Here is a 115,343-nt window from a genome sequence, read left to right as displayed (position 1 = left end):
GAGCGAAATGCCGATCGAGCGAATATTGGCGATCACCCGGCGAGCCGTATCGGTGACGGCATCGAGGCTGGCTCCGTTTTCTGCCATCGCACCGGCAATCTTGTGAACGAAGAGCGTGCCCGCGACCCCGCGTGACTGCGGCAGGTCGGGAAGCGCGATGTCATCGTCAACGATCACCATGCCGACATTGAGCCCGAAGGCGCGGGCGCGCTCGGCCGCAAGGCCGAAGTTCAGCCGGTCACCGGTGTAATTCTTGACGATCAGCAGGCAACCGAGCGGTCCAGTTACCGCAAGGATTGCAGCCAGGATGGCATCGACGCTCGGCGAGGCAAAAACATCACCACACACAGCTGCCGTCAGCATTCCGCGTCCGACAAAGCCGGCATGAGCCGGCTCGTGGCCGGATCCGCCGCCCGACACAATCGCTACCTTCGACTTGTCCCAGTCGGACCGCACCACGACGCGGATGTGGGGATAGCCGTCCAGGCGGCTCAAAGCGCCGGCCGAGGCAATGAGCGCGCCGTCGATGGCTTCGGTAACGGCATTTTCCCTGCTGTTGAGAAATTGAGGCATGAGACCCTCCCTTAAATGAGACGCATTCCGGCCGCATCGAAATAGAGCGGCTCGCGCGGCTGGATTCTGATGACGTCGCCGCCCTTCAGGGCGGTATGGGCATCGGTGACAGTGATGATCGGGTGTGCCCCAAGGGTCAGATGAAGGCGCGTCTGATCGCCGAGATGCTCGACCCGGGTCACCCGGGCCTCTGGACCTTCCCCCTGGTGAATATGCTCGGGACGCAGGCCAATGGAATGGGCCCTGGCCGGTGCGCCGGGGAAGAGGTTTGCGGGGAGGACGTTAATGCGCGGCTGGCCAAGCCGGGTTGCGGCATAGATGCTGACCGGTGTTTCATAGATCTCGCGTGGCGATCCGAATTGTACGAGCCGGCCCTCCTTTAAGACACCGACATGGGTCGCCATGGTCATCGCCTCGATCTGGTCATGCGTCACATAGAGGAAAGTGGCGCCCGACTGTGCCTGGATGTTTTTCAGTTCAACGCGGAGATCGGACCGGAGTTTCGCGTCGAGCGAGCTCAGCGGTTCATCCATGAGATAGATCTGCGGATTGCGCACGAGCGCCCGACCGATCGAGACGCGCTGCATCTCACCCCCCGAAAGGGCTGTCGCCTTGTTGTCGAGCTTGTGGGAGATCTGCAGGACCTCGGCGATCGCCTTGACCTTCTGGTCGATCATCGACTGGGACGTGCGCAACAGCGGCGACTTCAGCGGGAATTCGAGGTTTTGCCGCACCGTCATGTGCGGATAGAGGGAATATTGCTGAAAGACCATCGCGATGTTGCGCTGTGCCGGTGTCAGGCCCGCCATGGAACGTCCGCCGATCCTGACGTCACCCTTATCTTGGGTTTCAAGGCCGGACACCGTGCGCAGAAGCGTGGTTTTTCCGGCTCCGGTGGGCCCCAGGAGTACAACGAACGCGCCGTCGGGAACGGTCATCGTCACGTCATCGAGCGCACAGGTGGCACCGAACGACTTGCTGATGCTGGAAAGGACGACGTCAGCCACGAGCGAGCACTCCTTCATTGCCTTCGGATAGCAGGGCCCTTCCGCTCATCGCATCAAAGAGGGTGAGCGAGCGGCGATCCAATTCAAGACCAACGGAAGCCCCTGTTCTGATCACATCGCTCGATGCTGTCCGCGCCTTGATCTCTCCGTGGTTGGTCTCGATCGTGACGATCTGTGTGGTGCCCAGATATTCGACGGCGGCGACCCGTCCCCTAAGGTCAGCTGCGTCCGACAGACGAACATGTTCCGGTCTTACCCCGAGCGTGAGCGCGCCCTTGCGGCCTTCTCTGGATTTGGGAAGCTCGATGCGCGATTCACCGATCGTTACAGCGTTGCCGCCTTCTTCAATTGCGCCATCGAACTCCAGGAAGGACATCGGCGGCGAGCCGATAAACTTTGCCACGAACTTGGTCGCCGGCCAGTCGTAGATCTGCTGCGGTTTGCCGAACTGCTCGATCACGCCATGGTTCATGACAACGATTTTGTCGCCCATCTGCATGGCTTCCAGCTGGTCGTGGGTGACGTAGACCGTTGTAGCCCCCATGCGATCATGCAGGGCGCGCAGTTCCTCTGCCATATGCTCGCGAAACTCAGCATCGAGCGCTCCAAGGGGCTCGTCCATGAAAAAGGCTTTCGGCTGGCGGACGATCGCACGGCCGAGCGCCACGCGCTGGCGGTCGCCGCCCGAAAGCCCGCCGACCGGTTTGTCGAGGATGGATGCAATCTGCAGGATGCGAGCCACTTCAGCCACGCGACGATCGACTTCGGACCGTGACACGCCCTGGCTCACTAGGGGATAGGAGATGTTCTTGCGAACGTTCATATGCGGATAAAGCGCAAACATCTGAAAGACGAAAGCGATGTCGCGCTCGCTGGCGCGCTTCATACCGACCTCCTCGCCGCCGATATAGATCTCGCCACTGGTTGGCAGTTCAAGGCCGGCCATCATCCGCAATGTCGTCGTCTTGCCGCAGCCGGAGGGGCCAAGCAGCATGAAGAACTCGCCATCCTCGACGGTAAAGGTGGACGACTTCACAGCGTTGAAGGCTCCAAAGTCCTTGCGCAGGTTTTCAACGCGAATCTGGGCCATGACTTACTCCGGGAAATGACTGACGACGATGAACATGACGGTTCCGATCAGCGTCACCGGAAAGGAGAGGGTGAAGAGGGTCAGGGACAGTGGCTGCATGAGCATGATGACGCCGAGTGCGATCAGGGCCGAGGCAAGCATTTCCCATTCGGACCGGCGAAACCGGCTGAGGCGGGTTAGGAAGTTCATCATTTGCGTACGGCTCCAAAGGTGATGCCGCGGAGCAGATGCTTGCGCAGCAAAACGGTGAAGACGACCACGGGCAGCAAGAACAGCGTTGCCGCAGCCGCAACGGCCGGCCAGTCGATCCCGCCTCCGACTGAGAGGATGGTGGGGATAAAGGGAGGTGCGGTCTGGGCATTGCCGCTCGTCAGAAGGACTGCGAAGGCATATTCATTCCAGGCAAAGATCAGGCAGAAGATTGCGGTCGAGGCGATACCTGTCGCCGCCTGCGGTAGGACGACCTTGTAGAAGGCCTGGAAGCGGGTGTAGCCATCGATCAGTGCCGCTTCCTCGTATTCGCGCGGGATTTCGTCGATGAAGCCCTTGAGCAGCCAGACCGACAGCGACAGGTTGACCGCCGTATAGAGCAGGATCATGCCGAGATGGGTGTCGGATAGCCCAAGCTGTCTGAACATCAGATAGATTGGGATCGCGACCGCAATCGGCGGCATCATTCTGGTCGAAAGGATGAAAAACAGAAGGTCATCCTTCAGCGGTACCTTGAAGCGGCTGAAAGCATAAGCGGCGAGCGTTCCAAGGAAGATCGACAGGAATGTCGAGCCGAAGCCGATGATGACAGAGTTCAGGAACCTCTGTCCGAAGCGCGAAGGACCCGAGATGATCATGCCCCTGTCACGGGTGATCTTGTCATACCAGGTGGTGGGCGGCGGCAGTTTGGCAAGGTCTGCTGCGGATGGGCGCGATTGTGTCGTAAAGAGGTTCACATAGCCTTCAAGCGTCGGCTGAAAGACCACTTTCGGCGGATAGCTGATCGAGTCTGGGCCAGACTTGAAGCTCGTCGAAATGATCCACAGCAACGGGATCAACGTGATCAGTGCGTAAAGTCCAACCAGGATGCCGGCAATCCACTTGGAGACGGTCGACGGTTCGGTGACGGAATGTGCGCTCATCGTTCCTTAACCTTGTTCAGTGCCTTGACGTAGATGGAGGCGAGGCCGAATACCGTGACGAACAGGATGATTGCATAGGCGCTGGAATAGCCGGTCCGCCACTTCTCGAAGGCTTCGCGCTTGAGGTCGATCGAGGCGAGCAGCGTTTCGTCCCCCGGCCCGCCACCTGTGAGAAGGACCACGAGGTCGAACATCCGGAAATTCTCGATGCCGCGGAATAGGACCGCAAGCATCAGGAACGGAAGCGCCATCGGCAGGGTGATCGTCCAGAACTGCCGCCACTTCGATGCGCGGTCGACTTCCGCTGCCTCATAGATGTAGTCGGGGATGGAACGCAGACCGGCAAGGCAGATCAGCATGACGAAGGGCGTCCACATCCAGGTGTCGACGATGACGATCGCCCAGCGTGCCCAGCCGCCGGGGCCAAGCATCGAGAAGCTGTCGGCCGGAATGCCGGTCAGGAATTCGACGGCATAGTTCACGAGGCCGATCTGCGGCTGGTAGAGAAAGGTCCAGAAGTTGCCGACCACGGCGGGCGAGAGCATCATCGGGATGACGATTAACGTCGTCACCAGGTCATTGCCCTTGAACTTGCGGTTGATCAGCCATGCCAGGGAAAAGCCGATCAGCACCTGGAAGGTGATCGTCCAGATAAGGAAGTGGGCTGTTGTCTGCATGTTCGCCCAGGTGTCTGCGTCTGTCAGGATGCGCGTGTAATTGCGCAATCCGACCCACTGCACTTCCGCATTCGGCTTGTTGGCGGCGAAGTTCGTAAACGACAGGCGGATCGTCCAGATCAGCGGGAAAATGTTGATGGACAAAAGCAGAAAGATCGTCGGCGCGACGAAAATCCAGGCGATGGCTCTATCGCTCAGACCCCGGATTCGTTTTGCAACCGGTTCTGGTGTCGCGCGGGCGAGGCGGGCTGCAGCTTTGTCGGTCATCGTCCGGATCCGTTTAACGTTTCCAAATGGGCAGCCGGCTCCTCGTGCCTTGTCGCAACGAGGCAAGGTTCTACTAGTGCCGGCAGGCTTCAAGGCTTTGAAAGATTGGTGCCGGCGGCAGCGCTGGCTTTGTGTCTCGCCCCCGGCATTGCCGAGGGAGAGGGCAGGAGGGGTAAGCCCATTCAGGGCGCCAGGCTCAGCTTGTGTCAGAGCTTGCCTTCGTCCTCGAAGGTTTCCGTCCAGTCGGCGATCAGTCCGTCAAGCGCTTCTTTTGCGGTGCCATTGCCTGCGACGACATAATCGTGGAAGCGTTTCTGCGATGCCTGAAGCAGCGACGCATAGGCCGGCTCTGCCCAGAAGTCCTTCACGATCGCCATGCTGTCGAGGAAGGTCTGCGCATAGGGCTGACTCTTGGCGAAGTTCGGGTCTTCGACCACGGCGCGAAGGCATGAGAAGCCGCCCATGGACCACCATTTGTCCTGCACATCCTTCTGGGCGAACCACTTGATGTAGGCCAGCGCGCCGTCCATGTTGTCTGTATTGGCGACCACTGAAATGCCCTGGCCGCCGAGTTGGGCGAACTGTTCGCCGCCAGGGCCTGCCGGATTGACGAGATAGCCCGTCTTGCCGCCACCAACGTTCGGATCGGCCTCGAAGCCCGGCCAGGTGAATGCGAAGTTCATCTGCATGGCAACCTGGCCCGATTTGTAGGCGTCGATACCTTCACCCATGTAGGTGTTGGATGTGCCCGGCGCGACGCAGCAGTCATAGAGCGACTTGTAGAATTCAAGGCCCTTCACCGCACCGTCCGAATTCACGAAGCCTTCCATATCATAGGGCTTTTCCGGGTTGTCGTACTTGAAGCCATAGCTGTAAAGCACGTCCATCACGCCCATCGTGATGCCCTCGGAGCCACGCTCGGTGTAGATGGAGGCGCCGTAAACGGTCTTGCCGTCGATCTCGCGGCCCTGGAAGAATTCGGCGACCTGCTTGAGTTCGTCGAAGGTTGCAGGCGGCGTCAGGTCGCGACCGAACTTTTCCTTGAAGGCGCTCTGGATCTCGGGGCGTTCGAACCAGTCCTTGCGGTAAGTCCAGCCGACCACGTCGCCAAAGGCCGGCAGCGACCAGTAGTTCGGGCTATTCTTCGGCCATTCCGAATAGCCCGTGACCGTTGCCGGTACGAAGGCATCCATGCTGATGCCTTCCTTGTCGAAGAAGTCGTTGAGCTTCACATACCAGCCGTTTTCGGCGGCACCACCAATCCACTGGCTGTCGCCGATCATTAGGTCGCAGAGTTTGCCGCCGGAATTGAGCTCGTTGAGCATGCGGTCGGCGAAGTTCGGCCACGGCACAAACTCGAATTTCATCTTGATGCCGGACGAGGCCTCAAAATCCTTGCTGAGTTCGACCAGCGCGTTTGCTGGGTCCCAGGTTGCCCAGCAGAGCGTCAGTTCCTTTTCATTGGCATGCGCCACAAGAGCGCCAAAGCTCATTGAAGATGCAACTGTCGCGGCAGCAAGCAGGCCTTTCACGTAAAGCGATGTCATCATGTCATCCTCCCAGCGCCGTCCGGTCTCCAACGGATGGCGAAACGCCCTTGCGGGCAAAATGCCGGCTCCGGACCCTCATCCCTGGCCGGCCTCCTCCAGCGGATCGGGCTGCGTTGAACGCGCTACCCTGACCCAAGAACAAGGCTAATTGATGTGCGCACCTCAAAGCAAGCCGTTTTTGAGGTGCGCACATCATTTCTTGCGTTTTGCCGCGTTTTGAAGGAAAGCTCTGCCAGAGGGAAATCAGCAGGAAGTCACTATGCGTCCAACAGCGAAGGATCTGGCTGAGGCTGCGGGCGTCAGCCTTGCGACTGTGGACCGTGTCTTGAATGAGCGGCCGAATGTGAGCCCAAAGGCCGCCCGGCTGGTCAATGACGCGATCGAGCGGATCGGCTTCGTTCGCAACCCGGCAGCTGTCAGTCTTGCCCGGAACAAGCTTTACCGTTTCCTGTTCCTGCTGCCGGGCAGCGGCGATCTGTACCTCACCGAGCTCAGGCGCCACGTAGAAGAGCTCACCGCTGCGCTGAAGGGCGACCTCACTGAAATCACCTGCCGCCAGATTGCGACAGACGATGCCCATGGCGTAGCAAAGCTCCTCTCCAGTCTGGACAAGGAGAGTGTTGATGGCGTTGCGGTGATGGCGCCCGAGTCTCCGCAGGTGCGCGATGCCATGGCCAGGCTTCTCGAGCGCAATATCAAGGTTGTGCAGTTTCTTTCGGGTCAGGAGAAATTGCCTGAGGCTGATTTTGTCGGCATTGACAACTTCGCGGCCGGCGCAACCGCTGGCAAGCTGATGGGCATGCTGGCCGGACCTCAGCCTGGGAAAGTCCTGGTGGTTGCAGAAACCATGCAATCGCTCGACAGTATCCAGCGCCGTCTCGGTTTCGATCAGGTCATCAATCGCGCCTTTCCGCACCTGACCTGTCTGCCCTCGATCGAAACCCATGCAGATGAGGCGCGCACCCGACAGGTGATCGGCCGCGTCCTGGCTGGCAATCGCGACGTTTCAGGCATCTATGTGCTGAGCGCAGAGGCTCGCGTGCCGATCCTTGCTGCTGCCGGAAATGTCGAACTGAGCGGGATTGCAGTGGTGGTACACGAGCGTACGCCCTTTACCGAGCAGGCGCTTCGTGACGACCTGATCGATGCCGTCATCGCGCAGGATCCGGGCCATGCGGTGCGCAGCGCCATTCGCATCATGCGTGCCCGCTCGGACGCCCGCGAGCCGCTGGCCGCACAGGAAAAGATCCGCATCGAAATCCTTCTCAAGGAAAATCTCTGAGCGAGCAGACACAGAGATGGAGCCTTGTGCGCGCCAGAGACAGCGACGCATCCAATCCCCCAACCTCTCAGCGGCTAATCAATGCGTTCTGTGCGCTGCTGTGGGCATCCCCCAGGCGGAATGACCATGGAGCCCTTCGAGGGCGTAGTTGTTGAGGAACTGGCGTCCAGCAAACAGCTTGCGGTCGACTTCGGTCAACTCGGCCTCTTCGCAGACCGACTGCCAATCTTGCGCAATGGTTGTAAGCTGATGCTCGATGAGCTTGGCCGCTTCTGCTTCGGTCAAATGATAATCTGGCGCTGCCGCGAGGCATGTCGCAAGCGTGCTGGCGCGAATGTCGCCCTTGATCAGCATGGCCTGTGTGGCCTCGCTGCCAGTGCGACTTTGCGGGCATATGTCGTATGCAGGCGTCAGCGTCAGCTGTCTGCCATCCCAGAATGCTGCGTGATTGCGGGCCTGGTCGTCGGTATTGCCGCAAAGGACATTGAAGCAGATGCGGCCTGCCGTGTTCATTCTGCTGAACGTATAACGCTGTTATGTTCATAATTATGAACATCGTGGCGCGCAGCGGTTGGCTGTCAATTCGTGTTCATTCCGCCGAAGCAATGCCGCTTCAATGGTCATAAATATGAACTGAAAGTGAGGTCGATCTTCAAGAAGCCGGCCACAGATTCGTCATGTACGGAGATGTCCATTCGATCGCCCTGCCGCACTAACATGCGGGATCAGGCTGCGGTGTCTGACTGTGATTGCTAATAGCTTTCGGCAGACGGGAGCCCGCACCAGACGCCGCTTGCTGGCACAATGGCCGACCGACGATTTGATAGAACCGCGTAGCGCTCCTGCAGGCGTAGGCTTATGCGGTTGCCGATGACACTTCGCGCAAGGTCACGCTGATTGGCATCAATCCCTGCCCATGCGCGCGCCTCAGCATCGGAGACGCTCTGCAAAACGGCCTCGATATGTCGTGTTACGCGGCTCAGGATAACTGCGGCGCCGTCTTTCTCAAAATGGAGCGAGGATGTCACGTGGTGAGCGACAGCCTCTGCCATGGACGGGATCAAGTGTAGATCGCGACGGCGGCTTTGTCCGCGGCCGGCATAGCTTCTGATTGTCGTGCGCCTAAGGCAGCCAAGGGCAATAACGACATGGAGTTCCAGGATCTTTGCGTGATCGTGTTGCATGAGAGGACGAGCCTTTGCTGCCGGTGATAGCGGAAAATGTTCCTATTATGTTCTCACTTGGCGGCTGGTCAACAACTTGTTGCGAGATATTGGTTTGGCATGCATCTGGACTGCGCGGAATGAAAAGCTTGGGCTGTTCGCTTCCACTATGGTCGAATGGCGCCCAGCCGTGACGACCGCTTTGCGCCAACAGCGGTCATTGCGTCGACTGAGAAAGTCTCTAGTGTTTGACTGACACCTCCGACTAAGGAACGTCTCGGATGCCATCGCTTGAAGTCTTGCTCGCATTTGCCGCCACTACGGCCGTATTCGCATTTATTCCGGGACCGGCCATGCTCTATGCCGCTGCACGTACCATGGCAGGCGGCCGACGCGCGGGGCTCTGGGCAGTGCTAGGCATTCACCTGGGCGCTTATGTGCACGTTGTCGCTGCGGCAGCAGGGTTATCCGCGCTTTTCCATGCGGTCCCTGTGGCCTACACAACCGTCAAACTGGCGGGCGCTCTCTATCTGATTTGGCTTGGCATCTCAATGTTTCGAGCACCAGCACCATCTAATGGCGTGCCGAATGTGCCACCCACGTCCGCAAAGAAAGCATTCCTCCAAAGCATCGCCGTTGAAGTGCTGAACCCAAAGACGGCGATCTTCTTCATGGCGTTTCTCCCTCAATTTGTGGATGGCGATGGAGGCCTGCCACTTTGGGCGCAGCTCGCTATACTTGGAGCCATAGTAAACGCCACCTTCACCTTCGCAGATGTCGTTTGCGTCTTCCTAGCCGGGCTCATCATGACGAGGCTGAAGGGCTCCGGCACGGTGCAGAAGCTGCTTCAACGCGCTGGTGGAACCGTGCTCGTAGGGCTGGGTTTGCAGGTCGCGATGCAGCGCACGTGATCATATGAGGTCTAGTGGGCCGAATGCAGTCTTCCGGTTTGCGCCAATTGCGGACGCAGCACGCGCGGCGTCTAGAGTGACCTGGAACATCTCCCGACAGTGGACTTTCAATAATTTGCTAGGACCTGCGGCGCGGCCTCAGGTCCGAATCGGGGTTGCACTCCTAAAAGTGACGCCGTCCGTGCAATGATCGCTTTTGCCATCGGCGCTGCAGTCGATGCTGCTGTTCTACCGCCATGTTCTCCGGTCTGGGGTGCGTCAATAATGGTGAGAAGCGTGTACCGGGGTTGATCCATGGGGAAAGACGCCACGAAGGCGTTGAAGTTCTGATCACTGGCGTATCGACCATTGATAACCTTGTCCGCAGTTCCCGTCTTGCCACCGACATGGAAACCCTCGACCTGCGCCGATCGACCCGAGCCTTTCAGGCCGTTCCAGTTGTAAAGGTAGCGCATATCCGCGCTGGTCTGTTCGCCAATGACCTTGCGGGCAATGATGGCGGCATCGTCCTTGGAACGAGGGAGGAAGGTCGGAGCGATAAGATTGCCGCCATTCATCAATGCAGACGCCGCGACCGCCGTCTGCAAAGGCGTCGTTGCGACACCGTGTCCAAACGAGATCGTCACGGAATTGATCTTCTTCCACTCCCGCGGTTGGGTCGGCAACGCGACCCCTGGCATCTCAGTCTCCACTTTGGAAAGCAGACCTAACCGTGTCAGAAACTCCCTATGTCTCTCGATGCCGACCATGTCCGCCACAGCCGCGGTCCCGATGTTTGAGGAGTATTGAAACACCTCCGGAATCGTCAGTGGACGGTTCTTTCCCTTGAAGTCCTTGATGGTGAAGCCGCCCATCCGGATGGGGTGAGACGCATCGACTACCGAATTGAGGGTGATCTTGCCTTCATCCAGACCCATCGCAAGAGTGAAGCTTTTGAAGGTGGATCCCATCTCGAAGGTGGCGTTACTGATCCGGTTAAACCAGCCCTTCTCATAGTCCTTGTCCACGCTGCCATCGGGGAGTGTCCGAGATGGCTCGTTGGGGTCGTAATCTGGTACCGAAGCGAGCGCGATGACCTCCCCTGTCTCGACATCAAGGATGACTGCGCCGGCAGCCTCGGCCTTGTAGTTGACCATCGCTGCGGCGACGATCTCGCGCACGATGTGCTGAACCCTGATGTCGATTGACAGAGTAACTGGCTCGAGTGGCGTTTCGCTCGTCATGCCGATCGCGCGAAGATCAGCCAACCCTTGCTGATCGAGATAGCGCTCCATCCCTGCCAGTCCCTGATTGTCCACGTTCACGTGGCCAAGGATATGAGAGGCTGTGCGACCTCCTGGATAGAAGCGACGCTTCTCCGGGCGGAACCCTATCCCAGGAATACCGAGCTTGAGAATGTCTGCCTGCTGCCGGGGAGTGATTTGCCGCTTCAGCCATTGAAAACCTGTACCCGACCTGAGTCGCCGATGGGTCTCGCTCCAGTTAAGATCAGGGATAACCGTCGCGAGTTTCTCTACTGCCTCGTCGGCATCCACGATCCTGCGAGGCTCCGCGAATAGCGAGACCATACGCAGGTCGGTCGCCAGCAATTCTCCGTTGCGGTCGAGGATATCAGGGCGAGAGGCTGCCGAATTGCCTTGGCTATAAATCGAGCTCGTCGTAGCGGGCTCAGCGAGCCCATACTGGGTGAGCCGAACCCCGACAGTCGTGAAGACAAGTCCGAAGCCCGCAATCAGTATGCCTACGCGCTGCTTTGCGTTGGATTTCCGGGTTGATCGAAAAGACAATGGCGAGTTGCCAAGACGATGGCCAACTTGAAAGTGTGCGATACTCCTCCGCCGGACGATGAATGAAATCATACCCAAGTGTCCGTTCCGAAGTTGGCGCTCGCCCAATCACTTTCTAAGCGGCCTGCCTTCTTGAGGCCGCTCAGCTCCCTTACTGGTTGCATTCACAGTCTTAACATTTGGTAAATTTCAACTGCCAACCACTGATATCCATGGCTGTTATCCCCGGCTTGGGACGAAGCCGCATCAATGTCCGCAATGGGCCGACAGCCGTCTTACTGTCAGGCCAAACTCGGACTGTGGGTTCCTTTTCATCGATCTCCGCTTTCTCCCGTCGCCATTGCGCTTCAGCATTGGATAACCCGTCAACAATCGTTGGGCAAAAGGACCGTTTGGTCTGTCATGTGTCGGCCGACTTGGGTGTCGCAACAGCCTCTAATGCCTCTGCGAAGTGGCTTGTGCCCATCAGAGATCTGCAACGGGCGAAGCGTTTGTCGGCATAGCTGCGGAAGTCGTCTGCAGGATTGTCGTTTGCGAGCTGTATCAAACCCCAGAGCGTCCACAGAAGGTCACACATTGCCTTGTAGATGATGATGCGCCCACGCTCGGCGGCAGATGGCTCACCACCGAAATAGGCAAGGATCATTTCCTCCTCCTGCTTGCTATCAAATTCACCTTCCACACTGAGGTCCCCGAGATCCCACATCGGATCGTTCATGCCGGAATACTCCCAGTCGACAATCCACATCCTCTGGCCAGTGTCGATGAAGTTCTCGCATAACGGATCGCAGTGGCAGGCGACATTGGGCAGAGGATGGGCAGCCAAGGCGGCTCGGACGGTTTCTGCAGCTTTGAGCACGTCGCCATACCCGTTCGGAAGAGCAACGGACTTTGTGGCGAGGAGGCCGAGGTAGCTGTCGATCATCGAGAAGAGTTCGAATCGCGCGGGAAACACCGCGCCGCTGTCGTGGAGTTTTCGAAACGCCTGGGCGGCACGCGCGGGGGCGCCCTCAATGCTGCGGAACAGGGCAGGGGTCATTGTAACGCCACCGCATACGAAGCGGGAGACGAAGATGCCGCTCGAGGCGTCTGCATAAAGCACATCCGGGCCGACGCCTGCATGGGCGGCTGCCTCTGTTGCAATCATATCGTTGATCCGGTCAATGTACTCCTCCGTGCCCTTTCCAGGGATGCGCAGACAGTGATCGCCAACGCGGAAAACGAGATTGGTCAGTCCGCCCAGGCGTTCGACCGGGCCGTCGTGACCGGCCAGCAGGGGGATTGTCTTCAGTGTTTCGCGGGCAAGCGCGATCTCGGCCTCTTCGCTCATGCCTTCAGCCTCTCCATTTTCGCATCGTAGAGGGTGCGGGCGCCCCGGCGGGCTTCATAGGTCCTGCCGAAGGCTTCGATCTGGAACTGTTCGCCAGCTGCGATTTCGGAGGGCAGGTAACCGAAGGCGATGGTCTTGCCGAGCGTATATCCGTAACCGGTACTGGCCGTGGAGCCCACCACCTTGCCATCGAGCAAAACCGCCTCACCGCCGTGAAAAGGCGCGTAACCCTCGACGGTATAGGAGACGAGCTTGCGCTTTACGCCGGCGGCTTTGATCGTCGCCAGAGCCTCCCGGCCGATGAAGTCGCCCTTGTCGAGCGCGACGCAGAAGCCGAGACCAGCCTCAAACGGATTGTAGTCGGGGCTGATGTCCCCGGACCAGTAAAGATAGCCCTTTTCCATGCGGGCCGCATCAATCGCCCGGTACCCGACATCGGTGATGCCGAAGGCTTCCCCGGCCGTCTTCAGTGTGTCGTAGACATGGGACGCGTATTCCTGGTCGATATAGAGTTCATAGCCGAGTTCGCCGACATAACCGATGCGGACCGCAAGCGCCGAGGCTGAGCCGATGTCGATGCGTCTGGCTGCGAGGAATGGCAGCACCTCATTGGAGAGGTCGTCGTCTGAGGTGCTTTGCAGGACGTCACGCGCCCGCGGTCCGCAAATGTTGAGGGTCGCGAAGCGATTTGTGACGTCGCGAAGGCAGACACCTGCTGGCAGGTGGCGGGAGACCCAGTTCCCGTCTCGGACCCCGAAGCCGGACCCGGTGATCAGGTAGAGCAGATCGTCGGCGAGATGAAGGATCGTCACGTCAGCCTCGATGCCGCCGCGCTCGTTGCAGAGCTGGGTGTACACGGCCTTGCCCGGCGGACCGGACAGGTCATTGGCCGCGATCCGCTGCATGGCGGCCCAAGCACCGGGCCCGCTGATCTCGAACTTGGAGAAGGAGGACTGATCGATCAGCGCCACGCCTTCGCGGATCGCCTTTACCTCGTCTGCAACGGCCTCGAACCAGTTCGGCTTGCCCTCGAAGGAGGGGATGTCCCGATCGTCGGGGCCCCCTTTTGAAAACCAGTTGGGGCGTTCCCAACCGAACTTGGAGCCGAAGATGGCGCCGTTCTTCGCGAGGGTCTCATGCAGGGGCGATCGGCGCAGACCCCGGCCGGCCTGGGCTTCCTCGCCCGGCCAATGGACCTTGTAATAGGCGCCATAAGCCTCGATGGCGCGCTGTTCGAGATAACGCCCCTGCGCATGCACCGCCCCGAAACGCCTGACGTCGAAAGGCCACAGGTCCATGCCGGCATCGCCGTGCAGGATGAGGTTCGAAAGCGCAAGGCCAGCACCGCCAGAGGCGGCGATACCGGCCGTGAAGCCGCAGGCGACATAGAAATTATCGAGCTCGGGAGCGAGCCCCATGATCGGCTCGCCGTCGAAGGAAACGGGGATCGGGCCATTGATCACCGTCTGGATGCCGATCTCGTTGAGCGTGGGAATGCGGGTGGCGGTGGGCAGGGCAAAGAGTTCCAGTCGCTCCCAGTTTGGCTCGAAGAGTTCGCGGCCGAAGTCGAGTGGGGGCTTGCCGCGCCAGCAACCTTTCGTGCCGTCTTCCCAGCCGCCGATGGCAAAGGAGCCGGTGTCCGGCTTCAGATAGAAATTGTTGTCGGGATCGCGCAAGGTCGTGAGATCCGGCGGCAGGGTGAGTTTCTTCTCCGTGAGGAAATACTGGTGTTCCACGACGCCCGCTGCCAGCGGGACGCCGGCCATCTCGCCAACGCGTTTCGCCCAGAGCCCGGCGCAATTGACAATAATGTCGCAGGAAATCGTCCCGCCATTCGTCACCACGCCGACGGCCCGGCGGTTCTCGATGACGATCTCCTTGACCGTCACCCCCTCCTCGATCTTGGCGCCGTTCATTCGAGCGCCCTTGGCATAGGCCATGGTCAGGGAATAGGGATCGATATAGCCGTCACCGGGGATAAAGGCGGCACCCTCGATACCCTCCTTGACGATGTAGGGAAAACGCTTCGCTGCCTCATCCGCGGAGAGGGAGTAGCATTCGACGCCAAAGCTCTTTGCCTGGGTCATCGAACGGCGGATTTCGCTCCAGCGCTCAGGACTTCCGGCAAGCCTGAGCGAGCCCACTTTCTTCCAGGCAATGTGCTGGCCCGTTTCCTCTTCCAGACGGTCGAAGACCGCGACGGAATTCTGCATCAGGCGGGTGAGATTGCGCTTTGCCCGAAGTTGGCCCACGAGACCTGCCGCATGCCAGGTGCAGCCATGGGTGAGCATGGCCTTTTCGACTAGAAGGACATCGCTGGCACCGTCGCGGGCGAGGTGGTAGGCGACAGATGTGCCGATCGCCCCGCCGCCGATGATGAGAATGTGGACGTGACGATCCGCACGAAATGACATGGGCATACCTCAGGCCTTGATCTTGTCCATGGCCGGGTCGAACATCGGCCCGAAGTGAAGGATGGCCGGCGTCTTTTCCGCCGCGACCACGAGCTCGTAACTTCCGCTCTTCAGATAATCGTCGCTGACGCCCTCAGTGTTGCGGACATAGCCGTAGCCAATGTTCTTGCCGAGTGTGTAGCCATAGCCGCCGCTGGTGAGATAGCCGACAGGCTCGCCGTTTCTGAGGATCGTCTCGCGTCCGGCGAGCACGATCGACGGGTCGTCGACAGTGAACCCCATCAACCGCTTCTTGAGCGGCTGACCGGCCAGGCTTTCCAGCGCTCTGCGACCGAGAAAATCGGTGTTCTTGCGAAGTTTTACCGCCCAGCCAAGGCCCGCCTCGAAGGGGGTGTCGTTTGGTGTGATGTCGGAACTCCAGGCACGGTAGCCTTTTTCGAGGCGCAGGGATTCCAAAGCGCGGTAGCCGATCGGGCGGATGTGATGGTCTTTTCCCGCTGCCATCAGGGCGTCATAGACATCGCCGAGAGCCGTGATCGGGATATGAAGCTCCCAGCCGAGTTCGCCGACATAGGTAACCCGGAGCGCCCGAACAGCGGCGCCGGCTATCTCGATGTCGCGCACATGGCCGAAGGGGAAAGCCTCATTCGAGACATCTGCGGTCGTGACGCCGGCGAGCACGTCGCGGGCCGATGGTCCCATAAGCGAAAGCGTGCCCCAGTCTTCGGTGATGTCTGAGAGCCTGCAGTCCAGACCGGCGGGAATATGGTCTGCTATCCAGCCAAAGTCGTGGGTACGGAAGCCCGTGCCCGTAACGATGTAGAATTTTTCGTCGGCGACGCGCGCAACGGTCAAGTCCGCCTCGATCCCACCTCGTGTGTTGAGGAGCTGGGTATAGGTCAGACGGCCGACGGGCTTTTTCACGTCGTTGGCGCAAATCCAGTCGAGTGCCTTGAGGGCATCGGGACCTGAAAGCTCGTATTTCGCAAAGGACGACTGGTCAAAGACCCCGACTGCCTCACGCACATGGCGGTGTTCCTCACCGACCGAATTGAACCAGTTCTGCCGGCCCATCGAATAGATGTCTTTGCGCTCCGCTCCGGAGGGCGCGAACCAGTTGGGGCGCTCCCAGCCGAGCTTGGAGCCGAAGACGGCGCCGGATGCCTGCAAGCGGTCAAAGAGCGGCGAGACGAGGCGAGGGCGACCGCTGTCGTATTCCTCGTGCGGGAAGGCGACGGTGTAATGCTTGCCATAGGCTTCGAGCGTCCGGTCGCAGACCCATTGGCGGTCGCGATGCATTGCGGCGAAACGCCTGATATCGACGACCCAGAGATCGAGCGGGGCCTCGCCGTCGACCACCCATTGTGCCAGCACCCAGCCAGCGCCTCCACCGGACGCGATGCCGAAGGCGTTGAAGCCGGCGCCGACGAACATGTTCTTGCATTCGGGGGCTGCGCCGAGGATGAAGTTACCGTCGGGCGTGAAGCTCTCCGGGCCATTGATCATCTGTTTCACGCCAACCGTCTCGAGCGCCGGAACGCGCTCGACGGCCTGGATCATGTGCTGTTCAAAATGGTCGAAATCATCGTCGAACAGGCGGAAGGCCCAGTCGTTTGGCAAGTCGCCGGTGAGCCAGGGTTGCGGGTTGGGCTCATAGCCGCCCATCACCAGCCCACCCACCTCTTCCTTGTAGTAGGTCCGTCTGTCAGGGTCGCGAATTGTCGGGGCGTCGGTCGATAGTCCCTCGATCTTCTCGGTGATGATATACTGGTGCTTGACCGCCTGGAGAGGCACGTTGATGCCGGCCATTTCGCCGACCTGGCGCGCCCATTGGCCGGCACAGTTGACGACCTTTTCGCAAGCGACGTCGCCCAGCGTGGTTTTCACAGCCGTGATCCGGCCGTCCTTCATCTCAAAGCCAGTAACCCGAACATTTTCGAGGATCTTGGCGCCATGCATGCGGGCGCCTTTTGCCAGCGACTGGGTGATGTCTGAGGGGCTTGCCTGCCCGTCCGTCGGCAGCCAGCTCGCACCGACGAGGTCATCGACATTCATCAGTGGCCACATCTGCTTCACCTCCTCGGGGGAGACAAGATGCATCTCCATTCCGAAACTGCCGGCGGTGGTGGAGAGGCGCTTGAATTCGGTCCAGCGGTCCTGGTTCGTGGCAAGCCGCAGGCAGCCCGTCATCTTCCAGCCCGTTGCGAGCCCGGTTTCGGCTTCCAGCCCCTTGTAGAGTTCGACCGAGTATTTCAGCACGCGGGTGATCGAGGCGGATGAACGCAGCTGGCCGACAAGACCGGCCGCATGCCAGGTCGAACCCGAGGTGAGGGCGCCCTGTTCAAGCAGCAGAACGTCTGGCTTGTGATCCCTGGCGAGATGATAAGCGGTGGAGCAGCCGATGATGCCACCGCCAATGACGACGATCTGGGCGTGGGAGGGCAGGGTCATGACGCATGGTTCCCGTAGACTGAGTTGTAGTGGTCGAGCGCTTCTTGGAGGCGCGTGAGGTTTTCGGCCCTGTAGCCGACATAGTCGGCGCCCGGTGCATCGAGGTAGAGTTCGGATGTCATGCTCCACATCGCCTCGCGCAAAAGGGAGGCGCATTGCATCGCGGCGAGCGAGCGGCGGATCTCGAGCGAGGGCATCCCCCCGAAATAGGCGGTGAGAAACTCTTCCGACTGCTCGGGTGTCAGGCCGGCATTGGAGGTCGCACCGGCGAGATCGAACATGGGCGTCGAGAAGCCGGCATATTCGAAATCGATCAGCCAGAGCCTTTCGCCATCGTCGAGAATGTTGGAGGGCAGGAGGTCGTTATGGGCAAAGATGATGGGAAGCGGCGCCTGGACGGCTTCCAGCTCCTGCGCCAGCGTGAGAAATTGCTCCAGCTCCGGGATCATCCGGCTGTTGCCGGCTTTAAGCGTGCGGGCATAGTCGCGCACCACATGGAAGGGCCAGAACATGAAGCCCGCGCCGGTGACGTAGCGCGGCATTTGCTGGTGAAATCGTTGGAGAAGGAGCGCCACGCGCTCGCGTTCGGCCACGACGTCATTTGCCGAAAACGTCTTCGCGTCCAGGAAGGCAGACACCATGACGCCCGGTTCCGCATATTCCACCTTCGGGGCGAAGCCGGCCTCGTGGGCAGCGCGGGCCGTCATCAGTTCGCGGGCCCTGGAAACGTGATGGAAGGGATAGTCTGTTCCGAAGCGCACGACGTGGCGGCCAGAGGCATCGGCCACCAGGAAGCTTTCATTGCTGAGGCCACCCTTGAGCACGCAGATCTCCAGCGCTCCGTTCCAGCAGGGCAGGGACGCGATGCGATCTTCCAGTCTTGGGTTCGGGGCAAGGTCGGTCATGCCATACGCTCCCTCAGACGAGCCGCGCCGGCAGAGATCAACCGATCGGCGATGATGGCAATGAAGGCAACGGCGAGCCCGGCGACAATGCCGCGGCCGGTATCGGCCTTGGTCAAGGCGATATAGACCTCCTGGCCGAGATCGCGGGTACCGACCAGGGCCGTGATCACGAGCATCGACAGGGCGAACATGATCGTCTGGTTCAGACCGAGCATGAGTTCGGGAAGTGCGAGTTTCAGCTTGATCTTGGTGAGGATCTGAAACGGCGTGCAACCCATGGCGCGTCCGGCTTCGACGACCTTCGGGTCGACGCGCTGGATCCCGAGTGCCGTGTAGCGGATCGCTGGTGCCACGGCATAGGCAACGATGGCGATCAGAGCTGTGAAGTCGCCGACCCTGAAGAGCATCACGGCCGGCATCAGATAAACAAAGGAAGGCAGCGTCTGCAGCGTGTCGATCACCACCTGCAGCCAGCGCCAGAGCCGCTCACGCTCTGCGGCGAGAATCCCGATTGGAATGCCGATCAGGCAGGCGATGATCACCGCGATGCCACAGAGATAGACCGTCACCATCGCCTTTTCCCACTGGCCGGTGGCCGCGATCAGGAAGGAGAGCGTGGCGGCCAGGACAGCGAGCCGCAGCCCGCCGAGGCGAAAGCCGGCAATCGCCAGCACGGCGACGACACCCAGCCAGGGCAACTCGGCCAGGAAGCGCTTGATCGGTACCAGGAGGTGGATGAGGAGGGTGGTGCGGATCGCCTCGAGCACGTCGAAAAAGTTGATGTTGATCCATTTCACCACCTCGTTCCAGAAACTGCCGGTCGACAGGGTGAGGCTGTCGGGCAGGGTGGCGAGAGCAGGCGAGATCAGACTTGCGACGAGGCTGAAGACGATCACGGCAAGGCCTGCTGTGAGATACGGGTGGCGCAGCATCAGCCTGTCGCCGCTGGTCGCCATGATGGACGGATCGCCGGCCTTTCGCGCGAAGGCCTGGCTCAAGCGATCGAGGGCGACGGCAAGTGCCACGATCGCGAAACCCGCTTCGAAGCCGGCACCGATGTCGAGGCGGCGGAGGGCAGCCAGCACGTCGAAGCCGAGGCCGCCCGCGCCGATCATCGAGGCGATGATCACCATGTTGAGTGAGAGCATGATGACCTGATTGACGCCGACCATCAGCGCGTCGGCGGCCGAGGGGACCATGACCTTCCAGGTCATTTGTCGGCGCGAGCAGCCGACCATTTGGCCGAGATCACGGATCTCTGACGGCACGGCCCTCAGGCCTAGAAGGGTGATGCGGACCATGGGCGGCATGGCGTAGATAATGGTCCCGACGATGGCTGCCGTCGGCCCGAAACCGAAGAGGAAAAGGATCGGTACGAGATAGGCGAAGATCGGGATGGTTTGCATCAGGTCGAGAAGTGGCGAGATCGCCCGTTCCACCCACGCGAAGCGGTAGCCGGCGAGCCCGAGTAGAAGGCCGAGAACGACACCGATCGGAACGGCGACCAGGATGGAGGAAAGCGTCACCATGGCGCTCGACCATTGTCCGAAGGCGGCAAGGAATCCGAAGCACGTGACGACCAGGGCCGCCAACTTGGCGCCGCCTGAATAGTATCCCATCAAACCGACGAGCACGATGACACCCAGATAGGAGATCGGCGGCACGATCTGGACTGCGGCGGATCCCTGGCCCGAGAGGAAGCCGGTGGAGAGCAGGCTGAGCGTAAACCTGTAGGGAATGTCGATGAGGTCAGCGGTGAAGCGCGTGAGATCGGTGAAGGAGAAGAGGCCGAAGCTCGCTTCGTTGACCAGCCATTTCATCCAGCCGCTGATGTGTCGAGCCGCGGGGATTTGCCAGGCGCGGGGATAGTCGAAGGCCCATTTTCCGATCGACGGGCCGAGCCACCAGGCCATGAGCATGGCAAAGGCGGCAAGCGCCAGGGCGATATCCACGAAGCGTTTGCCAGACGCTGGGCTTCCGGTCTCAAGGGCTTGCAATGTCGGGGCGGATAGCGCGCTCATCGGCTCAGCCCTGCATCATGACATCGACGACATCGCTGCGTCGCAGGAGACCAACCATTCGGCCATCGGCATCGACGACGCCGAGTGTGTCCCCGGCTGAGGCGAACAGGGGGGCGGCTTGCGCGATGGAAGCTAATGGCGATGTGGTGGCCGCGGGCAGGGGTCCGGTTGCGGTCTTCATCAGCGAAGCGACCTTGACGACCTTGGAACGGGCGACATTGCGGGTGAATTCGGCGACGTAATCGGTGGCGGGCGCCAGAACCAGCTCTTCGGGCGTGCCGGCCTGGACGATCTCGCCATCCTTCATGATCGCGATGCGGTCGGCGAGCCGGATCGCTTCGTCGAAGTCGTGGGTGATGAAGACAATGGTCTTCTTCAGGACCGATTGCAGGCGGAGGAATTCGTCCTGCATTTCGCGTCGGATCAGCGGATCAAGCGCCGAAAAGGGTTCGTCCAGGAACCAGAGTTCCGGTTCGACCGCAAGCGAGCGGGCAATGCCGACACGTTGCTGCTGGCCACCGGAAAGTTGGCGCGGATAGGCGGTCTCCTTGCCGGCGAGACCGACCAGTTCGACCATGCGTCTGGCGCGACCCACTCGCGCCGGCCTGTCGACCCCCTGAACCTCCAGCGGGAAAGCGACATTGTCGAGCACCGTCAGATGCGGCAGAAGAGCAAAATGCTGGAAGACCATGCCCATCTGATGGCGCCGGATCTCGATCATCCGCGCTTCGCTGGCCGAAAGCAGGTTTTCCCCGTTGAAGAGTATTTCGCCCGATGTCGGCTCGATCAGCCGTGACAGGCAGCGCACCAGCGTTGATTTGCCAGACCCTGAGAGGCCCATGATCACGAAGATCTCGCCGGCTCTCACCTCAAGATTGACGTCGCGGACGGCGCCGACCAGGCCGGCGCTTGAGAGCGCTTCGGCGTTCGGCTTGCCACCATTCGAGGACACGGCATCACGGGCGCCCGCACCAAATATCTTCCAGACATTGCGGCAGACGAGTTTGGCTTCAGTCGACATGGCAGTTCCGCTGGATCGCAGGACGGATGGCCCGCAGGGGCCGCTCGAAAGAAGGGCCACCCGCGCCGAGGGAGTGCGCGGGCGACCTAAGCCAGTCCGGCTATTTCTTGATCCATTCCGACCATTTGGCCTCGTTGGCGCCGACCCATTCGGCAACGACTTCCTCGACCTTCTTGCCTTCGAGGTCGACCTTGGTGATCATCTCACCCATTTCGTCGTTGCCGACATTGAAGGCCTTTATAGCCTCATGAGCGCCGGGCCACTTGTCCTTCAAACCAGACCAGGCGACCTTCCAGATCGGACCGAAGGGCTTGCCGCAATCATAGGCCATGTCCGGGTTTGAACCCCAGGCGGCGTCCTCGTAGCATTCCTTGGTATATTGCGGGAACTCGACCCATTCCCCCTTGTATTTGGCCGGCGCCCAATGCGGCGCGTAGATCCAGAGGAGGATCGGTGCCTGGCGCTGATAGGCGCTTTCAAGCTCCGCAAAGAGCGCCGCATCGGTTCCGGCATGCACGACCTCGAAGGGCAGATCGAGCGCTTCGACGCGCTCGTCGTCAAAACCGCCCCAGGTAACCGGACCGCCGAGATAGCGGCCCTTTGGTGCTGTTTCCGCCGTCGAGAAGGCTTCGGCGCAGGCTTCAGCCTTCAGTGCTTCCCAGTTGGGCAGGCCAGGGCATTTTTCCTTCATGTATTCGGGAAACCACCATTCTTCCTTGGCTTGCATGCCGGTTTCGCCGAGGTTCTCGACCTTGCCGGTTGCGGTTGCTGCATCCATCGCCTCGCGGCCGGTCGTTTCCCAGATTTCCATGGCGACATGGAGGTCGCCGGATTCGAGGCCGGCAAACTGGGCCAGATAGTCGGCCTGAACAAACTCGACGGAATAGCCCGCCTTCTTCAAGACCTCGCCCATGATCTGGGTGGTGATCAACTGGCCCGTCCAGTCATGTAATGTCAGTTTGATCGGATCGGTGGATTCCTGCGCTGATGCCGGTGCGACGAAGAAGGCGGCACTCATCAGCAATGCGGCTGCGATAGTTCTCGGCATGCGGTCATGGTGAGGCATTCGAGTTCTCCCCGTAGAGCCCGTTGAGATTGCTTAGATCTGGCAAGGCACCCGGTCGCCGTTCCCCGTACTTTTCGTATCTGATGACGACCGCGTGTATGGCTGCAGTCTCGGGTCAAGCGCGAGAGCTTGTCAATCCGAATCTGTGGCATTTTGTGATTTTGTGACCGATTATGTGGTGTCTGCTTGAAGCTGGTGCTATCGCGAGCTATCGATGCGGTGACGAGCAGGATGGAGATGGTCATGCCCCCTTCAACACGGCAGCGAGAGATCTTGCGTCTTCTGGATCGCGAGGGAACCGTGGCGCTTTCGACCCTCGCGCGCAAACTCGGTGTATCACTGGAGACCATCCGGCGGGACCTCAAGCCGCTAGCAAATGGTGGCAGTCTGATCAGGATGCATGGCGCAGTGAGCCTGGCTTCCATGGTCGGCGAGGCGCCGTTCGAACGTCGGATGCGCGAAAACAGCGAGGCCAAACGGGCGATAGCCGCCTCTGTTGCAGCGACAATCCGCGACGGTGACTCGATCATGATGGACACAGGCACGACAACGAGCTTCCTGGCGCGGGAGCTCCTGGCTCACCGGCGTCTGACGGTCGTGACAAACTCTTCCGACATCGCGCGCACGCTTGCCACGGTGAACGACAACAAAGTCTACATGGCCGGTGGGGAGTTGCGCAGCGACAACGGGGCGGCGTTCGGGAGTACGGCTATCGATTTCATCAGCCGATTTTCCGTGACCCACGCGATCATCTCGACCGGTGCCGTCAATGCAGCCGGGATGATGGATTACGATCTGGATGAGGCGGAATTTGCCCGCACGGTTATCACGCGTGGTCGACGCACGCTGGTTGTGACAGACCAGAGCAAATTCGGTCGCGAGGGCCTGGTCCGTGTCTGTGGCTTCGAGGCGATCGCCGAGCTGGCGACTGATGTCCAGCCTCCACCTTACATTGCCGAGGCCATGGCGGCCGCGGGCACCTGTCTGTTGCTTGCCTGAACTCTAAAGCTCTTTGTTCTTCGGCCGGCAGAAGAACTGCCGATCTGGAGCCATGTTTCCATGCGCCTGGAAGGCCACGTGTTGGAAACCTTGAGACGAGGACCAATCCACCTCTCTGTGACATTCAGGATCCGGCATTGTCTCAGTTGCTCTGCGCTTTTGTGAAACTCGATGATTTTCAATGAAAAACGATTATCTTCTTATTGGCCGCGTGAATTTTGATCTCTGATCCCCGATCCGCCCCCAAGCTTGGATTGGCGCGGTGAGGCGCCAGGTTCGCAGAATCATGACCGGACTGATCACATCGCCAAGGAAACCCGCCGACCAAAAGTCTTGGACTGGTCCGACCATTCTCACTGTTCCGCCCGTTTAAAAATCTCGAATGAGACTGCCCAGAAGCCTTTTGTCCGACCATGGGAGTGATTCCTGATCTGGGCACCAGGTCATATGATGACTGACCACAGGATTGAGCGAGGATACCGTTCAGCGTTGCCTTGCACGGATCTATGAACGCTCATAAGCTGCTCGGAAATCAGAAGGGAAGAATAGGGAGATTCCATGAGACACTACAAATCCATCTTTGGCGCGGTTCTGGCGGTCGGCTTGGCAACATCTGCAGGTGCGCAGGACATGTCCTTCTTCCGCATCGGCACAGGTGGCACAGCTGGAACCTATTACCCAATCGGCGGATTGCTTGCCAATGCGATCTCCAACCCACCCGGTTCGCGCAGTTGCGAGGAGGGCGGCTCTTGTGGTGTGCCGGGTCTCGTCGCTTCGGCTCTGTCATCCAATGGGTCGGTTGCCAATATCAACGGCATCGCCGGCGGTACCTTGGAATCCGGATTCGCTCAGTCGGATGTGGCGACCTGGGCCTATACCGGTACGGGCATCTGGGAGGGCAAGCCTGCCGTTGAAAATCTTCGGGCGATTGCCAATCTCTATCCGGAGAGCATTCACCTCGTGGCCAGCGCAGCCTCAGGCATCAACAGCGTTGCCGACCTCAAGGGCAAGCGCGTCTCGCTGGACGAGCCAGGCTCTGGCACCCTGGTTGATGCTCGCGTCATTCTGGAAGGCTATGGCCTTTCCGAGACAGACATCATGCCTGAATATCTCAAGCCGGATCAGGCGGCCGACCGCATGCGTGACGGCGCCATGGATGCCTTTTTCTTTGTTGGTGGCTATCCTGCCGGCGCCATTGCCGAGCTTGCGAGCCAGCACGACGTAAAGCTGGTATCGATCTCGTGTGAGGACGCACCAACGATTTGCGAGAAGTACACATTCTTCGCATCGGACACCGTTCCCGGCGGCACTTATGAAGGCAACCCCGATGACGTGAAGACACTCGCCGTTGGCGCACAGTGGGTCACCGGCGCGGATCAGCCAGAAGATCTGATCTATGGCATTACCAAGGCCTTGTGGAACGAAAACACCCGCAAGCAGCTCGATGCTGGCCATGCCAAGGGCAAGTCGATCACCAAGGAAACCGCGCTCAACGGCGTTGGCATTCCGCTGCATCCAGGTGCAGAAAAGTTCTACAAGGAAGCAGGGCTCCTGAAGTAGGACAAGGCCGATTGCTCATCCAATGAGAATGATCTTCGAAGGGCCGCGCAGTCGATGCGCGGCCCTCTGTTTCGGAAGCTTTAGAAAATCCTGGTGGGACGATGAGCGTGGATAAACAAGAGCTGGATCAGGGCAAGTCGGTCCGTCAATTGACTGCGGATGAATTGCAGGAGATCGAGGAGACATTCGATCCTGAGCTCCGTTTTCGCCGGCTGGTCTGGCCCCTGACCGTCATCACGGCGACGGTCCTGTTCCTCCTGTCATGCTACCATTTTTATACTGCAGGCTTTGGTATCCCTCAGGCAACAGTGCATCGGGGTCTGCATCTCGGTGTCACGCTTCTGGTCGTCTTCCTGAGCTTCTCGGCTTTCGGCAAGAAGGAGATGAAGCCGGGTGCCTTCACTCCCTTAGGCTTACCGCTCGTCGACTGGATACTCGGCATCGCCGGCCTGATTGCCGCTCTCTATGTCCCCTGGATCTACAGCGACCTTGCCTTCCGCGTCGGAAATCCCTTGCCGATCGACGTCATCATGGGAACTGTCCTGATCGTCGTGCTTCTGGAAGCGGTCCGTCGCTCCATGGGCTGGCCGCTGCCGGTGATCGCCCTTCTGTTTATCGGCTATGCCTACTTCGGCAGGGCGATGCCTGGCATTTTCGTGCATCCAGGCGCCAGCTGGTCCGGCATCGTGAACCACCTCTACCTGACGTCTCAGGGAATTTATGGCACCGCCCTTGGTGTCATTGCGACCTATGTTTTTCACTTCGTGCTGTTTGGCGTGATGGCAACCCGGATTGGTTTGGGTCAGCTCTTCATTGACGTGGCGTCGGCCCTTGCTGGCAGGTACGCTGGCGGTCCGGCCAAAGTATCGGTTCTCTCATCGGCCCTGCTGGGGTCGATTTCGGGATCGTCGATCGCCAATACGGTCACAACGGGCGCGCTGACCATTCCGGCCATGATCCGCATCGGCTATCCCCGCCACTTTGCCGCGGCCGTTGAAGCCGCAGCCTCGACAGGCGGTCAAATCACGCCTCCTGTCATGGGCGCCGTGGCATTCCTGATGATCGAATATCTCGGCCTTCCGCTCACCACCATTTTGACCGCAGCCCTGGTGCCGGCTTTCATGCATTTCTTCGGCGTGCTTGTTCAAGTGCATCTGGAAGCCCGGCGGCTCGGCCTGCGCGGTCTGTCGGCGGCTGAATTGCCGAATGCCTGGAAGGTCCTCAAAGAAGGCTGGCTTTCGGTCGCGCCACTCATCGTTCTGATTGCAATCCTGTTGTCTGGACGTACGCCGTTTTCTGCCGCCTTCTGGTCGATAACGGCCTGTATCGCGGTTCTCATCATCCAACAGGTTCGCGCAAGCGGTGTGACCGATGGCCTGCGCGGAGCAGCCCATGGGGTTTGGGAAGGCTTCATCCTTGGCGCCAAGCAATCACTCTCCGTCACCGCTGCCGCAGCACTTGTGGGCGTTGTCATCGGGGTGGTGACGCTAACCGGCGTCGGTTTTAAAGTCGCCTATATGGTCACGGGCATTGCCCAGGATTGGGCCAGTTCCATTCACAGCTTACTCGACTTCCTGCCCTTTGAGCTGATGGGCGTTCCGACGCTGACGCTGCTGTTCACCCTGATCCTGACGGCCATTGTGTGTATCCTGATGGGATGCGGCATTCCGACAACAGCGAATTACATCATCATGGTTGCTGTTGCCGCACCAATCCTGGGTCTCCTGGGCGTAGAACCGCTGGTCGCGCATTTCTTCGTCTTTTACTATGGGGTGCTCGCCGATGTGACGCCGCCGGTTGCGATGGCGGCCTATGCCGGCGCAGGCATCGCCAATGCCAATGCCTTCAAGGCGGGCAATACCGCCTTCAGGCTAAGCATGGGCAAGGCCTTGGTCCCCTTCGTGTTCGCCTTCCAGCCAGCCTTGCTGCTGGTGACCGATAACTTCACCTGGACCGCGTTTTTCCTTGCATTCGGTGGCACAATCCTCGGCATCTGGGCTTTGGCTGCGGCGGTCTCCAACTGGCTGTTCGCACCGCTCCATTGGTACGAACGCGCCGGCCTGGTTCTTGCTGCCATCTTGCTGGTTGCGCCCGATTTGATCGCAACATTGATTGGCATTTTGCTGATGGCACCGGTTGCAGCAAGGCAGTTGCTGCAGAACCGTCGTCGCTCGTCAGGCTAGGTTTTGATGTAGCCTGCTCTCAAGATCGTGCAGGCGCAGATCCTCGCCCCATCACGCAATCGGGCTTGGGCGCTTCAAAGTCTCAGTTGAGGTGATGGATCGTCACGTCGGGTACCACCCGCTGGGCGATCTCGCAAAGATGCCAGTGATGGGTCAGGTAGATGACCTGCCCCACCTTCGCCATCTCGCTCAGAAGCCGAAAGACTTCTTCCGAGCGCGGATTGTCGAAGCTCTCCATAATGTCGTCGGCGACGAAAGGCACGGGCGGTCGGATCGCCGCAAATTCCTCGTAACCCGCCAACCGCAGCGCAAGATAGAGTTGGAACTGCGTTCCGGTGGACATGGCATCTGCCAATTTTGAGCCGCCATCCCGTGTGACGCCGATCAGGATCTCGCGGTCACGATCCGGTTGGGTCGTCAGACCGGAATAATTGCCGCCGGTGATCAACCGAAATGCGTCAGACGCGCGGCGCATCATCGCACTGCGATGTCGATCCCTGTAAAGATGCAGCGCTTGGTCCGCGGCAAGTGTCCCGGTGCGAAGTATAAGATGCCTGCGGGCATGTTCTTCAATTTCAAGAAGGAGGGTGCGGCGCCGTGCCTCGATGCGAGCGACCGCGTCATCGCCGCCAACGGCATCCAGCTTTTGCTGTGCCAGAGATCTTTCAGCGTAGAGCTGCTTGGATTGCTCGGTCAAATCCTCGATCCGTCGCTCAAGCTCCATGCTATCGCGTTCCAACTGGTCGGCCTCGATTTCGCTAAGCCGTGTCGCAGCCTCTTCGAAGCTTGCCATTCTCAGCGCGTCCATGATCTGGTGGCGCACTTCGCTGATGCGCTTTTCCAGTTGATCACGCTCCCTGACCTGAGCCAGCAAGGCTTCGACCTCGGCAAGCCCGTCCACCGCGAAGAAGCGGGTCACCTCGTTTCGGCGCGCTTTGTGTATTGCCAGCTCCTCCTCGAGGCCAAGCCGCTTCGCTTTCAGCTTTTCAAGCTCGGCCTGTTTGCCATCACGAAGTCGGTCGGCCAATTTCGCTGCCTCAAAGCGCTGCGTGAGTGCATTGGCTGCAGTCACTATATCCTTGGCTGGAGTTTGCTCTTTGCATTCGATCAGCAAGCTTTCCATCGCTTCGCGAAACTGCACCTGATCACGCTCCATTGCCGCGACACGGTTCAAGAGATCCTGTCGCTCTTTCAAGACAGAGGGGAGGGTGCCAACAGCGGTTAAAATCGCTCTGACTGCCGGGATCGAGCCGGCCTTGTCGGCGAACCATGTGCGGGACAGCGTATCGATCCAGTCCTTGTGCCAGGCGTCACTCCGTACCTCTGCCTCGTGTTTGTCACGCTCCCGTTCCCTGATGTCACGCTCAATGTCGGCGACCGCCTTTTCAAGTGTGATCCGTGCCGTGCGTTCGGCCCGGGCCTCGGAAAGAGCGTCGGCTGCGGTCTGGACAAGCGCTGCGACCGACGGATCTGCGGCCTCGATGCCGGCTGCAGCAAGACTGGCAACCACGGCTTCGACCAGTTGCTCAAGCTCGGCACGTAGCGGCTCGATGGCCTCCTGGCTCTCGTTCATCCTGTGCCAGGCGGCAAGCACTGCGGCCCGTCGTGCCATCCACGTTTCGAGCGTGACCAGGCCCTCGCTCGCGCTGACGTCATGACTGATAACCTCGGGCAAGAGTGCTTTGATCTTTTGTACGAGTTTGTCGTGCTCGTCTTGCGCCTCTGCCAACAAAGCGAGTTGTCGCTCCAGCGCCACGGTTGCGGCCGCCTCACTCTGGCGCAACTGGCGCAGCTCAGCGAGTTCTTTGGCCCGCGACAATCGTGAGGCCGATATGGCGTCATCACGAAGCATCTGGGCTTCAAAGAGTTTCGCACTGGCGGCATCCAAGGAAGCCAGATGGGTCTGCCAAGCTGTATCGCGTTCGGCGCGAAGTTTGGCAGCCTCTCCGTCATCCAGCATCGCGTCGCTGGCACAGGTCGCAAGCCGCGCCTTTGTTTGCGCAAGTTCCACCTCAAGGTCGCGGATCCGGCCCTCTTGGTCAAAGATGCGTCTCTCGATCGCGACTGCCTGACTTCGCCAGAGTTCGATCTGACGCGGTTCGGCTGAAGCGGTGCGCTTGAGCACCTCCATGTCTCCGGTCCAGGGTGCCAGCTGCGCAATCGTGTTTTCGTAGCTACGACGTAATTCAGCGAGATTGCGTTCTTCCATGACAAGCCTGGCTGGAAGATCAGAGCCAGTCAGTTGCGCGTGTGCCGCCTCGAGGCGGCTCAGCTGGGCGTGATTGATATGCGAGGCAATGCTAGCACTTTTGTTTTCTGCCCGGAGACGTTCGAGATTTTCGCGTGAGCGCATGAGTTCCCGTTCGGCGGCCGTGCGCTTCGCATCGACGCCGGAGCGCTCTTCAATGAGATCCCTCAGTGTGCCAACCAAGGAGGCTGGCAACAGAAGAGCGGCCGGGTCCGGGTGTTCCGCCTGCTCGAGATCGCTGAGAAGCCGGGCAAGGACACCTTCCTGCTCTGCCAGGGCAAGCCGGCGCTTGGGCAGGTCGGCTTCCGCAGCCAGGTAGCGCGCGCGCCCTTGATCCAGCGTGTCCATATGCGCCGCAATGGTTGCGGCCTTGTCATCCACGACAATCTCTTCGATTTCTTCGACCAGTTGTCGGGTCGCCCTGTCAGCCATCTCCACGACTGCGGAGAGACGGATCTCATCTTGCAACAGTTTTGGCAGCAGGTTGAACCATTCAGAAGGCGGGCGGGGCACGTCACCGAGCGCAGCCAGTTCACCATTCAGCCTGGTGAGCTCACGCTGAGCCGGCAGGGCGTTCAGCAGGCGCGTCAGTTCCTGGTACCTGGCTTGCGCTTCGCCAAGCTCCCGCGTTGCCGTGCGGTAGGCCAAATCGGCCTGGTCATGGCCTATCTTAAAGCCTGCATAAGTCGAAGCCAGAGTGTCGATCGTGTTGCGTTCGACTTTCAGTGTGTCCAGCGCCCTCTTGAGTTCGGCAAGCTTGGTGCTGGACGATCGCTTCTTGTAGATCTGGTTCGCCTCGTCGGCCGCCGCTGCCAGTGACTTGCTGAGCCCTGCCAGCCCAGAGCTTGCTGAGAACAGCAATTCTCCAAGCTCGCCTTTGCTCTGGATGATGGCATTGCCGCCTTCCTTGAGGGACTGGTCATCGAGTGAGAACATCGTCCGATAGGCGTCCCGGCCGATGCCGCCGAGCGCGCCCAAGAGCAGTGCCTCATTCAAAGCCTGACCACGCTCGTTGACGAGGCTACCGCTCCTTTGCTTCAGCCTTGCGACCTCGTGCTCAGCCCCATCGAATTCGAGACACCCGCCGATCTTCATCGTATTGTAGGGATGCAGAAAATTGTACGGGCTGCGTTCGCCGATGCCATAGAGCAGATCGAGGAAGGCCGAAAAGGTTGTCGATTTCCCGGCTTCATTCAGTCCGTAGATGATATGCAGATCAGGTGTGCCGGGTCGCGCTGCACCGAAATCGATGGAATGGTCGGTGAATTTTCCATAGCGGCTGAGATCAAGTCGGCGAAGGCGCATCAGTTGCCTCCTCGCTCGGCCGCCATCATCCGCGCCGCGATATCAATGGACCCTTCGGCCAAAAGACTGTCCACGAAACGCTCGAAGGCAGCTTCGTCGCGCCCGGCGAAGTCTCGGCATTCGGCTGGAAGGTCGCTCAGAAGCTCACGGACCATATCCCTCACTTCGTCGCGGAAGCCGCTGCGATTGGTCACTTCCTCGCGCATCAGAGCCCCAAGTTCAACGACGGGATTGGCCGCAAGGCCGTCGGGGGCTGACTGCGGCGTGTCAATCGCGAGTTCCAGCTTCTCGATCCAGGTCTTGCCGATCCGATCGCCGCGTTGCTCAGCCTCGGCCAGCATGAGATCGAGGTCGCGGCGGACCTGCCAGGCCAGAGGGGTCTGACCGGTCAACCGCAGCCGGGCAACGAGGTGCGCAGATGCGGTTCGCTCACGCTCGGCCGCCAGTGCCGTTTCGATTGCTCCGGCCGCATCGCGCCATTCCACAACATCTGTGAGATCGACCTCGACACGTTGAAACTGGGCTATGCTGGTCAGCCGCTCCTCAACCGTGATCGTTCGATCATCTGCCACCGTCACGATCGATACGGACTTCGGGCCAGCCTCGTTGATGTCGCGCCCCTGGGGCATGCCCGGCATGATGACTGTGGATTTCCCGGCATGGTGGGTGCGTTGATGGATGTGACCAAGCGCCCAGTAGTCGAAGCCGGATGCGTGAAGATCGATCACATTGCAGGGCGCATAGGCGTCATGGCCAACAGATCCTGCAAGACTGGTATGCATGATGCCAATGTTCACCGCATCCAGCACCGGTGGTCTGTATCTCGGCAGTAGAGTTTCAGGCGCATGTGGCTTGGCGAAGCTCAATCCGTGAAGTGCGACCGGCAGGCTCCCAGCGGTGATTTCAATCGCCTCAGCATTGCCGCCGAATATCTTGACCGTGTCCGGCAGGACCAACTCCTTGGCAATCTTCGACAAAGCATCGTGATTGCCTTTGATCAGATAGGTGCGGATGCCCGCCTGATGAAGTTTTTCCAGCTGTCCTGCGAGAAACCGCGCCGTCTTCATCGATGTCTGATCGCCGTCATAGAGATCCCCGGCAATGATCAAGGCGTCGACCTGTTCATCGAGGCAGAGATCGATGATTGCGGTCAGCGCTTGACGGCTCGCATCGCCAATAAGCTCCGCAAGCTCAGCATTGCGCAAAGCCAGTGAGCGGAGGGGGGAATCGAGATGAATGTCTGCTGTATGGACGAAGCGGAATGGCAAAGCGTTTCTGGATCCAGTGCATTGGCGGTTGGTGTGGTTCAACCTTTCTGTTCTTCTCGTTGCCGAACGTCAACATCAGGCTGTGGCTGAAACCGGCTCAAGCGCCATGCGGTCTCAAGGCCTCGTCGGTTGTTTTGTTGCTCATGTCATGGCGCCAAGCTCTACGCGTGCCCATGACGAGATGCTTCATGATGTTTGCGCAAAAATTCGATGCTTGCTGATCAAGCTTCGTCCCTGTCGCAAAGAGCCACGGCCATAGCTGCCTTCTTTAGGCGTTCCTGACAGTCCCTCCCATCCCATGCAACGGTATGCACCGTCTTTTCGCTTCGCCCGCCCCTTCGGGGTGCATGGGCTGTTTTGGTCTGTCTCTCCGGACGCCATCAGGCCGCGATGGTCGCGGTCTCCACAGCGAAAGGAGACAATCATGTCGAAATCATCGTCATCCAAATTCGATGTCCATCAGGAAATCACCAACCGCATCGTCGATGCCCTCGAACATGCAGGCGAATTCCAGCTTCCCTGGATCGGCAACACGGCGGCAAGTGTCGCACGTCCCGTCAATGTCGCATCGCGCAAGCCCTATAACGGCGTGAACATTGTCAGCCTGTGGGTCGCGGCCCAGGCTTCTGACTATCCCTCCAATGTCTGGGGCACATACCGCCAGTGGCAAGAGGCCGGTTGCCAGGTGCGCAGGCGAGAGAAATCCACGCTCGTCGTCTTCTACAAGACTTTCGACGTCGAGCAGGTCAATGACCAGACCGGCGAGGTCGAACCGGCCGAACGTAAGGTTCTGCGTGCCAGCTGGGTCTTCAATGCCGCCCAGGTGGATGGTTTCCCGCTCGACGAGACCGAAATCCCCGAAGAGCCTTGTTTCGATCCGATTGCTCGCGCCGAAGCCTTCGTTAAGGCAACCGGTGCTGTCATCGAGGAGAGGGGTGACAAGGCCTGCTATGTCCCCTCGACTGATATCATCCGGATGCCGGAGCGTCGCCGCTTCACGGGCACTGCCACCACGAGTGCTGCGGCAGGATTTTACAGCACGCTATGTCATGAACTGACCCATTGGTCAGGATCGAAGGGCCGTCTTTCACGCGATCTGTCCGGCAGATTTGGCACTGAAGCCTATGCCATAGAGGAGCTTGTCGCCGAACTGGGGGCTGCCTTCCTGTGCGGCGATCTCGGTCTGGTGCCCGAGCCGCGTCTCGATCATGCCCAGTACATCAAGCACTGGTTGTCCGTGATGAAGTCCGACAAGAAGGCGGTGTTCACCGCAGCGTCGAAAGCCTCTGAGGCCAGCAACTGGTTGATGTCTCTGGCGTCCTCGCAGTGCGACATCGGGGGTGCGGCTTAGGCCGCATTCTTTCACTCTTTGCCGGTGACGACAGGCAAGGTCTTAAGATGTTTGTCGATGGCCTCGACAACATCTTGGTGCATAGGAAGGTTGGCCTTTTCGGTCTCCCATCGCTCCATGAAGAGCGCGACGGTTTCCTTGGCTGTATCAAGGACGAGTTTCTTGGGCAGATTTGCCTTCGCAGACAGGTGGGCCAGCTCGTCGGTTGTGAACCCGGTGAACTCTTTCGTCCGGCTGAAGGTCAGCGCGGACTTGTCATTGGCGATATATGGGATCGTCGATACCAAGTCATAAGCAGGAGCAAGGCGGGCGTTTCGTCGATCAGGATAGATCAGCGACCAGTTTTTCAGATGCATGTCGCCATTGCCGATCAGGACATTGAATGTCAGGCGGCGAATGAATTCGGCCACATCGTCCTGATCGGATTCAGACGCGACCACCGATATCAGATTGCGGTAACTGGCTTTCTTGTACTTGTCCTCAGGGTAGACGTTAAAGACCTGCGCGAAATCCTCGATATGGGTGACGCTGCCATCTTCATTGCGATCGAAGCGCTCGATGACGAAGGCCTGTTGCCCTATCTTCTCAATGCCATCGGGCAGATTGCCGATCGATCGTACATCGATCAGCCCGATCGCTGGCACGTTGATCCCGACCATCCTCGCAAGGCTCATCATCGAGAATTCGTTTTCCGGAACGTTTTCAAACTCGCGCGAGGGGAGTTTGACGATGCGATTACCGCCGACGCCGCTGGTCGGAATGGTCAAGCCACCGCTGGCGCTTTGAACCGCCGAGAACTTGAGCTGCACACCCGCCAATGAAAACCGCATGGCATCTTCGGCAGCTTCCTTTGCGGCTTCGCCTTCCAGGATGTTGAGTGCTTCGTCCGGCCATTCTTCACCGTCTGCCGGGACGACGGTGATCGCGCCGGGCAGGTCCTGCCCGAGCACCCACAAGAGGAAGAACTCGCGGTCGATATGGATGTCAGCCCTGTCGGCCAGATACCGGCGCAGATGGCCCTCTGGTAAAAGGTTCGAGAAATAGGGCATCAGCTTGATTTTATACGGCCTAAAGTCCGTGATCAGGTCACCGAGGCTATCTTTGAACTGCAGGCCGAGGGACGGTCTGTCTCGGTTTTCGACATAGGCATCGTTGAAGGCAAAGAGCGTCTTTTCTGTTCCGACATAGGTGATGGTGCCGATGTCTTCGCCATAGAGGCGCACACTCAAAACAGATAGATCAGGCATCGTCATCCTCCTCACCTAACGAGTATGCGGGACGATTGGCGCCGCGTTGTTCGCTCGTCGGCTCGAATTGGGCGATCTGGTTGCGGAGCGCTCTCATGCTGTTGGTCGCGTCCAGTATGCCCTTCCAGTGCTCTGTCAGTCTGGCGTGGTCGATCATTTGGCGCAGTGAGCGGAGATTGCCCAAAAACCGCGTGTCGATCTGGAGACGCTGGAGTGCTGCCGTGGCTTTGCGCAGCTCATCCAGCTCCGGCAAGGTCGGCGCCTCGATCTGAATGGCGCGAACCGACTTTTGCAATCGCTGCATTTCCTTGTTGATCGCAGGCGGTTGGATCACAGTGCGATCGGTGGTCTGACGCGTAATCGATTTGATCGCAGGCATCGCCTTGCGTGGTACCAAGGCGATCTCCAGATCCAATGCGCTGGCGATCGCGACGAGGCTCGACAGGCGCAGATCAACGCTGTTGGATTCAATCCGCGAAATCTGCGCTTGCGGGACGCCAGCCAACCGGCTCAACTCGCGTTGGCTGAGCTGTCTGGCTTCTCTGGCTTCGCGTAGGCGATCCGCGATCTCCTGGGTTTCGTATTTCATCGATGTTTATTTCTGCATCATTTTGCTCATCTGATGTCGTTTACGATATCAGACGACCGCTGTTTTCTCAAGGTGATGTTGTATGGCGCATCAGGATCAGATTCTGATGCTTTATACTGCATCAAGATGAGGCTTGGAAACTTGAGGGCGTTCCCCAAAACAGCTCCGAGCGGTGCCATGTCGTTCCATGACCGGCAGTACATCCTTGCGGCTCCACGATGTGATCTTGCCGATCACATGGCGACAGCCTTGTTGACGAATGGCCGCGTCAGCCAGCGAGGCGTATTGTTCTGCGCACCCCGTAGGGGGCTGCAATCTTGGGTTCAAGGCGAAACGGGTCGTCCGTGCTTGCGTTGGCCTCGGAGGCCGCGGCCAGGGTGCCGTCCACTGCCTCGCGTCCCAAGGAAGCATAGGGGAGTGTGGTGGAATAAAGGATCGGGATCGGCGCGGTTTCGCGCGTCAGCGAGACCATCTCCCCGATGCTTCTTTCTGCCTTCGCAGCAAGATACCCCTGCTTTAGGGTCGCTCGCATCGCTTGGGACTGCGTCAGATGGATGACACAAAAAAAGCCCCGGACCGCCTTCGTTGCCGTGTCGGGGCTTACTTGCCATCGGCTGCCTGAGCCAAGTTCTTCCCGGGCGCCATGTCGTGACTTAGTTTTCGCCACTGGGAAATTTCGCCAAAAAAAGAAGCAGTCACCTCGGCGTGTCCTTCAAATTTGTTCTTGACAAGCCAAAAGCCGGTGGCACTGTAAAGCGGTTTAGTAAAGCGTTTTACTAAACCGCTTTACTAGGCGGTATACCGGATCGGCAATAGGGGTGTTGGACGGGATGGCAAGGACGACAGCGACAAGCCTGAAGGACGTGGCGGAAGCCGCCGGCGTTTCGGTGGCCACAGTCTCCCGCCTGCTCAACGGCACGCTCCAGCTGCCGCCAGAGACCAGAGAGCGGATCGAGACTGCGATCCGCGACTTGCGCTACGAGCCCAATCCTCATGCGCGCCGCCTCAGCCGCGGTCGCTCCGATACAATCGGTCTCGTCGTTCCAGATATCGCCAACCCATTCTTCGCAACGCTTGTTGCTGCCGTGGAGCAGGAGGCCGACAAGCGTGGGCTGTCGCTGTCGCTGCATGTTACGCTCAATCGTCCCGGGCGCGAGATTTCCTATGTGACTGCGCTTGCCCGCAATCATGTCGACGGACTGATCTTTGTGACCAATCACCCCGACGATGGCGTTCTGGCCGGTCTGATCAATCAGACTGGCAAAGTCGTGATCGTCGATGAAGACGTGCCCGACGCTGTTGTTCCGAAGCTGTTTTGTGACAACGAGGAAGGCGGATATCTGGCAGGGCGCCACCTTGCTGAGCATGGTCATCGGCGAATTGTCTACATCGGCGGTCCGCAGGACATGATCAGCACCCGCCGTCGTTACAGGGGGCTGGAGAGGGCGCTGCTGGAGACCGGTATGCCCTTCGAGGTGACACGCTACGAAGGCAGCTTCTCCGTCGAGTTCGGCCGCGAGGCGGCCAGGCGCTTCATCGCGGAAGGAATGCCGGCAACTGCAATCTTTGCCAGCTCCGACGAGATCGCGATCGGACTGGTTGAGGTCTTGCGAGCTCAGGGCGTCTCCATCCCGGATGAGATCTCGGTGGTCGGCTTCGACGATGTCGGGCCTCTCCATCTTTTTTCACCATCGCTCACTGCAATACGCCAGCCGGTCAGGGCACTTGGCGAGCGTGCGCTGGCGCTTCTTCTTGAAACGAATTGGCAGACTTCAGAAAGCCTGGCTTCCGAGGAGTTGCTGCCTGTCGAAATCGTCGTGCGGCATTCCGTTGCACCGCCGGCGAAACCATAAAAAGCAACGAAGCTGAACCGAACCAGAGGACAAGAACATGACACATCTGACACGCAGAACAGTGACTGCCGCACTCGCAGCAACAGCATTTGCAAGCATTTCATTCGGCTCCATCGCTCATTCGGCCGAAAAAACCTTCGCACTCGTTCAAATCAACCAGCAGGCCTTGTTCTTCAACCAGATGAACGAGGGAGCGCAAAAGGCTGCGGAAGCTGCCGGTGCGAAACTGGTGATCTTCAACGCCAACAACGATCCGGCCGCACAAAACAGTGCCATCGAGACCTACATCCAGCAGAAGGTCGACGGTCTTGCCGTCGTCGCAATTGATGTGAACGGGATCATGCCTGCCGTTCAGCAGGCGGCCGCCGCCGGAATTCCGGTGGTTGCCATCGACGCGATCCTGCCTGAAGGGCCGCAAATGGCGCAGATCGGTGTCGACAACGCCAAGGCTGGTGCCGATATGGGCGCATTCTTCATCGATTATGTGAAGAACAGCATGGGCGGCTCCGTGAAGTACGGCGTCGTTGGAGCCTTGAACTCTGCCATCCAGAATGTCCGGCAGGAAGGTTTCGAGACCACGGTGAAGGCTGCCGAAGGTGTGACCACCGCTGGTGTCGTCGACGGTCAGAACGTCCAGGACACGGCACTTGCCGCAGCCGAGAACCTCATCACCGCCAACCCGGATATGACGGCCGTCTATGCGACGGGCGAACCCGCATTGATGGGTGCCATTGCTGCCGTGGAGAGCCAGGGCAAGCAGGCTGACGTCAAGGTCTTCGGCTGGGATCTGACCGCCCAGGCCATCGCCGGGATCGATGCTGGCTACGTCACCGCAGTCATCCAGCAGGATCCTGCGGCCATGGGTGCGGCAGCCGTCGACGCTCTGAAGACGATCTCGGATGGCGGCACGGTGGAGAAGACGATCTCCGTTCCGATCACCATCGTCACCAAGGAAAACGTCGAACCGTACCGGGCCATCTTCAAATGATCTCTGACAGACAGCACCCAACCGCTGTCGCAGGGTCGGGGGGAGGAGAAATCCTCCCCCATCGGTCCGGCGAAGGCGCGGTTCGCCAGCCCCGTATCTCACTCAAGGGCATCCGCAAGAATTTCGGATCGCATCAGGCCTTGCGCGGCGTCGATCTCGATATCTATCCCGGCGAGTGCTTAGGCCTGGTCGGTGACAATGCAGCCGGAAAATCCACCCTGACCAAGGTGATTTCCGGGACCTATATCCCGGATGACGGGACGATCACCGTCGACGGCCAAAAGGTTCAATTCAGTGGACCCGCCGATGCGCGCGATCGCAACATCGAGATGGTGTTTCAGGACCTGAGCCTTTGCGACCATGTTGATGTTGTCGGTAACCTTTTCCTCGGGCGAGAACTGACCAAGGGTCTGTTTCTCGATCGGACTCGAATGATGACCGAGGCGCGCGCAATGCTGGATGCGCTCGAAATTCGGATACCAAGGCTCAATGCAAAGGTCGAGAAACTGTCGGGCGGCCAGCGCCAGGCAATCGCGATCGCGCGCGCTGCATCCTTCAATCCCAAGGTCCTGATCATGGACGAGCCGACCTCGGCTCTGGCCGTGGCTGAAGTCGAGGCCGTGCTCAATCTCATCAACCGGGTAAAGGCAAAGGGTGTTTCCGTCATTTTGATCACCCACCGGCTGCAGGATCTCTTCCGCGTCTGTGACCGCATCGCCGTCATGTACGAAGGCACCAAGGTTGCTGAACGCAATATCGCCAACACGGACCTCCAGGACCTCGTGCAACTGATCGTCGGAGGGCAGAGACATTGACCGCCTATACTGAACGCGCGTCCGGCTCGCCGATCGCCGACTTCGTGTCTGAACATGCACAGGTGATGTCCATCACCGTCTTCTTCATCGCCTGCCTCCTCTTCTTTTCGGCCATGACCGATACCTTCCTGACCTTCGGCAACATCTTGAATGTCGTCCGTCAGGCAGCACCGATCCTGATCGTGGCAGTTGCCATGACGCTGGTCATCATCACCGGTGGTATCGATCTATCCGTCGGTTCGCAGGTCGCACTTGTGAATGCGGTCGCCGCGATCTTGCTTGCCATGGGCTATCCATGGCCGCTTGTTCTGGCTGGCATGATCGGTTTCGGAGCGCTGCTCGGCATCGCGCAGGGCTGGTTCATTGCCTATCAGGGAATTCCGGCCTTCATCGTGACACTGGCCGGTCTCTCTATTCTCAGAGGCTTTGCTCTCTGGCTGACACAGGGCTACTCGATCCCCATCAAGGACGCGCCGGGATTTTTCTGGCTTGGTCGTGGCGAGCTCTTCAGCATCCCGGTTCCCGCACTGATCGCGGTGCTGGTGGCGGTGATCGGCTATATCATCATCGCCTATACCAAGTATGGGCGGCAGGTGGTCGCGGTCGGTTCCAATCTCGAAGCGGCACGGCGTGTCGGCATGCCGGCCAAATGGATTGTTGCCTCCGTCTACATGGTCTCCGGTATTGCTTGCGCCGTGGCGGGGCTGTTGATCGCCGCTCGGCTTGGTTCAGGTTCATCCAATGCTGCGGTGGGGTTTGAACTTCAGGTGATCGCGGCCGTGGTTCTCGGTGGAACATCCTTGATGGGGGGACGCGGGAGCATTCTGGGCACGGTTCTCGGCACGCTGACCATTGCCGTCATCGGCAACGGCCTGATCCTGATGCATATCTCGCCGTTCTTCACGCAGATTGTTACTGGTGCCATCATTCTCGTGGCCATCTGGCTCAACACCAAGATCTTCACAACCAATTTTCGCTTCGGCGCAAAGACGAGGTGAAGGCAATGAGCGAATTATCTGAAGGCCATAGCCGCTCGGGCAACGTCATGACGGTGGCTGGTGCCATCCCTGCCTCCGGGCTCGGTGTCACCCTGATGCACGAGCATATCCTCAATGATTGCCGTTGCTGGTGGCACGCTCCCAAAACGCCAGAACGCCAGTATCTGGCTGACAGCTTTGTGTGCATCGAGATCCTGTCCGAACTGCGACAGGACCCCTTCGTCAACAAGCACAACATCACGCTGGATGACGAGCTTCTGGCGATCGTTGAATTGAAGGATTTCGCCGCGCATGGCGGTCGGACCGTCGTCGAGCCGACATGCCAGGGGATTGGACGAGATCCGCGAGCGCTGCGACGCATCTCCGAGGCGGCGGGTCTCAACATCGTCATGGGGGCTGGCTACTATCTTGGCTCCTCACATCCGGCCAAGGTGGCCGACATGTCGATCGACCAGATCGCCGATGAGATCGTCCAGGAGGCGGTCGTTGGCGTGGACGGCACCGAGATCAAGATCGGACTGATCGGTGAGATCGGTGTTTCCTCAGACTTCACGGCACAGGAAGAGAAATCACTGCGGGCAGCAGCGCGCGCGCAAAGGCGCACGGGGCTGCCGTTGATGGTGCATCTGCCGGGCTGGTTTCGCCTTGGGCACAAGGTGCTCGATGTCGTTGAGGGGGAGGGGGCAGAGCTCCGTCATACCGTGCTCTGCCACATGAACCCCTCGCATGACGATCTGACCTACCAGCAGGAACTCGCGATACGCGGAGCCTTTCTGGAATATGACATGATCGGCATGGATTTCTTTTATGCCGACCAGCAGGTCCAGTGCCCGAGCGACGAAGAGGCTGCGCGTGCGATCGTCAAGCTGGTCGAGAAGGGGCTCATCGACCGTATTCTGCTCTCCCACGATGTCTTCGTGAAGATGATGCTGACCCGGTACGGTGGCAATGGATACGCTTACATCCTCAAGCATTTTCTGCCGCGACTGAAGCGTCACGGCCTGAGCGATCGCCAGCTCGAGATCCTCATGCGTGACAATCCAAGATCGGTCTTCGAGGCGAAAGCCTGACCGACAGACGACAAACCATGGAAGATAAGATGACAAAGAAAGTTCTACTCGTCGGCGAAAGCTGGGTCAGTTCGGCCACCCATTACAAGGGGTTTGACCAGTTTGGCAGCGTGACGTTCCATCTGGGTGCAGAGCCACTCGTCAAAGCGCTTGAGGGCAGTGAGTTTGATCTGACCTACATGACCGCGCACGATGCCGTGGAAAAATTCCCCTTCGATATGGAGGGGCTGGACGCCTATGACGTGATCATCCTTTCGGACATTGGCGCCAATTCCCTGTTGCTGCCGCCAGCCGTCTGGCTGCATTCCAGGACGGTGCCGAACAGACTGAAACTGATCAAGGCATGGGTTGAAAAAGGCGGCGGCCTGTTGATGGTCGGCGGCTATTTTTCCTTCCAGGGTATCGACGGCAAGGCCCGTTGGCGTCGCACACCCGTCGAAGATGTGCTTCCGGTGACGTGCTTGCCCTATGATGACCGCGTCGAGATACCGGAGGGAACGGGGGCCGTCATCGTCAAGGCGGACCATCCAACGGTGGCGGGTATGGAGGGCGAGTGGCCCGTGCTTCTCGGCGTCAACGAGGTCGAGGTGCGGGACCGCGCCGATGTCGAGGTGATCGCTCGTCTGCCTGACGAGCAGGGCAGCCATCCTCTGCTGGTCACGGGCAAGCTCGGCAATGGAAGAAGCGCTGCCTGGACGTCCGATATCGGTCCCCACTGGCTGTCGCCCGCATTTTGCGAATGGGAGGGCTATGGCCGACTGTGGAAGAACATCCTGGGCTGGCTTAGCGAAAAGGGTTGAGAGCGCTGTGGTTCATCAGGGCGGGTCTCAGCCCGCGAGAATGGACCGCATCTCTTCACTGGTGGGGAAGGCTGACCGTGTGCCACGGCGGCTCACGGTCAAGGCCGAAGCCGCTGCCGCATGGCTGATGGCGCGTCTGTCGAGTTCGACGCCGCGCAAGGCAGCCGACGCGAGAGCGACGGCCATGAAGGTGTCGCCGGCACCGGTGGTGTCGATGGCCTTGGCAGAAACAGCCGGTATGTTTGATACGGGTTTACTCTGGCTGGCGAGCAGCGCGCCATCGCCGCCAAGTGTCAGGACGACGTGGGCGACGCCCGCCTGGAGCAGCCAGTCAGTCGCAGCACCATTCGAAGAACCAGTGAGGCTCTCTGCTTCTCCCCGGTTCAAGAAGGCGATGTCCACCAATGGCCAGAAGGCCCCGAAATACGGCCTCAGCGGCGAGGGGTTGAAGGCGGTGACCAGCTTGCGACGGCGGGCTTCCTCCAGCAAGGCACGCGTGGTTGCCTCGCTCAGGTTGCCCTGCAGGACCACAAGGTCGCCGGCCGTGGCACCCTCAAGGGCCGTGACGGCTTCTTCTGGCGCAAGTGAGCCGGCTGAATCCGTGGTGGTGACGATGGCATTTTCGCCATCCGGGGTCGTGAAGATGATGGAAAAGTCGCTGGAGCGACCGGCCAAGGTGATGAGCTTGGTATCGACTGGCTCTAGTGCCAGCTGATTGCGAATGGTCTGGGCGCGGAAATCCTCGCCCACGGCCGAGACCAGGGTGGTGGGCAGACCCGTGCGGCCCATGACCACCGCCTGGTTTGCACCCTTGCCACCAAGGTCACGCGTTTCTTCGCGACCGAGGATGGAAGCCCCGGCTTCCGGCATGGTCGAAACGGATATGGTCTCGTCGACAGCGACGTTACCGATCACATGAGCACGAACATTGGCAGGCATTGCTGGCCTTCGGAAGGAAATGAAAATGCAGACGATTTCGGATAACAATTCAAGCGCCATAAGGGAAATATTCGGCACTGACAAGGCGCTGATCGGGATGATCCATTGCGCTCCCTTTCCCGGCGCGCCGCGCTATCGAGGGACGTCAGTCGACGCAATCTACGACGTCGCCATGCGTGATGCTGAAGCCTTGATCGAGGGCGGTCTGCATGGTCTGATCATCGAAAATCATGGCGATATTCCGTTCTCCAAGCCTGACGATATAGGGCCTGAAACATCCGCCTTCATGTCGGTCGTCGCCGATCGTATCGGGCGTGCTACCGGCGTTCCCATGGGCATCAATGTGCTTGCCAATGCCCCGATCCCGGCTTTCGCCATCGCCATGGCCGGTGGCGCGCGCTTCATCCGTGTGAATCAATGGGCCAATGCCTATGTCGCCAATGAAGGCTTCATGGAGGGCCGTGCCGCCGAAGCCATGCGGTATCGTTCCGCCTTGCGTGCCGAACATGTGAAAGTTTTCGCCGACAGCCATGTCAAGCACGGTGCTCACGCCATTACTGCCGATCGCAGCATCGAGGAACTGACCCGTGACCTCGCCTTCTTCGACGCCGACGTGATCATCGCCACAGGTCAGCGGACCGGAAATTCGGCGACGGTGGAGGAGATCGAGACCATTGGTGCGGCAACCCATCTGCCTCTCCTGGTCGGGTCCGGTGTCACGAAAGACAATATCCTCGAAATCCTCAAACGGACCAATGGCGTGATCGTCGCCTCCTCCTTGAAGGAAGGTGGTGTCTGGTGGAATCCGGTTGAACTTGCCCGGGTGAAAGCCTTTGTCGAAGCCGCACGTCCGGGTCTGGGGGCCTGAGATGGCGGAAACACTTTCCGAGCAGATCCTGCGTGAAAATGCTGAAGTCTTGGATGCGATGCTAACCCATCGCTTCATCGAGGACATCAAGGCCGATCGGCTTCCGACGGAGGTTTTCGAGCGCTACCTCGTCTTTGAAGGCGCCTTCGTCGACACGGCGATCTCGATCTTCGCCTTCGCCGCTGCCAAGGCCGAGACGATGGCGCAAAAGCGCTGGTTGATCGGCGTTCTTGATGCGCTCGCCAACCAGCAGATTGCCTATTTCGAGAAGACCTTTGCTGCGCGTGGCATCGATCCTCAAGCCTTCGATCATGCGATACCGGAAGTGGCGGCGTTTCAGGACGGCATGTTGGCGATTGCGCGCGACGGCGGTTTCCTCGACACGGTCGCTGCGATGTTTGCAGCCGAGTGGATGTACTGGACCTGGTCGAGGCAGGCGGCGGCGCGGCAGATCAGCGATCCCTTGCTGAAGGAATGGGTGGACCTGCACGCCCATCCGGATTTTGCAGCTCAGGCACTCTGGTTGAAGGCTGAACTGGATCAGGCGGGGGAGGGCATGAGCGAGACTGAGCGGTCGCGTCTGAGCGCCATCTTCGGCCAGGCCCAGTCGCTCGAGATAGCCTTCCACGACGCACCCTATCTTTGAGGAGGAGCCCCGATGCTGACAATCAATGGCGGACGGCTCCTGGCCCGTCTTCAGTCTTTTGCCGAAATCGGCGGTACAGCCAAAGGGGGCGTCAATCGCCAGGCCTTGACCGAAGGCGACCGGCACGCGCGGCAGCTTCTTGCAGGGCTTGCTGTTGCGAGGGGATTTGAGGTTTTTCAGGATCCGATGGCCAACCTCTTCGTGTGGCGCAAGGGGCATGATGCGACGCTGCCTCCCTTGCTGATCGGGAGCCATCTCGACACCCAGCCGGCGGGTGGTCGCTTCGATGGGGCGCTGGGGACGCTGTCGGCCTTTGAGGTCCTGGAAAGTCTGGAGGATCAAAACGTCCAGTGCGAGCGCTCGGTTGTCGTCGTCTCCTGGACGAATGAAGAAGGGTGCCGTTTCTCGCCAGGCTGCATGGGATCCATGGCGTTTTCTGAAGGCATGATCCCCGCCACCTGGGGTGACAAGGTCGCCACGGACGGAGCGGGATTTCCAGAAGAATTGGCGCTGACGATCGCAAGCCTGCCAGAGGCGGCCATGCTGCCGCTCGGCTTTCCGATCCATGCCTATCTCGAAGTGCATATCGAACAAGGGCCGTCGCTTGAGGCGGCGGGTATCCCTATCGGTGTCGTGAAAGGCATCCAGGGGACACGGTGGCTGGATGTGACGGTTGCCGGCCAGACAGCCCATGCTGGCACGACGGGTCTCGCCTGGCGTCGCGACCCACTTCACGCTTTGACGGCTGCTCTGTCGAGCCTCTACGCAGCCGTCATGCCCGGCGATCCGGATGCCCGTTTCACCATTGGTCGGATCTCCGCCGAGCCAGGGTCGGTCAACGCGATCCCCGAGGAGGTTCACTGTTCGGTCGATATCCGGCATCCCGATCCAGGGCGGCTGGACGAGATCGAGGAACTCGTCAAATTGCGGATCGGTCAGGAAGCGGAGAGCCACGGCTGCCATGCACAGTTCTCACGCGCCTTCGATATGCCGCCCTGCGTGTTCTCCGAGCCACTTGGCGAGGTGATCAAGGATGCTGCGGCCGTCTGCAAGGTCGAGAGTATGCAGATGCTCTCAGGGGCGTTTCACGATGCGCTGTTTGTCAACCGCGTCGCGCCAGCGGGGATGATCTTTGTGCCTTGCCGCGATGGGCTCAGTCACAACGAAGCCGAACATGTGGAACCGTTAGAAATCATCGCCGGCTGTGAGGTTTTGGGGCAGGCGACGCTCTCGTTAATGGGGCAAGTTGTAAAACGGGACCTGTAACCCAAATTGGAGCTTTGTCTTTCCACGAAATCGCGATTCTTTTCATGGTTTTGTGCAAGTTATTTAAGGTCCTGCAGCAAGGGCCTCCTTATCGCCTAGAGCGGCTTGCGGTTAGGCGAATGCCGCCCGACTCAGCAGCGAGGCTCAGCCATTGGTGCAACCGTTGCGATGACCCGCGGCCGATATCGATTTCGTCAGCGGTCCGCGGCATTTCAATAGCTACGCAAGGGCGTCCTACGCCGAAATTCGTGTTGACATAGGGGAGGCCGTGTCCCGGCGATACTTGTCGATGAAGGCGTCGATCGAGAGTCCGCGGATGTCAGGAAGGCGGGCGCGCAGCGTGTCATGGTCCCAGTCCCACCAAGCGATATCAAGCAGTGCTTCGGCCTGCTCCTCACTGAAGCGCCGCTTGATAATTCTTGCGGGAACGCCACCGACGATCGTGTAAGGTTCGACATCCTTCGAGACGACTGCACCGGCGCCAATCACGGCGCCTGTGCCGATCTTCACGCCGGCAAGCACCGTGACACCGTGGCCGATCCACACGTCGTGACCGATGGTCACCCAGTGATCCTTGCGCCATTGGAAAAAGTCGGTGTCGTCTTCGCCCAGCCCGTATTGTGCCGCGCGATAGCTGAAGTGGTGCTGGCTTGCGCGCCAGGTGGCGTGGTTGCCGGGATTGATGCGCGCACCTTCGGCGATCGAGCAAAACTTGCCAATCGTCGTCCAGACGACGTTGCCGCCCTTGACGATGTAGGAATAGTCGCCGAACTGACTTTCCCGCATGCTGACCTGGGTTTGGATTTCGGTCCATTTGCCGAGCTCGCAACCGACGACGGTTGCCGTTTCATGGATGGTCGGAGCTTCGGAGAGCATCTTCATTTCGCGTGTTCCCATTTGCCGATGAACCGCTCGCGGATTGCGCCGGAAAGGGCGTCGATGACATAGACCATGGCGATGATCAGGAAGATGATCGACCAGGCCTCGTCCCATCGATAGGCGCCGATGCGGTCCGAGAGGATGAAGCCGATGCCGCCTGCGCCGACAATGCCGAGAATGGTGCCTGAACGGACATTGGATTCGAAGTTGTAGAGAGTGATGGAAAGAAGCACCGGCCAGACCTGGGGCAGCATGCCGAAGCGAATGGCTTGGGAGCGGGACCCTCCGGAGGCGACCACGCCCTCGACAGGTTTCTTGGAGATGTTCTCGATCGCCTCGGCATAGAGCTTTGCAAGAACACCGATCTCGCCCACTGCGATCGCTAGCACTCCGGGAAGTGGGCCGAGGCCGAATGCGCGGATGAAGACGAGCGCCAGAATCAGCGTCTCGAAGGCGCGGATGATGTCAAAACCGCGCCGAACGCCGAAGCGAAAGAAGGCGAAGCGGTTGATGTTCTTGGCGCCGAGAAAGGAAAGCGGAAAGGCGAAGACGGCGCCGAGCAGCGTGCCGAGAAAGGCCATGGCGAGCGTTTCGCCGAGGCCCTTCAGGATATCGCTTATCTGATCCCATTCCGTCCAGATATGCGGTGGGAACATGAAGGAGAGAACACGGCCGAGGCGGCTCAGGCCGTTGATGATGCGTTCCGGTGAAAAGCCGAAATCATAGAGGCACCAGGCGAAGAGCGCGCAGAAGCCGAGCATCAGCCCCCAGCGCTTTAGCCGCGTGCCCATGGACGGGCGGAAGGCGAGCGGCATGGACCGGCGCAACGCCAGGATTTCCGCGCGGGTAATCGTCGTCATCAGTGGGTCCTTTCCATGCCGATGATGCGGTGGCGCAATTTCTCCGAGCCCCAGTCGATCACGAAGACCGTGACGAAGACGATGATGAAGAGCGCCGACAGATCGGTGTATTCCTGCAAGGAGATGGCTGTGCGAAGCTCCTGGCCCAGACCGCCAGCGCCGACATAGCCGATGATCGAGGACGAGCGGACATTGATCTCGAAGCGCAGCAGCGTGTAGCTGATGATGTTCGGCAGGATCTGCGGCACCGCGCCATAGCGGATCTGGTCGGCCCAGCTGCCGCCCGCCGATTTGACGCCCTCCAGCGGGCGCATGTCGATGTTCTCATTCACTTCGGAATAGAGTTTGCCGAGCGCCCCGCAGGTGTGCAGCGCGATCGCCAGCACGCCCGCCATCGGGCCGACGCCGAAACAGAAGACGAAGATCAGCGCAAACACGAGCTCCGGGACAGTGCGAGCGATCTCAAGATAGCGGCGCGAAAGCCAGAGCAGCCACTTGCTGGGCGAGAGGTTGCGCGCTGCCGGGAAGGACATGACGAAGCCGCCTGCGACCCCAAGCGCGGTCGCCATGAAGGCAATGAGCACGGTTTCGAGAAGGAGCCAGCCCCAGACCTTCCACCGCCAGAACCATGCGGCGAGATCGGCGCCAAGCGTTTCCAACGACAGCTGAGGAATGGTCTTGGCAAGGTATTCGCCAAGCCGTGGCAAGCCTGCAAGCAGGATCCAGCGTTCGGCCCTGCTGCCGTCTGACAGCGTAATCTGGCTGACCTTGAGAAGATTGGAGAATTCGGCCGTCACAATGAAGGCAATCAGAAGGGCCGCCGTCACGATGAGAAAGGTCAGCCGGCCGCGGGCGCGGTGGCGTGCATAGGCGCGTTCGAAATCCAGTACCGCCTCGGAAGGGGCTGCGGCAGAGGCGAAGGTCATGGCGTTTCCCTGTGAAAAAGGGGCGAACCCTGTCGAGATCGCCCCGTTCGTATTGCTTGGGATCAGCTCTTGCGCTGGGCCTTCAGCCAGGCGCGCATGTCGACGATCCACTGGTAGCGGTCATGGTCGACCTCGACATAGCCCTTTGCTGTCGAGTTTTCGGCACCGGTCATTTCCTTGTGGGCAGCCGGATCGACCTCTGGAACGGCCTTCACGGCGGCCTTCATGTCAGCGATCAGTTCTGTCGGCAGGTTGGCGCGGGCAGTGAACGGACCAGACGTGATCTCGGGCGACATCCAGATGTTGCAGACCTCGCCTTCCTTGATCATGCCCTTGCTGACCATGCGCTGCGGAATGCCGCTCTTTTCGTTGTTGATATAGGTGGCCGCGGCATCAAACTGGCCGTTGACGACGCCTTGAACGCCGGCCTCGTGGCTGCCGGAGAAGGGCGTGGCCGAGAAATAGGTCGAGGGCTCATAGCCCTGCTGCACGAGGTTATAGTTCGGAACGGCATAGCCGCTGGTGGAGGCCGGATCTGCGAAGGCCAGAACCTTGCCCTTAAGGTCCTCGATCTTCTTGTAAGGGCTGTCGCAGCGCACCGTGATAACCGAGAAATAACCGGTAGAATCGTCTTCCTGAACCGCAGTGAGAAGCGGAACGATGCCCCCATCTGTTTCGGTATAGGCTGCCGCATAGGCGGAAGAGCCGAGGAAGGCGAATTCGATCTGGTCGGCGGCGAGCGCCTGTACGACTCCGTCATAATTGCCGGCCGTGAAGAGTTCGACGTCGATGCCGAGGGTCTTTTCAAGATAGGCCTCGAAAGGCTTGTAGCGAGCAACACGATCCTTCTCGTTCTCGCCGGACAGGACGCCGAAGCGGACGACTTTGTAGTCGGATTTCCAGTCGGCAGCGAGTGCCGGGAGGGTTGAGAGCGTGAGGAGGGCTGTGGCGGCGATGAGACGCATTGGTATTCTCCCAAAGTTTGATCAGGCCGGAACTGCCGACCGGATAGAGGTCGAAGTTATGGATTCATTGAACTCGGTGAGGCCGGAACCGCCGTAGATGTCGCGAACGACATCGTCGGTAAGATTGCGGGCGCTGCCGTCGAACATGACGTTGCCGGAACGCATGGCGATGATGCGGTCACAATAGGCGCGCGCGGTGTCGAGGGTGTGCAGGTTAACGATAACGGTGATGCCGTCTTCGGTGTTGATGGTGCGCAGCGCTTCCATGACGCGCATGGCATTGCCGGGATCGAGGCTGGCGATGGGTTCGTCGGCAAGCAGGATGCGCGGCTCCTGCAGGAGAGCGCGGGCGATCGCCACGCGCTGCTGCTGTCCGCCTGAGAGTGTGCCGGCACGCTGAAGGGCCTGGGGCGCAAGATCGAGCCGGTCGAGCGCGCGGATAGCCAGCGCCCGTTCGGCGTCAGAAAAAAGCATCGCCATTGAGCTCGCAAAACCATGCGAGGAGATGCGGCCGACCAGCACATTGGTCAAAACGTCCAGCCGCTCAATCAGGTTGAACTGCTGAAAGATCATCGCACATTCGCGTCGCCACTGGCGCAGTGCCCGTCCGTTGAGAGATGTGATCTCGCGGTCACCAAAATGGACGCCGCCCTCGGTCGGATCGATCAGCCGATTGATGAGGCGCAGAAGCGTGGACTTGCCAGCGCCAGAGCGGCCTATGACACCGACGAACTCTCCGGCGGCGATGTCGAGACTGACACCGCCGACGGCTCTGGTCTGGCCAAAGCTGCGGCCGAGCTTGCGAAGGGAGAGTGTGTTCTTTTCCATGAAGCGATCATGGAGCGTCTCTATGACAGCGGCATATCATTCGAATGAATTTAATTTGGAGGATTTGCGACAGTTCTGTAGCAGCCTCCGCGGTGTTCCAAGCCGTGTAGGTAAGGGCAAAAGAGAAACGGGCCGCGCAATGCACGGCCCGTCGGGCGGCCTTAGGTTCTTTCGCGATCTTACGCCGCGCGCGAGAAGGCGAGCGAACCGTCGGAATAGATTTTGCGGCCGTCCCGGAAGACGCAGCGGACATGACCGATGCCGCGGTCGTCGGCGACAAGGAGGTCGGCCTTCTTTCCGACCGCGATCTCACCGCGATCCGAAAGTCCGAGCGCCTGGGCTGGATTGGACGTCGCCAGCCGGCAGGCACCGGGAAGTCCGTGCTTATCAGCCTTTGCCAGTTCCAGCACGGCCGGCAGGATGGCCGAAGGATGATAATCGGCGGCCAGGATATCAAGCAGCCCGGCGGCATGGGCGTCGCGCGCCGAAAGATTGCCTGAATAGGACTGTCCGCGCAGCGCGTTTGGCGCGCCCATGGCGTTCATCAGGCCGAGCCTTTTCGCCTCGGCCGCTGCCTCGAGGGTGACCGGAAACTCGGTGATCAGGACACCGAGCGAGTGCATCAGCTGCACCTTGGCGACGGTGTCGTCGTCATGGCTGGCGAGTACCACACCATGGGCGTGACAGGCTTTGGAGATCGCATCCAGCGTATGCGTCATCACGTCGGCAGGCTGGGTGCGTTCCTCGATACGACGCGCGATCGACTGTGCGGCGTCTTCGAGGCTCATGCCCTTTTCGCGGGCGAGCTTTTCGACGTGGCGCTCGACATCGCGGTACTGTCCCTGGCCCGGCGTGTGATCGTTGAGCGAGATCAGATCCACCGAGCCCTCGGCGATCAGCTCCTCAATCACGGCCAACGCCTTGGGGAACGTGATTTCGAAGCGCGCATGGACCTTGTGATCGACCAGAAGCTTGCCGCGCATAGTCTTGATCGCGCGGATGACGCTGCTGGTGTGATCGTAGCTACGCAGGTGCCCGTAGGTCGAGGCCGGGCTGAAGGACAGCGCGGCATAGGCGGTCGTGACGCCGGAAACGGCAAGACGGCGATCGAGATCGCGCAGACCGAGCTCAAGCGGCATGCGCACATTCGGCCGGGGCTCTACCTCGCGTTCCACCATGTCGCCATGCATGTCGATGAAGCCGGGCATCAGGATCAGGCCCTGCGCCGACATGTCGGCATTGGTGACGGGTTTTTCCGAAATTTCGGCGATCATGCCGTTTTCGATGCGCACCGCACCGTTCGGCAGCACGCGGTCTCGCAGCACCACTCGGCAATCAGAGATCCACATTGGCAAGTTCCTCAAAGGCTTGAAGTTCGATTTCCCGGTCGATGAGCCCAGCTACATCTCCTGGATGATGAAAAACGCCGATCATGGCGACGCCCTGCGCCTTGAGGTCGGCGAGACGGTCTACCAGCGCGTTTCGAGCGCCGGCATCCAGCGAGGCCGTTGGCTCGTCGAGAAGCAGCAGCCGCTGCGGCAGAATGAGCGCCCGGGCGAGGTTGACCTTCTGCTGTTCTCCGCCGGAAAAGGTGGTGGGATAGGCCTTCCAGAGACTGCGCTTGACGCCGAAGGCTTCCAACCAGTGCCGTGCCTCGACGAGCGCCTCGTCGCGCGGCATGCCCGCCTGGCGCAAGGGCTCGGCGACAATATCCTCGGCAGGAACCCGCGGGCGGGCGATCAGGAACTGGGTGACGAAGCCGATCTCGCGCCGGCGCAAGAGCGCGATGTCGACATCGGCTGCCCTGGCGAGGTCGATGCGGCCCTCGGCCGTGTGGTACCAGATCTGCCCCGCGCGCGGCAGATAGCTGCGATAGAGGGTGCGCAAAAGCGTCGATTTGCCGACGCCATTCGGCCCTCTCAAAAGCAGGAATTCGCCGGGGTTTAGCGTAAACCCGATGCCTGAGAATGCGTGAAGGTTCTGGTCGAGATGATGCATGTGGAAGGTTTTCGAGAGGCCTTCCACCTCCAAGACGGGCTGCATGCTGGTCTCACAATTTGGCATGAACAAGTTGTTGGGTGTATTCGTGTTGCGGGTCCTGGAAGATCTGGTCGACCAAGCCTTGCTCGACCACGCGACCGCGCCGCATGACCATGACCCGGTCTGCCATGGTGCGGATCACGCCGAGATCATGGCTGACGATGACCATGGTGATCGCCCGATCCCGCTGCAACCGCTTCAAGGTGTCGAGCACCAGCGCCTGGACGGACACGTCGAGGCCGGTGGTCGGCTCGTCGAGCAGCAGCAGTGCCGGTTCGAGCGCAATCGCCTTGGCGAGCTGCACGCGCTGCTGCATGCCGCCGGACAGTTCGATCGGCCGCGCATCCATGCGCTCCAAGGGAAATTCTGAGGCATCGAGCGCCTCTCGCGCCTTTGAGCGCAGCTGGGCGAAACTTCGCTCGCCGGCGATCAGCAGTCGCTCCGCCACGTTGCCGGAACTGGTATGACCCATCAGCAGGCCGAGATGCGGGTTCTGGTAAACGATGCCGATATGGCGTGCGCAAAGCATGCGGCGGGCGAAGCGGTCGAGATCGAACAGGTTGCCGTCGAGCTCTGGCAGGGCCAGGCGATAGTCACCGCTGTCGGGCGTGTCCTCGAGGTTCATCATCCTCAGAAGCGTGGATTTGCCTGAGCCGCTTTCGCCGACGATGCCGAGTACCTCGCCGGGATAGACGGTTGCGGAAACGTCCTGAAGAGCGGCCACCTTGTCGAAGCGTTTGCTGACGTCGGTAATTGTCAGAAGCGGTGGGGTTGTCATTAGTTGGGGCGCGTTCTGCAGCCGCGGGGCCAGATTTTCTGCGATCATGGGCGGAATTCTCCGTTCTTGTACCAAGTCTCGCCTTGTTCCACATTCAGCCCCTCGGTGCGGCGGATCACCTTGATGCCGAAATTGCTATCGGACAGCTCGAATTGCGAGCCGCCGTCGTCCTGCGGGATCTCGTTCATGAAGTAACCGGTGACACCCGAGCGATGGCAGGTGAGGCCGGCATGGTCCTCGACCTTGTAGGGCACGTCGGAGAAGACCAGCGGCTCGACCCGCGTGAAAGGCGGCACGGCGTAGAGCCGCTTTTCTCGCCCAGCTGATAGGAAAGTCAGGTGCCGTGCCATGTCGAGCTTCGGCACGTCCCAGCGTGGGATCGGGGAGGGGGTCATGACATGGCGGCCGTTCACCAGCGAAGGATAGGATGCGCCCTGCATGATGCGGCCCGAACGTACGATCTGCTCGTATAGCGTCAGCCACAGCCGGCCGTAATCTGCGTCGGCATGCATATGGCGGGCAATCGACATGTTGGGCTCGACCGGGCGCAGTGGCTCGGGGTTCGGCACCTGCAGCACGAGGATCTGGTCCTCACGCAATTTTTCCTCAGGGATACGGTGCCGGCTTTGAACGATTGTCGCTTCCTGGGTGTCCCAGGTTTCGCCGGCGCCGGAGACGCGCGACAGGAAGCGGCGGATCGAGGCGGCGTTGACGCTGTCGTCGGCGCCCTGGTCTATCACCTTGATCACGGAGGAAGGCTTGATCAAGGTCAGTGTCACCTGCAGGCCGCCGGTGCCCCAGCCGCGCGCGATCGGCACCTCACGGCTGGCATAGGGCATCTGGCAGCCCGGCACAGCAATCGCTTTGAGCATCTTGCGACGCAGTTCGCGCTTGGCCGAGGCGTCTAGGAAGCCGTAGCTGAAGGCTTCCCATGGCTTTGTGAGTGAGGAAAGGCTCATGCCGGCTCCTCCACGAGCTTGCTGGTTCTGGGGGTATCATCAGTGGGGGCGACCTTCTTCTTCGCGTCGCGCAGGGCGTCGAGCGAAGACTGGAAGGTGACGTAGTGCGGCAGCTTGAAATGGATGCAGAAGCCCGAGGCTTCCACCGGTTCGGTGTGGTAGAGGAAGAACTCCTCGCTGACGGCTGAATTCTGACCTGCTGCTGCTGAATTCAGATCCAGCGTCGCCCCCGCAATGGTCTTGATTTCGTTCCAGCCGAGGGTCGCGCAGAAGCCGAGCTCAAGCTGACCGTCTTTTCCCTTGCTCGTGACTTCTGCCTGCGAGACGCGGACGCGACCAGCCGAGAAAATCGTGCCCGCCGGATGACGCACACGCACGTCCGCTTCTGCAAGACGCAGTTCGTTGACGGTGGGATGCGCATTACCATAGCCGCGCATCGCCGAATAACCGAGTGCCAGCACACCGCCGGTGTCGGCGCGAGCCAGGCTTTGCAGCGTATGGGCGCGTTTGGCCGGAAACAGAAGCGGCTCGCGGGTGAGGTCTGGAATGTCTTCCCGGGCGACTTCGTCGGCGGCGACGTCGGCGACCAGCCCTTGCGCCTTTTGCCAGGCGGCAAGCGATGGCTGTCGTGCAGGCGCGGGATTTGCCGCTGGTTCGACCGGGGCCGGCTGCAATGCCTGGCCTTCCAGCACTCCGGTCGCCAGCAGCCGGTGCGAATAGTCGAGCGTCGGACCGAGCAACTGGCCGCCGGGAATATCCTTGAAAGCTGCGGAAATGCGACGGTGGGTGAACAGGCTTTCCTGTGTCACCGGTTCTGCGATCGCAAGGCGCGGCTGGGTGGTGCGCCAGGCACGCAGAAGGAGCACCGCCTCGTAAAGGTCGCCGCCGGCCTGGGAGAGCGCAAGTGCTGCCAGATCCCGGTCGTAGAGCGAGGCTTCGCCCATCACGCGGTCGATCAGGTAAGGCAGGCTGTCGCGGACTTCCGTGACGCGTTCGACGTCAATCGCGCCCATTTCGGCGCGGTAGAGCCGTTCAGACTGTTCAATGGCGCGTTCACCGCCTCGGGTTGCCACATAGGCCATTAGAGCACCTCCACCGTGGTTGAGCGTGGAAGACCGACAACGCGGTCGCCGTCGACGAAAAAGAGTTCGAAGCCGGTCGGATAGAGGCAGCGCTTTGCGCGGAGCGTCCAGACATCAGGCTTGAGGCCGCCGATGCTGATGTCTGCATGAGTTTCGATACCGGGGCCGCGCAGGCGGAGCCTCTGTCCTTCGCCAACCCTCGCCGATGAAAACACGGTCGCGCCGTCATCGGGATAGAGGTGCGACCCCGCGGGCACGACGGCTAGATCGCGCAGGCCCGCCTCCGCTTCCAGATCGAGGAAGGCGTGGTCGGCGTCGCGCGGGCCGGTAATTGCCGCTCCGGTCGAGGCGATCAGCGGCAGAAGCGTCTTGTGGCTCGAAACGACCCGGCATTCGCGGTCGACCAGCGTTTCGACGATGGCCTCCAGACCCGGCTGCGGCAGTGTCTGGACAGTGCCGGGGCGGGCGAGCGCCCACATCAGGGCATCGTAGGTGGCATTGTGAAGCCGCTCCAGGTCGTTCGGAACGGGGATTGCGATCAGGGCGGAGGCATCCATCAGAAGGTCTCCATGTCTACACGGGTCGCCTCGACCGCGCGAAGGCGCTCTGTGTCTGCGCTCACGATCTTCAGGGCCTCATCTTCCACGAAGTCACTCACGCGCGCGGCAAGGGTTTCGATCGACCCGGCTGCATCCACGATCGCCATCGCCATGGCGCGCTCGAGGTCCCGGCCGACGATCATGCCGTAGCCTTCCGTGCCGTTGGACCGGAGCCGAATATGCGCCTCGGCCACCAGCACCTCGCCGAGATGGAAATCCGTGCCCTTCACGGTGTCGCGCATTGGCAGCATCGCGAGCCCTGTGCGGCTCTGGACGACGTCGATGGCGCCGAGTGGAGGAAGAAGCTCTTCTGCGAATGCTTTCAGTGCGGCTTCATCGGCGCGCGCAAGGGTTTCGAGCCGGCGGGCGTGGTCCTCGCCAAACGCCCCGGCATGCTGGAACTGTGTTGTCATGGGGTCTTGCCTTCCTCGCCCACGAAGGGGTCATCGAGACTGTCGAAAGAAAACTGGACACGGTCGCCCGCCCAGACCGCCTCGGAATAACCAAGCGCGGTGCCCTTGGTATCGACGTCGATCTTTGTGACGACCATGACGGGATGATCTGGGTGTTGCCGAAGAAGCCTGGATTCTTCCGGCTCGGCGCGACGGGTGAAGATGGTGGTGCTCTTGCGGAAATAGTCCGTGACCCCGTGGTCTCGATAAATCTCCGTCACGGAAACGCCGGCCTCGCGGCGCGCGCCGAGATCGGGAAAGAGTGCGACCGGATGAAAGGCTATACCGAGATTGATCGGCATGTCGTCGGCCAGACCGCGCCGCATGATCCGATGGACCTCGGCCCCGCGCGCAATCCTTAGTGCCTCGGCCACACGATCGGGTGCCGGCACGATGGTGGTGGAGAGGTGCTCGCCAGACGGCTTGTAGCCCTGTCCGGTCAGGTTCTCGCGGAAACGCGTCCTGCGCCCGATCTGGTAGTTGATCAGCCGGGTCGCCTCGACGAAGGTGCCGCGCCCCTGTTCAACCCTAAGCTTGCCTTCGACCGCGAGCGCTGAAACTGCGCGCCGGACCGAGTGGCGGCCAACGCCATAGACCTCGCACAGCTCGGGCTCCGTCGGCAGCCGCGTGCCGGGAGGAAGTTTGCCCGAGGCGATGTCACTGGCCAGGTGGTCTTTGACGATTTGCCAGGTGTCTCTTTGCATGCGCTATCCATGATTCATTCGAATGAATCGTGGATAGAGCATGCGTATGACGCGGTGATGACGCGGCTCTGATCAGTGAACTGGAGGGCAGCGCCAGTCGTTCAGTCGCGCCGGGGACCAACTTGATATGGGGCAGGCCTGTCGCTTCAGCTGCCTCCGTTTGTCTTCGTAAGGGGCCCGGTTATCGGACGGCAGCCGATAATCTGGCGCGGCTTCACGCGCACGACAACAAGTGTTGCGAAAGGCTCGCGATCAAATTGTTGTCGGCTTACCAGGTGAAGCGGGCGTACCAGCATCAGACGACCTTGGTCATGAGACCACATGCTTTTGCTTCAAGCCTTCTTGAAGTCCCGCTTAATCGGTAGGGTCTTTTGGATTGTCGAAGGCCGCCTTGAGTTCTGCTGACATCGGTACGCGCATGTTGATGCCTTCAGGGGGGACCGGGGAGGTGAACCATTTCTCGTAGAGCGCTTCAATCCTGTCCGATGAATAGATTTCCACCAACGCAGCGTTGATGGCCTCCCTGAATTCGGTGTCCTCAAGCCGCACCATCAGGCCGTAGGGCTCTGGCCATCCCAGCGCATCGCTGGACAGCTCGTAATCATCTGGATTGGAGGATTTGGCTACCATGGCTGCGAGAAGTATGCCGTCCATGACGAAGGCTGCGGCGCGCCCCTCGTTGACCAGCTGAAAAGCGTCCTTATGGGTCTCGACGGGAATGACGGCGATATGCAGTGATCGCTCACGGTTGATCGTATTCAATTGACCGATATTCGTTGTGCCTGAAGTCGCGACCACCGTGTGACCTTCAAGATCATCGATCGTTCGCAGATTGCTTTTCTTCAGGGAGACGAATTGGGTGCCGGTGATGAAGTGGGGATAGGAAAAGCCTACGCTCTTGCGCCGCTCGGCATTGTTGGTGCTCGCAACACACTCGATATCGATGTCTCCTTCACGAAGCATGGCAACCCGATTGCGCGGTGTACGTTCTACAAACTCGACTCTGACCTCGGGTAAATTCAGCCTTTGTCTTAGCCTTTCGACGACCTCAAGACAGAGTTCCGTCGAGTAGCCGGTGACCGTCCCGTCCGGTTGGCGATAGGAAAAGGGGAAGTTCTCGGCGCTATGCCCGATCAGCACGATCCCGGTCTTTGCAATCTTTGCCAGGGTCGGTTCGCTAGCCTGCGCATATGCCGCCACCGGTAGAAGCCAAACTGACAGGACTGCAATGGCGGCTCGAAGGATCGTGAACGGTCTGCGCTTCAAGATTTGCTGCGTCATCTCTCGTTCCTTATCAATCAAGATAGTCGGTTGGAGCGTCGAAGGCGGCTTTCAGGGAAGGCGACAATGGCAGCTTCAGGTTCATACCGTCAGGCGGGATCGGTGACATGAACCAGGTGTTGTATATGGTTTCGATCTGCGGACCGGTGAACACCCGTTCCAGCGCAGCATTGACGATTGAGCGGAACTCCTCGTCGCCATGGCGAACAAGGAGTCCATAGGGCTCCGGTGGGCTCAGCGTCTCCTCGGACAGCGCGAATTTTTCTGGCTCTGGCGCCTGCGCAATCATGGCCGCGAGCAAGATTCCATCCCAGACAAAGGCTGCAGCACGCCCGTCGCTGACAAGTTCAAAGGCTTCGGAGTTGGTCTTGGTCGGGATGACGCCAATGTTCAGCTGCTTCTCGCGGTTGATCGCATTCAACTGCTCTATGTTGACGGTGCCGGAGGCTGCTGCGACCGAACGGCCGGCGAGATCTTCGATCCTCGCGATCCGATCGTCACGTCGCGTCATGTACTGGGTGGCCGTCGTGAAATGCGGATAGGAAAAGCCTACGATCTTGCGCCGCTCGGCATTGTTAGTGGTCGCCGCACACTCGATGTCGATCTTTCCACTCTTCACAAGAACGAAACGCGTGGCAGAGGTTGCCGGCACATAGTCAATGCGCAACTTCTCGAGTTTCAGGTGCTGCCTGACCTGATCGACGACGGCATGGCACAGATCGATCGTGAAGCCGACGATCTTTCCTTCTGGGGTCTGAAACGAAAACGGCGGCTCTGCGACCCGGTAGCCTAGCGTGATCACGCCGGTTTCTGCGATCTTTCGCAGGGTCTCACTATCGGCCTCGGCCGCCACGGGCAGCGGCGCAACGAGTGTCGCAAGTGTCAAGGCAACGGATGCCAGTCTGCGCATGTCATTCTCCCATAGGTCCCGGGGAGATGAATTGCCCCGGTCAATCGTTCATGCATGCTTCTGTCTGCCATCCACCGGCTTCATAGCGTTGAACTCGATCTGCGAATGCGGGTGGGGGCGTGCAAAGAAATAGCCTTGGGCATTCGTACAGCCTGCGGCCTTGAGGATGATCAGTTGCTCTTCGGTCTCGACCCCTTCCGCTGTCACCTCCATACCCAGTTCTCGAGCAAGATTTGTGATGGCTGCAACGATTGCACGTGAGGTGGAGTGGGTTGGCAGGTTTGCAACGAACCCGCGGTCGATCTTGATCTTTTTAAACGGCATCTCGGCGAGATGGCTGAGCGATGCATATCCAGTGCCGAAGTCGTCGAGCACGACTGCAATACCCAGTCCAGCTATCAACTCGAGAGCTCTACGGCTGTCAGCGCCGGCCAGCACGGCGGTTTCGGTCACCTCCAGCTCCAGGCGTGAAGCCCGAAGCCCCGAGATTTTCAACGCCCTGGCGACCGTGTCCACGATGTTGCCTTGGCGCAATTGAATGGGTGACAGGTTGACCGCAAGCTTCATGGTCTTTGGCCAAGACATCGCATCCGCACAAGCGCGCTCTAGGACCCATGCGCCGAGCGGCACGATTATGCCGGTCTCCTCGGCCAAAGGAATGAAGCGGTCCGGCGAGATCAGTCCGTGATTGGGGTGCCGCCACCGGACAAGCGCCTCAAAGCCGTCGACCGTGTCGCTTCCAAGCTTTATGAAGGGTTGGTAGTGGATCTCGAATTCGCCGCGCTGCAGCGCGAGCCGAAGATCGATCTCCAGTGCATGTTGATCCTGGACCACCATGTCCATGCCCTGTTCGTAGACCACCAGGGTACCGCGCCCTTCAGCTTTGGCCCGATAAAGGGCCAGGTCGGCGTTCTGCAGCAGCTGGCCGGGCGTGTAACCATCGGCAGGGGCACAAGACACGCCAATGCTCGTGCCGACGATCACTTCGTTTCCTTCGAGGACAACACCTGCTGAGATCGACTGCAAAAGGCGCAGAGCCAATTCTCTGGCATCCTCTATCGCGTCTCCGTCGACAAGCTGGATGATCGCGAACTCATCCCCTCCCAACCGGGCTGCCAGGTCGCCTTCGCCAAGCAACGCCCTGATCCGATCTGCGATCGTCACCAAGAGCTGGTCACCGCAACCGTGTCCCAGGGTGTCGTTGATCACCTTGAAACGGTCGAGATCGAGCAGGAGAACGTTGAAAGCGCGTTGTGTATCGAGGGCTTCGCTCAAGGTCTTCATCAAGAGTGCGCGGTTGGCGAGCCCGGTCAGCGCGTCGTGGTGGGCCATGTATTCAAGTTTCACAGCCATGTCGCGGATTTCCCTGAGGCGTGCACGCTCGACAACAGCTTCTCGCAGCGCTTCGATGGCCCTTGCCATTGCGCCGATCTCATCGGTGCGGTCCTGAAAAGGTGTAGCGCTGTCTGTCACCTCGCTTGCGATCTTCAAGGTGGCTTGAACCAGCGTCGGCACAGGCCGGAAAAGGCGTCGGGCAAAGACCGCAACGAAACATCCTGTCATCAGCAGGACGGTCAGGACTGCAAGCAGGGCTTGGCGGAGTAGAGCGTCTCGTGTCTGGTTGAGGACCGAGGCCTTGCCGATCGAGACCGCAACAGCGCCAAACAGCTTGTCGTCTGTGCTGACGATGGGCAGGAGGCCGAGAAAATGGCGTTCTCCGGCAATCGTTGCAAATCCACTTGTCACCTTGCCAGCCTGAAGGGCGCCAAGAAAAAGTCCTTCGTCGCGACGGATCCACGCAGTGTCGCCCGGCGAGACACCTGTCGAGGCTGCTATGTCAACAAATCGCTGAGTGTTTTGGTCAAAGTGGAAGAGCCAGGCGTCGTTCTTTGTTTGAGTTGCCACCATGGCCAGAACGTCTGTGGGCGTGAACCCCGTGAAAAGGATGGAATCATCGTTTCCGACCGGTTCGCTCGACACGATCTGCTCGACCTGGCCGCTTTCGTCGGCCTTTATCACTATATAGGTGTAGATGTTCCGGAGGGTCGAGCTGGCGATCTGGGCATTGATGCGCGCCTGATTGTGCCATTGTTCGTTGGCTGCATCCACGAACATGGACCAGCCGACCATTGCGCCCAGTCCATAGGAGGCAAGCGCTACCATCACGAAGGCCAAGGTGATTTTGGAAACGAGCGACCGTTTCCAGGCCGCGACCCTTGCAAGACTACGGCGCAAGAAAGGGATCCGTGCTATCGGCCCGGTTTCCGCCCGGGGTATGTCCGCTTGACGCGTCTTGTCAATCATTCCCCAGATGCCGCCTTTGCCGTGATCAAGTACCTTGTCGACCTGGTTCGAAGTAATCTGAGATTAGATCTAAGTGATTTCTAAATGGAGAATGAATCGCTATTTAAGGTTGAATTTTTGAGGTGTCGTTTATTTTTCCTTAAGGCCGGAGGCGGTTGTTAGGCGTCGCGCCAGAGTTCAAGTGGTTGATCGAAAATTGATTAAAATTTGTCCCTGGGTCATTATTTATAGTCTTTTTTGATAATTGTTTCGTATTTTAGTATCAATGATGATTTTGCATGTCTCGACATTACTCAATTTCCGATAAGGGTTACTTATCGGAGGTCAGAGACCCCAGTCTGATTTGTGCGGGGTATAGAACCGTATTAACAATATAGCTTTCGCTTAACGAATCATTTACCATAAATTCAATGTCTTACGATATCGCCAGATTGCCCATCCCGAGCCTGTTGCGGCCGATTTCCGAGGCTGGGGTCGCTCTTGCCCGTCTCGATGAGCGCGTCGCCCGTTCCGCCGTCGGTCAGGGCTTTCTCGAGCGCTCGCATTTCCTCGAGGCACATGCTTCGCTCTGGGTCGACGGCGAACTCGTCCATCTCGAGGACCTCGTTCTGCATGACGCCCTCCGGGACATCCGCGCACCCACCCACGAACTCACCATCGCCCGCGACATCCTGAAAACCCGACGCCGCATTGCAGCCCATCCAGCCGCCTGGGCTCTCTCTGCTCAAGGCCTTGCCTCCCTCCGCGGGCAGGCGTGGCCTGCAGCATCCGGGGGCGTAGACGGGGAGGGGGTGCCGGATGGGAATGTGGAGGTGATCGGCGCTCCGGCCATGATAGGGGAAGCGAAAGATCCCGACATTGATGGTCTGGGTGATGCGTTTGCCGCGATCGATGCAGTACTCGCCCGATCCGGGGCCGCGATCGAAGAGGCGAAGAAGCCGGGGCGCGCCAAAAACGTTCCGGACAAGGATCCGTTCGTCTACGATCTCGACTGGGATGAGGACGAGCGGCTGGCGGAGTGGCAGGCCGTGCTGGCTCGTGCCCAGGATCTGCCACCGGTCCTTCAGGCGATCGTCGCCCTCGATGCGTGGAATGAGATCTCCGTCCTGCAGCATGCGCCTTGGCTCGGCCGGCTGCTCGCCGCCTCGATCCTGCGCGAAGGTGGCGTGACCTCCGGCGGACATCTCGCGGCGATCAATCTCGGGCTGAAGGCCATCCCCGTCGATCGGCGCCGGCATCGTGATCGGGAGACGCGGTTGCTGGCAATAGCCAAGGCGCTGACCATTGCGGCGGAGACGGGGCTGAAGGAGCATGACCGGCTGGTGCTGGCGCGGCAGATGATGATGCGCAAGCTGGAGGGTCGGCGGATGTCGTCCAGGCTGCCGGAGCTGGTCGAGCTTGTCATGGCCCGACCGCTGATATCCGCCGGGATGGTGGCGAAGACGCTCGAGGTGACGCCGCAAGGGGCAAGGCGGATCGTTCAGGAACTTGGCCTTCGCGAGATGACGGGCAGGGGGAGGTTTCGGGCGTGGGGGGTCGTTTGATGGCGTCAGGACCGTGCACAGACACTGATGCCGCGACGGAAGTTGCGGGAGGTCGAGGCAACGCTTGCAAGATCGGCCCGGGAGGATGCAGAGCTAGAAAAGGTGGCCTATGTGCTGGCTACAGTGTTCAGCCGGTAGCGTGTTGCCTTACGTTCACCGCTGCGTAGCAGGGCGCCTTTCTCGACCAGATCCGAGAGGTCGCGCGTTATAGTCGAGGGCGGAGCGCCGGTGATTGTTGCGTAGTTGCTGGCGCTCAGGCCGCCGGTGAAGCCCTCAGGGCCTTCAGCCAGCATACGCAGTAGCACTTTCTCTTGCCGCTCGTTCAGTGCGCCACGCAACCGGTCCATGAAGCGCGTCTTCTCGATCAGGAAGCGGACCAGCTCGTCCGCTGATGTCTGGGCTTCGAGTGCCCGATCCGCGAACCATGAGAGCCAGCCGTCGATAGCAAGCGTGGTGCTCGCCGCTTCCAGCATGGCGTAGTAGCCTTTGCGATGCCTGAGCAGCGACTTGGACAATGCGCTAAAGGTTGGCGTCGAGATCGCCCGTGCAAGGGCGCTTTCGGCGATCGCGCGGCCTATGCGGCCATTGCCGTCCTCGAAAGGATGAATGCTCTCGAACCACAGATGAGCGATGCCGGCACGGGTGAGAGCGGCAAGCGGGTCTGCACCTTCGGGAGAGGTTTGTTCCAGCCATTCCAGAAGCCTGCCCATCTCCGCTGCCAGGCGGTTGGATGGAGGTGCTTCGAAGTGCACGCGCTCGCGCCCGAATGCGCCTGAGATGATTTGCATCGGTTCGTCATGATGACGGTAGCTGCCGATAGCTGCGATGTCCCGGCGACCGTTCATGACCATCCGGTGCCATTCGAACAGCCGCTCCTCAGTTATCGGGTTAAGCGGGTGGCGATAGAGGTCCGCCATCATTTCGGCTATGCCTGCCTCGGCCGGCTTGCTCCGGAATGCAGCCGCGGACATTCCAAGTTGCTTCCGAAGGGACGATTGCACGCTGTCTCGGTCAAGGACTTCGCCCTCGATCGCCGATGTGCTCAAAGCATCAGAGCTGAGCAGCTCGATCACGACCTCCTCGCGTTCGACTTGCCCCAGATGGCGCATGGTGCCGACGGCAATAGCGGCATTCTCCATGAATGCCTGCTCCCTGACCCGCAGAAGTTCAGGGTTCCATTCGAATGCCGGCCATCCCGCCAATTCCCAATTCCAAGCCATGGGCGATAAACTCCATATTTATCGCCCACAATGCCGCAATGAAGTGAGCGATAAAAGTCATTTGTTTCGCTCATCGTTCGGAAGCTGTGAAGTCATTCGGACGTCCGATTGCTGACGTTGTCCAGCACGCACCTTGATGCGATCGGCCAGACACGCAGTTCGCAGAATTCGGGCGTCTGTCTCCACATATGGCGTCAGGAAAAATCGATGAGGAGGGGCTTGAAGAATATGCATCCAGACTGGTTGGTGATCACTTGGTCGCTGCTCAGTCATGACTCTGATCGTGGTTCTGAGCGATAGGAAGGCTTGCAATAGCTCACTATTGGTCACTTTTGTGAGGTATAGAAGGGTTACATCTCCTGTCGGCCACAAGACGCGGCCCCGATCAAGGCTCAGGATCAATGTCGGCGCGCTGGTTGCAATGGTGATGATGGGGGCGGTTCTTCGGAACGCTGGTTCGATTCCCATCAAGGCGGCGGAGGGGAGATTGCGCGTAGGCGGAAATAATTACCGCTTATGCCGGGTGACAGAGGTTCAAATCTCTTCAAGGGCTAGGCTACGACCGTTTTGTGCCTTCTATCCGGACACTCGTTTCCCCCTTCTCTTAGCCCGACATCTGCCGTCTTGCAGATGATAGACCGCTACCCCTCGCCTAAGCCGCCTGAACTTCGACCGTTACATGGGAGAGATCGTGAATGGCGGACAGCTTGGCTTTGTAAGCGGCGACGGTGAGCGTTGCCGGCGACCTGATAGAAAGAATGGCGCCATGATGTCCCGGGCCAAGCTGCCAGACATGAAGATCGACAATTTCGTCACCGTCGCCTTCGATGATGTACCGGATTTCTTGTGGTAGATCCTCAGAATGTGCTAATAACGTCAGTGGCATCAGGAAGACCAGCAAGGATAGTTGACACGGAGTTTGCGGGGTTGGTTGATGCCTGCAGTCGACAAGCGCTGCCTGCCTATCTCTTGCCTACGACGATGGGAAGCCTCTGAGCCGAGCGGCCCGGACTGCTGAAGTAGATGGGTTCGGCGTCTTTTGGGCGGGGCAGGGAGTGAGCTTCACTCGTCCAATGCCAGCAGCAGATCTGGTGCGCGCGCTTAGGGCAGAAGCGGAACTATCTCTTGGCTAGACCCCGCCGGCCGTTTTTTGTGCATTTCGCGCTGCAGCTTTCTCGATGCGCCAGGACAGATATGCAGTTAACAGTTCAGCCTGACTGAGGATCAACGGATTTCGGTTTCCCAGGTCTTTGTGGCGGCGCTACGACTGACTTCTGCTGTAACGCGTGGAAAGCTTCGGGCAAGCTGGTTGTCTGACATTGCTTGTGGTGCCGGTCATGATGTCCGGCTAAGGAGTGTTGACTATGGGCTATGACTGGACCGGAAAACGCACACGCAGGATACGCCGGATCAAACTTGCGGTATCCGCAATCATCTCAATCGCGACTTTAGCTATACCAGTCTTTGCGGCCACGATGCCTTTAGCGGGATAGCCCACAAGCCGATTGCCAGTTTCCCGTTGTCCACTGCATTCGGGCCCAAGTTCGGTCTTGAGTTTGGGCCAGGCGTGAAACGCCTGTCGTGCATGATGACTGGGTGGCAATAGTGGTGTTTGTGCGCCTATCGATACAGGCGCTCGCGCTCCGGCATCCATTGGCGGGTCTTGGCAAAAGCGACGAACTCGTCGGCAGTCATCGGTTTGGCAAAGGCGTATCCTTGCAACACATGGCAGCCAAGGCGGCGAAGCTGTTCAGCATGCGCCAGGGTCTCAACACCCTCCGCGACCGTCTCGATACCTCGGACCTTGCCAATGTCGATGATGGAACGCACAAGGCTCTGCTGTGCAGTGGACTCCAGGAGCGGCTGCACCAGACGTCGGTCGATCTTCAGCCGCCTGGGCGACAGTTCGAGAAGGCTGATAATGGATGCATGCCCGGTGCCAAAGTCGTCGAGCTCTATGTCGATGCCGAGCGCCTTGATTTCCACGATAGCCTGCTTGAGCCTTTCGTCGGCAGTATCGAACGAGATCGACTCCAGCAATTCGAATGTCAGTGAACCTGGCCTAATGTTCATCGCCTTCAACTTGCTGATGAGCTGTTCGTCGCGCAAGCGCTGACAGGAAACGTTTACCGAAACACAGGGAATGGCTAGTCCCTGGCTCTCCCATCGCATTGCTTGGAATAGAGCTTGATCGAGGATCGTCTCATCAATCCGAGCGACGATGTTGAGGCTTTCTGCGATTGGCAGAAAAACATCCGGCGCGACGAAACCGCGGGTTGGATGCTCCCATCTGGCGAGAGCTTCAACGCCGGCGATCTCGAACGTCTCGGCATCGAATTGCGGCTGGAAGAAGGGTCTGAATTCACCGCGTTCGAGCCCCCGTAGGATGTCGTCACTGAGCCGTTTGACTTCCACCGTGCGCAGGCGCAGTTCGCCGTTGAACGCCTCGACACGGTTGCGGCCTCGGCGCTTCGCCTCATACAGTGCTATGTCGGCGTTTACGAGTGATTGCTCAGGCGTCTCGTCGCAGTTGTAGCGTATTGCCAGGCCGACACTGGCGCCGATGCGACAGTCGTGGCCCGCGACCGTCATTGGCTGGCTGATCGCCTCAACGAGTTGAGCCGACAGGAGAGGGAAGTTGGCCTTTGGCGGATCGCGACGCGACAGCAGCACGAATTCGTCGCCGCCAATTCGAGCAATGAAGTCTTCAGGAGGCACATGAGCACGAAGAACCGAAGCGACTTGCCTGAGCACCTCGTCCCCCGCCGCATGGCCTAGCGTGTCGTTGATATCCTTGAAGCGGTCAAGGTCGATATGTAACAGGCTCAATGGCAGAGTGTCGTGATTTGCGCCGGCAAGCGCAAGCTGATGATCAAGGAAGCGCCTGTTGGGAAGGCCTGTCAGGGCGTCGTGCAGGGAATTGTGTTCAAGGACAAGGCGAGCGTCTTCGAGTGCCCTGTTCTGTGCTTCCGCAGTGAGTTTGGCCTGCAGCAGTTCCTCTTGAAGCCGTACGTCTTCCGTAACATCCCAGTTCGCGCCAACGATGCGCTTGGCACCCGAGGAGCTGCGGTAGGTCATTCCGTGTGCCCGGATATGGCGAATACTGCCATCCTGTCCGACGACGCGGAAATCGGTAATGTATGGTTCCTCCGCCTCAACGGCCTTGGCAAAAACCTGCTCTGCATGCTCCAGATCTTGCGGATGTAAGGCATTGCGCCAATCGTCATATCGGCAAATCCTCTGTTCCGGCGCGACGTCATAGAGCGTTCGCATGCGCGCGTCCCAAGACAACGCCTTGGTGGCGCAGTCATATTCCCACACGCCCACCTTTGAGGCATCCAGAGCGAGTTGCAGGCGCTGCGAGATGGTTTCGAGCTGGTCTTCCCGATCTTGGAGGATAAGAATGTGTCGATTCCTGTCCTTCATCAGATATCCGACCCAGAACATCGGTACGACGATGACGACGGCAAGGAGCGCGAGTCCGACACGGAAGAGACTGAACTGATGAGATGGCTGGCCCCAGCCTTGTAGCGGTGACGCTGACATGACCCAGACCTCGTGGCCGATGTCAATCGACATCACGACCGGCTCGACATCGACGGCAGCATCCGTCTGGAAGAATTTTTGCGCCTCTCCTCCATCTTTGGAAAGGCTGGACATTGAGACGGCGACGGGCAGATCAGACTTGAACCCGCTGCTTTCCAGAAGCTTGTCGAGATTGATGACAGCGGAGGCGATACCGAAGAAAGCGTTTTCTGTACCGGTATGGATTGGATAACGCGCAATCACCCCACGTCCGCCCTGGACGAGCTCGACCGGGCCGGTAACGATGAGCCGGTTTTGCTCCATCACCTGCATGGCTGCAGCGCGCTGGCGTTCGTTCTTGCGGTAATCAAGCCCTAGGCTCGCCTCGTTTCCCTGGAGAGGATAGACGCGGCTGACGACAAGATCCGGCGCAATCGCCAGGCTGCGGAGCTGGTTGTCTTCCCTGAAAATGCGGCTCGCAAGATCCGCAAAACGGGCGGGCAGCATGTTTGGCTCAGTCTCAAATGTCGAAACCAGGCCCTGGACCAACTTGATATTGCCCAGAAGATTCCCCTCCAGGCGTGAACGCAGCAGGCCTAGTTGCTCAGTGGTAAAGGAGCGAAGGTATTCCTGCTCCAGCCGACGCTTCTGCGTGTCGGCAAGGAATACTGCAATCAGCACGGCAAATGTGGCGACGATGGCTGGGACGTAGTATCCAAGCTCTTTGAAGAAATATGGCAAATTGCGAGTATTCATTGCGCCTTCCGACCCCGCGCCCATTTGGCGCCTGTGGCGGCCACGAATGACCCAAGATTGGCTATTGCTTGGAAAATCGCAGAAGCAGCTTAATATTTCCTGACGGAAATATATTGCGAATTGGGAGGGCCGCGTTGCATTGCCGTACGGTCATAAGCGGCGTCACATGGCGAACCGCACACGTCGGTTTCGCTCTTCCATTGAGCGTAGTAAAGTCTATGGGGCCTGCTAGGCTGAGCCTGAGAATTGACAGTCCGCAAAACTGCGTTAAACAAAAGCGATGGGGTTGCGATCGCCCCACGAGGCGTCATGCCGAAGAATCGCGTCCATCAACCCGGCTACCGGAGGACGCGCCATGCCGTCATTTCTCGAAATCTCACCCGAAAAATTAAGCCGCCTTGTCGGTACACCGAGCGCCCCGGTGCTCATCGACGTGCGCACCGATGAGGATTTTGAGGCCGATCCAACGCTGATCCCCGGCTCTCGTCGCCGTTCTTATGAAGATGTCGCATCCTGGGCTGGAGAGTTGATTAATTGCCCGGCTGTGATCATCTGCCAGAAGGGCAAAAAGCTCAGCCACGGTGTTGCTGCCTATTTGCGAACGGGAGGAATTTCTGCGGAAGTTCTTGAAGGCGGTTTCGACTCCTGGAAGGCCGCAGCTCTGCCCTTGACATCGACGAGTCGAATGCCGAAGCGCAATGCTCGGGGCCGGACCGTCTGGGTGACGCGCTCGCGGCCGAAGATTGATCGCATTGCCTGCCCGTGGCTGATCCGACGCTTCATCGATCCGGGCGCAGTCTTTCTGTTCGTCGCGCCAGGCGAAGTCGTCGCCGTGGCAGAGCATTTTGCCGCAACGCCTTTCGATGTCGACGATGTCTTCTGGAGCCACCGAGGTGAGCTTTGCACCTTCGATGTGCTGATCGAGGAGTTCGGACTTGCGACTGCACCACTCCTTCGCCTGGCGACCATCGTGCGCGGTGCCGATACGGCGCGGCCGAATCTCGCCCCCGAGGTGGCGGGCCTGCTTGCCGTGTCACTTGGCCTGTCGCGCATGTTCAACGACGACCTTCAACATCTCGAGGCAGGAATGACGCTCTACGACGCGTTCTATCGCTGGTGCCGCGATGCAACCGGCGAAACACACGACTGGCCCGCTGGAAAGAAAGGTATCTGAGATGTCTGACACGGTCGTATCGGCAGAAACATCGCGCAGGCCGGCAGAACACGGTATCCCATTCATGGAAGCATTCAGGGTTTGGCTCCGCGTCGCGGCTTTGAGCTTTGGTGGACCTGCAGGCCAGATCGCGGTGATGCACCGGATTGTCGTCGATGAGAAGAAATGGGTCGGCGAGAACCGTTTTCTGCATGCCTTGAACTATTGCATGCTGCTTCCGGGTCCTGAAGCGCAGCAGCTTGCCGTTTATCTCGGCTGGCTGATGCATCGTACGGCAGGCGGTCTTATGGCGGGGATACTCTTCATCCTGCCCGGCTTTCTTTCTATCCTTGCACTCAGCTACATCTATGTCCTCTATGGTGACGTATCAGTTGTTAAGGGCCTGTTATTCGGCTTGAAGGCTGCGGTCCTCGCGATCGTTCTTCAGGCTGTTTTCCGCATTGGCGGCAGGGCATTGAAGAGCCCGGCCATGGTGCTGATCGCCGCTGTGGCCTTCCTGGCAATCTTCGCGTTCCAGGTCCCGTTTCCCTTGATCATCCTTGCGGCGGGCATTCTCGGCTATCTCAGGGCAAAGACCGGGCATGGTTGGTTTGCGATTGCAGGCGGACACAAGGCGGCGGCAGGCAAGATCCTGTCTGACGCGGATTCTGCGCTTGGCGAAAGCATGCCCGCGCATGCGAGGCCGAATCTTAAGTGGTCGCTAAGGGTGTCGGTAGTTCTTCTGCTGCTCTGGCTTGCGCCCGTGGCCTTACTTTATGTCACGCTCGGCCCGGAAAACGTCTTTACCCAGATCGGCGTCTTCTTCAGCAAGATGGCGGTCGTCACCTTCGGAGGTGCCTATGCGGTCCTGGCCTATGTGGCACAGGAGGCGGTGCAGAGTTACCAGTGGCTGCGGCCCGGCGAGATGCTGGACGGGCTCGGCATGGCGGAAACAACGCCGGGACCGCTGATCATGGTGCTACAGTTCGTTGGGTTCCTCGGCGCCTATCGCGATGCAGGCGGGCTTGATCCGTTACAGGCCGCAACGTTTGGCGCTATCCTTGCGACCTGGGTGACCTTCGTTCCGTGCTTTCTCTGGATATTTCTCGGCGCGCCGTTCATCGAGCGGCTGCGAAGCAACGTAGCCATCTCCGGCGGCATGGCGGCGATCACCGCCGCCGTCGTCGGAGTGATCCTGAACCTTGCGGTCTGGTTTGGGCTGCATGTCTTGTTTTCCGAAGTGAACCGTGTCCAGGCCGGGCCGCTCTCGATGGAAGTGCCAGTGCTGTCGTCCGTCGACTGGGTATCGCTCGTGCTGACGCTTCTGGCGGTTATCGCAATCTTCCGCCTCAAGATGTCGGTCATGACGGTGATGCTCGGTGCCGCCGTCTTCGGCATGGGCTGGACCCTTGCTGGCACGGGGTGACGGCGGTGCGTCTTGAACACACGTAAAAGAAGGCTGGTCGAGGTAATCCCGCCAGCCGCAATGATTATGTGACCCGGCTGATGTCACTGCAGGCACGGTCGATCGTAAGCGGCAGCTTGGTTCGCCCTCGTATTGCGAACCGGACAGCTGGTCACAGCCGCCTCGCTGAAATCATTTGCGCGTCGCGCCAATTGCGGAACTAGCGGGTGGCGACGGTCTCGAACCAGGAGCGCGCTCAGGCAACGTCCGCATCGTCGCCTGCCCAGCCGTGCTCGGCATTCATGACATGGAGTAAAACCAAAGCGCGCACTTGCTGCCGGCTTTTCTCCCGCGGAATCATAGGTCGCAGGTTCGATTCCCATCAAGGCGAATGCTATGACCGCTTAGCGCTCACAGGAGACAGCATATGAGTCCCAATGAACGGCTGGAACGGGACCAGCAGCACGGCCTCCGCTCACAACAGCATAGGATCCAAGCTGCAGTCGTGCCTGCCAGTTTTCAGCGCGGCGTGCTGATTGCACAACTCTCATCTGCTGCCCAATCGGCAAAACTCAGATAGTAGACATTCACATTGCTCCGGCCCGCCATCACAGCGGCGAGTGCCGCAAGTGCAGCGCGACCGCCACCGTTGCAGTGGCTGACGATCGGCAGATCACCGCTCAGGCCGGCCGCATCCAGCATGTTTTCAATCTCGCGGGCGTCGCGCAGACGCTGCCCATCCAATAGCACGTCATGCGAAAGATTGAAGGCACCCGGCAGATGTCCGCCGCGTGAGTTTCCCTTCAGATCCTCGCCGCGATACACTGCACCGGTGCGTGCGTCGAATATCTGCACGTTTTCCAGCTCGCCTCTGAGGGTCAACCTGTCCCTCAGTCCCACGCGACCTGAGCCGGGCCGGAGATTCAGAGGGGTCGAATGAGGAGCCAACTGCTCCGGCTTTTGGTTCAGTGCGGATAACCCGCCATTGAGAACTGCCACGGGCAGCCCGAAATATTGCAGAATAAACCAGACACGGGCAGCCTCGGTCATGCGGCCATCGTCGAGCACAACAGTCATAGCGTCCGGTCCGACCCCGAGTGCCTGAAGCTCACGATGCCAAAAGGTGAGGTCGTCAAAGCCGCTCTGGCTGCGCTTGGCGGTCTCGATCCAGTCATCAATTGGAACGCTGGTAAGTCCGTCCGCTCGTTCGCCGCCGCCCGGCACGTAAAGCAATCGTAGCGGCGAAAGCATCTGAAGCTCGTTGGCGCTGATGAGAGGGGCGTGGTCCATGGTCTTCTCCGGTCTGCGGGCCAAAATGGTTGCGCAGTTGGCCCCTTGTCCCCGGGCTTCATTCTGCCCATCGCTATTGAACAAGGATTGACCTCGAAACTAGAGGATGGTTTATCGGATGTCGATAACGAAATCGGACAGTGCCTCCATGTCGAGCCGTATGGACCACCATGATTTGCTCTCGGGCCTGGTTCGGCTGCATATCCTGCATCACGCAGCGCAGCATCCGGTCTATGGGCAATGGATGATCGACGAACTGGGCCGACACGGCTACCGCCTGTCTCCCGGCACGCTGTATCCGATGCTGTCCAAGATGGAGCGGGACGGCTACCTTTCCAGCACGACTGAGCGCGACGGGCGCACATCACGAAAATTCTACGCCATCACGGATCTCGGGCGCGAAGGCCTGGCGGTTGCCAAGATCCAATTGAAAGAACTCAAGGGAGAGGCTGGAACCTCATGACGGATAGCGCGATCACGACCGATACGAAGATGCCGGCAGGCACGCCATCGGAAGTCTTCACCACCTTCCTCAAACTCGGCGTGACATCCTTCGGCGGTCCGATCGCTCACCTTGGTTATTTCCGGGAAGAACTCGTCAACAGGCGCGCATGGCTTTCCGACCACGCTTATGCCGATCTGGTAGCACTATGCCAATTCCTGCCCGGTCCTGCCTCCAGCCAGGTTGGTTTTGCTCTCGGCATGATGCGCGCGGGCTGGCTTGGGGCGCTTGCAGCGTTCACAGCCTTTACCCTACCGTCCGCGCTGATCCTCCTGGTGTTTGCCCTCTCGGCTCCAAGCATATCCGGGCCAATTGGAACGGGCGCGCTGCATGGTCTCAAAATCGTCGCCGTCGCCATCGTGGCGCAGGCGGTCTGGGGCATGGCAAAAAACCTCTGCCCGGACAAGGAAAGGGCAGCGATCGCGGTCCTGGCCGTCGCGATCCTTGCTTTCCTCCCGGGTGCCTTCGGTATGATTGGAGCGATCCTCGCTGGCGCCATTGCAGGTCTTCTCCTCGGCCGTGGCACCGGCACGCCCTTGAGCGGCCATGTGACGATGCCGGTATCACGCCGGGGCGCGGCTGCGGCACTCATCGCCTTTTTCGGCCTGCTGGTGGCGCTGCCCTTGCTTGCCAAGTACGGCCAAACATTCGCCGTCGCCGACAGCTTCTACCGCGCAGGATCACTAGTGTTTGGCGGCGGCCACGTGGTCTTGCCCCTTCTCGAGGCCGAAGTCGTCCAGCCGGGCTGGGTTACACCTGACGCGTTCCTCGCAGGTTATGGAGCCACTCAAGCCGTCCCCGGACCGCTGTTCACCTTCGCCGCCTATCTGGGTGCTGTGCTCGGTCCCGAGCCGAATGGTATCGCAGGTGCGATGATCGCGCTTCTGTCGGTTTTCCTGCCTGGCTTTCTGCTTCTCGTCGGCGTGCTACCGTACTGGGATCGCTTCCGCTCGATGGCGACGGCGCAGTCCGTGATGCAGGGAGCAAACGCTGCTGTCGTCGGCATCCTCGCTGCTGCACTCTATTCCCCTGTGTTCACCAGCGCGATCGGCAACATGCGTGACTTCACGCTGGCGCTTCTTTGCTTCGTCCTGTTGATGGCGTGGAAGCTTCCGCCGTGGATCGTCGTAGTTGTAGCCGCAGTCGGTGGCGTGGGGTTGGCCGTGATTGACTAGGACGGCCTTGCCGAAACACCATCAATGCGAGCCGAATAATGCGATCGCCTTCATCGGATATTCGTCTCCTGATCCAGGAGCTTAGGCGGACTGCACTTCGACCGTGACGTGAGAGAGATCGTGAATAGCGGCCAACTTGGCTTTGTAGGCTGCGACGGGTAGCGGTGCCGGTGAACGGAGCGCGACGATAGCTCCATGATGTCCTGGGCCGAGCTGCCAGACATGCAGATCGACTATCTCATCTCCTTCGGTCTCGATGATGTCCCGAATTTCTTGCGGAAGGTCCTCATCCGGCGGAAGATAGTCAAGCAGGACAGCGCCCGTATCCCGCATCAAACCCCACGACCAACGTGCAATCACCAGACCGCCGACGATACCCATAGCAGGGTCCATCCAGTTCCAGCCGTAGAGGCTACCAAAAATCAGCGCCGCGATCGCGAGAACCGAAGTCAAGGCATCTGCTAGCACGTGAAGATAGGCAGCACGGAGATTGTTGTCGGTAACTGCCGCATGATGATGCCCGTGGCTGTCACTGTCATGAGAATGATGGTGGTCGTGTCCATGGTGGTGATGCGAGTGGTCGTCACGCAGTAGCCATGCGCACAGCAGATTCACACCGAGACCTACCACCGCCACCGAGATTGCCTGCGGGAAATCGATCGCTACCGGACTGTAGAGGCGCATCAGGCTCTCCCAGCCGATCAATAGCGCAATCAGCGCCAGGACGACTGCACTGCCGAAGGCCGCAAGGTCACCGAGTTTGCCTGTGCCGAAGGTAAACCGTGGGTTATGGGCATTCTTGCGGGCGAACATATAGGCGAGGGCTGCAATCAACATGGCGGCCGCGTGCGTCGACATGTGCCAGCCATCGGCTACAAGTGCCATCGATCCGTATAGCGAGCCGGCGGCGATCTCGATCACCATCATGGTCGCAGTAATCACAATCACGAGCCAGGTACGGCGCTCGTTGCGTGCGTGGTTGTCACCGAGGAAAATGTGCTCGTGAGGGGACTGAAGGCGAGTGTCCGCGGTCATTTCAGATAGGTCCTGATGGCATCGATGAGTTCAGTCGCGGCATGTGCTCGAGCCTGATCGGGATCGGATTGCGGGTTCGAAACGTGCTCGCGGATGTGGTCTTCGATCAGTTCTCCGGTCAGCCCAGTGACAGCACCCCGAATAGATGCAACCAGGTTCAAGACCTCACCGCAAGAGGCGTCGCTCTCCAACGATCGTTCCACAGCCTCGATTTGTCCCTTAAGCCGTCGAACGCGGGCGAGCAGCTTGTCTTTGTGCTTTTTGGTATGGCTCATAACATAGGGGGGTACCCTATATTCGCTATTGCCGCAAGCTTGCGCTTCGGGGCACTTGACCTTCCCATCATGGGAAGCTGCAGGCTTGATTTCCGGTTGACCGACATCAATCCGCAAGGGCTCGAAAACGCCTATTCTGGTGGTATCGATAGAGAGAAGGTGATGAGCGGTATTTTGAGGTTCCAGAATTGGATCATGCTGACCGTCGCCTTGCTGGCGATGACGCTTCTATTCGCGTCCACCCAATCGCATGCCGGTCCACCGCCATGCCCGTCCCAAATCGTCCATGCCGGCGGTGAAAACCACATCCAGACAGACGGCCAGACGGATATGGACCACTCGGCCACGCATGGCTGTTGTGCGCAGGCCTGCACGCTCTGCCCTCCGTCGTTCTCAGTGATGTCGCTGTTGGCTGATCAATTCGAGCGTGCGCTTGTCCCAATCACTGCGTGCTCACCCCTTCACGGGCAGATCCCTTCTCCAGGACGTCATCCCCCTCGAACCGCTGTCTGACAAACGCGCTTAGTGCGCATCTTCCTGTCAACAGCATGGTCATCACAATGACCGGATCGAGAGAAACATCATGTATCGCAGAGACTTTCTGAAAACGCTCGCCTTGGGTTCCGTGGCCCTGTCTCCCCTCGGCCATGTCTGGGCAAACCCAGGAACACAAACGAGCGAGCTTGTGATTGGTAAACGGACTCTGGAGGTCCACGGCAAGGCCGCCTCCGTCTTCGGACTGACCGACAAGGCCGGGAACGCCGGGCTGGTCCTCAACGCGCCCTCGGACTTCGACGTTCTTCTTCGCAACGAAAGCGACGAGGAGACGCTCATCCACTGGCATGGGCTTACGCCGCCTTGGGATTTGGACGGGGTGCCGGGAAACCCAGCTGCGCTGCTTCCGCCTAAGGAAAGCCGGGCCTACAATTTTCCCTTGCCGAGAGGCGGTACCCATTGGATGCATGCCCACACTCTGCAGGAGCAGAGCCTGCTCGCGGCACCCCTGATCATACGAACCGCCGAGGATCTTGCCCGCGACGAGCAAGAGGTCATCGTGCTCCTGCATGATTTCTCCTTCAAGTCGCCCGAGGAACTGCTTTCCGACCTTCAGAGCGGTGGCGGTCATGCCATGCCCTCCGGACACGGAGATATGTCCTCCATGATGAACATGCATGGTGGCCATCAGATGGGCTCGGCTGAAACTTCGGCCGGGCCTCATATGATGACGGGCATGGACCTGAACGACATCGAGTATGACGCCTATCTCGCCAATGACCGGACGCTCGATGACCCCGAGATCGTTAGGGTAGATCGGGGCGGCCGCATCAGGCTGCGCATCATAAATGGCGCCACGGCAACCGCCTTCACGATCGATACGGGCGAACTCGAGGGCGAGCTGATCGCTGTCGACGGGATGGACATCGTCCCGGTCCGCGGCCGACAGTTCCCCTTGTCGATGGGCCAACGCGCCGACATCCGTTTGGCCTTGCCACTTGGCGACGGGGCGTATCCTATACTGGCCCTGCGGGAAGGGGCAGTTGAGCGCACTGGTGTTATCCTCGCCACCGCCTCTGCACGAGTGCAAAAGCTTGAAACCACTGCGGCAGCCAAGGGACCGGTGCTCGACCTTTCGCTCGAGCAAAGCCTTCAAGGCCAGACACCGCTGGCAGGGCGCGCTGTTGATCGGCAGTTTGCGCTGAGGCTGGGGGGCGACATGGCGACCTATCGCTGGTCCATCGATACCGACAGCCCGATCGAAGTCAGCAGCGGACAGCGCATTCGGATTTCCATGCACAACATGTCGATGATGGCGCATCCGATGCATCTGCATGGCCATCACTTCCAAGTCGCGGAAATCAACGGCAAGAACATTTCCGGCGCGATGCGGGACACTGTGATGCTTCCGCCCATGTCGCAGGTATCGATCGAGTTCGACGCGGATAATCCAGGCCGCTGGCCGCTGCATTGCCATCATCTCTATCATATGGCGACAGGCATGATGACATTCGTCGACTATGGCCAGCAGGGCTGAAGGAGGGCGAGATGAACAACTCAAGTCACGCGCATCACCAACACCACGGACGGTCCCACGATCCGGCAGCTTCTTCATTCAAGCCCGGTGGCCCGGGCATTGTCAAAGCGTCGATCTACACCTGCCCCATGCATCCCCAAATCCGGCAAACGGAGCCCGGCAATTGCCCCATCTGCGGAATGGCGCTTGAGCCGGAGGTGGCGAACTTGGAAACGGGTCCAAGTCCAGAACTGGCGGATATGACCAGACGGTTCTGGATCGGCCTCGTCCTCAGCATCCCGGTGATCGCCTTGGAAATGGCTGGGCATCTCACAAACCTCCATATGATACTGGGGCCACAGACATCGAACTGGCTGCAGTTGGTGCTCGCGACACCTGTTGTCCTTTGGTCCGGATGGCCCTTCTTCGAACGCGGCTGGAAATCCTTGGTGACGCGCCGCCTGAACATGTTCACCCTGATCTCGATGGGAACGGGTGCGGCTTGGATTTACAGCGTCGTCGCGACCGTTACGCCTGGACTGTTTCCGGTCACGTTCCGCGCAGAGGGAGGTTCGGTCGCCGTCTATTTCGAGGCTGCTGCCGTCATCACGGTCCTCGTCCTGCTTGGTCAGGTTCTGGAGCTGAGGGCGCGCGAACAGACGGGCGGTGCCATCCGCGCGCTTCTCGATCTGGCACCGAAGACCGCACGGCGCGTGAGCGCCGATGGCATAGATGAGGATGTCGGCCTCGACGCCGTTGCTGTCGGCGACCGCCTGCGCGTTCGGCCGGGGGAGAAGGTGCCAGTTGATGGCCTGCTTCTGGAGGGTCGAAGCTCCGTCGACGAATCCATGATCACGGGCGAATCAATGCCTGTCACCAAGGATGTCGGGTCGAAGCTGATCGGCGGCACCATGAACCAGACCGGTGGTTTCGTCATGGAGGCTGGCAAGGTCGGGAGCGACACCATGCTCTCACAGATCGTCCGCATGGTCGCAGACGCCCAACGCTCTCGGGCACCCATCCAGCGCCTCGCCGATGAAGTCTCGGGCTGGTTCGTTCCGGTCGTCATCGCGGTTGCGCTCGTGGCGTTTGCTGCCTGGATGATTTATGGGCCTGAGCCTCGCTTTGCTCACGCTTTAGTGGCGGCCGTTGCCGTTCTGATCATTGCCTGCCCCTGTGCCCTGGGCCTGGCAACACCAATGTCAATCATGGTCGGCGTCGGTCGCGGAGCAAGTCTTGGCGTGTTGATCAAAAACGCCGAGGCCCTAGAGCGCTTTGAGAAGGTCAATACGCTTGTCGTCGACAAGACAGGCACTTTGACGGAGGGGCGGCCCGAGGTGACAGCGATCGCCGCGGTCGCAGGCATATCAGAATCCGAACTGCTGCGGCTCGCGGCCACAGTCGAGCGTTCAAGCGAACATCCGCTGGCACTGGCAATCGTCAATGCGGCCAACAACCGTGGCATCGCTCTGGGAGATGCTACCGACTTTGACAGTCCAGTGGGCAAAGGCGCGACGGGCGTGGTCGAAGGCAAGCGGCTGATCCTCGGCAGCCACCGCATCATGGAGGAAGAAGGTGTCGACGTTACCGCGATGACTGCGAAGGCAGAAGAGCTTCGTAACGAGGGCGCAACGGTCATTTTCATTGCTATTGACGGCCACTTGGCAGGTCTCTTTGCCATTGCCGATCCCATTAAGGCGACGACACCGGATGCGGTGATGGCGCTCATCGAAGACGGTATTCGCGTCGTCATGCTGACGGGCGACAACAAGACAACCGCTCTTGCCGTAGCACGCCGCCTCGGGATCTCGGAGGTGGAAGCGGAAGTCCTGCCTGAGGACAAGAGCAAGATCGTCTCGCGGCTGCGCAGTGAAGGCAGGATCGTTGCCATGGCGGGCGACGGTGTGAATGATGCTCCTGCACTGGCCGCAGCAGATGTAGGTGTTGCCATGGGAACAGGAACCGACGTTGCCATTGAGAGTGCAGGGGTCACCCTTCTGAAGGGAGACCTTCAGGGCATCGTCCGGGCGAGGCAGATGAGCCGCGCGACGATGAGCAACATCCGTCAGAACCTCTTCTTTGCCTTCATATACAATGCCGCAGGCGTGCCTGTCGCAGCAGGCGTTCTCTACCCCGTCTTCGGCCTGTTGCTCTCCCCGATCATTGCCGCAGGAGCAATGGCCCTGTCGTCGGTGAGCGTTATCGCGAACTCGCTTCGCCTGAGAAACATAAAGCTATGAAGCTGATCGCGCGCACCTGTTGATGATCGCCTCTTAGGCGTGACGGCCCATGTTCTAGGTCCTTCGTGCGCCTTGTGTGCCTCGAACAGTTGGATTCTCGATCTTAGGGCTTCTGCTGTTGAAACAATCTGTTACCTTCGCGACACATATTGCCGCAAGTCGCTCTGCTAACTCCAGAGTCTGCAAACTAGGTGAAGCTGCGGAGAGAATACCCTTGGATGCCTCAGCCGAAATCCTGATCGTTGACGATGACGGCCAGATCCTGATCCTGGTCGCCAAGTTTCTTCGGGCAAACGGCTTTCGCGTTCACACGGCGCGAAACGGAGTGGAAATGGCCGAGACGCTAAAGCGCTTGTCGGTCGATCTCATCGTGCTCGATCTCATGCTGCCGGGGAAGAACGGGCTGGAGATCTGTCGCGAACTGCGCCGCACTTCCTCCGTCCCGATCATCATGCTGACGGCCAAGGGTGACGAGACGGATCGCATTATCGGTCTTGAGGTCGGTGCCGACGACTATCTGCCCAAACCCTTCAATCCTCGCGAACTGCTGGCACGCGTCGGCGCGGTGCTAAGGCGGACTCGCACGACTGGTAACCCTTCGACTGAGCGTGCCGGTCGGAGCTTCAGCTTTGCTGGATGGTCGCTCGACACCATGAAGCGGGAACTGACCGCACCAAGTGGTGTGGTCGTGGATCTTTCAACGGGGGAATACGACCTGCTGCTCGCGTTCCTCGAAGCGCCACAACGGGTTCTCAGCCGTGAGTTCCTCTTGGACGCGGCCCGCAATCGGGCAATCGAAGGCTATGATCGGTCGATCGATGTCCAGGTCAGCCGTCTGCGTCGCAAGCTCGACGGACGTGAGGATCTCATCAAAACGGTGCGCGGCGCGGGTTATCTCTTTGCGACGGATGTCGTCCGTGCCTGATGTTCGTTTCGAAACACGGTTGCAAGGCTGGTGGCGGTCGATAGACAGCCTGAGACTGCGGACAGCCCTCGTCGTGCTGTTTGGCATCTCTCTCGTCCATTTTGGCAGTCTCTTCACTTACCACCAGAGCCTGGAACAGGAACTGGACCTCGCAAACGAAGTCCGGCTTGCAGACCAGCTTCTGACGATCAAACGATCCGTCATGCGTGCGCCAGTCGATGAACGGGAGGATGTCGCGCACGACTTCTCCGGGGGGTCGATAGACGCCCATTGGGGTTCCACTCCGTACGCGGTTGAGGGCGATACCGCTGGTCAGAACTGGGAGCCACTTCGTCGCAACCTTCGAGCACTTGCTCCAGAGATTGCCGAGGACGGTCTCATTATAGGGCCGGATAACCAGGCAGGTGATGATCCGCATCTGGCAGTCGTGTCGATCAAGCTCCCCGATGCATCTTGGATCAACGTCAATCTCGTCTCCTGGGATCGCAAAGTGCCGCCGCCGGGAGGAATGCTGGTTTCGACAACCTTGATGGCTCTCGGGGCAGTCGTGGTCTCCATGCTCCTGGTGCGCTGGTTCACTCGTCCTCTGACAGCGATGGCTACTGCGGCCAAGGATTTCTATCGAGGCAAGACTGTCGTTCCCGTTCCGGAAACCGGGCCAAGAGAGGTGGTTGAACTCGCTGTCGCCTTCAATGATATGCAACGGCGCATCGAGCGATTGATCGAAGACCGCACCCAAGCGCTCGCAGCCGTTTCGCATGATCTGAAGACTCCGATCACACGGCTGCGGTTCAGAGCCGAGGATCTGGCCGATGGTGTCGCGCGCGATGCAATGGCGGAAGATTTGACTGAGATGGAGCGGATGCTCGATCAGACCCTTTCTTTCCTGCGTGGCGATCGCAGCGACGAAGAACTGAAGCCGATCGACATCGTCGCGATCCTCGGAACGCTGGTCGACGATGCGGCCGACCGTGGCGCATCCATCAAACTGTCCGGGGCCGCCCATGCGATCGTGACGGGCCGGAGGCTGGCGCTTAAGCGCGCCTTCTCCAATCTCATCGACAACGCACTCAAATATGGCGAGAGGGCAAGGGTCCAGGTAGACGATCGGCAGTCCGACGTCCTCGTCTCAATCAGTGACGACGGCCCCGGCATCGCGGCTCAGGACGTCGAGCGGGCCCTTTCACCCTTCGTTCGGCTTGAGCCATCCAGGAGCCTTGAAACAGGCGGTTTCGGGCTCGGACTCCCGATTGCCCAGGCGATAATTGACGGGCATTCCGGTACGCTTCGCCTGGAGAACCGCCAAACAGGAGGGCTGGTCGTCAGTGTCATCCTCCCGAAGGGCGTGGCAAAACCATCCTGAAACATTCTGTAACAATCGGGACATCGACGGACAAAAAGGCGCAGCTACACCGGAGCAAATCAACTTTTGCTCAGGGTTACGATGGTCGACCGATTCGCCTCTGTTCTCGCTGGAATCTGCCTTTCTGTCATAGGACTTGCTGCAACCTCTGCAGCGGCCCATGAGGGCCATGATCACGGCGCGCCGCCCCCGCCCGTCTCCACCACGATCGCACCGCGCGCCGACGCATCGACGGCCGATCTCGAACTGGTAGCCGTGGCACGCGGAGAGCGGCTGGAAATCTTCCTCGACAGCTTCAAGGGTAATGAACCGGTCGACGGTGCAATGCTTGAGATCGACGGTCCGTCGGGAACGCTCTCGGCCGAAGCTTCGGGCGAGGGCATCTACGTGGCGAATGCGCCATGGCTGACAAAGCCCGGCTCGTATGACCTTGCCATAACGGTAATGGCCGGAGACCTGTTCGACGTCCTGACGGTGACCATGGTAATCCCGGGGATGGCGACCAGTGCCGTTCCCGCCGCAGCCGCAGATAACTTCCTGATCAGTTCTGCGTTCGCACAGGAAGTGGGGGCGCGACTGCAGCGCCGGGACATGACACTGTGGGCCGTCGGTGGTGGCGGTGTGGTGGTCGGGCTTCTGCTCGCGGCATTCTTCCGCCGCCGTAAGCCTGCCGGATCTGTCGCTGCGATCGCGGCAGCCCTCCTATTTTCCGGAGCACCGCAGTCGGAGGCCTCTGGTCCTGCTGCACTCACGGCACAAGCAGCCGAACGGGATGTCGCCCAACGGTTTGCCGATGGGTCGATCTTCGTTCCGAAGGCAACCCAGCGGATCCTTGCTATTCGCACGATCCTCACGGAACAGGCAGCACACGCAGGCACGGTTGAACTTCCGGCCCGCATCATCCCAGACCCCACAACGTCAGGCTATGTCCAGGCCTCTGTGTCGGGAAGGCTTCTGCCGCCAACCGGTGGCTTCCCGCAGCTTGGCGCGAGGGTGTCCGCCGGGGACGTCTTGGCCCTCGTACAGCCCTCCGTCGGTGCCGCAGATCTAACGAGCCAGCAGCAGCAGGCCCGCGAGCTCGATCAGGAGATCATGCTGGTCGAACGCAAGCTGCAGCGCTTCGAGCGGCTTCAGTCGGTGGTGGCGCGCGCCGAGATCGAGGATGCAACATTGGAACTCCAGGGCCTGAAGGCCCGGCGCGCCAATCTGGAGCAGGCACCGACGGCGGCTGAAAAACTGACCGCACCCGTATCAGGTGTCATCGCTGCAGCCCAGGCCGTTGCCGGTCAGATTGCCGAGCCCAATACCGTGATCTTCCAGATCATCGACCCCAGCCGTTATTGGGTAGAAGCACTGAGCTTCGACGCGCATTCCGTCACCGGAGCCGCGCGGGGCAAGTTCATGGATGGCAGGACCGCTTCTCTCTCCTATCGCGGCAGTGGGCTTGCGGATCGCAATCAGGCCATCCCGATCCATTTCAGCGTCGAGGGCCAGGCAGAAGGTATCCGTGCCGGGCAGTTGCTGACCGTTCTGTCATCGACCACTGACGAGCGCACGGGCATTGCCGTGCCACGCACCAGTGTTCTGCGTGCTTCCAACGGGCAATCACTTGTCTATGAACACACCAATTCGGAACGTTTCGTCCCGAGGGAAGTCCGGACCGAGCCGCTGGATGGTGACCGTCTTCTCATCGTCTCCGGGATCGAAGCCGGAAAGCGCATCGTCACACAGGGCGCCGAACTCCTGAACCAGATCCGCTGAGGCTCCGATGTTCAATTTTCTCGTTACCCAGTCACTGCGCAACCGCCTGTTCGTCCTGGCGATTGCCGCAGTCCTGATGATCTACGGGGCGTTTACGGTCACGAGGCTGCCGGTTGACGTCTTCCCCGATCTCAACCGACCGACCGTCACCATCATGACGGAGGCAGAGGGGCTGGCACCGGAAGAAGTCGAGCAGCTCGTCACCTATCCGCTCGAATCCCAGATGAACGGGCTTCCCGGTGTGAGCCGCGTCCGCTCGACATCGGGCGTCGGTCTCTCGATCATCTATGTCGAGTTCGACTGGGACACGGATATCTACCGCAACCGCCAGCAGATCGCCGAGAGGCTGTCGCTTGTACAGCCACAACTGCCGGCAAATGTCGTGCCGCAAATGGGGCCGATCAACTCGATCATGGGTCAGGTCATGCTCATTGCCGTGACCGGGCCGGACAATGTCTCGGCCATGGATTTGCGCGAACTCGCTGATTTCACCGTCCGACCGCGGATCCTGAGCATTCCGGGTGTGGCCCAGGTCATTCCGATCGGGGGCGAAGTTCGCCAATATCGGGTTTCTCCGAATTCGGCCGCCATGCGGGCACTCGGCGTGTCCTTCGAACAGATTGAACAGGCTCTCGCGCAGTTCGGCTCTAACACCGGCGGCGGCTTCACCGACCAGTACAGCCGTGAGTTCTTGATACGAAATGTCGGCCGCACGCAAAATATCGAAGATCTCGCAAACGTCGTCGTGGCTAGCGTCGACGGCCAGCCTGTCCTTTTGAGGCAGGTCGCCGAAGTCGGCTTCGCGCCGCGCCTGAAACGTGGAGACGCCGGTTATCAGGGTCAGTCTGCGGTGATCGTCTCGGTAGAAAAGCAACCTGATGTCGACACTGTCAAATTGACTCGCGAGGTCGAGACCGCCCTCAGCGAAATCAGTGCAACATTGCCTGCAGGCGTGAAGGCGGATCAGGTTCTTTTCCGGCAGGCCAATTTCATCGAAACCTCGATCGGCAACGTGCAGAAGGTGTTGGGCGAGGCAATTGTCGTCGTTGCCATCATTCTCTTCGTCTTCCTCTTGAACACGCGAACGACGGCGATCTCGTTGACGGCCATTCCGGTATCCATCCTGGTGACCGCGATCGTCTTTCACCTGCTCGGGTTGTCGATCAACACCATGACGCTCGGCGGCCTGGCAATCGCCATCGGCGAATTGGTCGATGATGCCGTTGTCGACGTCGAGAACATCTTCCGGCGGCTGCGGGAGAACCGGGAAAAGGACAACCCGCGATCAGTCTTCGATGTCGTCGTCTCGGCAAGTCAGGAAGTCCGCTCGGGGATCGTCTATGCAACGATGATCATTGTTCTGGTCTTCGTGCCTTTGTTTGCCCTGTCAGGTATCGAGGGACGGCTCTTTGCGCCGCTTGGTCAGGCCTACATCATCTCCATTCTCGCCTCGCTCGTCGTCTCGATCACGCTGACCCCGGTCATGGCCTATTACATGCTGCCCGGCCTGAAACGTCTCGACGAGCATGAGGGCGTGGTCGTGCGGGTCCTGAAACGTGCAAACCGTCGGCTGCTCGACTGGTCATTCGGGCATCCGAAGATCCTGATGACCACCGTGCTCGCTGGCGTCGTGGCAGCGGTTCTGTTTGCCACCCAATTGCCGCGCTCCTTCCTGCCGCCCTTCAATGAAGGGACACTGACGATCAGCATGCTCTTCAACCCGGGCATCTCGCTTGCCGAGAGCCATCGGGTCGGCCTGATCGCAGAGCGGTTGATCATGGAAGTGCCGGAGGTCGAGCAAGTTGGTCGTCGTACGGGACGCGCCGAGCTCGACGAACATGCAGAGGGCGTCCACTCGTCCGAAATCGAAGTGGCGCTCGGTGCAGACGGTCGGTCCAAGGACGAGATCATTGCCGATATCCGCTCGCGGCTCTCGGTCCTGCCCGTCGCCACCAATGTCGGCCAGCCGATCTCGCATCGCCTCGATCATATGCTGTCGGGCGTGCGGGCGCAGATCGCACTCAAGATCTTCGGTGAGGATCTCGACAGCATCCGCGGCTTTGCCGAGGAGTTTCGCGGCAAGCTGGCTGAGATCCCGGGGATCGTGGACCTTCAGGTGGAAAAGCAGGTGCGCATCCCGCATCTCGAGGTCATCGTCGATTACCGTCGGGCGGCCCTTTACGGTATCCAGCCGGCGGCCGTCACCGAGCAGCTTGAGCGCCTGTCGAACGGGACGATCGTGTCCCGCATCGTCGACGGCAACAAGCGGTTCGACGTCGTGCTGCGTCTCGAGGACGAGACCCGCAGCACCAAGGGGCTATCGGATCTCCTCATCGAGACACCTGCGGGCTGGATCCCGGTCAGCCAGATCGCAGAGGTCCGTGAGACGGATGGTCCCAACCAGATCCTGCGCGAAAACGGCAAGCGTCGTGTGGTCGTTCTCGCCAATACGGACGGCGAAGCTGATATGGCAACTGTGATCGCCGAAATCCGGAATGTGATTGCGGGTTCTACCCTCCCACCCGGCTTCTTCGTGAGCCTTGAAGGGACCTTCCAGGCGCAGGAGGAGTCGATGAGAACCATCGGCCTCCTCTCCATCATCTCGCTGACGATGGTGTTTGCGATCCTGTATTCCCGCTACCGCTCGGTGCTCTTCGTCTTAATCATCATGGCGAGTGTGCCGCTGGCACTGATCGGCTCGGTCACCGCGCTCTGGATTGCCGGCCAGCCACTCTCAGTCGCATCGATGATCGGCTTCATCACGCTGACCGGCATCTCGACGCGGAATGGCATCCTGAAGATCAGCCACTACATCAACCTGGCGATCCAGGAAGATCTGCCGTTCGGCAAGGAGTTGGTCTTGCGTGGCTCACTGGAGCGTCTGACCCCTGTCTTGATGACCGCCCTGTCGGCGGGGGTCGCCCTGATCCCGCTGATGATCGATGCGACCGCACCGGGCAAGGAAATCCTCCACCCGGTCGCAATCACGATCTTCGGAGGCTTGGTCACAGCGACCGTACTCGACACGCTTCTCACGCCGACGCTGTTCCTGAAATACGGCCGCAAGCCATTGGAGCGCCTCGTCGAGCAGGCCCGCAGTCAGCAGAGGGACGCGGTGCAAGTCGCCGGAACGCCCACACAACCCATTGAAGCCTTTTAAGTCCTACCAGGAGAACTCCATGCGCCGCAGTCTATTTGCCCTGTCCCTCGTCGCCTCCATGGCGGCTCTGCCCGCTTACGCCCACGCACCCCGCCCTGGTCCGAATGGGGGCCTTAAGGTCGATGCAGGCGCAAGTCACCATGTCGAACTGGTGGCGACGGGAACGACTGAAGTGACGGTTTACCTGTTCGATGCTGCCGACCAGCCCGTCTCTGCAACGGGACACACGGGCAATGCAATCTTGTTGATTGACGGCGCTATCAGGCGTTTCGAGCTGTCTGCTGCTGACGGCAACCGCCTCACCGGGACTTCGCCTGTTCCGGTCAATCCGGGTGTCAAGGGTGCGATCCAGGTGATCACACCAGACGGGACCACCGCGCAGGGAAAGTTCTGATCTGAAAAACTCGCAAGGGAGGGATGGGCAGGATCCTTGTCTTGCGGCAAAGATGTCACGCCATCGCCGTGCCAAGATCAGGTCATCAACTGTCGGGAGCCATGCCGGGCATCTCCTTCCAGTTTTGAGTGGCTTACCGAAGTTCGCAGGAGAGAGTATGAGACGCAGAGAATTTCTGGCTGTGGCCGCCACGGTGGCTCTGACACCAGCCACTGGCTTCGCCGCAGTGCCATGGGTCATCCTGCATAAGGATCCCAATTGTGGCTGTTGCTCGTCATGGGGCGATGCTTTCAGCAAGGTGGGTTTCTCGGTTCATACTGTCGAGGAACCGGACATGGATCAGGTCAAGCAACGCCTCAAGGTGCCGCCGTCCGTTCAAGCCTGCCACACTGCAGAGCTCGACGGCTATTTCCTTGAGGGCCATGTTCCGATCGCCGCCGTGAGAACGCTGCTCGATGAACGGCCTCCCCTGGCGGGGCTCGCAGTCGCAGGAATGCCATTGGGGTCGCTCGGCATGGGTGGTTCGCCGGAACCATACGACGTCATGGCTATCCCGCGCGATGGCGGTGACATGTATGTCTATCTGTCATTCAAGCCGAACTGACAGGAACTGCTGCTTTTGCAGTCTACAGTCCAAAGGACTTGAGGATAGGGCAGGGGCCGCTTTTGCCGGATGAGCACTCTGCAACCAGGCGCTCAAGCGCGTCGCGGGTGCGGTTGAGCTCGGTGATCCGCGTTTCCAGCGCGATCAGCCGCGCCTTTGCGGCCTCGCGTGCCCGGTCCCTGTCATCTCCGGCATCGAGTTCGAGCAGTTCCCGTATCTCCTCCAGCGTAAATCCAGCCGTCTGAGCCTGGCGGATAAACTGCAGCCGCCTCAGATCCTCAGTTCCATAGCGCCTGCCGCCCTCGAGGCGCTTTGGGGTCTTGAGGAGACCCTTGCGCTGGTAGAACCTGACGGTCTCCACGCCGACGCCACCGGTTGATGCAAATTTTCCGATTGTCATGTCCATGGGCTTGACTCCGTACCATGGTACGGAACGTATGGTCTTGCCAACTGTTTCACAAGCCAAAGGAGACGTGAAATGTTGGACAGCACCAGCCCAATGAACACAGCGAAGAAGGCCGCTCTCTACCGGATGGTAACTGCGGAGCATATCTGCCCGTACGGCCTTAAAGCCAAGGATCTACTCAAGCGATCAGGATATGAGGTCGAAGACCATCATCTGAAGACGCGCGCGGAAACGGACGAGTTCAAGCAGGAGCATGGCGTCCAGACAACGCCTCAGGTTTTCATCGGCGGAAAGCGTATCGGCGGATATGACGATCTGCGGCGGCACTTGGGAAAGTCCGTTACAGATCCCAAGGCGACGACCTACCGGCCTGTCATCGTGCTGTTTGTCTTGACTGCCCTGATGGCAATGGCAGCAAGCTACGCCGTTTTCGACACGCCTTTCACCATCAGGGCAGCCGAATGGTTCATCGCTTTCTCGATGGTCGTTCTGGCCATGCTCAAGCTTCAGAATGTCGAAACCTTCGCGACGATGTTCCTGAACTATGATCTTCTCGCGAAGCGGTGGGTGCCATACAGCTACATCTACCCCTACGCGGAAGGACTTGCAGGCGTTCTGATGGTGGCAGGCGTTGCGAACTGGCTGTCCGTTCCCGTGGCTCTGTTCATTGGTGGCATTGGCGCAGCCTCGGTCTTCAAGGCGGTCTACATCGACAAGCGCGAACTGAAATGCGCTTGTGTCGGTGGCTCGAGCAATGTGCCGCTCGGGTTCATCTCACTCACCGAGAACCTGATGATGATCGCGATGGCTGTCTGGATGGCATTGGCCTACTCCGGGATCATGCCAGGACATCAAATGTGACAGAGTGGCATCAGACGAAACGAGGATGCCGGCAGATCAATCTGCCGGCTCCACGGATTGGGCCGAAAAGCGGGCTGTCTGTATAAGCTTCTTCTTCTCGGCACAGGGAGTGCTGCTCAAAGTAAGATGCGCGGCCCGCGAGCCGTTTTGCCGGTCCAATTCAATGCTAGACCTGGCCAATGCTCTATCGTGATCATGTGCTGGCGCCCGGCGGCTCTGTCATCAGCGCAGCCGGGCCGAAGGGTTTCAAGTGAGGACCTTCCTGAAGATCACCTTGTCGTCGCCGTCCTGGTAGAAATCGCGGATGCGCCCTTCCAATTCATAGCCGTTCTTGAGATAGAAGCGCCGTGTGAGCTCGAAACCTTCAAGACCAGAGGTCTCGACTAGGAGAATGCGGGCGCCGAGCTCTTTGAGACGGTTCTCGACCTCTGCAATCAACTGAGTTCCGGAACCCTTGCCCTGTTGCTTGGGGTGGACTGCGATCAGGAGCAGATTGAAAGTGCCATCGGTAAGCTTTTCCGGCGCAACATAGGCGACACCGACCGACTGAGGGTTCGTGAGCACGAGCCATATTTCTTTCGCCTCGTTGCCACTAAGAAATTGTTGGACCATCTCACCCAACATCGAAGACGGAAAGAGCTCAGTTGCATCGATGAGGATCTTGATCTCCGGAAGATCGGCGGCGGTCACTTCTCTTATCATTCACTTCAGCCCATAATCTTTGCTTGGAGGGAACATGCGTGTTGCAATCGAGACGCTCGGATCCCGTGGTGATGTCCAGCCGTATGTCGCCCTTGCCTTGGCTCTTCTGTCACGCGGACACGACGTACAGCTCGCAGCCCCGGCGCAGTTCCAGGGTTTCGTGGAGCGTCACAACATTCCCTATGTCGCTCTTCCAGGCCAGTTTCTTACACTGCTTGATACGCCGGAGGGAAATGCCGCCATTGCAGGTGGCCAAGGGTTTAGCGGTGGGCTGAAGCTCCTCAAGCATATTCGCCCGTTGATGATGGAGCTGTTTGACCGAGAATGGCAGGCAGTCTAGAGCTTCGCGCCAGACATCATCGTCTACCACCCCAAGTCACTCGTTTCTCCTTTTATCGCCACAGCGCTCGGGATCCCGCACGTTCTTGCCTCGCCAGTGCCGGGCTTGACGCCAACACAGGCCTTCCCGAGCCCGCTCCTTCCATTTTTGTCACTCGGTCCTTTCAATCGGCTGAGCCACACATTTGCGCTGAAAGCCGTTGATCTGCTCTTTGGTCGGGATTTGAAGGCTTGGCGAGAACGAGCCTTGGGAACATCTGCCGACAGGCCTGCGCCGCGGGCAGGAACGATCTATGCCTATAGCCCGGCGATACTTCCCAAGCCGTATGATTGGGGTCCTGATATTCTGGTGAGCGGCAACTGGTTTCTGAATGAGCCTGATTGGACGCCGGATCCGGCACTTGCCCGCTTTCTCGATGACGGGCCTCCGCCCGTCTATTTCGGGTTTGGAAGCATGCCAGGGTTGAACCCGGAGGCAGTGACCGAGATGATAATTCAGGCTCTCTCAATGACCGGAGATAGAGGTGTGCTTGCACGTGGTGGTGGGGCTATCAGCACGGGTCGAGCCGAGGGACCAGTCTTCTTTCTCGACAGCGCGCCTCATGATCGACTTCTCCCCGAAATGAGTGCGATCGTTCATCATGGTGGTGCCGGGACAACAGCGGCGGGGCTCCGGGCTGGTCTTCCAACCCAGATCATTCCGTTCTTCGGTGATCAGCCCTTTTGGGGCAGACGCGTGGCAGAGCTCGGTGCAGGTCCGCCTCCATTGAAACGCGCCAATTTGACTGCTGAAACGCTGGCAAAGGCGCTGACCGCATTGGAAGATTCCAAGATGCGGAGAAGGGCGCAAAGCTTGTCAGATGCCATAAAGACGGATCCAGGAGCCGACGCCGCAGTCGACTTCCTTGAGCGCCGGGTCGCCTCCACCCGATGAACCCGCCTATGCGGAGCAACGCTGAGCGAGAGGGGATCAAACTGGGCAGCCTAACAGGCGTAGGCTTCGATGGCGTTATGTAGAATTGCCGGAAGAACCCGTTAGGACGTGAGGTGCGGGCGGCCACGGTTCGGCTGGGGGCGTCGGTGGTCCGTTTCGAGGTCGGAGGTAGAACCCCGCCCGCATCCCTATCAACCCGCAAAGGGCTTTTCTGGCAATACCAAAAAATCGCCGATCAATCTCGCTCAGCTTCTGATCGGTCTGCAGCAAAATGTCGAGCAGTGGATCGCGGTCTCAGCGCTTCTTCGTCTTAAGGCGTAACGCTCGCTGTATCGGTGGTATCTGAGGGCAGGACCACGTCATCTTCAGGTGAGAGCTCTGTCGGATCCGGCGCAGTCACGACCTCGTCACCGAGATCGGCTGACGGATCGGTTACCGAATCGACCACGGGATCCACTACCGGATCGACGACGGGTTCGGCTGGCGCAGCTGCCGCGAGCTCGTCCCGGATCTCGTCAATCTTGCCAATGGCTGAACCGACTCCAAGCGTTGTCTTTGCCCATCCGAGCATCTCATCATCGATCACTGTGCCTGGCTTGGAAGCCGCTTCGAGTGCTGCACGTAGCGCTTCGTCATCAAGCGCAGCATCGGTGGGCAAGGTGTCGACGCCGTTGGCGAGTTCATAGGTCGCATAGGCCACGGCATAGTCGCGGATGGCGGCCATGCGGGGATCCGACGAACTGAGATATGCGTGATAGTTGCGGTTGAGCGAGTTCAAACCAGCGAGCTTTGCTTCAAGTGGTCTGGTCTTCGGCTTTCCCCGCGGAACGGATGCCAGCGTCGTTACGGGTTCGACTGGCCGGCTTACGCTTGATTTGGCCGCAGGCCGCTTGGCCCTTTGTTCAGAGACTTGGCCTTTGCCAGGGCTGGTCTTCTTACCGGCGATGGTGGCGAAGACATCGGTGAAGAAGTTGCCCTTCTGGCTGCGGTCGACGTTGCGGGCGTCCCGGGTCTGGGAGCCCCGGTTGTTTCCACCACTCTTGCCGCTGCCTTTTCCGCCTTCTTTGCCGCCGTTGCCTCCGCTCTTGCCGCCGCCCCCGTTGTCGCTGCTCTTGCCACCACCGTTACCTCCGCCATTGCCATTGCCACCGCCCTTGTCTTTGGCGAAGGCAGCCGGCGCGCCGATACCTGTTCCGTCTGAGAAGTGTGCAAAGGGTGCGGCCGAAACAGCCAAAGCGAGACAGGCCGTAGTGGCCAACTTGTTAAACAGCATCTGTTTCCTCCAGACCAGGACATCGTGCGCGTATCTACACGGGCGTTGGCGTTGACTGTCACACATAGTTCTGACTGCGCCACTAACGCATTCATTCGAACTTTAGCAGAAACGTGGTGGTATTGAGCGTTCCCAGAATGCGAAACGCCTGCGGATTACAAAGGACAATGCATTCTGCCGCTGGAACCTTTTGCTTGGACTGGAGGCAGTACCCAAATTGGCCTTCAACTATGCCGTCGCAGCTTTATGGACCTCCCCAGCTGGGTTGAAAAGCATCAATTGGGCTCCCTGCTGGAAATGGGCATCCGCGGTGGGAGAGGAATTCTCCACGTTGAGCAATTTAGGTTCCATAATTATGCTTTCTTGTTTAAGTGGTTGAATCGGATGAATAAATTTATTGTTTAGGCTTCGGGGAACTGGCCCGGGGTGAGCCGTGTACTGTTGTTAAGATAAATCAAACCTGTCCGCTAATTTGGTAGCGCTTACGACTTCCGGGAAGCGCTACCAGCTTTTGATTGCGCCCGAGTGCTTCACAATATGCATGTAAAGCAAGGCTCAGCCTCTCAATCGAACGCCGATGCCCCCGGTAGTCATCTCACCATCCGCCTCGAAGATTACGCCCGCGGCCTCAAAGGTCAGTCGCAAGAGCTTCAGGTTACTCTCGCGCATTTCACCACCTCGTTCAAACGCACGGATCGAGACCGCGCTTATGGCAGTCTGGCTCGCGAGATCCGCTTGCGTCCAGTCGAGTAGAGCGCGCGCTGCGCGGCATTGAGCAGCTTTTATCAAGATAACCTTCGTTTTTAGAAAGTTTGACATTGAAAAGAAAAGTTAGGGATGCTAGTAGGTTCGAAGTTACCTTTCGATCGCTCAGGCCGCAATGATTCGTGCCCGAACGCCGTTGGCTTTGTCGCTGAGCGGTGAAGTTTTTGGCTTGTTCGCAATACGCTTTAGCCCAGCTTTGTTGCTCTTGTTGAGGAGCAGAGAGGTGCCCAATGGAACTCCGCCAACTCTCCTACTTTGTCGCTGTTGCCGAGGAGCTGCACTTCGGTCGTGCCGCCATGCGGGTGAACATTGCCCAGCCGGCGCTGAGTACACAGGTCCAGGCGCTGGAAAAGGGGCTCGGTGTACAGCTTCTGACCCGCTCGACCCGCAAGGTCGAACTGACGCGGGCAGGGGAGGTGTTCTATGATCGCTGTGTCAGAATGCTGGGTGAACTCGATCTCTCAGCCGAAATGGCGCGTGCGGCAGGAGGTGGCAGCATGCGGGAGATCAGGATCGGCACGATTTATCCGGCAACGACAGGCGTGCTGCCGGCGTTCCTTGCTCGGATCGGACGGAAGTTCCCGGACATCCGTCTGCATGTCTCGAATGGCTCGACATCGGAGATCATCCGGCAGCTGGAATGCGGCAAGCTGAACCTCGGATTCATCCGGCCTGTCGAGAACATTGGCTCGCTGCGCTTCTTCTCGATTGCCCATGAGCGGTATCTGCTGGCGGTGCCGTCGGGCAATCCGCTTGCCCTGAAGCACGAGGTGACGATCGAGGACCTAAGGGCCGAGAAGATCATCGCCTTCAAGCGGCAGAACCTCTCCTACACCGAGCGCTATTTTGCCGAGACCTTCGATGAGCATGGGCTGAATGACAATGTCGCCTACACCTGTGACGACACCTTCTCGCTGATCTCGCTCGTGTCCTCCGGCCTTGGTGTTGGCTTCGCGCCGGAGTGGACGGGAGATCTGCCGGGCAGGGACGTTGTGCTGAAGAAGGTGACGGGCATCGATCTGAAAATCGGGCTTGGCGTTGCCTGGAGCAAGGATGATCCAACGGCCGCCCGCGATGACATCATCGATATTGCCAAGACACTGGGGCGGACGGGCAGGTGAGGGCGGTGGTGGGTGCGGCTTCTCCGACGAAGCTCACGACCCCTTCAAGCGGAACGCCATGGCCGGGGGAAGGCGGTCCCGCCTGACCCCCACTGGGGTCGCTATGCTCAGGCTCCTGCGGCTTCCCTTTTTCCGGCCCTGACGTGACGAGAATTCCCGCGTTCGCGCCCTGCGGTCGCCGCTATGCTGAACGCTCCGATGTTCTTCATTGTCTGACCCGGATCTCGTGCAAGCGCGGCTTTGATCCGGGTCGATGTTGTGAGAGGTGGTCTGGAGTTAACAATCAGGGAAGCAGGTCACCCCAGTCGGGGTCCCACTGAACCCCTTCTGTCAGCTCGATGAAAATTGGTGCTTCCCCCTCGCTGTGGCTGGCAGCCAGTTTGAAGGCGGCTTCGGGCTCCATCTCTTCGCCGGGAAAGATCGTATCGTTCTTCGCGGGATCGACGATCTTTCGCACATAACCCCTGATTTGGTCGCCGGATGTATAGAGCTTGACGATGATCGCGTCTGGGGTGCGAACTTCAGGCTGATAGGCTTTGTAGGGCACGGTGATCTCCTTTGTTTCGCTAATTCGGCAAAGGGCATTATGTTCCGACGACAGTGAGAAGCCCTATGTCCAGGCCTCGAATGCACCGGCGACGGGCTGCACTAGCCTGTCGGGGCATCTGTTCTCCGTCGCTCGCAAGCAAGCGCAATGGCTGAGGGCGGACCGGGCTGAACGACGGATGTTGCTATCAGAGCCTTACAGTCTGCAGGTGAGCTGGTGTTGCGGCCTATTCATCGGCGTGAGGCGCACGGGTCCATCCTGGTTGCCAGGGTCGGTGCAGAGTGCGGCTGGTCGTGAAGGGCTGCGAGGATCGAACAGCGGTTCAGCAGCCCCATGGCGGGAGCGAGATGTGGCTGGGATGGGGCATCGGTACGCAGAGAATGCTCACGGGTCCGGTTGGGAAGCTGATCCTTCGGCTTTTGCCTCAGGTCGCCGAGATCCTGATCCTGGTCGTCCCGTCGGCGGGGAGGCCAAGGCCCGTTTGGGCGTTTAGCTCTTCCCGCTGAGCGTTCGTTAGGCGTCTTTGAGAGTGGTATGAAGCTTCCATGGATCTCGCTTGGCAGGTCTGAAGCTTGGCTGCTGCGTTGCCGTCATGCTGCAGTCTCGCGGGCGGCCCAGTTGGCACCACGACGATAGATCTCGCGCATTTGCGGCACCTCGAACTCCTTCGCCACATGGCCGAGCGACGAATAGAAGACCCGCCCCTTGCCGTATTGTCTTTTCCAGACGACAGGCATCACAACACCGTCGATCCACCAGGCATGTTCACCGGTGAAGCGTGTGGTCGCGAGGACCTCGTTCGAGGGGTCGACATGCATGTAATACTGTTCCGAGGTGTAGGGGAAGTCCTCGATCCCCTGCATGAGCGGATCATCGGGCCGGGTGATGTTGACCGTGTAGTCGATGATATTGCCGGGATGCGCGACCCATTGGCCTCCGATGATGAACTGATATTCGACGCATTCGCGAAAGGCATCGCCTGTGCCTCCATGATAGCCGGCAATACCAACACCGTTCTCGACGGCGGCCGCAAGATTTTTTGCCTCCTCCTTCTCGATCTTCGACATGGTCATGATCGGCACGATCAGAGAGAGATCATGGATCGAGGGGTCGGCAAAGGCTTCCGTCGTATGTTCCAGATAGACCTTGAACCCGTCCTCCTGCAGCAGGTCACGGATGGTGTGGGCGCATTCTTCGGGCTCATGGCCACTCCAGCCGCCCCAGACAATAAGTGCTTCTCGCATGTCATAGTCCTTCCAGTGTTCAACGCGCCAGGTGGTCGTCGGTAATCGATTGAGACAAGGGCGCGGGGCGCTCGACTGTGGTCGACATCTCGATGGTCGTTCCGGTGTCGCTGGCCCGCTGAAACGCCTCCATGACTTCGAGAACATGGAGTGCCAGCTCGCCATTTGCCCGGTGCGGCCGGTCCGAGCGGATCGCATGCGCCATATCGGCCACGCCGATCGAACGGTGGTTTCCGTCTGCATAGGGAGCAGAGGTCTCCTGATGCTCGAAGGCGCCGCCTTTCTTCAGGAGCTCGACCTGTCCGCCGAAGTGGTTGGGATCCGGGACGATCAACGTGCCTTCGGTCCCATAGATCTCCAGGGGCGCATGGCGATGCCCCGCGACGTCGAAACTCATGCCGATCTGCACGATCGCGCCGGTCCGGAATGCCATGGCACCCGCTACATGCGTGGGGACGTTCACCGGGATCGTCTGGCCGTTGCGCGGCTCACTTGTGATCAGTCTTTCCGAACGCGGGGCAAAGGCAAAGCCCGCAACCTTCGCGACCGGACCCAGCAGATTGACGAGATCCGTGATGTAGTAGGGGCCCATGTCGAGCATCGGCCCGCCACCGATCTCATAGTAGAAATCGGGATTGGGGTGCCAGCGTTCGTGACCCGGACACATGAATGTGGCCGTGCCGCCGACAGGCAGGCCCAGAACGCCGGAATCGATGATGGCCCGCGCTGTCTGGTGCGATCCGCCGAGAAACGTGTCGGGAGCAGCCCCGATGCGCAGGCCGCGCGACTTCGCCGCCTCATAGAGCGATTTGCCTTCTGCGAAATTGATGCCGAGCGGTTTTTCCGAATAGGTGTGCTTGCCGGCTTCCAGGGCCTGCATGGCGACTGCGACATGCGCTTTCGGCACTGTCAGATTGACGATGATCTCGATCTCAGGGTCATTGAGCAGATCTGCGATGCTGCGTGCTTTGAGACCGAATTCTGAGGCCCGCCGTGCGGCGAGGTCTTCGTTCAGATCGGCGAGGCCGCGTATGTCGAGGATCGGAAAACCGGCCATCGCCTTCAGGTAAGCTGACGAGATATTGCCACATCCGATGATGCCGATACCAACCTTTTGCATGGATCCTCCCAGAATTCCGTTCAGGCTTGTGTTCTTGGTGCTGGTGCCGGGCCAGTGGTTCCCCAGGGCGATTCATAAAGTTCGCAGAGCGCCACCACCGCGGCACCCTGGGCCCACATCTCTTCGGCCGAGGCATCGAAAACGAGCTCGGCGATCTCCCGGATGGAGGACGGAATGGCGGTTCGATAGGCATCGGCAAGCGCATGCAGGAAGATCTCTCCCAGGGAGAGGCTGGAGCCGACGATGATGACCCGGGGAGGCCCAAACAGTGTCACGATATTGGCAACCGCTATGCCGACCGCTTCACCGGCGCGCGTGGCGGCCATGATCATGCTGTTGTCTTCGCCCGCGATCAGCGCCTGGGCCATGGTCATACCCCGCCCGAGGCGCACCGCGTCTGCGAACCGGGTCTCTTGCATGTTTGCGCCCAGGATCGCGTTTTCTCCGGCGACTGCTGCCAGACGGACCGTTTCTGAAAGGCCATTGCCCATCATCAGATCGCCGAGGTTATGGCTGAGCCCGCCAGCACCTCGGAACAGCTGTCCCCTGTGCAGGACGCCCAGACCCAGCGTTTGCTCCAGCGACACCAGAACCATGTCGTCAAGATCTCGTCCCTTGCCGAACCAGTGATGAGCAAGGGTGATGGCGTGGGAATCGCTTTCGACGATCGTTGCCACGTGCAGACGGTTAGTCATTTCTGCGGCGAAATCCACGTCGGGTTCGGACAGGATCGGGCTCGATCGCACCAGGCCGCTGCGGTGCTCCACCACGCCTGGAAAGCCGATGCAGACCGACGCTATGTCGTCGAGAGCCAATCCTGCGTCGACGACGCAGCGTCGGATGCCATCCTCGATGAGGTCGGCAATCACGGCAATCGGCTGGCGGTTGACCCGGATAGGCAGCGACAGCTGGGAAATGACTTCTCCGCAGAAATTGGTGACGACGAACACCATGTGGTGGGCTGCAATCTTGGCGCCTACGACGCGCACCGCATCGGGATTGAGCTCCAGCATGACCCGCGGCCGTCCGCGCGCTGCTGCATTGCGGATGTCTCCCTCGTGGCGTGTCAGGATGAGGCCGTCATCCAGGAGAGAGCCGGTAATTGCAGACACTGTCGTGGTCGACAGCTGTGATCGTTCGCTGATTTCGACCCGAGAAATAGGGCCGTGGCGCCTGATCGTATCCAGCACGGTGAAGCGGTTGATGGCGCGCATCAGTTCCGGGTCTGCAGTCTTCATGGATGATGGGCGCTCACGATAATTAAATTTGCTCTCCGGAAAAATAATCGGCAAAGGCCGGTCCGTGTCAATCCGCATCGGCTAAAAAATCATCATTATTTGAGTTGACAGGATGAAAACTTGGTCTGATTTTGTACGCGTTGAGGAATAAATGCGCAGCCTGGGAGGAGAAAAGGATGTCGCATCTGAGGAGGAGGGCGCCCGCTGGCGCCACAAGACTATTGGCTTTGGCCACAGCAACAGCCGTGGCGCTGACGGCAAGCATGAGTGCTGCCTCGGCGCAAACGGTCGTCAAATGGCTGCATCTCGAAACCGTCCCGGAAAACCTGAAGCTCTGGGAGGATATCGCAGCCGACTACGAGGCCCAGCATCCGGACGTCGACATACAGCTGCAGTTCCTGGAGAACGAAGCCTTCAAGGCCAAGCTCCCGACTTTGCTGCAATCTGATGCAGCACCTGACTTTTTCTACTCCTGGGGCGGTGGCGTGCTTCGCCAGCAGGCAGAAACCGGCGCATTGATGGACCTCAGCGAGGCGATCAATGCTGATGGTGGTGCCTGGGCCAAGAACTACAAGCCGGCAGCGCTCGACGGCTTGACCTATGATGGCAAGACATGGGCGGTCCCTTATCGCATGGGAACGATTGCCTTCTTCTACAACAAGGCGCTGTTCGAGAAAGCAGGTCTCCAGGCCGACACCATCAAGACCTGGGAGGATTTCCTCGGGGCCGTGAAGACGCTGAAAGAGGCGGGCATTACTCCGATCGCCGGCGGTGGCGGCGACAAGTGGCCTCTGCATTTCTACTGGAGCTATCTGGTGATGCGCAATGGCGGCCAGGAGGTCTTCGATCGCGCAAAGAACAATGAAGGCGATGGCTTCCTCGATCCAGCGATCATCAAGGCAGGCGAGCAATTGGCCGAACTCGGCAAGCTTGAGCCGTTCCAGGATGGCTATCTCGGCGCGACCTGGCCGCAAACGCTTGGCACATTTGCTGATGGCCGGGCAGCAATCCTGCTCGGGTTCGAGCATACCGAGGCCAACCAGCGCAAGAATGCAGGCGATGGCAAGGGTCTGGAAGCCGCCAATATCGGCCGCTTCCCATTCCCGATTGTTGAAGGTGGCGTCGGTAAAGTCACCGATACGCTGGGTGGCTTGAATGGCTGGGCCGTGACCAAGAATGCCTCGCCGGCTGCCATCGACTTTCTTCGCTTCTTCACCAGCCCTGAGCAGGAACGTCGAATGGCAGCAGCCGGTGTGATCATCCCGGCGGCGGCCGAAGCTGAAGATGCTCTGAAAGACGATCTGATGCGTCAGGCGGCAGATCAGCTGGCAGCGTCTACATGGCACCAGAACTTCTTCGACCAGGACCTCGGTCCTTCGGTCGGCCGTGTGGTCAACGACGTGTCGGTCGAGATTCTCGCAGGTCAGCTTTCTGCGGAAGAAGGCGCCCAGATGATCCAGGATGCCCGCGAACTCGACTAGCGCCAACAAGGATGTCGCCGGGCAAAACCGCCCGGCGATGTTCATGCAGACTGCTTGCTGGGAGGAGGCGAGGCATGACAGACACGACTGCCGGGGCGGCGGCCATCGCGCATGCACCGAGATCAAAGACCCGTTACAAGAGCCCGACGGCGAGGGGACGTCTTCCTGTCCTGATCCTGTTTCTGCCGCCAGCGCTGCTGCTCTTCACGATGTTCGTGATCCTGCCGATGGGCGAGGCCGCCTGGTACAGTCTCTATCGCTGGAACGGTTACGGTGTCCCGACCGAATTCGTTGGTACGCGCAATTTTACGGTCCTGTTCAACAACGCCGCCTTCTCTCAGGCGCTGATCAACAATGGCCTGATCATTATCGTTTCGTTGCTTTTGCAGATCCCGCTCGCCATCTGGTTGGCGATGATGCTGGCGCACAAGATTCCGGGTGTGGTCGCGTTTCGCCTGATCTTCTTTCTCCCTTACGTGCTTGCCGATGTGGCGGCCGGTCTCATCTGGCGTTTCGTCTATGACGGGGACTATGGTCTCTTTGCTGCCATCGCCGGTTTCCTCGGCGTGGCGACACCTTATGTGCTGGCGGATCGGGATCTTGCCATCTACGCGGTGCTCGGTGTGGTCGTGTGGAAATACTTCGGTTTCCATATGATGCTGTTCATCGCTGGCCTCCAGTCCGTCGACAAGAGCGTGCTGGAGGCGGCCGAAATCGACGGCGCCACCGGCTGGCAGAAGTTCCGCTATGTCACCTTGCCGCTGCTGTCATCCACGGTTCGCCTTTCTGTCTTTTTCGCCATCATTGGTTCACTACAGCTGTTCGATCTGGTGATGCCGCTCACCGGCGGCGGTCCTTCGAACTCCACGCAGACCATGGTCACCTTCCTTTATACCTACGGGGTGACGCGAATGCAGGTTGGGCTTGGCAGCGCTGTCGGCGTGGTGCTGTTCGTCATCTGCGTCACGCTGGCCTTCGGCTACAAACGGATCTTCATGCGCCATGACTGACACAACGACATCCGGCCCACCGGCCACCGTGGCAACCCGCCTTTATCTCTATGTTTCGCTGACGCTTGTGGCGGCACTTGTGCTCGTCCCCTTGGTGACGACGGCTCTCGGAGGCTTCAAGTCGCTTGGCGATCTGCGTGTCAATCCGTTCGGGCTGCCGTCCGAGTGGGTCTGGTCCAACTACGGCGATATCCTGTTCGGTGAGCGCTACTGGCGCCAGATGGCGAATTCGCTTCTGATTTCATGTGTCAGCGTCTTCCTGACGGTGGTGGTGTCGGCCATGGCGGCCTTCACCTTCGCCCATGTGCGGTTCTTCGGATCCGGCTATCTGACCAACTACTTTCTGATCGGACTGATGTTTCCGGTGGCCACGGCCATTCTGCCGCTGTTCATCCGCATTCGCGACCTCGGACTTCTCGACTCCTATTGGGGGGTGATCCTGCCGCAAGTCGCCTTTGGTCTCGGCATGAGCATCCTGCTGTTCCGCAACTATTTCCGCAATCTGCCGGACGAATTGTTCCAGGCGGCCTTCGTCGATGGCTGCGGCTACATCCGCTTCTTCTGGTATGTGACGTTGCCGCTCTCACGGCCGATCATCGCAACCGTCAGCATCGTCAGCTTCGTCAACAGCTGGAACAGCTACATCCTGCCGCTGATCATGCTCAACACCGAGAGCAAGTATCCCTGGCCGCTTGGTATCATGGTCTATCGTGGGGAATTCGGCACCGAGTGGCAGCTGGTGCTTGCGTTCATCACCTTGACCATCTTGCCCACGGTCATCGTCTTCTTCCTTGCCCAAAAGCACATCATCGCAGGTCTGACGGCCGGCGCCGTCAAGTCCTGAATACGGAGAGCGAAATGGCATCTGTCGAACTCAGCCACGTCCGCAAGACCTATGGCGCGCTCGAGGTTATCCACGGAGTCTCGCTCTCGATCGCAGAGGGAGAGTTTATCGCGCTGGTCGGGCCATCTGGTTGCGGCAAGTCCACCCTGCTGAGGATGATCGCCGGACTGGAAGACATCACTGACGGCGAGGTGTTGATCGGCGGAAACGTCGTCAATTCGCTGACACCGCGTGAGCGCAACATCGCGATGGTCTTCCAGTCCTACGCCTTGTATCCGCACATGACCGTGGCCGAAAACATGGGCTTCAATCTCAAGCTCTCTGGAGTTTCCAAGCCAGAGATCAAGAAGCTGGTGGGCGAGGCTGCGCGCATGCTGGCACTGGAGGATTTGCTCGACCGCAAGCCGAGCCAGCTGTCGGGTGGTCAGCGCCAGCGCGTCGCCATGGGACGCGCCATCGTGCGCAATCCCGCCGTCTTCCTGTTCGATGAGCCTCTATCAAATCTCGATGCCAAGCTGCGCGTACAGATGCGCACTGAAATCAAGACGCTCCACCAGAAGGTGGGCACGACATCGGTCTATGTGACCCATGACCAGATTGAAGCCATGACGCTCGCCGATCGCATCGTCGTGCTGAATGCCGGGCGGGTGGAGCAGGTCGGCACGCCGCTCGAGCTTTATCGCAGTCCCGCCAATCTGTTCGTGGCGGGTTTCATCGGTTCCCCAGCCATGAACTTCCTGGATGCGACTGTCGAGGGCAATGGCGGGCTGCCGGCCGCCCGTCTGTCGGACGGCACGAGCATCCGCATCGCGGCCGGCCGCCGCGTTGAACCCGGCAAAAGGGTGCGGCTTGGCATTCGCCCCGAGCATATTCTCGTCGACACTTCAGGCGGCAGCCTGATGCGGGGAGAGACCATTGTGGTGGAACCGACAGGCGCCCAGACACATGTGGTGTTCAGCCTATCGGGTGAACCGATCACGGCCGTCGTCGATGGCGGTTACCCGGCCCGTCACGGAATGACCTTCGAGGGGGGCGTGCCTGCAGACCAGGTCCATGTGTTCGACCGGGAAAGCGGGATGGCTCTCTAGGGAGAGGGGGCTGAGGGTCATAGCCATCTGCCTTGCCTGCCTCGCATCGTCCCATTCTGGATAAGATCATGAAAATTTCCGCCATCAAGCCGTATATCGCTCGCGTCGGGGTGAGAAACCAGCTCGTGGTCAAGGTCGAGACGGATAGCGGCATCTACGGATGGGGCGAGTCCGGGCTGTCCTATCGGGAAAAGGCTGTGGCTGCTGCGATTGATCATTATGCCAAGTTCCTGCTTGGCAAGGACCCGATGCGCTGCGGAGCACTCTGGCAGGAAATGTATCGAAGTCAGTACTTCGAAGGCGGCCGGGTTCTGACTGCCGCCATCGCAGCCCTTGATATCGCGTTTCACGACATCAAGGGAAAGGCGCTCGGTGTGCCTGTCTACCAATTGCTCGGCGGCAAACAGCGCGATCTTGTGCCCGCCTTTGCGACGACATCCGCCGAACCGGGTGAGGCGATGGTCGAGCAGACGGTCATGCTGAAAGATGCGGGTTGGAACTGCGTCCGCTTCATTGCCGCCGGTCAGGAAAATGACGCGCATTTCGAGCCGCGCGAATCCATTGCCGTCACGGCCGAGTGGGTGGCGCGCGCACGTCAGGAGGTCGGCCATGCCATGACGCTCGGTGTGGAATATCACCACAGGCTCAGCGTCGCGGAAGCTGCATCCTTCTGTCAGAAGATGCCACAGGGCACGATCGACTTCATCGAAGAGGCAATTCGTGACGAGACCCCGTCGGCCTATGAAGCCTTGCGCAAGATGACGGACATTCCCTTTGCCATCGGCGAGGAATTCTCGTCGAAATGGCAGTTCTTGCCCTATATCGAGCGCGACATCCTGCAGTTCAGCCGGATCGACATCTGCAATGTCGGCGGTTTTACCGAAGCGATGAAGGTCGCTGGGTGGTGCGAGGCTCACTATATCGACTTGATGCCGCACAATCCGCTCGGGCCCATCTGCACGGCCGCCTCCGTCCATCTCGGCGCGGCAGTCGCAAACTTTGCCTGGCTCGAATGCCGCCAGAGCCCGGCCGAGCAGCATTGGGGCTTCGACAACACCACCTTGTTTCCGGGGCAAGTCCAGATGGACGGCGCATTCTACGTCGTGCCTGACGCGCCGGGGCTCGGTGTCGACGTTGATGAGGCAGAACTGGCGAAGATGCCGTTCGAATATTCCGAGCCCCCGCATCTGCGGCGGACCGACGGCTCTTTCACAAACTGGTAGCGCCTCCTGCTCGGGTGACAACACCAGGCGCGACATCGCCGGCTGCCCATGCGCGTCATGCTGCATTCGTCGGTCTATGAGACCTGGTTGAGTGCTTCGCTTCGGTTTGCCAGTCGTGCGCGAGGGGAAATCGTCGTGCTATGACGGGGCTGACATGAAAAAGCCGACACTGACCTCCTTATGGGCGCTTCAGAGCAAGGAGAATCTCGATGACACCACCACGCTATTCCGTGCCCATGGCTTTCGCCTGTGTGGCATTCGCCCTGTCCTCATGCAGCGCTGACGGTGGCGTCACCTCTCCTGTCGCAGGATCATGCAAGCCTGAAGCCGCTCAAGGACTTGTGGGCAAGCCTAAGCCGACAGACCAGGCCGCAATGCAGCTCACCGGCGCCACGACGGTGCGTCAGATTGCGCCGGGGGACATGGTGACACAAGATTTTCGCGAGGATCGGGTGACGATCGAGACAGATCCTGCATCCGGACTTGTTACGCGAGCAAGCTGTGGCTGAATGCGGCACAGCTTGCTTCAAAAGAAAAGGGCCAGCGGAAGCCGCGGCCCTTAAGGTGTGAAGGTCAAAACCTCCAGAGGGGAACAGCTGACGCAAGACGGGGAGGATTGGTCCAGCGTCAACTGTCACCGATATGGGCGTTCATACCCCCATGTTCAAGACTATCGAGCGCTTGGGGGGCGGGTGAACGGGGCTGGTGCTCCGGCAATCAATCAGACCCGCCTTGGACCTGGAATGGCGGATGCGATGAGCCCCACAATGGCTGGCATTTGGGAGACGAGAGCAGGCTCGAACCCGCTGCCAGAACCAAGGCGCGGGGCGGAGGCTTCGCCATGCAAACCTGTGCCAGGTCGCCAGACTGCTCCTGGTAAGTTGGCGCGGCGTGCTCGCGAGGCGAACCCGAAGAGCCGCCGGCTTGTCTAGCGGCGCTGAAAACCCTCGCTCGCCGTCATTAGCTGGCGCGTATAGTCAGTCGAGAAACCGCCATGGCGCAATTGTTCGACGCTCAGCGTCTCGACGATCTTGCCGGATTTCATGACGGCCAGATTCTCACACATATGGCTGATCACGGCCAGGTCGTGGCTGACCAAGATAAATGTCAGAGCCCGATCCTTGCGCACTTGTTCGAGCAGGTTGAGGATTTCTGCCTGGATAGAGGCGTCCAATGCCGAAGTCGGCTCGTCGAGCAGAAGCACCTTTGGCTCAAGAATGAGGGCACGGGCGATGGCGATGCGCTGGCGCTGGCCACCAGACAGCTGATGCGAGAAGCGGAAACGGAAGCCGCTCCCTAGCCCCACCTCGTCCAAGGCTCGGGTTATGCGCGTTTCTACGTCGGTGAAGCCATGGATCGTGAGTGGTTCGCGCAGCAGGCGGTCTACGGTCTGGCGCGGATGCAACGAGCCGTAGGGATCCTGGAAAACCATCTGAACCTGGCGGTAGAAGTGTTTTTCGCGTTTGCGCCCCTCATACAGTTGCCCATTCACCGACAGAATGCCTGAGCTGAAGTAGTTGAGGCCAGCCACGGCCCTCAGGAGCGTCGATTTACCCGAACCGGATTCTCCCACAACGCCGAAGGAGGCGCCGTCTTCGACATCCAGATTGACACTATCGAGCGCACGATAGCCATCGAAGCTGACGACCATGTCTCGAATGGCAATTGCCGGCCTCATCGTGCCCACTCCGCCTTGCGCAACAGAACCGGCAAGGGATGCCGATCGGCCGCTATCTGTGGCAGGCATTCGAGCAGCCCACGGGTATAGGGATGCTGTGCCTCGTGAAGCCGTGTAGCTTCGATCTCCTCCACGACCCGACCGGCATACATGACCAGCACTCGATCGCAGAAGGAAGAAACGAGCCTGAGATCGTGGCTGATGAAGATCAGCCCCATACCGCGATCCCGCACCAGGCCATCCAGAATAGCAAGGACTTCGAGCTGGACCGTCACGTCGAGAGCTGACGTCGGTTCGTCGGCAATCAGAAGTTCAGGGCCGCAGATCAGCATCATGGCAATCATTACGCGCTGACCCATGCCGCCGGAAACTTCATGCGGATAGAGATCAAACACCCGTTCAGGATTGCGGATCTGAACGGCTTCGAGCATGGCGAGAGCGCGACTGCGTGCCGTGGCCGAGGAAACCTTCTCGTGGGTCCGCAGCGTCTCCATGATCTGGCGCCCGACGGTCATGACTGGATTCAGCGAATATTTGGGATCCTGGAGGATCATCGCCAGCTGCTTGCCGCGCAGCGATCGGCGACGCGCCGGGTTTGCGGTCATAAGATCGGTCTCGCGGAACTGCAGCCTATCCGCCGAGATCCTGGCCTGCGGCGAGGTCAGCCCCATGATGGCTCGCCCGGTTTGCGACTTGCCGGAGCCGGATTCACCCACGATGCCGAGCCTTTCGCGCCCGAGTGTAAAACTCACACCGCGCACCGCCTCGATCAGGCCTGTACGGGTTGGAAAGCTGACGCGTAGATTCTCGACGGTCAGAAGTGCGCTCATTGGCCAGCCTCCTTCGGGTCGAGCGCATCGCGCAGACCGTCACCCAAAAGGTTGAAGCCGAGCGATACGATCAGGATGGCGAAGCCCGGCATCGCCGCGACCCACCATTGATCGAGAATAAAGCGACGGCCGGATGCAATCATTGCACCCCATTCTGGTAGCGGCGGCTGCGCGCCGAGGCCGAGGAAGCCGAGGCCAGCCGCCGTGAGGATGATCCCGGCCATATCGAGGGTGACGCGGACGATAACCGAGGAGAGGCAGAGCGGCGCGATATGCGACAGCACGATGCGGGGTGGCGACGCGCCCATCAGCTGTACGGCCGCGATGAAATCCGAATTGCGAAATGTCAGCGTCTCGGCGCGTGCAATGCGCGCGTAGGGCGGCCAGGACGTGATGGCGATGGCAAGCACGGCATTCTCGATCCCAGGACCGAGCGCCGCGACAAGTGCCAGCGCGAGGACCAACTTGGGGAAGGCGAGGAAGATGTCGGTGATGCGCATCAGCACCCCATCGATCCAGCCGCCGGCATAACCGGCGATCGTGCCGACGATCAGGCCAACAGGCGCTGCTATGATCGCGACCAGAGCGACGACGAACAAAGTCAGCCTCGATCCGTGGATCAGACGGGAGAGAATATCGCGTCCCTGGTCGTCCGTGCCGAGCAGATAGCCGGTGCTGCCAGGTGGCAAAAGGCGTGCGTTGCGCAGATCGCCTTGAACTGGCGAATGGGGCGCCAGCACATCGGCAAAGGCGGCGACGAAGAGAAGAGCGAGCAGGATGGCAAGCCCGGCCAGCGCCAGTCGATTTTCAGCAAAACGCTGCCAAATGAAATAGGCGCGGCCGCAGCGGGCCTGCAGGCGGGATTGCGGTTTGTCAGAGGTGAGCCAAGCCTTCCAACCTTGTTCGGAAGCGGCGGAGACGGGTGTGGTCATCGGCTGCGCGTCCTCGGATCCAGAGTGCGATAAAGTATATCGGACAGGAGATTGATGCCGATAAACACGGATCCAATGACGATCGTCCCGCCGAGAACGGCGTTCAAATCGGCATTCTGTAGGGAATTGGTGATGTAGAGTCCGAGCCCCGGCCAGGAGAAGATTGTCTCGGTCAGCACCGAGCCTTCCAGCAGTCCGGCATAGGAAAGCGCAATGACCGTGACCAGAGGGACAGCGGCGTTTCGAAGCGCATGAAACCAGATGATACGGGTTTCGCTCAGCCCCTTGGCGCGTGCTGCGACGATGTACTCCTGCGCAAGCTCATTGAGCATGAAGGACCGGGTCATCCGGCTGATATAGGCCATGGAGAAATAGCCGAGCAGGCCACCGGGCAGGATTATGTGGCGAAAGAGATCCCACAACACGTCCCACTGCCGCTGCATTGTCGCGTCCAGCAGGTAGAAGCCGGTGACGGGGGTGAAGCTGTATTCATAGACGATGTCGACTCGGCCTGGATAGGCGACCCAGTTCAGCTTCGCATAAAAGAGAAGAAGGGCCAGCAGACCAAGCCAGAAGATCGGGACCGAGTAACCGATCAGCCCGATCACACGCACCAGCTGGTCTACGATCGAGCCACGCTTGACGGCGGCCAGCACCCCAAGCGGAACGCCGAAAACGGCTCCGATGAACGTGCCCACTGTCGCAAGTTCAATCGTCGCCGGAAAGACGCGGGCGATATCCTTCATGACCGGATTGGTGGTCAGCACCGACACGCCGAAGTCACCAGACAGCGCCTGGCGGACATAGATTATGAACTGATGCCATAGCGGCAGGTTGAGGCCGAGCTCTTCACGCACGCGTTCGACCACATGCGCGGGCGCCCGGTCCCCGACGATGGCAAGTGCTGGATCGATGGGAACGACTCGACCGATGAAAAAGGTCACAGCCAGAAGGCCGAGATAGGTGGTCACCACGGTGAGCAAGAATTTGCCTATGGTGGTGATGATCGCGAAGACGCGCTGCGAAGCGCGCCTTCGATCGACCTGGCTGTCAACGGGAGACAAGGACTGCTATTCCTTGCTGACCGTGCTGATGTAATTGGTGTCGAAGCTCGGCCCGAGTTTGTAGTTTTGCACCTTGTTCGAATAGCCCGCGATTTCCGTCTGCTGGAAGATCACCACGAACGGGCCGGATGCGAGCACCTGCTTTTGCAGGTCCTGGTAGATTGCGGCGCGCTTGGCGGTGTCTTTTTCGAGCAGGGCGGCGGCCGTATTGGCCGACAACTCCTTCGGGTCCCAGGCATTGCGCCAGGCGAGCGTCTTGTTCGTGCCTTCGTCGGAATTGTCTGGATTGAAAGTGAAAGTCTCGGCATTCGAATTGGGATCGAAATAGTCCGATCCCCACTGGCCGATATAGATGTCGTGCTGGCGGGCGCGGTACTTCGTCAACGTCTGCTTGCCGTCACCGGGAATGATTTCCAGCTTGATACCGGCCTGGGCAAGGGTCTGCTGGACGTTTTCGGCAATGCCGGTCACGGGCTGGGTGTTGCGGACGTCCATGGTGACGGTGAAGCCGTCTGCCAGACCGGCCTTGGCCAGCAGTTCCTTGGCCTTTGCGACGTCGAGCTCGTAAGGCTTGTCTTCCAATGCACCGAGCTGGCCGGACGGCAGAAACGTCTGGTGGATCGTACCGATGCCCTTGATTAGGGTTTCGCCCAGAGCATCATAGTCCACGAGGTATTTGAAGGCCTCGATCACCTCGGGTTTTGCCAGGTTCGGGTTCTTCTGGTTGAGGCTGAAGTAGTAGAGTGTGCCCTTCGGTGCCGAGGTGGTTGCGATGCCATCCTTGCTGGCTACGGCGTCGAAATCGTTGGGATCGAGGTTGCGGGCGACGTCGATATCGCCGTTTTCGAGCGCCAGACGCTGGCCGGAGCTCTCTTTCATGTAGCGATAGATGACGCGGGCGAGCTTGGCCTTTTCGCCATAGTAGTTGTCGTTGCGCTCGAGCACCACGACTTCGTTGGCACGCCATTCGCGGATCTTGAATGGCCCCGAACCGGCATAGCCGGTTTTCAGGAACTCGTTGCCGAAGTCCGTTTCATATTTGTACTCCTCTGTCGGCGTCACCGGCTTGGCATTCTCCATCACCACCTTCTTGTCGACGACGGAAGCGACGGTGGCGGTCAGCACGTTCAATACGAAGCTCGGTGCATAGGGCTTGTCGACGGTCAGGACGAAGGTCGACGCGTCGGCAGCTTTGGCCATTTCCGTCACGTTGTCGCCGTTGAGGCCGAACTGCGTGAGGAGAAAGGCCGGTGACTTGTCGAGCTTGACGACACGTTCGAACGAGAACGCCACGTCCTCGGCCCTGATCGGATTGCCGGAAGCGAAGGTGAGGTTGGGTTTCAGCTTGAAGGTATAGGTGAGACCATCCTCCGATACATCCCAGCTCTCGGCCAGATCGCTGACGATCTTCGACGTATCTGTCGGATCGAGCGCAACGAGCTTGCTGTAGGTGTTGGCCGTCACTTCCGCGGTTGAGATTTCGAAAGCTTCGCCTGGATCGAGCGTGATGATGTCGTCGATGGCCCACGCCTGGACGAGCGTGTCGGCAGGTGTTGCCGCATATGCGTTGGGTGCGGTTGCGGCCATGAGGGCGAAAATACCGCTGGTCGCCAGAAGTCTGAGGTGTCTGTCAAACATTGTCATCTTATCGTTCCCTTCATTGTTATATTGTCAGGCGATATGGTCGTCTTGAACTGAGCCAGTGACTGGTGCCGACTAGTGCCATGGCAACAGTCCACAGCTGGCACAGACGGGTTGCGCAGTTCAGTGCTCGATGCAGGCTAGAGGCTGCAGGCTCCCATCTGGTCGCGCGTTCTCCATTGTTTTTTGCGAGTCGTCGTGTCGAGGGTGAACTTTTGCGCTGAGCCGTGAAAGCACCTCCCATGGCGCCAGCACCGCGGACAAGTTGTGTGTCACATTGAATATCGGGTCCATTAGAGTGATCCCAAGAGCTCTTCGCATTCAATATGGCCATGTCTCTCAATCGGACGCGCAAAAGTGATTTGAATAAGCTCTGCGAAGGTAGGGCCAGAAAGCACCCGCATTCAAGTGTGAAAATTCCTGTGACGGGGAATGGGGTGAGGGGTGGCGATGGCAAGCGGTTTAATCGCATTCCTATGTTCATATCAGCGAGCGGGCTCACCAAGCTCACGACCCCTTCGTGCGGAACGCCATGGCCGGGGGAAGGCGGTTCCGCCTGCCCCCCACTGGGGTCGCTATGCTCAGGCTCCTGCGGCTTCCCTTGTTCCGGCCCTGACGTGTCGAGAATTCCCGCGTTCGCGCCCTGCGGTCGCCGCTATGCTGAACGCTCCGATGCTCTTCATTGTCTGACCCGGATCTCGCGCAAGCGCGGCTTTGATCCGGTTGGTATGGGGCGTCGGGTGCAATGTTTGCCCTGCATGCGATGGGTGCGGCCCTTGCCGCTCAGGACGGTTCGAACAGATCCCGGAACTCGGGATCCGCATAGTAGCGGATCTTGCGCGCAAGTGCAGGCCTCTGACCCTGGGCGAGCAGGATCATCGCCTCAGCCGGCAGCCGCATGATCTCGTCCGGGGTCATCAGATCTCGGGCAACGACATGCTCGCTCGACGTGATGCCGGTTGGCTTCCAGGGGAGGGTCGGATTGCTCCAGGATTGCGTGACGTGCCGTTCGTCCATGCGGCCGATGGTCCGGGCAATCAGACTTGCGGTCTCGATGTCGTTGACGCCGAATACCTGAAGTACGCTTGCATTGGAGAGAAAGGTGCCAGAGCGTTCCCCGTAGGTGGCCCGCAGTTGATGCATGTCCTGCAGGATTGGCCAGAGCTGCACGCCATAACCTGCCATCAGGCCCATGGCCCGTTCGACGGGAGCGAGATGCCCAAGCGCTGCGAACTCGTCGAGCAGATAGAGGACGGGCTTTGTCGGTGTCGTTGGATCTCGCGCCATGTCGGTGAGGCTCTGGGTGATGAGCAATCTTAGCCACCGCGAATAGGTCGACAATCGATCCGGCGGCAGGACAAGGAAGACGGTCGCTGCCTGGTGTTTAAGATCGGTAAAGCGGAAGTCCGATCGCTTCAGCACCTCCACCATGCGCGGACTGTCGAGGAAATGCGTGTGGCGCTGGGCAGCGGACAAGACGCCGGCTGCCTCCCGGTCCGCCTTGCAAAGGTGACGATTGGCAGCCCGGGCAATCAGGCCGTCGGCTTCCGGCATCTGCTGCATGTCCTTCAGCAAATCTGCAAAGCCTTGCTGGTCTGCCGTGAGATGCCGGCGCAGTGTTCCAAGATGCCGCTCGTGTGGTGGGGCTGTTGCAACGATCATCAGGATCACGCCCGCAATCAGCGCCTTTGCCTCCTCGTTCCAGTGTGCTTCTCCCGCCATGCCGGGTTCATCGAAGACAAGCGCATCGGCAAGCGTGCCGGCATCTTCGGCCAGATCGAGACTGTCAGGATCAAGACGGTCGAGCGGATTGAAGGCTGCAGTTTTGAAGCCAGTGACGGCGAAGGGATCAAGGATGTAGACCGGGCCGAAGCTCAGCCGGGCGCGTGCCGTGATCCTGGCATTCTCGCCCTTGGGGTCGATGCAGATGACCGAGCGCTGACTGGTCAGGAGATTGGGAATGATCGTTCCCACACCCTTTCCGGTTCTGGTCGGCGCCATGGTGAGAAGATGGCCCGGTCCATCATGGCGCAGTAGTTTTCCAGAATGCAGGTCCCGTCCGATCAGCAGCCCGTCCTCGCTCCTGGTCAGCTTGTTCAGGTCCTTCCGCGTTGCCCATTTTGCCGTCCCATGGATCCATGAGGCACGAGCCCGAGCGAGGAAGGGAATGAGAAGTCCGATGGCCACTGCGATCAAGGGCACATACTTCAGCACATCGGGCAGAACGCGGCTCAGCCAACCGCGCTCTTCGCCCGGTTCCGCATTGTGCTGGATGATGACATCGATGCCCAGGATGATCCCGACCAGGAGGTAACCGAGGAACAGGTAGATCACGGCAAGCTTGATGCCGATTGCCAGTAGACGAAGGCGCGTGAGGAGGGTCATGGCTGCTCCTCCCCGTCGTTGCCAGTAGATGCATCGGGCGTGCCCGTGCTCGTTCTCATGTCCATGCTCGGGCCGAGAATATCGTCGAACAGCGCCCGGTCATTCTCCCGCGTCAGGAACCCGGGCAGCTCTGTGCGGAGCCACTCGTCGAGACGGCTGCTCAGATATTGCTCGGGTTGTCGTTCGATCCGGTCGAGCACAAGCGCCCCGATCAGGATCTTGCGTCTGGTGTCACGGGCTCTCTGCTGCTTGCCCAACCGCGCCACCAGTACATCTCTGCGGGCTTCGAGCTGTCTCAGTCTTTCCTGGATGCTGCGTCTCGCCATTGCCTCGTCCTTTCGAAACAAAACAACATTCGACGCGGATGGGCAAAATCGCACAAGGTACAAATCTGTTGAGACGAGTGGCGGCGAAGCCGCATCCCGGTGGCTGCCGAGCGAAGCGAAGAAAGCAACAAGGGCGCACTTACGAGTTGCTGCGCAACTCAGTGCTCAGATGACCTGAGACGTGCTGGAGACTGCCAATGGCGATCTACCATTGCAGCATGAAGCCGGTCAGCCGCGGTGGTGGCCGTAGCGCCGTGGCCGCGATCGCCTATCGCACGGCAAGCCGGATGATCAATGAGCGCGAGAACGTCTGGTATGACTTCACCCGAAAGACCGGTGTCGTGCATTGCGAGATCGTGCTTCCTGAGGGCTCAGAGGCGACATGGGCGCTCGACAGATCTGCGCTGTGGAATGCGGTTGAGTTTGCCGAGAAGCGCAAGGATGCGCGGCTGGCACGCGAGTTCGAAGTCGCACTTCCGCATGAGCTGAATGCCGATCAGAGGTTGGCGCTGGTGCGTGCCTTTGCCCGTGATCTTGCAGACCGGCATGTGGCAGCCGTCGACTTTGCCATTCATGCACCAAGCGGGGACAGCGACATCCGCAACAGCCATGCGCATGTGATGATGACGACGCGCACTGTTGGGCCGGATGGCTTGGGCGAAAAGACCCTGATCGAGCGGGAGAACAAGTGGCTGTTGAACCACGATCTGCCGACAGCGCAGATGCAGCTGCGCGAGATCCGCCAGGCCTGGGAGACGCATGCCAATCGGGCGCTGATGCTGGCAGGCCATGAGGTGCGGATCGATCATCGCTCGCATCTGGAGCGTGGGCTGGAGATCGAGCCGACCGAGCATATGGGCGTGCATGCAAGCGAGATCGACCGGCGGGGAGGATCTGTCTCGCGCACACGGATCGACGAGGAGACGGCACGGCGCAATGCCGAGCTGATCCGCGAGAAGCCAGAACAGGTGCTGACGCTGATCACGGGCGAGAAGAGCGTCTTCGATCGCTACGATGTTGCGCGCGCACTCCACCGCTACATCGACGACAGCCACGCGTTCCGCAATGCCTTTGCCGCGGTGATGGGCTCGAAGGCTCTGGTGGAGCTGCGCAAGGAGACGGCGGGTGAGCTTGCCCGCTACACGACACGCGAGATGCTGGAGATCGAGCACGCCATGGCCCTGCGTGCGGATCGCATGAGCCGGCACCCACCTTCGCAGGTCGGCTCGCACGCATCCCGTAATGGGAGTGGCCATGGCGTCGATCGGCATCATGTCGACCGGGCATTGAGGCTACAGGACGACGCACTCAGGGCAATAACAGAGGGTGCAGGCTCGCGGACAGTTGAACGGCAAACACGAACTGTCCCTTGGGTCACAGCACGCTACACGCCTCCAGGAGGACTGAGCGAAGAACAGCGGCTTGCGGTCCGGCATGTCACGGGGCCTCAGCAGATTGCCTCCGTGATCGGCTTTGCGGGGGCTGGCAAGTCGACCATGCTGGCAGCAGCCCGCACTGCCTGGGAGGCGCAAGGCTACCGGGTGCATGGAGCAGCGCTTGCCGGCAAGGCGGCGGAAGGCCTGGAGGAATCCTCCGGCATCATCTCGCGGACGCTCGCTTCTTGGGAATACAGCTGGCAGGCGGGCAGGGCGGAACTGCAGTCTGGTGACGTCATGGTCATCGATGAGGCCGGCATGATCGGCAGTCGCCAGCTTGGCCGGTTTGTCGAAGAGGTCGAGCGACGTGGAGCAAAGCTGGTGCTGGTCGGCGACCACGAACAGCTGCAGGCGATCGGGGCGGGGTCGCCGTTCCGGGCAATTGCCGAGCGGATCGGTGCGGTCGAACTCTCGGAGATCCGCCGGCAGAAAGAGGACTGGCAGCGGCAGGCCTCGATTGCCTTTGCCACCCATCGAACGGGGGAGGGACTATCCGCCTATGCCGAGCGCGGGCAGGTACACTTTGCCGATGCCGGGGACGGCGCACGCGAAGCGCTGGTGCGGGATTATCTGGCAGATCGGGATGCACGGCCGGAGGGGTCACGTATTGCTCTGGCGCATCGGCGCGTCGATGTCCGGGCGATCAACGATGCAATCCGTTCGGAATTACAGGCACGGGGAGATCTGGCGAAAGCCGATCAGGCAACTGACGCAGGAGAGCCGGGGCAGGGCATTCGGCAAGGTCAAAATCAAGGGCAGGGGCAGGGGGCGGACAGAGCCAATCAGGAGATTGTCTATCAGACGAATGACGGCAAACGCGGCTTTGCACCTGGCGACCGCATCGTGCTCCTGGAGAACAACCGGGATCTTGGCGTGAAGAACGGGATGCTCGGGACGGTGACGGCCGTCGAGCCTGACGCAATACAGGTGAGGCTCGACGGCGCAGGGCAGAATGCCGCCCGTGTCATCTCGATACCGGTCAGGAGTTACCAAAGCTTTGACCACGGCTACGCCACGACGATCCACAAGGCGCAAGGGGCAACGGTCGATCGCGCCTTCGTCATGGCATCCGCCACTATGGACCGGCATCTGACCTATGTGGCGATGACGAGGCATCGGGATGCGGTCAAGCTCTATGCCGGGCTCGACGAGCTGAAGGACATGAAGGCTCTTTCGGCCAGTCTCGGGCGATCCGGCGCCAAGGAGTCGGTGCTGGATTATACCGAGGCGTTTGCCGCCCGGCGCGGGCTCGGTGAGGGCATTGGCATCACCAGTGAGATCGTGATGGACACTGCTGCACAGCGCGCTG

The 115,343-nt window shown here is 59.7% G+C and carries 100 protein-coding genes and 1 pseudogene (2 of these 101 running past the window's edge); 41 read left to right on the top strand and 60 right to left on the bottom strand.

Annotation, left to right across the window (positions count from 1 at the left end):
• The 7 genes from ACQKP1_RS13010 to ACQKP1_RS12980 form a co-directional block, all read right to left on the bottom strand.
• Positions 1–573 carry the 5' portion of a dihydroxyacetone kinase subunit DhaK gene (locus tag ACQKP1_RS13010; RefSeq protein ID WP_427275559.1) on the bottom strand. Its footprint begins 1,080 nt before the window's first position, so 573 of the gene's 1,653 nt are visible here — the first part of the coding sequence; it begins with the start codon at positions 571–573; its stop codon lies off the left edge, out of view.
• A gap of 11 nt (positions 574–584) precedes the next feature.
• The gene (locus ACQKP1_RS13005) at positions 585–1,580 is read right to left on the bottom strand and encodes an ABC transporter ATP-binding protein (protein ID WP_427275558.1); all 996 of its coding nucleotides are present in this window, start codon (positions 1,578–1,580) and stop codon (positions 585–587) included.
• Positions 1,573–2,670, bottom strand: a complete 1,098-nt coding sequence (locus tag ACQKP1_RS13000; protein WP_427275557.1) for an ABC transporter ATP-binding protein — start codon at positions 2,668–2,670, stop codon at positions 1,573–1,575. Before ACQKP1_RS13000 ends, ACQKP1_RS13005 begins: the two co-directional genes overlap by 8 nt.
• A 3-nt stretch (positions 2,671–2,673) precedes the next feature.
• Entirely contained in the window at positions 2,674–2,862 is a 189-nt protein-coding gene (locus tag ACQKP1_RS12995) for a hypothetical protein (protein WP_203020207.1), read from the bottom strand.
• Positions 2,859–3,803 (bottom strand): carbohydrate ABC transporter permease, encoded by a 945-nt coding sequence (locus ACQKP1_RS12990; protein ID WP_006725456.1) that lies wholly within the window; start codon positions 3,801–3,803, stop codon positions 2,859–2,861. The genes ACQKP1_RS12995 and ACQKP1_RS12990 overlap by 4 nt, the downstream gene beginning before the upstream one ends.
• Complete coding sequence (locus ACQKP1_RS12985; protein ID WP_427275556.1) at positions 3,800–4,747, bottom strand: carbohydrate ABC transporter permease; 948 nt, start codon at positions 4,745–4,747, stop codon at positions 3,800–3,802. Before ACQKP1_RS12985 ends, ACQKP1_RS12990 begins: the two co-directional genes overlap by 4 nt.
• Positions 4,748–4,953: 206 nt before the next feature.
• On the bottom strand, positions 4,954–6,297 hold the full coding sequence (locus ACQKP1_RS12980; protein WP_427275555.1) for an ABC transporter substrate-binding protein: 1,344 nt from the start codon (positions 6,295–6,297) through the stop codon (positions 4,954–4,956).
• 259 nt (positions 6,298–6,556) lie between these two features.
• Between ACQKP1_RS12980 and ACQKP1_RS12975 the strand changes: the two genes are divergently transcribed.
• Positions 6,557–7,579, top strand: coding sequence for a LacI family DNA-binding transcriptional regulator (locus ACQKP1_RS12975; protein ID WP_427275554.1), 1,023 nt, complete (start codon positions 6,557–6,559; stop codon positions 7,577–7,579).
• A gap of 67 nt (positions 7,580–7,646) precedes the next feature.
• Here ACQKP1_RS12975 and ACQKP1_RS12970 read toward each other — a convergent pair.
• A pseudogene (locus tag ACQKP1_RS12970) lies at positions 7,647–8,080 on the bottom strand (HipA domain-containing protein); the annotation flags it as partial.
• 943 nt (positions 8,081–9,023) lie between these two features.
• On the opposite strand from ACQKP1_RS12970, the gene ACQKP1_RS12965 reads away from it, so the two are divergent.
• Positions 9,024–9,653, top strand: a complete 630-nt coding sequence (locus tag ACQKP1_RS12965; RefSeq protein ID WP_427275553.1) for a LysE family translocator — start codon at positions 9,024–9,026, stop codon at positions 9,651–9,653.
• A gap of 107 nt (positions 9,654–9,760) precedes the next feature.
• Here ACQKP1_RS12965 and ACQKP1_RS12960 read toward each other — a convergent pair whose 3' ends face one another.
• The 8 genes from ACQKP1_RS12960 to ACQKP1_RS12925 all read right to left on the bottom strand — a co-directional run bounded on the left by ACQKP1_RS12960 (position 9,761) and on the right by ACQKP1_RS12925 (position 22,648).
• A complete protein-coding gene (locus tag ACQKP1_RS12960) occupies positions 9,761–11,512 on the bottom strand; it encodes a peptidoglycan D,D-transpeptidase FtsI family protein (protein WP_427275552.1) in 1,752 nt (583 codons plus the stop codon).
• Between the two features lie 328 nt (positions 11,513–11,840).
• Entirely contained in the window at positions 11,841–12,770 is a 930-nt protein-coding gene (locus tag ACQKP1_RS12955) for a phosphotransferase (protein ID WP_427275551.1), read from the bottom strand.
• The gene (locus tag ACQKP1_RS12950) at positions 12,767–15,184 is read right to left on the bottom strand and encodes a GcvT family protein (protein ID WP_427275550.1); all 2,418 of its coding nucleotides are present in this window, start codon (positions 15,182–15,184) and stop codon (positions 12,767–12,769) included. Before ACQKP1_RS12950 ends, ACQKP1_RS12955 begins: the two co-directional genes overlap by 4 nt.
• Before the next feature lie 9 nt (positions 15,185–15,193).
• Complete coding sequence (locus tag ACQKP1_RS12945) at positions 15,194–17,635, bottom strand: GcvT family protein (RefSeq protein ID WP_427275549.1); 2,442 nt, start codon at positions 17,633–17,635, stop codon at positions 15,194–15,196.
• On the bottom strand, positions 17,632–18,540 hold the full coding sequence (locus ACQKP1_RS12940) for a phosphotransferase (protein WP_427275548.1): 909 nt from the start codon (positions 18,538–18,540) through the stop codon (positions 17,632–17,634). The genes ACQKP1_RS12945 and ACQKP1_RS12940 overlap by 4 nt, the downstream gene beginning before the upstream one ends.
• Positions 18,537–20,561: an ABC transporter permease gene (locus ACQKP1_RS12935; RefSeq protein WP_427275547.1), complete on the bottom strand. Its 2,025-nt coding sequence runs from the start codon at positions 20,559–20,561 to the stop codon at positions 18,537–18,539. The genes ACQKP1_RS12940 and ACQKP1_RS12935 overlap by 4 nt, the downstream gene beginning before the upstream one ends.
• Positions 20,562–20,565: 4 nt before the next feature.
• A complete protein-coding gene (locus ACQKP1_RS12930; RefSeq protein WP_427275546.1) occupies positions 20,566–21,582 on the bottom strand; it encodes a quaternary amine ABC transporter ATP-binding protein in 1,017 nt (338 codons plus the stop codon).
• 100 nt (positions 21,583–21,682) lie between these two features.
• Entirely contained in the window at positions 21,683–22,648 is a 966-nt protein-coding gene (locus tag ACQKP1_RS12925; RefSeq protein WP_427275545.1) for an ABC transporter substrate-binding protein, read from the bottom strand.
• 243 nt (positions 22,649–22,891) lie between these two features.
• On the opposite strand from ACQKP1_RS12925, the gene ACQKP1_RS12920 reads away from it, so the two are divergent.
• The 3 genes from ACQKP1_RS12920 to ACQKP1_RS12910 all read left to right on the top strand — a co-directional run bounded on the left by ACQKP1_RS12920 (position 22,892) and on the right by ACQKP1_RS12910 (position 27,390).
• Entirely contained in the window at positions 22,892–23,647 is a 756-nt protein-coding gene (locus tag ACQKP1_RS12920) for a DeoR/GlpR family DNA-binding transcription regulator (RefSeq protein ID WP_427275544.1), read from the top strand.
• A gap of 558 nt (positions 23,648–24,205) precedes the next feature.
• On the top strand, positions 24,206–25,207 hold the full coding sequence (locus ACQKP1_RS12915) for a TAXI family TRAP transporter solute-binding subunit (RefSeq protein WP_427275543.1): 1,002 nt from the start codon (positions 24,206–24,208) through the stop codon (positions 25,205–25,207).
• 101 nt (positions 25,208–25,308) lie between these two features.
• Positions 25,309–27,390 (top strand): TRAP transporter permease, encoded by a 2,082-nt coding sequence (locus tag ACQKP1_RS12910; protein WP_427275542.1) that lies wholly within the window; start codon positions 25,309–25,311, stop codon positions 27,388–27,390.
• An 82-nt stretch (positions 27,391–27,472) separates the two neighbouring features.
• Here the strand turns inward: ACQKP1_RS12910 and ACQKP1_RS12905 are convergent, their stop codons facing one another.
• Complete coding sequence (locus tag ACQKP1_RS12905; protein ID WP_427275541.1) at positions 27,473–30,943, bottom strand: AAA family ATPase; 3,471 nt, start codon at positions 30,941–30,943, stop codon at positions 27,473–27,475.
• Positions 30,943–32,211 carry a metallophosphoesterase family protein gene (locus ACQKP1_RS12900; protein ID WP_427276451.1) on the bottom strand — a complete coding sequence of 423 codons (1,269 nt, stop codon included), beginning with the start codon at positions 32,209–32,211 and terminating at the stop codon, positions 30,943–30,945. The genes ACQKP1_RS12905 and ACQKP1_RS12900 overlap by 1 nt, the downstream gene beginning before the upstream one ends.
• A 424-nt stretch (positions 32,212–32,635) precedes the next feature.
• Here ACQKP1_RS12900 and ACQKP1_RS12895 point away from each other — a divergent pair, with 424 nt between their 5' ends.
• Complete coding sequence (locus tag ACQKP1_RS12895; protein WP_427275540.1) at positions 32,636–33,562, top strand: ArdC family protein; 927 nt, start codon at positions 32,636–32,638, stop codon at positions 33,560–33,562.
• 11 nt (positions 33,563–33,573) lie between these two features.
• On the opposite strand, the gene ACQKP1_RS12890 is transcribed toward ACQKP1_RS12895, so the two are convergent.
• From ACQKP1_RS12890 to ACQKP1_RS12875, 4 genes are all read right to left on the bottom strand, one after another.
• Entirely contained in the window at positions 33,574–34,809 is a 1,236-nt protein-coding gene (locus tag ACQKP1_RS12890; protein ID WP_427275539.1) for a type II toxin-antitoxin system HipA family toxin, read from the bottom strand.
• Positions 34,802–35,398, bottom strand: coding sequence for a helix-turn-helix domain-containing protein (locus tag ACQKP1_RS12885; protein WP_427275538.1), 597 nt, complete (start codon positions 35,396–35,398; stop codon positions 34,802–34,804). Before ACQKP1_RS12885 ends, ACQKP1_RS12890 begins: the two co-directional genes overlap by 8 nt.
• A 111-nt stretch (positions 35,399–35,509) precedes the next feature.
• Positions 35,510–35,713, bottom strand: a complete 204-nt coding sequence (locus tag ACQKP1_RS12880) for a transporter substrate-binding protein (RefSeq protein ID WP_427275537.1) — start codon at positions 35,711–35,713, stop codon at positions 35,510–35,512.
• Complete coding sequence (locus ACQKP1_RS12875; protein ID WP_427276486.1) at positions 35,667–35,870, bottom strand: hypothetical protein; 204 nt, start codon at positions 35,868–35,870, stop codon at positions 35,667–35,669. The genes ACQKP1_RS12880 and ACQKP1_RS12875 overlap by 47 nt, the downstream gene beginning before the upstream one ends.
• A gap of 358 nt (positions 35,871–36,228) precedes the next feature.
• On the opposite strand from ACQKP1_RS12875, the gene ACQKP1_RS12870 reads away from it, so the two are divergent.
• Genes ACQKP1_RS12870 through ACQKP1_RS12845 form a run of 6 tightly spaced genes read left to right on the top strand, consistent with a single transcriptional unit; the run spans position 36,229 to position 41,922 of the window.
• The gene (locus tag ACQKP1_RS12870) at positions 36,229–37,251 is read left to right on the top strand and encodes a LacI family DNA-binding transcriptional regulator (protein ID WP_427275536.1); all 1,023 of its coding nucleotides are present in this window, start codon (positions 36,229–36,231) and stop codon (positions 37,249–37,251) included.
• A gap of 37 nt (positions 37,252–37,288) precedes the next feature.
• Positions 37,289–38,239 (top strand): substrate-binding domain-containing protein, encoded by a 951-nt coding sequence (locus tag ACQKP1_RS12865; RefSeq protein WP_006725431.1) that lies wholly within the window; start codon positions 37,289–37,291, stop codon positions 38,237–38,239.
• Positions 38,236–39,054, top strand: coding sequence for an ATP-binding cassette domain-containing protein (locus tag ACQKP1_RS12860; RefSeq protein WP_006725430.1), 819 nt, complete (start codon positions 38,236–38,238; stop codon positions 39,052–39,054). Before ACQKP1_RS12865 ends, ACQKP1_RS12860 begins: the two co-directional genes overlap by 4 nt.
• On the top strand, positions 39,051–40,052 hold the full coding sequence (locus ACQKP1_RS12855) for an ABC transporter permease (protein WP_427275535.1): 1,002 nt from the start codon (positions 39,051–39,053) through the stop codon (positions 40,050–40,052). Before ACQKP1_RS12860 ends, ACQKP1_RS12855 begins: the two co-directional genes overlap by 4 nt.
• A gap of 5 nt (positions 40,053–40,057) precedes the next feature.
• Entirely contained in the window at positions 40,058–41,122 is a 1,065-nt protein-coding gene (locus ACQKP1_RS12850; RefSeq protein ID WP_427275534.1) for a phosphotriesterase family protein, read from the top strand.
• 29 nt (positions 41,123–41,151) lie between these two features.
• Positions 41,152–41,922, top strand: coding sequence for a glutamine amidotransferase (locus tag ACQKP1_RS12845; protein ID WP_427275533.1), 771 nt, complete (start codon positions 41,152–41,154; stop codon positions 41,920–41,922).
• Positions 41,923–41,949: 27 nt separating this feature from the next.
• Here the strand turns inward: ACQKP1_RS12845 and ACQKP1_RS12840 are convergent, their stop codons facing one another.
• Complete coding sequence (locus ACQKP1_RS12840) at positions 41,950–42,861, bottom strand: ribokinase (RefSeq protein ID WP_427275532.1); 912 nt, start codon at positions 42,859–42,861, stop codon at positions 41,950–41,952.
• Positions 42,862–42,886: 25 nt separating this feature from the next.
• Between ACQKP1_RS12840 and ACQKP1_RS12835 the strand changes: the two genes are divergently transcribed.
• From ACQKP1_RS12835 to ACQKP1_RS12825, 3 genes are read left to right on the top strand one after another with little or no spacing between them, the layout of a single operon-like run.
• A complete protein-coding gene (locus ACQKP1_RS12835) occupies positions 42,887–43,729 on the top strand; it encodes a BtpA/SgcQ family protein (protein ID WP_427275531.1) in 843 nt (280 codons plus the stop codon).
• Position 43,730: 1 nt separating this feature from the next.
• Positions 43,731–44,375, top strand: coding sequence for a TenA family protein (locus ACQKP1_RS12830; protein WP_427275530.1), 645 nt, complete (start codon positions 43,731–43,733; stop codon positions 44,373–44,375).
• A gap of 12 nt (positions 44,376–44,387) precedes the next feature.
• Positions 44,388–45,641, top strand: coding sequence for a Zn-dependent hydrolase (locus ACQKP1_RS12825; protein WP_427275529.1), 1,254 nt, complete (start codon positions 44,388–44,390; stop codon positions 45,639–45,641).
• 234 nt (positions 45,642–45,875) lie between these two features.
• On the opposite strand, the gene ACQKP1_RS12820 is transcribed toward ACQKP1_RS12825, so the two are convergent.
• The 16 genes from ACQKP1_RS12820 to ACQKP1_RS12745 all read right to left on the bottom strand — a co-directional run bounded on the left by ACQKP1_RS12820 (position 45,876) and on the right by ACQKP1_RS12745 (position 60,467).
• A complete protein-coding gene (locus ACQKP1_RS12820; RefSeq protein ID WP_427275528.1) occupies positions 45,876–46,523 on the bottom strand; it encodes a DapH/DapD/GlmU-related protein in 648 nt (215 codons plus the stop codon).
• Positions 46,520–47,380, bottom strand: coding sequence for a phosphonate ABC transporter, permease protein PhnE (gene phnE / locus ACQKP1_RS12815; RefSeq protein WP_427275527.1), 861 nt, complete (start codon positions 47,378–47,380; stop codon positions 46,520–46,522). Before phnE (ACQKP1_RS12815) ends, ACQKP1_RS12820 begins: the two co-directional genes overlap by 4 nt.
• Entirely contained in the window at positions 47,380–48,306 is a 927-nt protein-coding gene (gene phnE / locus ACQKP1_RS12810; RefSeq protein ID WP_427275526.1) for a phosphonate ABC transporter, permease protein PhnE, read from the bottom strand. Before phnE (ACQKP1_RS12810) ends, phnE (ACQKP1_RS12815) begins: the two co-directional genes overlap by 1 nt.
• Positions 48,307–48,368: 62 nt before the next feature.
• Complete coding sequence (phnD, locus tag ACQKP1_RS12805) at positions 48,369–49,271, bottom strand: phosphonate ABC transporter substrate-binding protein (protein ID WP_427275525.1); 903 nt, start codon at positions 49,269–49,271, stop codon at positions 48,369–48,371.
• A gap of 21 nt (positions 49,272–49,292) precedes the next feature.
• A complete protein-coding gene (gene phnC / locus ACQKP1_RS12800) occupies positions 49,293–50,099 on the bottom strand; it encodes a phosphonate ABC transporter ATP-binding protein (RefSeq protein WP_427275524.1) in 807 nt (268 codons plus the stop codon).
• 179 nt (positions 50,100–50,278) lie between these two features.
• Entirely contained in the window at positions 50,279–51,448 is a 1,170-nt protein-coding gene (locus tag ACQKP1_RS12795; protein ID WP_427275523.1) for an alpha-D-ribose 1-methylphosphonate 5-triphosphate diphosphatase, read from the bottom strand.
• Positions 51,435–52,142 (bottom strand): phosphonate C-P lyase system protein PhnL, encoded by a 708-nt coding sequence (locus ACQKP1_RS12790; protein ID WP_427275522.1) that lies wholly within the window; start codon positions 52,140–52,142, stop codon positions 51,435–51,437. Before ACQKP1_RS12790 ends, ACQKP1_RS12795 begins: the two co-directional genes overlap by 14 nt.
• 7 nt (positions 52,143–52,149) lie before the next feature.
• Positions 52,150–52,965: an ATP-binding cassette domain-containing protein gene (locus tag ACQKP1_RS12785; RefSeq protein ID WP_427275521.1), complete on the bottom strand. Its 816-nt coding sequence runs from the start codon at positions 52,963–52,965 to the stop codon at positions 52,150–52,152.
• A complete protein-coding gene (locus ACQKP1_RS12780; protein WP_427275520.1) occupies positions 52,962–53,876 on the bottom strand; it encodes an alpha-D-ribose 1-methylphosphonate 5-phosphate C-P-lyase PhnJ in 915 nt (304 codons plus the stop codon). Before ACQKP1_RS12780 ends, ACQKP1_RS12785 begins: the two co-directional genes overlap by 4 nt.
• Positions 53,873–54,958 (bottom strand): carbon-phosphorus lyase complex subunit PhnI, encoded by a 1,086-nt coding sequence (locus ACQKP1_RS12775; RefSeq protein ID WP_427275519.1) that lies wholly within the window; start codon positions 54,956–54,958, stop codon positions 53,873–53,875. The genes ACQKP1_RS12780 and ACQKP1_RS12775 overlap by 4 nt, the downstream gene beginning before the upstream one ends.
• Positions 54,958–55,515, bottom strand: a complete 558-nt coding sequence (gene phnH, locus ACQKP1_RS12770) for a phosphonate C-P lyase system protein PhnH (protein ID WP_427275518.1) — start codon at positions 55,513–55,515, stop codon at positions 54,958–54,960. The genes ACQKP1_RS12775 and phnH overlap by 1 nt, the downstream gene beginning before the upstream one ends.
• The gene (gene phnG, locus ACQKP1_RS12765; RefSeq protein ID WP_427275517.1) at positions 55,515–55,970 is read right to left on the bottom strand and encodes a phosphonate C-P lyase system protein PhnG; all 456 of its coding nucleotides are present in this window, start codon (positions 55,968–55,970) and stop codon (positions 55,515–55,517) included. The genes phnH and phnG overlap by 1 nt, the downstream gene beginning before the upstream one ends.
• Positions 55,967–56,713 carry a phosphonate metabolism transcriptional regulator PhnF gene (gene phnF / locus ACQKP1_RS12760; RefSeq protein ID WP_427275516.1) on the bottom strand — a complete coding sequence of 249 codons (747 nt, stop codon included), beginning with the start codon at positions 56,711–56,713 and terminating at the stop codon, positions 55,967–55,969. The genes phnG and phnF overlap by 4 nt, the downstream gene beginning before the upstream one ends.
• Before the next feature lie 354 nt (positions 56,714–57,067).
• Positions 57,068–57,994, bottom strand: a complete 927-nt coding sequence (locus ACQKP1_RS12755; protein ID WP_427275515.1) for an amino acid ABC transporter substrate-binding protein — start codon at positions 57,992–57,994, stop codon at positions 57,068–57,070.
• Positions 57,995–58,007: 13 nt separating this feature from the next.
• Positions 58,008–58,904, bottom strand: coding sequence for an amino acid ABC transporter substrate-binding protein (locus ACQKP1_RS12750; protein ID WP_427275514.1), 897 nt, complete (start codon positions 58,902–58,904; stop codon positions 58,008–58,010).
• A 48-nt stretch (positions 58,905–58,952) separates the two neighbouring features.
• Positions 58,953–60,467 carry a bifunctional diguanylate cyclase/phosphodiesterase gene (locus ACQKP1_RS12745; protein WP_427276450.1) on the bottom strand — a complete coding sequence of 505 codons (1,515 nt, stop codon included), beginning with the start codon at positions 60,465–60,467 and terminating at the stop codon, positions 58,953–58,955.
• Between the two features lie 144 nt (positions 60,468–60,611).
• Here ACQKP1_RS12745 and ACQKP1_RS12740 point away from each other — a divergent pair, with 144 nt between their 5' ends.
• Positions 60,612–61,292, top strand: a complete 681-nt coding sequence (locus ACQKP1_RS12740) for a hypothetical protein (protein ID WP_427276485.1) — start codon at positions 60,612–60,614, stop codon at positions 61,290–61,292.
• Positions 61,293–61,618: 326 nt separating this feature from the next.
• On the top strand, positions 61,619–62,752 hold the full coding sequence (locus ACQKP1_RS12735; protein WP_427275513.1) for an RHE_PE00001 family protein: 1,134 nt from the start codon (positions 61,619–61,621) through the stop codon (positions 62,750–62,752).
• Between the two features lie 107 nt (positions 62,753–62,859).
• Here the strand turns inward: ACQKP1_RS12735 and ACQKP1_RS12730 are convergent, their stop codons facing one another.
• The 3 genes from ACQKP1_RS12730 to ACQKP1_RS12720 form a co-directional block, all read right to left on the bottom strand.
• Positions 62,860–63,972: a Fic family protein gene (locus ACQKP1_RS12730; RefSeq protein WP_427275512.1), complete on the bottom strand. Its 1,113-nt coding sequence runs from the start codon at positions 63,970–63,972 to the stop codon at positions 62,860–62,862.
• Positions 63,973–64,624: 652 nt separating this feature from the next.
• The gene (locus ACQKP1_RS12725) at positions 64,625–64,858 is read right to left on the bottom strand and encodes a hypothetical protein (RefSeq protein WP_427275511.1); all 234 of its coding nucleotides are present in this window, start codon (positions 64,856–64,858) and stop codon (positions 64,625–64,627) included.
• A 734-nt stretch (positions 64,859–65,592) separates the two neighbouring features.
• The gene (locus ACQKP1_RS12720) at positions 65,593–68,253 is read right to left on the bottom strand and encodes a bifunctional diguanylate cyclase/phosphodiesterase (protein ID WP_427275510.1); all 2,661 of its coding nucleotides are present in this window, start codon (positions 68,251–68,253) and stop codon (positions 65,593–65,595) included.
• A 355-nt stretch (positions 68,254–68,608) separates the two neighbouring features.
• Between ACQKP1_RS12720 and ACQKP1_RS12715 the strand changes: the two genes are divergently transcribed.
• Positions 68,609–69,427, top strand: a complete 819-nt coding sequence (locus ACQKP1_RS12715; protein ID WP_427275509.1) for a chromate resistance protein ChrB domain-containing protein — start codon at positions 68,609–68,611, stop codon at positions 69,425–69,427.
• 1 nt (position 69,428) lies between these two features.
• On the top strand, positions 69,429–70,832 hold the full coding sequence (chrA, locus tag ACQKP1_RS12710; protein ID WP_427275508.1) for a chromate efflux transporter: 1,404 nt from the start codon (positions 69,429–69,431) through the stop codon (positions 70,830–70,832).
• A 498-nt stretch (positions 70,833–71,330) separates the two neighbouring features.
• Here the strand turns inward: chrA (ACQKP1_RS12710) and ACQKP1_RS12705 are convergent, their stop codons facing one another.
• Positions 71,331–72,101 carry a sulfurtransferase gene (locus ACQKP1_RS12705; RefSeq protein ID WP_427275507.1) on the bottom strand — a complete coding sequence of 257 codons (771 nt, stop codon included), beginning with the start codon at positions 72,099–72,101 and terminating at the stop codon, positions 71,331–71,333.
• A gap of 118 nt (positions 72,102–72,219) precedes the next feature.
• On the opposite strand from ACQKP1_RS12705, the gene ACQKP1_RS12700 reads away from it, so the two are divergent.
• Positions 72,220–72,564, top strand: coding sequence for a PadR family transcriptional regulator (locus ACQKP1_RS12700; protein WP_425467440.1), 345 nt, complete (start codon positions 72,220–72,222; stop codon positions 72,562–72,564).
• On the top strand, positions 72,561–73,778 hold the full coding sequence (gene chrA / locus ACQKP1_RS12695; protein WP_427275506.1) for a chromate efflux transporter: 1,218 nt from the start codon (positions 72,561–72,563) through the stop codon (positions 73,776–73,778). The genes ACQKP1_RS12700 and chrA (ACQKP1_RS12695) overlap by 4 nt, the downstream gene beginning before the upstream one ends.
• Positions 73,779–73,859: 81 nt before the next feature.
• Here chrA (ACQKP1_RS12695) and dmeF read toward each other — a convergent pair whose 3' ends face one another.
• Positions 73,860–74,813 (bottom strand): CDF family Co(II)/Ni(II) efflux transporter DmeF, encoded by a 954-nt coding sequence (gene dmeF / locus ACQKP1_RS12690; protein ID WP_427275505.1) that lies wholly within the window; start codon positions 74,811–74,813, stop codon positions 73,860–73,862.
• On the bottom strand, positions 74,810–75,088 hold the full coding sequence (locus ACQKP1_RS12685; protein WP_427275504.1) for a metal/formaldehyde-sensitive transcriptional repressor: 279 nt from the start codon (positions 75,086–75,088) through the stop codon (positions 74,810–74,812). Before ACQKP1_RS12685 ends, dmeF begins: the two co-directional genes overlap by 4 nt.
• Positions 75,089–75,184: 96 nt before the next feature.
• On the opposite strand from ACQKP1_RS12685, the gene ACQKP1_RS12680 reads away from it, so the two are divergent.
• The 9 genes from ACQKP1_RS12680 to ACQKP1_RS12640 all read left to right on the top strand — a co-directional run bounded on the left by ACQKP1_RS12680 (position 75,185) and on the right by ACQKP1_RS12640 (position 87,546).
• Complete coding sequence (locus ACQKP1_RS12680) at positions 75,185–75,601, top strand: hypothetical protein (RefSeq protein ID WP_427275503.1); 417 nt, start codon at positions 75,185–75,187, stop codon at positions 75,599–75,601.
• Positions 75,602–75,671: 70 nt separating this feature from the next.
• Positions 75,672–77,120 (top strand): multicopper oxidase family protein, encoded by a 1,449-nt coding sequence (locus tag ACQKP1_RS12675; protein WP_427275502.1) that lies wholly within the window; start codon positions 75,672–75,674, stop codon positions 77,118–77,120.
• Positions 77,121–77,131: 11 nt separating this feature from the next.
• A complete protein-coding gene (locus ACQKP1_RS12670; RefSeq protein ID WP_427275501.1) occupies positions 77,132–79,339 on the top strand; it encodes a copper-transporting P-type ATPase in 2,208 nt (735 codons plus the stop codon).
• 214 nt (positions 79,340–79,553) lie between these two features.
• Entirely contained in the window at positions 79,554–80,264 is a 711-nt protein-coding gene (locus ACQKP1_RS12665; RefSeq protein ID WP_427275500.1) for a response regulator, read from the top strand.
• Positions 80,257–81,627 (top strand): ATP-binding protein, encoded by a 1,371-nt coding sequence (locus tag ACQKP1_RS12660; RefSeq protein WP_427275499.1) that lies wholly within the window; start codon positions 80,257–80,259, stop codon positions 81,625–81,627. Before ACQKP1_RS12665 ends, ACQKP1_RS12660 begins: the two co-directional genes overlap by 8 nt.
• Before the next feature lie 81 nt (positions 81,628–81,708).
• Positions 81,709–83,388, top strand: a complete 1,680-nt coding sequence (locus ACQKP1_RS12655) for an efflux RND transporter periplasmic adaptor subunit (RefSeq protein ID WP_427275498.1) — start codon at positions 81,709–81,711, stop codon at positions 83,386–83,388.
• 7 nt (positions 83,389–83,395) lie between these two features.
• Complete coding sequence (locus tag ACQKP1_RS12650) at positions 83,396–86,548, top strand: efflux RND transporter permease subunit (RefSeq protein ID WP_427275497.1); 3,153 nt, start codon at positions 83,396–83,398, stop codon at positions 86,546–86,548.
• Positions 86,549–86,567: 19 nt separating this feature from the next.
• A complete protein-coding gene (locus tag ACQKP1_RS12645; protein ID WP_427275496.1) occupies positions 86,568–86,942 on the top strand; it encodes a hypothetical protein in 375 nt (124 codons plus the stop codon).
• A 157-nt stretch (positions 86,943–87,099) separates the two neighbouring features.
• Positions 87,100–87,546, top strand: coding sequence for a DUF411 domain-containing protein (locus tag ACQKP1_RS12640; RefSeq protein WP_427275495.1), 447 nt, complete (start codon positions 87,100–87,102; stop codon positions 87,544–87,546).
• Positions 87,547–87,568: 22 nt separating this feature from the next.
• On the opposite strand, the gene ACQKP1_RS12635 is transcribed toward ACQKP1_RS12640, so the two are convergent.
• Positions 87,569–87,952 (bottom strand): MerR family transcriptional regulator, encoded by a 384-nt coding sequence (locus ACQKP1_RS12635; protein ID WP_427275494.1) that lies wholly within the window; start codon positions 87,950–87,952, stop codon positions 87,569–87,571.
• Positions 87,953–88,024: 72 nt separating this feature from the next.
• On the opposite strand from ACQKP1_RS12635, the gene ACQKP1_RS12630 reads away from it, so the two are divergent.
• Complete coding sequence (locus tag ACQKP1_RS12630; RefSeq protein ID WP_427275493.1) at positions 88,025–88,813, top strand: MauE/DoxX family redox-associated membrane protein; 789 nt, start codon at positions 88,025–88,027, stop codon at positions 88,811–88,813.
• Positions 88,814–89,059: 246 nt separating this feature from the next.
• Here ACQKP1_RS12630 and ACQKP1_RS12625 read toward each other — a convergent pair whose 3' ends face one another.
• Positions 89,060–89,503 (bottom strand): GNAT family N-acetyltransferase, encoded by a 444-nt coding sequence (locus tag ACQKP1_RS12625; protein ID WP_427275492.1) that lies wholly within the window; start codon positions 89,501–89,503, stop codon positions 89,060–89,062.
• Positions 89,504–89,549: 46 nt separating this feature from the next.
• On the opposite strand from ACQKP1_RS12625, the gene ACQKP1_RS12620 reads away from it, so the two are divergent.
• Positions 89,550–89,855 carry a glycosyltransferase gene (locus tag ACQKP1_RS12620; RefSeq protein ID WP_427275491.1) on the top strand — a complete coding sequence of 102 codons (306 nt, stop codon included), beginning with the start codon at positions 89,550–89,552 and terminating at the stop codon, positions 89,853–89,855.
• 105 nt (positions 89,856–89,960) lie between these two features.
• Entirely contained in the window at positions 89,961–90,788 is an 828-nt protein-coding gene (locus ACQKP1_RS12615) for a glycosyltransferase (protein ID WP_427275490.1), read from the top strand.
• 310 nt (positions 90,789–91,098) lie between these two features.
• On the opposite strand, the gene ACQKP1_RS12610 is transcribed toward ACQKP1_RS12615, so the two are convergent.
• Positions 91,099–92,061, bottom strand: a complete 963-nt coding sequence (locus ACQKP1_RS12610; protein WP_427275489.1) for a hypothetical protein — start codon at positions 92,059–92,061, stop codon at positions 91,099–91,101.
• Positions 92,062–93,056: 995 nt separating this feature from the next.
• On the opposite strand from ACQKP1_RS12610, the gene ACQKP1_RS12605 reads away from it, so the two are divergent.
• Positions 93,057–93,947 (top strand): LysR family transcriptional regulator, encoded by an 891-nt coding sequence (locus ACQKP1_RS12605; RefSeq protein ID WP_427275488.1) that lies wholly within the window; start codon positions 93,057–93,059, stop codon positions 93,945–93,947.
• Between the two features lie 283 nt (positions 93,948–94,230).
• On the opposite strand, the gene ACQKP1_RS12600 is transcribed toward ACQKP1_RS12605, so the two are convergent.
• From ACQKP1_RS12600 to ACQKP1_RS12580, 5 genes are all read right to left on the bottom strand, one after another.
• Positions 94,231–94,494 (bottom strand): hypothetical protein, encoded by a 264-nt coding sequence (locus tag ACQKP1_RS12600; protein ID WP_427275487.1) that lies wholly within the window; start codon positions 94,492–94,494, stop codon positions 94,231–94,233.
• A 590-nt stretch (positions 94,495–95,084) separates the two neighbouring features.
• Entirely contained in the window at positions 95,085–95,738 is a 654-nt protein-coding gene (locus ACQKP1_RS12595) for a ThuA domain-containing protein (protein WP_427275486.1), read from the bottom strand.
• Between the two features lie 19 nt (positions 95,739–95,757).
• Positions 95,758–96,858: a Gfo/Idh/MocA family protein gene (locus tag ACQKP1_RS12590; RefSeq protein WP_427275485.1), complete on the bottom strand. Its 1,101-nt coding sequence runs from the start codon at positions 96,856–96,858 to the stop codon at positions 95,758–95,760.
• A gap of 20 nt (positions 96,859–96,878) precedes the next feature.
• Positions 96,879–98,096, bottom strand: a complete 1,218-nt coding sequence (locus ACQKP1_RS12585) for an ROK family transcriptional regulator (RefSeq protein WP_006725891.1) — start codon at positions 98,094–98,096, stop codon at positions 96,879–96,881.
• Positions 98,097–98,163: 67 nt separating this feature from the next.
• Complete coding sequence (locus ACQKP1_RS12580) at positions 98,164–98,361, bottom strand: hypothetical protein (protein ID WP_427276484.1); 198 nt, start codon at positions 98,359–98,361, stop codon at positions 98,164–98,166.
• On the opposite strand from ACQKP1_RS12580, the gene ACQKP1_RS12575 reads away from it, so the two are divergent.
• From ACQKP1_RS12575 to ACQKP1_RS12550, 6 genes are all read left to right on the top strand, one after another.
• Positions 98,273–99,577: an ABC transporter substrate-binding protein gene (locus ACQKP1_RS12575; protein WP_427275484.1), complete on the top strand. Its 1,305-nt coding sequence runs from the start codon at positions 98,273–98,275 to the stop codon at positions 99,575–99,577. The two genes, ACQKP1_RS12580 and ACQKP1_RS12575, sit on opposite strands and share 89 nt — an antisense overlap.
• Positions 99,578–99,651: 74 nt before the next feature.
• Positions 99,652–100,587 carry a carbohydrate ABC transporter permease gene (locus ACQKP1_RS12570; RefSeq protein ID WP_427275483.1) on the top strand — a complete coding sequence of 312 codons (936 nt, stop codon included), beginning with the start codon at positions 99,652–99,654 and terminating at the stop codon, positions 100,585–100,587.
• Entirely contained in the window at positions 100,580–101,431 is an 852-nt protein-coding gene (locus tag ACQKP1_RS12565) for a carbohydrate ABC transporter permease (RefSeq protein WP_006725894.1), read from the top strand. Before ACQKP1_RS12570 ends, ACQKP1_RS12565 begins: the two co-directional genes overlap by 8 nt.
• 14 nt (positions 101,432–101,445) lie before the next feature.
• On the top strand, positions 101,446–102,519 hold the full coding sequence (locus tag ACQKP1_RS12560) for an ABC transporter ATP-binding protein (RefSeq protein WP_427275482.1): 1,074 nt from the start codon (positions 101,446–101,448) through the stop codon (positions 102,517–102,519).
• A gap of 68 nt (positions 102,520–102,587) precedes the next feature.
• Positions 102,588–103,742, top strand: a complete 1,155-nt coding sequence (locus tag ACQKP1_RS12555) for a mandelate racemase/muconate lactonizing enzyme family protein (RefSeq protein ID WP_427275481.1) — start codon at positions 102,588–102,590, stop codon at positions 103,740–103,742.
• Between the two features lie 209 nt (positions 103,743–103,951).
• Positions 103,952–104,251, top strand: a complete 300-nt coding sequence (locus ACQKP1_RS12550; RefSeq protein ID WP_427275480.1) for an I78 family peptidase inhibitor — start codon at positions 103,952–103,954, stop codon at positions 104,249–104,251.
• 419 nt (positions 104,252–104,670) lie between these two features.
• Here ACQKP1_RS12550 and ACQKP1_RS12545 read toward each other — a convergent pair whose 3' ends face one another.
• From ACQKP1_RS12545 to ACQKP1_RS12515, 7 genes are all read right to left on the bottom strand, one after another.
• Positions 104,671–105,420, bottom strand: coding sequence for an ABC transporter ATP-binding protein (locus ACQKP1_RS12545; RefSeq protein ID WP_427275479.1), 750 nt, complete (start codon positions 105,418–105,420; stop codon positions 104,671–104,673).
• Positions 105,417–106,250: an ABC transporter ATP-binding protein gene (locus tag ACQKP1_RS12540; RefSeq protein WP_427275478.1), complete on the bottom strand. Its 834-nt coding sequence runs from the start codon at positions 106,248–106,250 to the stop codon at positions 105,417–105,419. The genes ACQKP1_RS12545 and ACQKP1_RS12540 overlap by 4 nt, the downstream gene beginning before the upstream one ends.
• Entirely contained in the window at positions 106,247–107,182 is a 936-nt protein-coding gene (locus tag ACQKP1_RS12535; RefSeq protein ID WP_427275477.1) for an ABC transporter permease, read from the bottom strand. Before ACQKP1_RS12535 ends, ACQKP1_RS12540 begins: the two co-directional genes overlap by 4 nt.
• The gene (locus ACQKP1_RS12530) at positions 107,179–108,246 is read right to left on the bottom strand and encodes an ABC transporter permease (RefSeq protein ID WP_427275476.1); all 1,068 of its coding nucleotides are present in this window, start codon (positions 108,244–108,246) and stop codon (positions 107,179–107,181) included. Before ACQKP1_RS12530 ends, ACQKP1_RS12535 begins: the two co-directional genes overlap by 4 nt.
• 6 nt (positions 108,247–108,252) lie before the next feature.
• Positions 108,253–109,833, bottom strand: coding sequence for an ABC transporter substrate-binding protein (locus ACQKP1_RS12525; RefSeq protein ID WP_427276449.1), 1,581 nt, complete (start codon positions 109,831–109,833; stop codon positions 108,253–108,255).
• A gap of 837 nt (positions 109,834–110,670) precedes the next feature.
• Positions 110,671–112,272, bottom strand: coding sequence for a type IV secretory system conjugative DNA transfer family protein (locus ACQKP1_RS12520; RefSeq protein ID WP_427275475.1), 1,602 nt, complete (start codon positions 112,270–112,272; stop codon positions 110,671–110,673).
• A complete protein-coding gene (locus ACQKP1_RS12515; RefSeq protein ID WP_427275474.1) occupies positions 112,269–112,598 on the bottom strand; it encodes a mobilization protein in 330 nt (109 codons plus the stop codon). The genes ACQKP1_RS12520 and ACQKP1_RS12515 overlap by 4 nt, the downstream gene beginning before the upstream one ends.
• 197 nt (positions 112,599–112,795) lie before the next feature.
• Here ACQKP1_RS12515 and traA point away from each other — a divergent pair, with 197 nt between their 5' ends.
• Positions 112,796–115,343, top strand: partial view of a Ti-type conjugative transfer relaxase TraA gene (gene traA / locus ACQKP1_RS12510; protein WP_427275473.1) — the 5' portion only. It continues 905 nt past the right edge of the window; 2,548 of the gene's 3,453 nt are visible here — the first part of the coding sequence; it begins with the start codon at positions 112,796–112,798; the stop codon falls past the right edge of the window.

This window comes from Allorhizobium sp. NPDC080224 (assembly GCF_050281005.1).
Lineage (GTDB): Bacteria > Pseudomonadota > Alphaproteobacteria > Rhizobiales > Rhizobiaceae > Allorhizobium.
This window is presented reverse-complemented; position numbering and strand designations above follow the sequence as displayed.

Coding starts and splice junctions, on each gene's coding strand:
- ACQKP1_RS12525 (WP_427276449.1), bottom strand. CDS start 109,833: ATGGCCGCAACCGCACCCAACGCATATGCGGCAACACCTGCCGACACG.
- ACQKP1_RS12925 (WP_427275545.1), bottom strand. CDS start 22,648: ATGCCTCACCATGACCGCATGCCGAGAACTATCGCAGCCGCATTGCTG.
- ACQKP1_RS12730 (WP_427275512.1), bottom strand. CDS start 63,972: ATGGCTTGGAATTGGGAATTGGCGGGATGGCCGGCATTCGAATGGAAC.
- ACQKP1_RS12920 (WP_427275544.1), top strand. CDS start 22,892: ATGCCCCCTTCAACACGGCAGCGAGAGATCTTGCGTCTTCTGGATCGC.
- ACQKP1_RS12605 (WP_427275488.1), top strand. CDS start 93,057: ATGGAACTCCGCCAACTCTCCTACTTTGTCGCTGTTGCCGAGGAGCTG.
- dmeF (WP_427275505.1), bottom strand. CDS start 74,813: ATGACCGCGGACACTCGCCTTCAGTCCCCTCACGAGCACATTTTCCTC.
- ACQKP1_RS12560 (WP_427275482.1), top strand. CDS start 101,446: ATGGCATCTGTCGAACTCAGCCACGTCCGCAAGACCTATGGCGCGCTC.
- ACQKP1_RS13000 (WP_427275557.1), bottom strand. CDS start 2,670: ATGGCCCAGATTCGCGTTGAAAACCTGCGCAAGGACTTTGGAGCCTTC.
- ACQKP1_RS12840 (WP_427275532.1), bottom strand. CDS start 42,861: ATGCCTGCCAATGTTCGTGCTCATGTGATCGGTAACGTCGCTGTCGAC.
- ACQKP1_RS12630 (WP_427275493.1), top strand. CDS start 88,025: ATGTTGGACAGCACCAGCCCAATGAACACAGCGAAGAAGGCCGCTCTC.
- ACQKP1_RS12580 (WP_427276484.1), bottom strand. CDS start 98,361: ATGCTTGCCGTCAGCGCCACGGCTGTTGCTGTGGCCAAAGCCAATAGT.
- phnC (WP_427275524.1), bottom strand. CDS start 50,099: ATGGAAAAGAACACACTCTCCCTTCGCAAGCTCGGCCGCAGCTTTGGC.
- ACQKP1_RS12745 (WP_427276450.1), bottom strand. CDS start 60,467: ATGACAGGATGTTTCGTTGCGGTCTTTGCCCGACGCCTTTTCCGGCCT.
- ACQKP1_RS12655 (WP_427275498.1), top strand. CDS start 81,709: ATGGTCGACCGATTCGCCTCTGTTCTCGCTGGAATCTGCCTTTCTGTC.
- phnE (WP_427275526.1), bottom strand. CDS start 48,306: ATGACCTTCGCCTCTGCCGCAGCCCCTTCCGAGGCGGTACTGGATTTC.
- ACQKP1_RS12550 (WP_427275480.1), top strand. CDS start 103,952: ATGACACCACCACGCTATTCCGTGCCCATGGCTTTCGCCTGTGTGGCA.
- ACQKP1_RS12735 (WP_427275513.1), top strand. CDS start 61,619: ATGTCTTACGATATCGCCAGATTGCCCATCCCGAGCCTGTTGCGGCCG.
- phnD (WP_427275525.1), bottom strand. CDS start 49,271: ATGCGTCTCATCGCCGCCACAGCCCTCCTCACGCTCTCAACCCTCCCG.
- chrA (WP_427275506.1), top strand. CDS start 72,561: ATGACGGATAGCGCGATCACGACCGATACGAAGATGCCGGCAGGCACG.
- ACQKP1_RS12720 (WP_427275510.1), bottom strand. CDS start 68,253: ATGAATACTCGCAATTTGCCATATTTCTTCAAAGAGCTTGGATACTAC.
- ACQKP1_RS12740 (WP_427276485.1), top strand. CDS start 60,612: ATGGCGTTCTCCGGCAATCGTTGCAAATCCACTTGTCACCTTGCCAGC.
- ACQKP1_RS12910 (WP_427275542.1), top strand. CDS start 25,309: ATGAGCGTGGATAAACAAGAGCTGGATCAGGGCAAGTCGGTCCGTCAA.
- ACQKP1_RS12945 (WP_427275549.1), bottom strand. CDS start 17,635: ATGACCCTGCCCTCCCACGCCCAGATCGTCGTCATTGGCGGTGGCATC.
- ACQKP1_RS12755 (WP_427275515.1), bottom strand. CDS start 57,994: ATGACGCAGCAAATCTTGAAGCGCAGACCGTTCACGATCCTTCGAGCC.
- ACQKP1_RS12700 (WP_425467440.1), top strand. CDS start 72,220: ATGTCGATAACGAAATCGGACAGTGCCTCCATGTCGAGCCGTATGGAC.
- ACQKP1_RS12545 (WP_427275479.1), bottom strand. CDS start 105,420: ATGAGGCCGGCAATTGCCATTCGAGACATGGTCGTCAGCTTCGATGGC.
- phnF (WP_427275516.1), bottom strand. CDS start 56,713: ATGCAAAGAGACACCTGGCAAATCGTCAAAGACCACCTGGCCAGTGAC.
- ACQKP1_RS12685 (WP_427275504.1), bottom strand. CDS start 75,088: ATGAGCCATACCAAAAAGCACAAAGACAAGCTGCTCGCCCGCGTTCGA.
- ACQKP1_RS12540 (WP_427275478.1), bottom strand. CDS start 106,250: ATGAGCGCACTTCTGACCGTCGAGAATCTACGCGTCAGCTTTCCAACC.
- phnH (WP_427275518.1), bottom strand. CDS start 55,515: ATGGATGCCTCCGCCCTGATCGCAATCCCCGTTCCGAACGACCTGGAG.
- ACQKP1_RS12980 (WP_427275555.1), bottom strand. CDS start 6,297: ATGATGACATCGCTTTACGTGAAAGGCCTGCTTGCTGCCGCGACAGTT.
- ACQKP1_RS12885 (WP_427275538.1), bottom strand. CDS start 35,398: ATGAAATACGAAACCCAGGAGATCGCGGATCGCCTACGCGAAGCCAGA.
- ACQKP1_RS12575 (WP_427275484.1), top strand. CDS start 98,273: ATGTCGCATCTGAGGAGGAGGGCGCCCGCTGGCGCCACAAGACTATTG.
- ACQKP1_RS12940 (WP_427275548.1), bottom strand. CDS start 18,540: ATGACCGACCTTGCCCCGAACCCAAGACTGGAAGATCGCATCGCGTCC.
- phnE (WP_427275527.1), bottom strand. CDS start 47,380: ATGACGACGATTACCCGCGCGGAAATCCTGGCGTTGCGCCGGTCCATG.
- ACQKP1_RS12750 (WP_427275514.1), bottom strand. CDS start 58,904: ATGCGCAGACTGGCATCCGTTGCCTTGACACTTGCGACACTCGTTGCG.
- ACQKP1_RS12895 (WP_427275540.1), top strand. CDS start 32,636: ATGTCGAAATCATCGTCATCCAAATTCGATGTCCATCAGGAAATCACC.
- ACQKP1_RS12555 (WP_427275481.1), top strand. CDS start 102,588: ATGAAAATTTCCGCCATCAAGCCGTATATCGCTCGCGTCGGGGTGAGA.
- ACQKP1_RS12825 (WP_427275529.1), top strand. CDS start 44,388: ATGCTGACAATCAATGGCGGACGGCTCCTGGCCCGTCTTCAGTCTTTT.
- ACQKP1_RS12635 (WP_427275494.1), bottom strand. CDS start 87,952: ATGGACATGACAATCGGAAAATTTGCATCAACCGGTGGCGTCGGCGTG.
- ACQKP1_RS12975 (WP_427275554.1), top strand. CDS start 6,557: ATGCGTCCAACAGCGAAGGATCTGGCTGAGGCTGCGGGCGTCAGCCTT.
- ACQKP1_RS12850 (WP_427275534.1), top strand. CDS start 40,058: ATGAGCGAATTATCTGAAGGCCATAGCCGCTCGGGCAACGTCATGACG.
- phnG (WP_427275517.1), bottom strand. CDS start 55,970: ATGACAACACAGTTCCAGCATGCCGGGGCGTTTGGCGAGGACCACGCC.
- ACQKP1_RS12795 (WP_427275523.1), bottom strand. CDS start 51,448: ATGTGGATCTCTGATTGCCGAGTGGTGCTGCGAGACCGCGTGCTGCCG.
- ACQKP1_RS12775 (WP_427275519.1), bottom strand. CDS start 54,958: ATGGCCTATGTGGCAACCCGAGGCGGTGAACGCGCCATTGAACAGTCT.
- ACQKP1_RS12790 (WP_427275522.1), bottom strand. CDS start 52,142: ATGCAGCCCGTCTTGGAGGTGGAAGGCCTCTCGAAAACCTTCCACATG.
- ACQKP1_RS12990 (WP_006725456.1), bottom strand. CDS start 3,803: ATGAGCGCACATTCCGTCACCGAACCGTCGACCGTCTCCAAGTGGATT.
- ACQKP1_RS12830 (WP_427275530.1), top strand. CDS start 43,731: ATGGCGGAAACACTTTCCGAGCAGATCCTGCGTGAAAATGCTGAAGTC.
- ACQKP1_RS12865 (WP_006725431.1), top strand. CDS start 37,289: ATGACACATCTGACACGCAGAACAGTGACTGCCGCACTCGCAGCAACA.
- ACQKP1_RS12565 (WP_006725894.1), top strand. CDS start 100,580: ATGACTGACACAACGACATCCGGCCCACCGGCCACCGTGGCAACCCGC.
- ACQKP1_RS12610 (WP_427275489.1), bottom strand. CDS start 92,061: ATGCTGTTTAACAAGTTGGCCACTACGGCCTGTCTCGCTTTGGCTGTT.
- ACQKP1_RS12845 (WP_427275533.1), top strand. CDS start 41,152: ATGACAAAGAAAGTTCTACTCGTCGGCGAAAGCTGGGTCAGTTCGGCC.
- ACQKP1_RS12645 (WP_427275496.1), top strand. CDS start 86,568: ATGCGCCGCAGTCTATTTGCCCTGTCCCTCGTCGCCTCCATGGCGGCT.
- ACQKP1_RS12535 (WP_427275477.1), bottom strand. CDS start 107,182: ATGACCACACCCGTCTCCGCCGCTTCCGAACAAGGTTGGAAGGCTTGG.
- ACQKP1_RS12650 (WP_427275497.1), top strand. CDS start 83,396: ATGTTCAATTTTCTCGTTACCCAGTCACTGCGCAACCGCCTGTTCGTC.
- chrA (WP_427275508.1), top strand. CDS start 69,429: ATGTCTGACACGGTCGTATCGGCAGAAACATCGCGCAGGCCGGCAGAA.
- ACQKP1_RS12705 (WP_427275507.1), bottom strand. CDS start 72,101: ATGGACCACGCCCCTCTCATCAGCGCCAACGAGCTTCAGATGCTTTCG.
- ACQKP1_RS12835 (WP_427275531.1), top strand. CDS start 42,887: ATGCAGACGATTTCGGATAACAATTCAAGCGCCATAAGGGAAATATTC.
- ACQKP1_RS12860 (WP_006725430.1), top strand. CDS start 38,236: ATGATCTCTGACAGACAGCACCCAACCGCTGTCGCAGGGTCGGGGGGA.
- ACQKP1_RS12640 (WP_427275495.1), top strand. CDS start 87,100: ATGAGACGCAGAGAATTTCTGGCTGTGGCCGCCACGGTGGCTCTGACA.
- ACQKP1_RS12780 (WP_427275520.1), bottom strand. CDS start 53,876: ATGAGCCTTTCCTCACTCACAAAGCCATGGGAAGCCTTCAGCTACGGC.
- ACQKP1_RS12590 (WP_427275485.1), bottom strand. CDS start 96,858: ATGCAAAAGGTTGGTATCGGCATCATCGGATGTGGCAATATCTCGTCA.
- ACQKP1_RS12620 (WP_427275491.1), top strand. CDS start 89,550: ATGCGTGTTGCAATCGAGACGCTCGGATCCCGTGGTGATGTCCAGCCG.
- ACQKP1_RS12965 (WP_427275553.1), top strand. CDS start 9,024: ATGCCATCGCTTGAAGTCTTGCTCGCATTTGCCGCCACTACGGCCGTA.
- ACQKP1_RS12960 (WP_427275552.1), bottom strand. CDS start 11,512: ATGATTTCATTCATCGTCCGGCGGAGGAGTATCGCACACTTTCAAGTT.
- ACQKP1_RS12515 (WP_427275474.1), bottom strand. CDS start 112,598: ATGGCGAGACGCAGCATCCAGGAAAGACTGAGACAGCTCGAAGCCCGC.
- ACQKP1_RS12595 (WP_427275486.1), bottom strand. CDS start 95,738: ATGCGAGAAGCACTTATTGTCTGGGGCGGCTGGAGTGGCCATGAGCCC.
- ACQKP1_RS12520 (WP_427275475.1), bottom strand. CDS start 112,272: ATGACCCTCCTCACGCGCCTTCGTCTACTGGCAATCGGCATCAAGCTT.
- ACQKP1_RS12670 (WP_427275501.1), top strand. CDS start 77,132: ATGAACAACTCAAGTCACGCGCATCACCAACACCACGGACGGTCCCAC.
- ACQKP1_RS12995 (WP_203020207.1), bottom strand. CDS start 2,862: ATGATGAACTTCCTAACCCGCCTCAGCCGGTTTCGCCGGTCCGAATGG.
- ACQKP1_RS12950 (WP_427275550.1), bottom strand. CDS start 15,184: ATGTCATTTCGTGCGGATCGTCACGTCCACATTCTCATCATCGGCGGC.
- ACQKP1_RS12675 (WP_427275502.1), top strand. CDS start 75,672: ATGTATCGCAGAGACTTTCTGAAAACGCTCGCCTTGGGTTCCGTGGCC.
- ACQKP1_RS12785 (WP_427275521.1), bottom strand. CDS start 52,965: ATGATCGCAGAAAATCTGGCCCCGCGGCTGCAGAACGCGCCCCAACTA.
- ACQKP1_RS12715 (WP_427275509.1), top strand. CDS start 68,609: ATGCCGTCATTTCTCGAAATCTCACCCGAAAAATTAAGCCGCCTTGTC.
- ACQKP1_RS12905 (WP_427275541.1), bottom strand. CDS start 30,943: ATGCGCCTTCGCCGACTTGATCTCAGCCGCTATGGAAAATTCACCGAC.
- ACQKP1_RS12985 (WP_427275556.1), bottom strand. CDS start 4,747: ATGACCGACAAAGCTGCAGCCCGCCTCGCCCGCGCGACACCAGAACCG.
- ACQKP1_RS12585 (WP_006725891.1), bottom strand. CDS start 98,096: ATGAAGACTGCAGACCCGGAACTGATGCGCGCCATCAACCGCTTCACC.
- ACQKP1_RS12935 (WP_427275547.1), bottom strand. CDS start 20,561: ATGAGCGCGCTATCCGCCCCGACATTGCAAGCCCTTGAGACCGGAAGC.
- ACQKP1_RS12820 (WP_427275528.1), bottom strand. CDS start 46,523: ATGAAGATGCTCTCCGAAGCTCCGACCATCCATGAAACGGCAACCGTC.
- ACQKP1_RS12955 (WP_427275551.1), bottom strand. CDS start 12,770: ATGAGCGAAGAGGCCGAGATCGCGCTTGCCCGCGAAACACTGAAGACA.
- ACQKP1_RS12570 (WP_427275483.1), top strand. CDS start 99,652: ATGACAGACACGACTGCCGGGGCGGCGGCCATCGCGCATGCACCGAGA.
- ACQKP1_RS12890 (WP_427275539.1), bottom strand. CDS start 34,809: ATGCCTGATCTATCTGTTTTGAGTGTGCGCCTCTATGGCGAAGACATC.
- ACQKP1_RS12725 (WP_427275511.1), bottom strand. CDS start 64,858: ATGCCACTGACGTTATTAGCACATTCTGAGGATCTACCACAAGAAATC.
- ACQKP1_RS12915 (WP_427275543.1), top strand. CDS start 24,206: ATGAGACACTACAAATCCATCTTTGGCGCGGTTCTGGCGGTCGGCTTG.
- ACQKP1_RS12875 (WP_427276486.1), bottom strand. CDS start 35,870: ATGGTCTCGCTGACGCGCGAAACCGCGCCGATCCCGATCCTTTATTCC.
- ACQKP1_RS12870 (WP_427275536.1), top strand. CDS start 36,229: ATGGCAAGGACGACAGCGACAAGCCTGAAGGACGTGGCGGAAGCCGCC.
- ACQKP1_RS12930 (WP_427275546.1), bottom strand. CDS start 21,582: ATGTCGACTGAAGCCAAACTCGTCTGCCGCAATGTCTGGAAGATATTT.